This window comes from Calothrix sp. FACHB-168, from assembly GCF_963889195.1.
Classification (GTDB): Bacteria; Cyanobacteriota; Cyanobacteriia; order Cyanobacteriales; family Nostocaceae; genus Aulosira; species Aulosira anomala_A.
On sequence record NZ_CAWPNJ010000085.1, the window covers coordinates 57672 to 173014 of the forward strand.

General features: G+C 39.6%; 84 protein-coding genes (1 of these 84 only partly in view). 35 read left to right on the forward strand and 49 right to left on the reverse strand.

Features of this window, described 5'->3' with window-relative positions; translation table 11 throughout:
- The first annotated feature begins 91 nt into the window (after positions 1-91).
- The 6 genes from AACW45_RS35670 (at position 92) to AACW45_RS35695 (ending at position 6702) form a co-directional block, all read left to right on the forward strand.
- Complete coding sequence (locus AACW45_RS35670; RefSeq protein ID WP_190630434.1) at positions 92-556, forward strand: EVE domain-containing protein; 465 nt, start codon at positions 92-94, stop codon at positions 554-556.
- A gap of 553 nt (positions 557-1109) precedes the next feature.
- Entirely contained in the window at positions 1110-2732 is a 1623-nt protein-coding gene (gene abc-f / locus AACW45_RS35675; RefSeq protein ID WP_242045574.1) for a ribosomal protection-like ABC-F family protein, read from the forward strand.
- A gap of 101 nt (positions 2733-2833) precedes the next feature.
- Positions 2834-3160: a DUF6825 family protein gene (locus AACW45_RS35680; RefSeq protein ID WP_190630439.1), complete on the forward strand. Its 327-nt coding sequence runs from the start codon at positions 2834-2836 to the stop codon at positions 3158-3160.
- 171 nt (positions 3161-3331) lie between these two features.
- Positions 3332-5017 carry an ABC1 kinase family protein gene (locus AACW45_RS35685; RefSeq protein WP_190630675.1) on the forward strand — a complete coding sequence of 562 codons (1686 nt, stop codon included), beginning with the start codon at positions 3332-3334 and terminating at the stop codon, positions 5015-5017.
- 30 nt (positions 5018-5047) lie between these two features.
- Positions 5048-5776: a Stp1/IreP family PP2C-type Ser/Thr phosphatase gene (locus tag AACW45_RS35690; protein WP_190630441.1), complete on the forward strand. Its 729-nt coding sequence runs from the start codon at positions 5048-5050 to the stop codon at positions 5774-5776.
- Between the two features lie 728 nt (positions 5777-6504).
- Positions 6505-6702 carry an NblA/ycf18 family protein gene (locus AACW45_RS35695; protein ID WP_190630443.1) on the forward strand — a complete coding sequence of 66 codons (198 nt, stop codon included), beginning with the start codon at positions 6505-6507 and terminating at the stop codon, positions 6700-6702.
- Between the two features lie 542 nt (positions 6703-7244).
- Here the strand turns inward: AACW45_RS35695 and AACW45_RS35700 are convergent.
- The 7 genes from AACW45_RS35700 to AACW45_RS35730 all read right to left on the reverse strand — a co-directional run bounded on the left by AACW45_RS35700 (position 7245) and on the right by AACW45_RS35730 (position 16342).
- Positions 7245-8816, reverse strand: coding sequence for a serine/threonine-protein kinase (locus tag AACW45_RS35700; RefSeq protein WP_190630445.1), 1572 nt, complete (start codon positions 8814-8816; stop codon positions 7245-7247).
- Positions 8817-9174: 358 nt separating this feature from the next.
- Complete coding sequence (locus tag AACW45_RS35705; RefSeq protein ID WP_190630447.1) at positions 9175-10296, reverse strand: PIN domain-containing protein; 1122 nt, start codon at positions 10294-10296, stop codon at positions 9175-9177.
- Positions 10297-10346: 50 nt separating this feature from the next.
- Positions 10347-13232 carry a CHAT domain-containing protein gene (locus AACW45_RS35710; RefSeq protein WP_190630448.1) on the reverse strand — a complete coding sequence of 962 codons (2886 nt, stop codon included), beginning with the start codon at positions 13230-13232 and terminating at the stop codon, positions 10347-10349.
- A 36-nt stretch (positions 13233-13268) separates the two neighbouring features.
- Positions 13269-14492, reverse strand: coding sequence for a DUF1822 family protein (locus tag AACW45_RS35715; RefSeq protein WP_190630450.1), 1224 nt, complete (start codon positions 14490-14492; stop codon positions 13269-13271).
- 34 nt (positions 14493-14526) lie between these two features.
- Positions 14527-15261 (reverse strand): hypothetical protein, encoded by a 735-nt coding sequence (locus tag AACW45_RS35720; RefSeq protein WP_190630452.1) that lies wholly within the window; start codon positions 15259-15261, stop codon positions 14527-14529.
- A gap of 275 nt (positions 15262-15536) precedes the next feature.
- Positions 15537-15863: a hypothetical protein gene (locus AACW45_RS35725; RefSeq protein ID WP_190630711.1), complete on the reverse strand. Its 327-nt coding sequence runs from the start codon at positions 15861-15863 to the stop codon at positions 15537-15539.
- Positions 15857-16342 (reverse strand): molybdenum cofactor biosynthesis protein MoaE, encoded by a 486-nt coding sequence (locus AACW45_RS35730; RefSeq protein ID WP_190630454.1) that lies wholly within the window; start codon positions 16340-16342, stop codon positions 15857-15859. Before AACW45_RS35730 ends, AACW45_RS35725 begins: the two co-directional genes overlap by 7 nt.
- Positions 16343-16399: 57 nt before the next feature.
- Between AACW45_RS35730 and AACW45_RS35735 the strand changes: the two genes are divergently transcribed.
- The 3 genes from AACW45_RS35735 to AACW45_RS35745 all read left to right on the forward strand — a co-directional run bounded on the left by AACW45_RS35735 (position 16400) and on the right by AACW45_RS35745 (position 20223).
- Complete coding sequence (locus AACW45_RS35735; RefSeq protein ID WP_190630456.1) at positions 16400-16573, forward strand: hypothetical protein; 174 nt, start codon at positions 16400-16402, stop codon at positions 16571-16573.
- 404 nt (positions 16574-16977) lie between these two features.
- Positions 16978-19797: a hybrid sensor histidine kinase/response regulator gene (locus AACW45_RS35740; protein WP_190630457.1), complete on the forward strand. Its 2820-nt coding sequence runs from the start codon at positions 16978-16980 to the stop codon at positions 19795-19797.
- 45 nt (positions 19798-19842) lie between these two features.
- Positions 19843-20223 (forward strand): nuclear transport factor 2 family protein, encoded by a 381-nt coding sequence (locus AACW45_RS35745; protein WP_190630460.1) that lies wholly within the window; start codon positions 19843-19845, stop codon positions 20221-20223.
- Between the two features lie 459 nt (positions 20224-20682).
- Here the strand turns inward: AACW45_RS35745 and AACW45_RS35750 are convergent, their stop codons facing one another.
- A complete protein-coding gene (locus tag AACW45_RS35750; RefSeq protein WP_190630462.1) occupies positions 20683-21594 on the reverse strand; it encodes a fasciclin domain-containing protein in 912 nt (303 codons plus the stop codon).
- A gap of 566 nt (positions 21595-22160) precedes the next feature.
- On the opposite strand from AACW45_RS35750, the gene AACW45_RS35755 reads away from it, so the two are divergent.
- From AACW45_RS35755 to AACW45_RS35780, 6 genes are all read left to right on the forward strand, one after another.
- On the forward strand, positions 22161-22952 hold the full coding sequence (locus AACW45_RS35755) for a glutathione S-transferase (protein ID WP_190630464.1): 792 nt from the start codon (positions 22161-22163) through the stop codon (positions 22950-22952).
- 197 nt (positions 22953-23149) lie between these two features.
- On the forward strand, positions 23150-24883 hold the full coding sequence (locus tag AACW45_RS35760; RefSeq protein ID WP_096642650.1) for a helicase HerA domain-containing protein: 1734 nt from the start codon (positions 23150-23152) through the stop codon (positions 24881-24883).
- Positions 24884-25438: 555 nt separating this feature from the next.
- Complete coding sequence (locus AACW45_RS35765; protein ID WP_190630466.1) at positions 25439-26422, forward strand: RNA polymerase sigma factor, RpoD/SigA family; 984 nt, start codon at positions 25439-25441, stop codon at positions 26420-26422.
- A gap of 669 nt (positions 26423-27091) precedes the next feature.
- Positions 27092-28429, forward strand: a complete 1338-nt coding sequence (locus AACW45_RS35770; RefSeq protein ID WP_190630678.1) for an AAA-like domain-containing protein — start codon at positions 27092-27094, stop codon at positions 28427-28429.
- Positions 28430-28431: 2 nt separating this feature from the next.
- A complete protein-coding gene (locus AACW45_RS35775; RefSeq protein ID WP_190630468.1) occupies positions 28432-31338 on the forward strand; it encodes an ABC transporter substrate-binding protein in 2907 nt (968 codons plus the stop codon).
- 50 nt (positions 31339-31388) lie between these two features.
- Complete coding sequence (locus AACW45_RS35780) at positions 31389-33263, forward strand: AAA family ATPase (protein ID WP_190630471.1); 1875 nt, start codon at positions 31389-31391, stop codon at positions 33261-33263.
- On the opposite strand, the gene AACW45_RS35785 is transcribed toward AACW45_RS35780, so the two are convergent.
- The gene (locus tag AACW45_RS35785) at positions 33248-33874 is read right to left on the reverse strand and encodes a TetR/AcrR family transcriptional regulator (RefSeq protein ID WP_190630472.1); all 627 of its coding nucleotides are present in this window, start codon (positions 33872-33874) and stop codon (positions 33248-33250) included. The two genes, AACW45_RS35780 and AACW45_RS35785, sit on opposite strands and share 16 nt — an antisense overlap.
- A gap of 193 nt (positions 33875-34067) precedes the next feature.
- Between AACW45_RS35785 and AACW45_RS35790 the strand changes: the two genes are divergently transcribed.
- The 5 genes from AACW45_RS35790 to AACW45_RS35810 all read left to right on the forward strand — a co-directional run bounded on the left by AACW45_RS35790 (position 34068) and on the right by AACW45_RS35810 (position 41781).
- Positions 34068-35375: an ABC exporter membrane fusion protein gene (locus tag AACW45_RS35790; protein WP_190630474.1), complete on the forward strand. Its 1308-nt coding sequence runs from the start codon at positions 34068-34070 to the stop codon at positions 35373-35375.
- Positions 35372-36547 carry an ABC transporter permease DevC gene (gene devC, locus AACW45_RS35795; protein WP_190630476.1) on the forward strand — a complete coding sequence of 392 codons (1176 nt, stop codon included), beginning with the start codon at positions 35372-35374 and terminating at the stop codon, positions 36545-36547. Before AACW45_RS35790 ends, devC begins: the two co-directional genes overlap by 4 nt.
- 51 nt (positions 36548-36598) lie before the next feature.
- Entirely contained in the window at positions 36599-37300 is a 702-nt protein-coding gene (locus tag AACW45_RS35800; RefSeq protein WP_190630478.1) for a DevA family ABC transporter ATP-binding protein, read from the forward strand.
- 967 nt (positions 37301-38267) lie between these two features.
- Positions 38268-40247, forward strand: a complete 1980-nt coding sequence (locus AACW45_RS35805) for a multicopper oxidase family protein (RefSeq protein WP_190630479.1) — start codon at positions 38268-38270, stop codon at positions 40245-40247.
- Between the two features lie 406 nt (positions 40248-40653).
- Entirely contained in the window at positions 40654-41781 is a 1128-nt protein-coding gene (locus tag AACW45_RS35810) for a Gfo/Idh/MocA family protein (protein WP_190630481.1), read from the forward strand.
- A 67-nt stretch (positions 41782-41848) separates the two neighbouring features.
- Here AACW45_RS35810 and AACW45_RS35815 read toward each other — a convergent pair whose 3' ends face one another.
- From AACW45_RS35815 to AACW45_RS35830, 4 genes are all read right to left on the reverse strand, one after another.
- Complete coding sequence (locus AACW45_RS35815; protein ID WP_190630484.1) at positions 41849-42400, reverse strand: retropepsin-like aspartic protease family protein; 552 nt, start codon at positions 42398-42400, stop codon at positions 41849-41851.
- A gap of 109 nt (positions 42401-42509) precedes the next feature.
- The gene (locus tag AACW45_RS35820) at positions 42510-43295 is read right to left on the reverse strand and encodes a pentapeptide repeat-containing protein (protein WP_190630486.1); all 786 of its coding nucleotides are present in this window, start codon (positions 43293-43295) and stop codon (positions 42510-42512) included.
- 10 nt (positions 43296-43305) lie between these two features.
- Positions 43306-43947 (reverse strand): hypothetical protein, encoded by a 642-nt coding sequence (locus AACW45_RS35825; protein ID WP_190630487.1) that lies wholly within the window; start codon positions 43945-43947, stop codon positions 43306-43308.
- Between the two features lie 149 nt (positions 43948-44096).
- Positions 44097-44375, reverse strand: a complete 279-nt coding sequence (locus AACW45_RS35830) for a hypothetical protein (RefSeq protein ID WP_190630489.1) — start codon at positions 44373-44375, stop codon at positions 44097-44099.
- Positions 44376-44625: 250 nt separating this feature from the next.
- Between AACW45_RS35830 and AACW45_RS35835 the strand changes: the two genes are divergently transcribed.
- The gene (locus AACW45_RS35835; protein WP_190550346.1) at positions 44626-44802 is read left to right on the forward strand and encodes a hypothetical protein; all 177 of its coding nucleotides are present in this window, start codon (positions 44626-44628) and stop codon (positions 44800-44802) included.
- 205 nt (positions 44803-45007) lie between these two features.
- Here AACW45_RS35835 and AACW45_RS35840 read toward each other — a convergent pair whose 3' ends face one another.
- The 4 genes from AACW45_RS35840 to AACW45_RS35855 form a co-directional block, all read right to left on the reverse strand.
- Positions 45008-45703 carry a pentapeptide repeat-containing protein gene (locus tag AACW45_RS35840; protein ID WP_190630491.1) on the reverse strand — a complete coding sequence of 232 codons (696 nt, stop codon included), beginning with the start codon at positions 45701-45703 and terminating at the stop codon, positions 45008-45010.
- A gap of 258 nt (positions 45704-45961) precedes the next feature.
- The gene (locus tag AACW45_RS35845) at positions 45962-46153 is read right to left on the reverse strand and encodes a hypothetical protein (protein WP_096642630.1); all 192 of its coding nucleotides are present in this window, start codon (positions 46151-46153) and stop codon (positions 45962-45964) included.
- Between the two features lie 354 nt (positions 46154-46507).
- Positions 46508-46960, reverse strand: a complete 453-nt coding sequence (locus AACW45_RS35850) for a hypothetical protein (protein ID WP_190630493.1) — start codon at positions 46958-46960, stop codon at positions 46508-46510.
- 70 nt (positions 46961-47030) lie between these two features.
- Entirely contained in the window at positions 47031-47867 is an 837-nt protein-coding gene (locus AACW45_RS35855; protein WP_190630495.1) for an FAD-binding domain-containing protein, read from the reverse strand.
- An 886-nt stretch (positions 47868-48753) separates the two neighbouring features.
- Between AACW45_RS35855 and AACW45_RS35860 the strand changes: the two genes are divergently transcribed.
- The 3 genes from AACW45_RS35860 to AACW45_RS35870 all read left to right on the forward strand — a co-directional run bounded on the left by AACW45_RS35860 (position 48754) and on the right by AACW45_RS35870 (position 52183).
- Complete coding sequence (locus AACW45_RS35860; RefSeq protein WP_190630680.1) at positions 48754-49014, forward strand: MoaD/ThiS family protein; 261 nt, start codon at positions 48754-48756, stop codon at positions 49012-49014.
- 134 nt (positions 49015-49148) lie between these two features.
- On the forward strand, positions 49149-50543 hold the full coding sequence (locus AACW45_RS35865; RefSeq protein WP_190630682.1) for a TldD/PmbA family protein: 1395 nt from the start codon (positions 49149-49151) through the stop codon (positions 50541-50543).
- A 236-nt stretch (positions 50544-50779) separates the two neighbouring features.
- Positions 50780-52183 carry a hypothetical protein gene (locus tag AACW45_RS35870; protein WP_190630497.1) on the forward strand — a complete coding sequence of 468 codons (1404 nt, stop codon included), beginning with the start codon at positions 50780-50782 and terminating at the stop codon, positions 52181-52183.
- Between the two features lie 299 nt (positions 52184-52482).
- Here AACW45_RS35870 and AACW45_RS35875 read toward each other — a convergent pair whose 3' ends face one another.
- From AACW45_RS35875 to AACW45_RS35945, 15 genes are all read right to left on the reverse strand, one after another.
- Positions 52483-52824, reverse strand: a complete 342-nt coding sequence (locus AACW45_RS35875; RefSeq protein ID WP_339381939.1) for a hypothetical protein — start codon at positions 52822-52824, stop codon at positions 52483-52485.
- 862 nt (positions 52825-53686) lie between these two features.
- Entirely contained in the window at positions 53687-54277 is a 591-nt protein-coding gene (coaE, locus tag AACW45_RS35880) for a dephospho-CoA kinase (RefSeq protein WP_190630502.1), read from the reverse strand.
- A gap of 89 nt (positions 54278-54366) precedes the next feature.
- The gene (gene cobA, locus AACW45_RS35885) at positions 54367-55920 is read right to left on the reverse strand and encodes a uroporphyrinogen-III C-methyltransferase (protein WP_190630505.1); all 1554 of its coding nucleotides are present in this window, start codon (positions 55918-55920) and stop codon (positions 54367-54369) included.
- A gap of 212 nt (positions 55921-56132) precedes the next feature.
- Entirely contained in the window at positions 56133-58013 is a 1881-nt protein-coding gene (locus tag AACW45_RS35890) for an ABC transporter ATP-binding protein (RefSeq protein ID WP_190630508.1), read from the reverse strand.
- A gap of 222 nt (positions 58014-58235) precedes the next feature.
- Positions 58236-58955 (reverse strand): class I SAM-dependent methyltransferase, encoded by a 720-nt coding sequence (locus tag AACW45_RS35895; protein WP_190630509.1) that lies wholly within the window; start codon positions 58953-58955, stop codon positions 58236-58238.
- A gap of 325 nt (positions 58956-59280) precedes the next feature.
- On the reverse strand, positions 59281-59532 hold the full coding sequence (locus tag AACW45_RS35900; protein WP_190630510.1) for a UPF0175 family protein: 252 nt from the start codon (positions 59530-59532) through the stop codon (positions 59281-59283).
- A gap of 110 nt (positions 59533-59642) precedes the next feature.
- The gene (locus AACW45_RS35905; protein WP_190630511.1) at positions 59643-61925 is read right to left on the reverse strand and encodes a hybrid sensor histidine kinase/response regulator; all 2283 of its coding nucleotides are present in this window, start codon (positions 61923-61925) and stop codon (positions 59643-59645) included.
- Between the two features lie 5 nt (positions 61926-61930).
- On the reverse strand, positions 61931-62356 hold the full coding sequence (locus AACW45_RS35910; RefSeq protein ID WP_190630685.1) for a response regulator: 426 nt from the start codon (positions 62354-62356) through the stop codon (positions 61931-61933).
- 17 nt (positions 62357-62373) lie between these two features.
- Positions 62374-65322, reverse strand: coding sequence for a PAS domain-containing protein (locus AACW45_RS35915; RefSeq protein WP_190630688.1), 2949 nt, complete (start codon positions 65320-65322; stop codon positions 62374-62376).
- A 537-nt stretch (positions 65323-65859) separates the two neighbouring features.
- The gene (locus AACW45_RS35920) at positions 65860-67719 is read right to left on the reverse strand and encodes a WG repeat-containing protein (RefSeq protein WP_199331018.1); all 1860 of its coding nucleotides are present in this window, start codon (positions 67717-67719) and stop codon (positions 65860-65862) included.
- 3 nt (positions 67720-67722) lie between these two features.
- A complete protein-coding gene (locus AACW45_RS35925; RefSeq protein WP_199331019.1) occupies positions 67723-68511 on the reverse strand; it encodes an S-layer homology domain-containing protein in 789 nt (262 codons plus the stop codon).
- A 321-nt stretch (positions 68512-68832) separates the two neighbouring features.
- The gene (locus AACW45_RS35930) at positions 68833-71574 is read right to left on the reverse strand and encodes a CHAT domain-containing protein (protein WP_190630512.1); all 2742 of its coding nucleotides are present in this window, start codon (positions 71572-71574) and stop codon (positions 68833-68835) included.
- 40 nt (positions 71575-71614) lie between these two features.
- Positions 71615-73417, reverse strand: a complete 1803-nt coding sequence (locus AACW45_RS35935) for a ShlB/FhaC/HecB family hemolysin secretion/activation protein (protein WP_190630513.1) — start codon at positions 73415-73417, stop codon at positions 71615-71617.
- 560 nt (positions 73418-73977) lie between these two features.
- Entirely contained in the window at positions 73978-77550 is a 3573-nt protein-coding gene (locus AACW45_RS35940; RefSeq protein ID WP_190630515.1) for a two-partner secretion domain-containing protein, read from the reverse strand.
- 39 nt (positions 77551-77589) lie between these two features.
- Positions 77590-82467 carry a two-partner secretion domain-containing protein gene (locus AACW45_RS35945; RefSeq protein WP_190630517.1) on the reverse strand — a complete coding sequence of 1626 codons (4878 nt, stop codon included), beginning with the start codon at positions 82465-82467 and terminating at the stop codon, positions 77590-77592.
- A gap of 158 nt (positions 82468-82625) precedes the next feature.
- On the opposite strand from AACW45_RS35945, the gene AACW45_RS35950 reads away from it, so the two are divergent.
- A complete protein-coding gene (locus AACW45_RS35950) occupies positions 82626-83501 on the forward strand; it encodes a GNAT family N-acetyltransferase (protein ID WP_190630518.1) in 876 nt (291 codons plus the stop codon).
- A 175-nt stretch (positions 83502-83676) separates the two neighbouring features.
- Here the strand turns inward: AACW45_RS35950 and AACW45_RS35955 are convergent, their stop codons facing one another.
- The 5 genes from AACW45_RS35955 to AACW45_RS35975 all read right to left on the reverse strand — a co-directional run bounded on the left by AACW45_RS35955 (position 83677) and on the right by AACW45_RS35975 (position 91474).
- Positions 83677-84027, reverse strand: a complete 351-nt coding sequence (locus tag AACW45_RS35955) for a DUF1257 domain-containing protein (RefSeq protein WP_015136553.1) — start codon at positions 84025-84027, stop codon at positions 83677-83679.
- Positions 84028-84172: 145 nt separating this feature from the next.
- Positions 84173-85696: a stress-responsive protein Ycf46 gene (gene ycf46 / locus AACW45_RS35960; protein WP_190539867.1), complete on the reverse strand. Its 1524-nt coding sequence runs from the start codon at positions 85694-85696 to the stop codon at positions 84173-84175.
- A gap of 92 nt (positions 85697-85788) precedes the next feature.
- A complete protein-coding gene (locus AACW45_RS35965) occupies positions 85789-86142 on the reverse strand; it encodes a hypothetical protein (RefSeq protein ID WP_096642411.1) in 354 nt (117 codons plus the stop codon).
- Between the two features lie 320 nt (positions 86143-86462).
- Positions 86463-89405 (reverse strand): beta-phosphoglucomutase, encoded by a 2943-nt coding sequence (pgmB, locus tag AACW45_RS35970; RefSeq protein ID WP_190630520.1) that lies wholly within the window; start codon positions 89403-89405, stop codon positions 86463-86465.
- Positions 89406-90241: 836 nt separating this feature from the next.
- Positions 90242-91474, reverse strand: a complete 1233-nt coding sequence (locus AACW45_RS35975; RefSeq protein ID WP_190630522.1) for a DUF4336 domain-containing protein — start codon at positions 91472-91474, stop codon at positions 90242-90244.
- Positions 91475-91972: 498 nt separating this feature from the next.
- On the opposite strand from AACW45_RS35975, the gene AACW45_RS35980 reads away from it, so the two are divergent.
- Positions 91973-92245 carry a GlsB/YeaQ/YmgE family stress response membrane protein gene (locus AACW45_RS35980; protein WP_190539858.1) on the forward strand — a complete coding sequence of 91 codons (273 nt, stop codon included), beginning with the start codon at positions 91973-91975 and terminating at the stop codon, positions 92243-92245.
- A 344-nt stretch (positions 92246-92589) separates the two neighbouring features.
- Here the strand turns inward: AACW45_RS35980 and AACW45_RS35985 are convergent, their stop codons facing one another.
- Positions 92590-94587: a tetratricopeptide repeat protein gene (locus AACW45_RS35985; RefSeq protein ID WP_339381940.1), complete on the reverse strand. Its 1998-nt coding sequence runs from the start codon at positions 94585-94587 to the stop codon at positions 92590-92592.
- A 226-nt stretch (positions 94588-94813) separates the two neighbouring features.
- Positions 94814-95866: an aromatic ring-hydroxylating dioxygenase subunit alpha gene (locus tag AACW45_RS35990; RefSeq protein ID WP_190630525.1), complete on the reverse strand. Its 1053-nt coding sequence runs from the start codon at positions 95864-95866 to the stop codon at positions 94814-94816.
- 143 nt (positions 95867-96009) lie between these two features.
- Between AACW45_RS35990 and AACW45_RS35995 the strand changes: the two genes are divergently transcribed.
- Positions 96010-96486, forward strand: a complete 477-nt coding sequence (locus tag AACW45_RS35995) for a YbjN domain-containing protein (protein ID WP_096642404.1) — start codon at positions 96010-96012, stop codon at positions 96484-96486.
- Between the two features lie 9 nt (positions 96487-96495).
- Entirely contained in the window at positions 96496-97224 is a 729-nt protein-coding gene (locus tag AACW45_RS36000) for a lipoate--protein ligase family protein (protein ID WP_190630526.1), read from the forward strand.
- A 31-nt stretch (positions 97225-97255) separates the two neighbouring features.
- On the opposite strand, the gene AACW45_RS36005 is transcribed toward AACW45_RS36000, so the two are convergent.
- The 4 genes from AACW45_RS36005 to AACW45_RS36020 all read right to left on the reverse strand — a co-directional run bounded on the left by AACW45_RS36005 (position 97256) and on the right by AACW45_RS36020 (position 101616).
- Positions 97256-97885 (reverse strand): HD domain-containing protein, encoded by a 630-nt coding sequence (locus AACW45_RS36005; protein WP_190630528.1) that lies wholly within the window; start codon positions 97883-97885, stop codon positions 97256-97258.
- 279 nt (positions 97886-98164) lie between these two features.
- Positions 98165-98620: a PIN domain-containing protein gene (locus AACW45_RS36010; RefSeq protein ID WP_190539846.1), complete on the reverse strand. Its 456-nt coding sequence runs from the start codon at positions 98618-98620 to the stop codon at positions 98165-98167.
- 274 nt (positions 98621-98894) lie between these two features.
- Positions 98895-100160: a murein transglycosylase A gene (gene mltA / locus AACW45_RS36015; protein ID WP_190630530.1), complete on the reverse strand. Its 1266-nt coding sequence runs from the start codon at positions 100158-100160 to the stop codon at positions 98895-98897.
- A 136-nt stretch (positions 100161-100296) separates the two neighbouring features.
- Complete coding sequence (locus AACW45_RS36020) at positions 100297-101616, reverse strand: proton extrusion protein PcxA (protein ID WP_190630532.1); 1320 nt, start codon at positions 101614-101616, stop codon at positions 100297-100299.
- Positions 101617-101694: 78 nt separating this feature from the next.
- Between AACW45_RS36020 and AACW45_RS36025 the strand changes: the two genes are divergently transcribed.
- Positions 101695-103872 (forward strand): recombinase family protein, encoded by a 2178-nt coding sequence (locus tag AACW45_RS36025; protein WP_190630534.1) that lies wholly within the window; start codon positions 101695-101697, stop codon positions 103870-103872.
- Between the two features lie 1060 nt (positions 103873-104932).
- Positions 104933-105784, forward strand: coding sequence for a cyanoexosortase A (gene crtA / locus AACW45_RS36030; RefSeq protein WP_190630535.1), 852 nt, complete (start codon positions 104933-104935; stop codon positions 105782-105784).
- A 233-nt stretch (positions 105785-106017) separates the two neighbouring features.
- Here the strand turns inward: crtA and AACW45_RS36035 are convergent, their stop codons facing one another.
- Positions 106018-106776, reverse strand: coding sequence for a Uma2 family endonuclease (locus AACW45_RS36035; RefSeq protein WP_190630537.1), 759 nt, complete (start codon positions 106774-106776; stop codon positions 106018-106020).
- A gap of 512 nt (positions 106777-107288) precedes the next feature.
- Here AACW45_RS36035 and AACW45_RS36040 point away from each other — a divergent pair.
- Entirely contained in the window at positions 107289-107870 is a 582-nt protein-coding gene (locus AACW45_RS36040) for an HdeD family acid-resistance protein (protein WP_190630539.1), read from the forward strand.
- 68 nt (positions 107871-107938) lie between these two features.
- On the opposite strand, the gene AACW45_RS36045 is transcribed toward AACW45_RS36040, so the two are convergent.
- Complete coding sequence (locus tag AACW45_RS36045) at positions 107939-108982, reverse strand: glutathione S-transferase family protein (RefSeq protein ID WP_190630540.1); 1044 nt, start codon at positions 108980-108982, stop codon at positions 107939-107941.
- Positions 108983-109413: 431 nt separating this feature from the next.
- Between AACW45_RS36045 and AACW45_RS36050 the strand changes: the two genes are divergently transcribed.
- Complete coding sequence (locus AACW45_RS36050) at positions 109414-109929, forward strand: hypothetical protein (protein WP_190630542.1); 516 nt, start codon at positions 109414-109416, stop codon at positions 109927-109929.
- Between the two features lie 117 nt (positions 109930-110046).
- Here the strand turns inward: AACW45_RS36050 and AACW45_RS36055 are convergent, their stop codons facing one another.
- Both AACW45_RS36055 and AACW45_RS36060 read right to left on the reverse strand, forming a co-directional pair.
- Positions 110047-110634: an ankyrin repeat domain-containing protein gene (locus tag AACW45_RS36055; RefSeq protein ID WP_190630544.1), complete on the reverse strand. Its 588-nt coding sequence runs from the start codon at positions 110632-110634 to the stop codon at positions 110047-110049.
- Positions 110635-110989: 355 nt separating this feature from the next.
- Positions 110990-111691 (reverse strand): M23 family metallopeptidase, encoded by a 702-nt coding sequence (locus AACW45_RS36060; protein ID WP_190630545.1) that lies wholly within the window; start codon positions 111689-111691, stop codon positions 110990-110992.
- A gap of 538 nt (positions 111692-112229) precedes the next feature.
- On the opposite strand from AACW45_RS36060, the gene AACW45_RS36065 reads away from it, so the two are divergent.
- Positions 112230-112613 (forward strand): hypothetical protein, encoded by a 384-nt coding sequence (locus tag AACW45_RS36065; protein ID WP_190539825.1) that lies wholly within the window; start codon positions 112230-112232, stop codon positions 112611-112613.
- A 233-nt stretch (positions 112614-112846) separates the two neighbouring features.
- Here the strand turns inward: AACW45_RS36065 and AACW45_RS36070 are convergent, their stop codons facing one another.
- Both AACW45_RS36070 and AACW45_RS36075 read right to left on the reverse strand, forming a co-directional pair.
- Positions 112847-112999: a hypothetical protein gene (locus AACW45_RS36070; protein WP_190630547.1), complete on the reverse strand. Its 153-nt coding sequence runs from the start codon at positions 112997-112999 to the stop codon at positions 112847-112849.
- Between the two features lie 55 nt (positions 113000-113054).
- Positions 113055-113288 (reverse strand): Nif11-like leader peptide family natural product precursor, encoded by a 234-nt coding sequence (locus AACW45_RS36075; protein ID WP_096643160.1) that lies wholly within the window; start codon positions 113286-113288, stop codon positions 113055-113057.
- 408 nt (positions 113289-113696) lie between these two features.
- Here AACW45_RS36075 and AACW45_RS36080 point away from each other — a divergent pair, with 408 nt between their 5' ends.
- Both AACW45_RS36080 and blaOXA read left to right on the forward strand, forming a co-directional pair.
- Positions 113697-114464 carry a nucleoside phosphorylase gene (locus AACW45_RS36080; RefSeq protein ID WP_190630549.1) on the forward strand — a complete coding sequence of 256 codons (768 nt, stop codon included), beginning with the start codon at positions 113697-113699 and terminating at the stop codon, positions 114462-114464.
- 27 nt (positions 114465-114491) lie between these two features.
- A protein-coding gene (blaOXA, locus tag AACW45_RS36085; protein ID WP_199331020.1) for a class D beta-lactamase crosses the window boundary here: on the forward strand, positions 114492-115343 show its 5' portion. The gene runs 9 nt beyond the window's last position; 852 of the gene's 861 nt are visible here — the first part of the coding sequence; its start codon is at positions 114492-114494; the stop codon falls past the right edge of the window.

Genomic DNA, 115343 nt, shown 5'->3' on the forward strand with positions numbered 1-115343 from the left:
TTTATCAAAGAGTGCGTTAAGCAGATTAATGCACTCTCTTTAGCGTATATTACAATAATCCTCCATTTACCAAGTAAAGACCATAAAATCGATGAATTATTGGCTAATGAAGTCCGAACCAGAAGTTTATAGCATTAGTGACCTAAAAACACAAACAGAGACTATCTGGGATGGCGTTCGTAATTATCAAGCGCGTAACTTTCTCCGCCAAATGCAAATAGGAGACTTAGCATTTTTCTACCATTCAAATAGTAATCCGCCTGGTATTTTTGGGTTAATGCGTATTAGTAAAACAGATATTGCCGATCCGACACAGTTTGAACCTAACAGCAAATACTATGATCCAAAATCAACCCCTGAATCTCCACGCTGGCAAACAGTTAATGTAGAATTTGTAGAAAGTTTCACCCAGCCGATATCTCTAGCAACCCTAAAAGAAAAGTTTACGCCTGAAGAATTACTTTTAGTCAGAAACGGAAATCGCTTATCAGTAATGCCGGTTCCAGAAGAAGTAGCTCAAAAAATTTTAGCAATCAAATACCCGACTTCTGCATAAAATCGGGTATATGGTAGCGCAGCAAAATTCAGATTATCGTTGATTGTAGGGGCACTGGCACTGCCATGCCCCGAAGCGCGTACTATTGAGCTAAGTTGAGAATAAATAATCTTGAGTATTTTTCAGGAAATGTGTTATCGTCAGATGTAGATAAAGTTAAATCTAAAAACGCCTCAATTAATCTAGCTGACATGAAGTAGTAACAAAAAGTGTTGCCGAAACGCAACCGTGTCAAAAAATTCATCAAAAAATTAGCAAGTTAGCCCAATATCAGATTGTTGGGTGTTATGCTTTCTTCCTCTCTACAAATTTTTTTACCCCAAATTAGGCTGATCAATCCAGTAGGGTGTGTTATCACGCAGTGTAACGCACCGTATTCTCAAATCTAAGTATAAAAAGACTAATGATTTAACGAAACTTAACAAAATTTTGTTTATTTTATCTAGGGATAACTGATGATTTTCCCTGTTTTATGGTGTGTCATTAGCATCTGTATATCCCTACTATTTCAACGTGCATTTGATTAGACATCACATAACTAAATTTTGAATTTATGATGCATAAAAATTCAATTTTATTAGCTGAGAATATCGGTTATAACCTCGACTTAGATAGAACTCTATTTCAGGGAGTTCATCTCAATATCTGCATGGGAGAACAGATTGCTTTAGTTGGTAGCAATGGTGTAGGTAAATCCACTTTATTAAAGATACTTGCAGAACAAATTAGCCCTAGTCAAGGTTCTGTTTCGCGTCATGGTGTTGTTTACTATTTACCCCAAATTAGTACCATCAAACAAACTATTACCGCAGAGACAGTACTCGATTTTTTGAGTTCAACTTCAGATGAATGGTGGAATATTGAGGAAATTTTACAGACACAATTTCAGACTAACCTTGATTTATCTTTACCAATTGATAATTTAAGCGGTGGCGAACTCACAAAACTATTTCTCGCGATTGGTTTAGCGCAAGAACCAAATTTACTCTTACTTGATGAACCAACAAACCACATGGATTTGTTGGCGCTAGAAAGTTTAAGTATGTTTCTGCAAAATTTCGCTGGTGCTTATGTCATAGTTTCCCACAAGCCATTTTTCTTGGATAGAGTGACAAATGTTACCTGGGAACTTACGCCTGAGGGTGTCAAGGTGTACGGGGGTAATTATTCTGCATATCGTCACCAAAAACAGATAGAGTTAGAAGCAGCAGTGCGATCGCATGAAGTAGCCAGAAAAGAACTCAAGCGCACTCAAACTACAGCTATGCAAGAACAGCAACGCGCCGCTCAATCTCAGCGCAGTGGGCGTGCTAAGTTTCTTAATGGTAGTATTGACCGCATGTCAGCAGGCTTGATTAAAACTAAAGCCGAAGCTTCAGCAGGGAATGCGAAACAGAAACATGAGATAGCTGTAGCCAAAGCTACGCAAAAAGTAGCAGAAACTAAAGTAAAAACCACGAAAGCAACTAACATTCATTTAGCCGAAAAAGGTCAAAAACGGCGTAATTTAATTGATATTCAAAATTCTAATCTTTGGGTATCAGAAAGGCTACTACTACAAAATATACAACTGCATGTGACATCAGGCGATCGCATTGCCATTGTTGGCGCGAATGGTTCAGGTAAATCTACTCTCGCCAAAGCCATCTTAGGAAGGGAACCGCAAACAGCAATTTTAGATTCTGGTGAAATTTTACTCGCACCAGCCATGAAAGCCGTCTACCTCGACCAAACCTATGAAATCGTCAACCGCCAGCAGACGATTCTGGAAAATATGCAAGCTGCAAATCCTAGCCTCACCTATCAATTGCTGCGTCAACAGCTAGGACACTTTTTATTTAAATACGATGAAGTTCACAAAAGCGCATCCGTATTGAGTGGCGGTGAATTAGCCAGATTAGCGATCGCCATTATTAGTATCTGTGAAATCGATTTGTTAATTCTCGATGAACCCACCAATAACTTGGATATTCAAACCGTTGACCAAATGGTAACAGGTATCAACGATTACCAAGGTGCCCTTTGGGTAATTTCCCACGATATAGATTTCCTCAGCCGCATCAACATCACTCAAAGTTTCAAGTTGAGCAACCAAGCATTGCAAATGACAAATTATTTACCCAGTACCCCAGAGCCTTATTATCAAGAACTGCTGACTACGAATAGACGACTTTAATTTTTGCTAAAACCACCCAGCCAATTTATATCTCCACAGTAGAAGCCGCAAAGCATTGGAGCAAGTTATAATTCTCTTGCGGACAGACGTAACAAAAATTTATGAGTAACCCAATTTTGCAAGCCTTTTTTGTTGGTAGAGCTGTAGCTGAAGTAGTCAACGAACGCTTAGAAGTCGCTTTGACAGATGCTTTAAGCGAACTCGGCAAATTTGACGCCGAAGCTAGAGAACAGTTACGCCAGTTTACAGATGAAGTTATCGAAAGAGCAAATCGAGCCGCCGAGGCTGCTGGTACTGGTCAAACTACCACAGTACGCGGCCCCAGTGGATCTGAGCCTGTAGACTTGCAAGCAATGATTGATGAACTGCGGGCAGAAATCGCCTTATTACGTACCGAAATACAGAAGTATCGTAGTACTTCAGTCTAAGAGTTGAGTAAAATCCGCTAGGAAGCATATTAAGTCATTGGTCATTGGTCATTCGTCAAGATTTATGTACAAATGACACAAGACGAATGACATTCGATCGCAAATAGTTTAGGAATCAGAGTGTCTTTTCTTCCAAGTGATTCGGCTAAAAACCAACGGTACGCAAACAATATGGAAAAAGGTTATTCAGACAAGGCATACCGTTGGAATCGGGAAAATTATTCTAGTAGACGGCGCTTTGTAGATATTTGGTCTTTCGTTTTGACCTTAATGTTCAAGCTTTGGCGTTATAACAAAGCTTGGAGTTATCCTGGCGGTATAACTGAGGCTAAACAAGCTGCAAGGCGGAAAGCACAAGCTATCTGGATTCGCAATACCTTACTCGACTTAGGGCCTACCTTTATTAAAGTCGGGCAGTTATTTTCTACTCGTGCTGATATCTTTCCGGTTGAGTATGTAGAAGAACTGGCAAAGTTACAAGATAGAGTCCCAGCTTTTAGCTACGAACAAGTAGAAAAAACTATTGAGCAAGAATTAGGGAAGAAAATTCCCGAACTTTTCCAGAATTTTGACCCAATTCCTTTAGCTGCTGCGAGTTTGGGACAAGTCCATAAAGCTGTGCTGTATAGTGGCGAAGCTGTAGTTGTCAAAGTACAGCGTCCGGGACTAAAAAAATTATTTGAAATAGATTTACAAATTCTTAAGGGAATCGCCCGTTATTTCCAAAACCATCCCAAATGGGGGAAGGGAAGAGATTGGATGGGCATTTACGAAGAATGTTGTCGGATTCTTTGGGAAGAAATTGATTACTTAAATGAAGGACGTAACGCTGATACTTTTCGGCGGAACTTTCGCGGCCATGATTGGGTGAAAGTACCGAGAGTATATTGGCGTTACGCTTCATCGCGAGTACTGACATTAGAATACGTCCCTGGTATTAAAATTAGCCAATACGAAGCGTTAGAAGCTGCGGGTTTAGATCGCAAGCTCATCGCTCGTTATGGTGCCCAAGCTTACTTAATTCAACTGCTAAATAATGGCTTTTTCCACGCCGATCCCCACCCCGGAAATATTGCTGTCGGCCCTAATGGCGATTTGATATTTTACGATTTCGGGATGATGGGGCGGATTAAATCGAATGTGCGGGAAGGCTTGATGGAAACGCTGTTTGGTATCGCTCAAAAAGATGGCGATCGCGTAGTCCAATCCCTGATCGATTTAGGCGCGATCGCTCCCGTCGATGATATAGGGCCTGTGCGGCGTTCTGTTCAGTACATGCTGGACAATTTTATGGATAAGCCCTTTGAAAATCAATCAGTGGCCGCTATCAGTGACGACCTGTATGAAATAGCGTATAATCAACCATTTAGATTTCCCGCAACCTTCACTTTTGTGATGCGAGCTTTTTCCACTCTTGAGGGAGTCGGCAAAGGCTTAGATCCAGAATTTAATTTTATGGAAGTTGCCAAACCCTATGCAATGCAGCTAATGACCAATATGAATGGTGCTGAAAGCAATAGCTTCCTCAATGAATTAAGTCGCCAAGCAGTACAAGTAAGTACTACTGCTTTTGGGCTACCACGGAGATTAGAAGATACACTAGAAAAACTAGAGCGGGGCGATATGCGGATGCGCGTCCGTTCTCTAGAAACAGAACGTTTACTGAGACGGCAAAGCAATATACAAATTGGTATCAGCTATGCTTTACTAATCAGTGGATTTACGCTTTCAGCCACAATTTTATTAGTGAATAAATTTGTCTGGTTAGCTGTTTTCGCTGGTTTAATCGCCGCCGCGATCGCCTTTTTACTCATCCGCTTACTTTTACGTCTTGAACGTTCTGAGCGTATGTATTAATCTTCCGAGTATAAATTGCAGTATAAATTTATGGAACTTAACTTCGCGGGTCTTAGCGATCCCGGACTTATTCGATCTAATAACCAGGATGCTTACTATATTGACCCAGAGAAGCGATTTTGCATCGTTGCTGATGGTATGGGTGGACATGCTGGCGGAGAGGAAGCTAGCCGGATTGCAACTGAGGAAATTCAAGCCTATTTAACAGATCATTGGGAATCTTCCCAATCTTCTCAGGAATTACTAGTCCAAGCTTTATGGCAAGCTAATGAAGCGATTTTGCAAGATCAGCAAAATCATCCCGAACGTGCTGACATGGGTACAACGGTAGTTGTGCTAATTTTCCGCGAACCTGAGAGTCCCTGGTGCGCCCATGTGGGTGACTCCCGGCTTTATCGCCTACGGGGAGAGGAATTAGAACAAATCACCGAAGACCATACCTGGGTCGCCAGAGCCATTAAACTAGGTGATATTACCTTTGAAGAAGCGAGAAATCATCCCTTCCGCCATGTTCTATCTCGCTGTTTGGGACGAGAAGACTTACATCAAGTCGATGTTCAGTCTTTAGATGTGAAAATAGGCGATCGCTTACTTTTATGTAGTGACGGTTTAACCGAAGAACTCATCGAGCCAAAAATCGCTGACTGTCTTCAAGACTCCATGTTAGAAAAAGCCGCCGAATCTCTAGTTGAGGCTGCTAAAGCCCACGGTGGGCATGATAACATCACAGTCGCCCTCGTCGCTGTTGCTGAGAATTAACAGGGGCTAGGGGCTAGGGACTAGGGGCTAGGAGAGATTGTGAGTTTTTCTCGTGATTAACTAACTTGGAAATAGTGTTGACTGTTGACTGTTGACTGTTGACTGTTGACTATTGACTGTTGACTATTGACTGTTGACTGTTGACTTGAGGTCTCCCCCCGTTAAAAAATACCTTGAGCGATCGCAAAATATCTATACTCAGACTACTTTTTAGTAAATATACTCAGCAATTTGTTCAATCTGAGCATTTTTTCAATTGACAACTTGATAAAAATATTGCTAGCCTCCTATTTACCCGCAGGAGGCTAGTTTTCTCTATTTTGTTAGATTGACTTATTGCGGTTAATGAGGTATAGAGAATATAATAATTTACCCACTTATTTGAGCATCTCTTCTTAAGAAAATCTTAAAGGAGATGGCAAAGGGAAACCAGGCCTCAACCCTCCTGGTTTAGCCAAACAACCAAATTAACGAAATCTGTCTTGGCGGACAGACTTCAGTTGTATGTCAGTAGAGTTAGCGGTCAACTAACCCATCTGAAAAATAACCCATAAGTAAGTAGGGAAAATTAATCCATAAGGATGTAGTCAAATTCGTCAAACTATTGTTATCTTTCTTAATAACAGAGGAACAAAGGTTTAACGAATAGCAATCCCAATACTATCCTTTGACACCTCATTCACCCGCACCAAGATAACCTTTACACGTTGTTTTTTCTGGAGTTAACTATGAACGAACCAATTGAACTGTCCTTGGAGCAACAATTTAGCATCCGCTCCTTCGCTACTCAAGTACAGCACATGAGCCATGACCAAGCCAAAGACTTTTTAGTCAAGCTCTATGAGCAAATGGTCGTGCGCGAAGCAACTTATCAAGAACTACTTAAGCACCAATGGGGCTTAGATTCCGGCTCCACTTGGGCATAGATTTCTTCTATTGTCGCAGTGGGCGACCTCCTTCTCTTGCTCGGTTCCAAGGAGGAAAGGAGCTGGGGATGCTGGGGCGTCAACTTCGATAGGCACTTCCCTAAAATTGACAACAAATCAAACAACCAAATAATCTATTGCTTCATAGCCATGAGGCTAAGTTCGCATTGCGCATTTAAAACTGACCATTTACCCTAGCAAACAAATGACTGTTAACTATCTGGATAGTCATGTATATGCACAATCAATGAGGCTGCTGTACTCTGTACAGAGTAATCCTTGTAGAAGTTTCAACTGTCGCAGCTTCTATAAGTCTTACCGTTGCTAATTATATTTTTTATAAATACAACTTACAACTAGATATAGATTTTTATTAATAAAACTTAACTTTATTAGGGTAACTACTCTTAAGAATCCATAAGTAATGTAAACTTCGACTTAATCTAGACAGATCAGGGTAACGAGAAACCCTTCACTAAAGCCTTGAACCCCTTACCAATGACAAATTACAACCCTAACTAGTTATCTTTAATTGCGCCGACTTACCCAGAAAGGTCAAACTGAGAATTAGTATTCACACTTTCCAATTTGGCTAAAATCTTGGGTTTAATTTTTTCATACTCGCGCTTGAGCAAACCTTTACTCATTTGAGGTTCAGCCGCAGAAACGAGAATTTGGCTATTTTTTACCCATTCTTGTAATTTTTCGCATTGAGCAGGGGCAATAGTAGAAGTTAAAACATGAGAACAGCTAGTAGGTGCTTCTCGAGAAAATAGTAACAGACGATATTGACCGGTTTGTCCTAAGAGATTGGTGATTTCTTGACCGAAACTGGTTTTAAGATCTAAGTAGTAAGGTAACCATTTAGGGCCATGCTTACGGTTATAAATTACAGTAATCCACAACAGCATAGGGTGAGGAATAGGAATAAACATAAATTGGTTATAGCGTTTACAGACTAAGCGCTTTTCAATTTCCTCTTGTGGTAGCATGATCCACAGAGATGGTAAAGTTCCCGCATTGTTAGTGATAATTTGGGGAAAAACAATATCCGCAATCGGTTTAGTAGCAGGCCAAGTATAGCTAGTAGTGATTTTGGGGTGGGAATCAGATGATTTGGAGTCTAACTGTGGCTTTAGTGCTAACTCAGGTTTAACAGCGCGATCGCTATTTTGCTCGGGTTGGACTACATTCTTTTCTGATACAACTAAACGTGTGTGTAAATGTTGTTCTATATCAGCTATAGTAGTGAGGATTTCACCGATATTTTGGGGGCGATCGCCTGAGTCTTTCGCAAGACAATTCAGCACTAAATTTTCTAATTGCTTGGGTATTACCAAATTAGGCGCAGCTTCAGCAAGAGGAGTTGGCGCTTGATAGCGATGTAATTTATACCAGGCTCCAAAAGAAGAAGTCGCCGGAATTAATGGCATTGTCCCTGTTAGCATCTCATACATCATCACGCCCAAACTATAAATATCGGAGCGGTTGTCTAGTTCTTTACCCTCCATTTGTTCTGGCGAAGAATAAGCGAGAGTACCGAGATAATAGTTAGTTACATTACCATCTGATTGAAGTAACTTCGCAATCCCAAAATCGAGAACCTTGACTAATTCGCCAAAGCTGGGATCTTGAATTACCAGCATATTGCTCGGCTTGATATCGCGATGAATAATTGGGTAAACTGAGCCATCAACATCAACAGGGATACCATTATGGGCACACTGTAACCCTAAGCAAATTTGCCGTACCATACTCAAAAATCTAGGTACAGTCAAATTTTGTAAGCGAATAATTTGACTTAAACTTTGCCCTTGCAAATATTCCATTACGTAGAAGGGCGTATTCTTTTCATCCACACCATAGTCCATGACTCTGACAATGTGAATGCTTTTTTGTCCAAGTAAGGCGCAGGTTTTAGCTTCACGCTCAAAACGTTCTTGCAAGCGCATTTTTTCATTCTGGATCGACAACGCCAGAAATTTCACTGCTACAGGTACTCCTCCCAACAACACATCCTTAGCACGGTAAACTCGGCCCATTGCGCCCGTACCGATTAATTCTTGAAGCTGGTAGCGTTTGCTAAGTAAGCGACCAATGTTGGGATCTGACATAGAAATTTTGGTATAAGTTGAAACAGTATAACTTCCAATTCCCAATTGGTGTAGTTATGTTAATGATGCCCAGTTTCATGAAGAATATATCTAAATTACCAGTAAAAAATTCTTCTTTGTCTGTGGTTCAATATGATACCTAAAGTACTGTCTGATGGTACTTTAGGCGCTGAGATGATGTTTTTCCTATCTACACCTATATAGGTGTACTCTGTTTGTTACAGGACTTACGCAAAATACCTTTAAAACTCTTATTTCTTCGTGTTCTTCATGTCTTCTCTGCGAGACGCTACGCGAACGCGGTTCGATTCTTCCGTAGTTTGTGCGTAAGTCCTATGTTAGACAAACTATAGGTATATTATCTTTTTAACTTGTTCAGGGATTTTGTCATACTTTTATAATCGCTATAACTTGAGGGAATTTCTCCCAGCATTTTTACTGCTTCTGCTTTTTGTCCTGATGAAGCTAAGACTTCAATAGCATACTTATGCTTAAGTCTACTTAAACGCTGTTCTCCTTCTTTATCTAAGCGCAATCCTTGTTGATTTTTGAGACTTTGCAGTTCATTTAAAGCCTGTCTCAAAATCGATGGTTCTTTAGTACTTTGAAATTGAATAATCGATGATTCAGCTTGAGAAATCAGGTTAGCTGGGGTTGGTTCCACAGGTTTACTGTCAGTAACAGCTTGCGCAACGATGGTTCCTGAATTATTGCCGATAAAGTTGTTAATTGCTGGTAGTGCAATTATCGCAGCACAAGCAGCAGCGACAGCAATAATCAGAGGATTTAAACCCGGTTTTTTTGCTGGTTTGGATGTATTTTGAGGACTTTGATTTTTATGCCATGATTGGCTATTACCTTTGAGCTTTGGTTTATTTTTTTTGTTATGGGGTTGAAGATTGGGTTTAGGAAAATCATTTACTGATTTATGATTGTTATTAATAGCAGGCTGTAACCGTTTCATTCTTTGGTAAGCATCGTCAACAGCTTGAGGTACTTTACCTCGGTAATAATCGAGAAAAAACCAATCTGATAAGTCTTTAGCTGCTAGTGTGCAGAAATTTGGTAAGCCAGATTGTCCAGTTAAACCTTTCATCGTCCGATCGTAGGTAACCAGGATAATTACACTATTGGGATTTTCTCTAGCTAAACGATGAGCGCAAGCGAGAATTTGTCTATCTTTCTCGTTATCTAGGGGAATTTGACGATTATCTTCCTTCGGTTGAATTTTGTAGCGACTACCTTTACCAACAAATTCCAAAAATTCTTTGGCTGATTCAAAATCTGAATTTTTTCTGTCTTGAGATATGCGACTAATTTCGGCGTAGGTAGCTCCAGGTATATAGCATTCTCCCAGTTGTTCGTTATTTCTCCAGACTTGGAGTCTCTTGGATTTATCTGCACTCAACAAAGCTAGAGTATCAAATACTAATAAATGGGGATAGGCAAATTCTGGTTTTTTAATTGGATAGTCACTCATAGATATTCTCCTATTTAGCTCTTATTTAAAGATTGCAAAACCTAAAAAAATTATTTTTTGAAATAATTATTAATGCGAGTTTCAATGTTTTGGATACGTGGGGTTAATTGTCGCCACTGATATTTTTCCCGACGAATTAGACGTTCTAGGTTACATCCTTGTTGCAGTAATTCTTTTGCGCGATAAAAGTTATTACTTCCTGATTCTAAATCTGCGAGTTCCACGTATGCGCCGAGATTTGGCTTTTGTTTGAGAGATTCTTCAAAACAGTTACGAGCTTGGGCGCTATTCTTAAAGATGTAACGATAAAAACAACCGAACTCATACCAAAAATACCCATTTTTCTCTCTATCTAATTCAATAGCTTTTTGATAGTATTCTCGCACTTTGGCAGCAAAATTTGCACCTTTAATTTGATAACACTGAGCTATATATAAGTGCGCCAAACCATGTTTAGGATTATCTGCAATTACATCTTTTAAATATTGCAATGCTTCATCAGGTTTTGGTGCAGGTTGGATAATTAACAGACGAGCGTAATTTAATTGTGTATAGCGGAGGATGCGTTTAATTTCTAGACTGACACCTGGTTTACTTGTTTGAGATTTTGCTGCATTTAAAACTTGTAAATATGTCTTTTGCGCTTGTTTAAAGTCATTATGAAAATCTCGCAGGATATTGGCGGCGTTAATAAATTGTACCCAATCAGTGATGGGAATATTTAAGGGGTGATGAACAATAAAGGTAGCTAATAAGTCACAATGCTTGTCATTTAAATAATCTCTAAACCAGCCAAAGGTTTTAAATAATATTTGGTAAATGTCGCGATTTTGGGGATAATTATCGAGGGCTAGATTAATGAATTTTTGTAATAAGGGAATTAATTCATCTCTGATGGTTTTATCTTGAGGTAGGGCATTCTGCAGACTAGAGTAATTATTGTGCAACCAAGTGGTAGTTTGCGCGATCGCTTGTTGTTGTTGTTGTTGACTTCCACTTTGAGCTACCAAGGCTAAGTATAGGCGATGAAGAACTCTCTCCTGTGGATGCTTCAAGAGCCAAGATTTAGTTTCTTCAATGACGCTACGTTTCTGTTCCTCTGTACCGTAGCGTGAAATTAACCCTAAATGCTTGCTGCGGATTTTGCTATCTTCTGGATGTTTTTGTCGCAATGCTGCATAGATTTTCATCCAAACTGGCCATTCTGGAGCGTCTTCCTGGGGCTGAAGTGCGGAGATTTTATCTGGATAATCTTGGAGAATTTTTAAAACTAAATTATCTTCACCATTAGTAGCTAAACCTCTCAAGCAATGGGAGATCCAGCGTTGATGAATTTCTTGAGTTGGTGCTAAAGCGGGAATTGCTGTGGTTAAATATTTTTCTCCTGATTTGGGGGGATAAATTGCAATAGCTTTTTGCAGCGTTACATTATCAATTACTTGTAATCTTTGAAATCTTCCTTGCACGCTAGCAAGCACGAGATTTTTTAATTCGTTATTAATACCTATATCAACTACTTTTTGAACTGCTGCTGAGGAATATTCCGGTAAACATAGGGGGAGAATTTCTGGAGGTGTGGCGATTTCATATTGATAAAAGCTGCAAATGACTCCAAAAACTTGATAAACTGGATATTCTTTAGTTTTGGGTAAATTTTTAATATAATCAGTTATATTTTTAGCATTTAATGGTTGTGATGCTGTGGTTTTGGGTGTAGCGGTATTTATTGGCGGTTGTACAGGAGACTTTTTATTAATGTTATCCTGCTGGTTGGTTGTCGCTGGTTTAGGAGATGGTTTTGCTGGGGGAGATTGGGTGGTTTCTGGATGTGGTGAATTGCTGATTTTGGGACATAAATCACCCCAAGTAGGAGGTAATTTATTTGGTAGTTGATAGATAACTGGTAACCAACTAGCATTAGGCGTGTCAGATTCTAAAGCAGTTAATCTTTCTCTAGCTTCTCTGACTGCTAAATATAGCGGTTTACTGCGAGAAAAATCTTGGAGAAAATACTTTAAAAATGCTTGTGCAACTTTATCGGGAACAGGTTCCCGCATGACGATAATTTGCGGAATATGCAGTTCGGCTAGTTCTTGCGCTAATCCTAAACCGTCGCAGGAGTTAAAAATTGCTAGTTGCAAACCTCTTTCTAAGGCTCTAACTAAGCCATATTTTAATTCACTAATTTGTAATTTTGTTGTTTTATTGAGATTGATATAACCTGTTTTTACTTCTTTATCGCTGGAACTATGTCCGGCAAAAAATAGAATATCCCAGCCTGTTTCATCCCGCAGATAATCATCTAATTGGGGACGTTGTGGTTCTGCTAAAAAGACTATTTCGGGATTGTCGGGTAAATTTCTCAATTCTTTGATATCGGCTTCTAAATCAATGCCGGTTCTATCTCCTAAAATTGCTAAAATTCTAATTCTGCTTCTTTTATTTGCTGATGAAATATTTGGTTTATAATACTCAGATGAGGATAGAGCAATTTCGGCTTGGCGATATAAATCGAGAAAACTATCAAAAAATAAATGCCAAGGTAATTGACGTAATTTACTATCTTCGGTTTGAATCAGCAGGCGAATTTCATCGCTGCGGTTGAGTTCTCTATATATTGTTTCGCGAACTCTGCTAAACTGCGGATGGTCAAACCATTGCTTCATGCTATTTTTTAACTCTGTAGCCGAGATGCTACATTGTTGGGGATCTTTGCTAGTTCTCCCAGCTTGGGGGGTACCAAATCGACGTTGTATATCTAAATCTCGGTAGGCATTTTGCCAGTTATCATGGTGGGTGTCAACTTCTAGGGATTTAGGCAAAGTACCCAAAACTTGAGCAAAGGGATACTCACCATTATTGGCTATTTCTAAGTTAACCGCAAAATCTTGTTGAGTTCCTTCGGTTCTAAGTTTGAGAACTACTACCTTTACCACTCTTTCTTTCCTACCAACTTTACTTTTTTACTTTAGTTAAACTCCAATATCTTTGATGATGCTGGTATCGCCTAATATAATTTGAGCGATGAAACTATCTCCAGGTTCACCATCGGGAATTATCACTTCTATTAGTTCTCGATTACTTCCAGCTTGGTCTTGGTAAATAATATCTCCTGATGGAGACAGTAAAATTAGCTGTAAAGTTTCTGGTAAATAATAATTATTATTATCTATTGGTTGTAACTGCAATCTGACACTAATTTTTGCGTCTGTTTCTAATCTGATGGCAATATTTAATTGGATTATTTGTTTATCTAAGGTAAATTGTTCGAGATAGCGTTCTTGCCAAATACCAGTGCTGGAACGAAAAGCTAATCTTGGTTCTGTTGTATTAGCTAATAAGTTATCAAAACTATCGCCGAGTGAGTTTAAAATTTGATGTAATCGCCGGAGATTGATCCGTTTTGTGGCTTCGCTATTGATTAATTCTAAATACTGTTCGCGGACATATTGATCTTGGGGATGCGATCGCAACCAAGTTGTGGTGTCACCTACAGCTTGCTGTTGTTGTTGTTGGGTTCCTACTGTAGCTACTAAATATAGGTATTGCTGGCGCACATATCTATCTTCTGTGTGAGTTTGTAACCAAGCAGAAGTTTGAGTTATGGCTGCTTGCTGCTGTTGAGTGGTTCCCGCAATTTCTACCAGTACTAAGTATTGTTCCCGTACATATATATCTTCAGGATGGGATGCTAACCACTGTAGGGTTTCTACGATTGCTGCTTGCTGTTGTTGAGTTGTCCCTACTCTACTGACTAAGATGAGGTATTTTTCCCAAACTGCTGGTGCGTCAACATGGGATTGTAGCCATGTGGCTGTTTGCTGAATTGCTGTTTGTTGCTGTTCTAAAGTACCTCGATCTGCTACTAGGGTGAGGTACTGTACGCGAATTCCGGCGCTGTCTGGCTGGGTTTGCAGTAAATTCGCGATTCTGGCGATCGCTGTTTGTTGCTGTTGTGGTGTGAGAATAATACCTTCGCTGGTTATGGGTGAGGATTGATTTTCTGATTCTTCTGGTACATCAGCTTCAGTCAGTCCATTTTCAAACCATTCATCATCTGCATTTTGAGAATCAAGATTGACATAATCTGCACCCAGAGATAATTTATTTCTCTGCAATCTCTGAGCCACTAGCAATGCATTCATTGCTTTGGCAACGATACTATTTTGATGTGAATTTTCTTCAACTGGACTCATATATAATTAATTATATCAAAATATTTATGCTTTTTTATTTAAGAAATACGTCTTTATAGTCTTTTGTGGCAATGTCATCAGCACCTGATACTATATGTTTTGTCAGCCAGGTTATATATTGTGGATTTTGCGGATTATAGCCAGCAAATAACCCTCGTTTTATTGCATAATAATTGTAAGTCTCTTTCCATTCTCTGATTTTATTATCTGTATGTTCCTTGGCGCTTTGGGTTAATTGTACACACAAGGGATTATCTTGGTTAGCAGTCGCAATTAAATCTGTATCTATGGCTTTATCGGCAATCAATTTACTAATAATTCTAGCAATTTGATAATCTTTATTTTGCCTTTGTTTACTTCTAATACTTCTACTAATTTCGTTAATTATCTTGGCATCATCAGGTGGTGGTTCATTCGTGATTAAACTTTCCTTCCACCTGGGAAAATCTTTATCGTGTTTGTTGAACCAAGTGGGGAATATCTCTAAATGCCAATATCTATGAATTTGTAAGATAGCATCTTTTATCTGCTGTTTTTCTTCTGGGTTAGCTAGACGATAACATAGCCAAAATTCTGCATCTGCAAGAATCTCTTTTAAGCCAAGTAGCAGATACTTGCGGCTCATCATTGTCCCACTTTGCATCTTTTCTAAAGGACTGGCAATAGCTTTTAATCTATCTGCTAGTTTGATTTCTACTTGAGAGGCTATGGCGATTAATTCCTGAAGTTTTTGTTTTAATTTATCAGCTTCTGAATGAGTTTGTGTCATAATTATCTATGATTATTGGCAAGGGCTATAATTTATAACTCCAACCTACTGAGTCACAGGAATTTAGCATACAAATGCATAGATAAAATTAATCTAGCGGTTAGGGTCTAATCGCTAATTACAGCCTAATTTGGCAGTAGATTTACTGATTTTTACTATTCTCTCATAAATGATTACGGATTTCTATATATACGAAAGGTTAAAATTTATTTACTGAATCTCAGGTATATTTATTTACAAGTATTCAGCGCTATTGCAAAATCACAGGCGCAGACTTAGAAGGCGATCGCAGTTTTGAGTTTTTCTGTTTCTGTTCTGGGGTAGTCAGTACGAGCAAATTTAAGTACCTCAAAACGACTTTGAAGTACCTCAAAACGACTTTGAAGTACCTCAAAACGATATTTAAGTACCTCAAAACGATATTTAAGTACCTCAACACGACTTTGAAGTACCTCAACACGACATTTAAGTACCTCAACACGACTTTGAAGTACCTCAACACGATATTTAAGTACCTCAACACGACATTTAAGTACCTCAACACGACTTTGAAGTACCTCAACACGATTTCTAGGTATCTGTTGCTTATACCAAATTAACAACTTTCTCCTGACTGTTCGCAAGCACCAATACTCACCCAACTACTAGAACCATCTTGCCAATGTTCTTTCTTCCAAATTGGGGCATTATGTTTTAAGGTATCAATAGCATAGCGACAAGCTTCAAAAGCTTCGCTACGATGGGGACAACCTACAGCAACTAACACGCTAATTTCCCCTACTTGTAAACGTCCAATGCGATGGTGGATGACTACTCGATTCACATCATTCCACAAAGAACGAATCTCAGCAGCGATTTGTGCAAATACCCGTAACGCCATCGGTTCATAGGCTTGATATTCTAAAGCAACTACAGGTTTACCATCAGTTTGATTGCGAACCATCCCACTCATCATTACTATCGCACCATTAGCTGGATCTTCGGCTTTAGTATAGATTTCTGCAATAGACAATGGTGCAAAAGTAATAGCAAAGCTATCTTCAGTTCTTTGGGGAATTCGCAAGTTTAGTGTATTTGTCATAAAAAAGTTCATATACATCTATATACTTTGTTCATCCTATCGCTTGAGCGATAACCAATGACTCATGACTTCTGCAAGTTAGCCATTCACGAGAAAATTTCACCATCAAACATGAAAATCTCTCTGAAGAGTCAACACTTCGACAAGCTCAGTGCGGCGCAGTCAACAGTCAACAGTCAACAGTCAACAGTCATTCCCTTGACATCGCCTGCTGGATGTTTTTGGCGCTAATCCATACTTTTGCCACCATTGTTTAAATTTGTCTTAATCTATGAGATTACTAATATAAAAGCAATAGGATGATTAAAGTAAATTTATGTCAAATTGACAGTTAACAGTCATCTTTCTCTAGATACATTACTATAATTAATGGTAATTATAGTTTGTGACAAAATTGATTAGACAATCTCAGATTCAACGGCTGTATTGCGAGTCAATGTCAGCTAGATTAATGTTTTGCACAAAAAATTTACTAATTAATCCTAAAAATTAACAAATGTATAGATTTTACTAACAAGCAGAATCCTAGTAAGCATTAGTCAAATACCGTCAAATTGACGTTTTCTCTGCTGGATGAATTGAGCAAATCGTGAATCGCACGAAGTTATGTAATTCAATAGTAGTAGGAAAGTTGAATGAACTTTGCATTGTGTAACCCTGAAAGACAAAGGCTTGAGGCTCTCCGTACATATCAAATTCTCGATACTGTCCCAGAAAAAGCATTTGACGATCTAGCATTTTTAGCAGCAGAGATTTGTCAGACACCCATCGCTTTAGTTAATCTGATTGATAGTCATCGACAGTGGTTTAAGGCGAAAGTAGGGTTAAATATCGAACAAATGCCCAGAGAATTAGGTTTTTGTCCTATATGTATCCAGCAATCCCAACCTCTGATTATTCCTGATACTTTAGCAGATGAACAGTATGCTAATTCTTTAGTGGTTATCGCTGAACCTAATGTGAGATTTTACGCTGGTGTACCTTTAATTGCACCGGGAGGAGAAGCAATTGGGACTATCTGTGTAGTCGATCGCGTACCCCGTCAAATTAGCGATCGCCAAATTGCATCATTACAAGCTTTAAGCAGTTTGGCAATTAGAGAACTAGAGATGCGTCGGAGCTTGTTGGAATTAGCCAGTATTAAAGCAGAATTTAAACAAGCACAGCAAGCACAATATCAAAGTGAAAGCACTCTGCGCAGTTTTTTTGATAGCGCGCCGATGATGATGGGAATTGTGGAATTGTTAGATAATGATATCCGCCATATTTCTGACAACCTAGCCGCAGCGAAATTTTTAGGACTCACCCCCAATGCTATGCAAAATCGCCGCGAGCGAGAAATGGGTGTACCAGATGAGCAGATAGTCAAGTGGCTGGATTATTATCAGCAAGCAGCAGTTAGTCAATCACCTGTGAAGTTTGAATATGCTGTAGATACTCCCCAAGGTAAAACATGGTTATCTGCAACAGTGAGCGCGATCGCTCAAAGTAACACCAAGCCGCTACAATTTGCCTATGTAATTGAAGATATCAGCAATCGCAAACAAGCCGAAGACGAATTACGCTGGACAGAAGCACTGTTACGTTCTATGACTAGTGTTTCCCCTTTAGCATTTTATGTGGTAAACAACCGCACCGATGATATCTTGTATTTTAACGATCGCTTTTGTGAAATTTGGGGTATTGAACATCTTCAATCGCCGATGGCAGAGCGAAAATTGAAGAATCAGGATATTATCCCCGATTGTCTGCAATTAATTCAAGATATTCCGGCTTTTGCTGCTTCCTGCACTCCCTTACAAAGCGAAGAATACCGTTGCGTTATCGAAGATGAGATTGCATTTAACGATGGACGGACAATTCGGCGGTTTTCTAGTCAAGTTCGCGATCGCCTAGATCAATATTTTGGGCGGTTATATATCTTTGAAGATATTACCACGCGCAAACAAGTAGAACAACAAATACGCGAACAAGCTGCATTGTTAGATATCTCTACAGATGCAATTGTGCTGCGAGATTTATCTAATAAAATTCTGCTGTGGAATAAAAGCGCCGAACAGCTTTATGAATGGACAGCAGCAGAAGCGATCGATAAAACTGCCCATGAAATTTTTAGCAATGAACCTTTAGCACAATATTTAGAAATTTGTCAGACTGTAATTCAACAAGGTTCTTGGGAAGGAGAATTAGAAAAAATTAGTAAATTCGGCAGAGAAATCATCGTTGCTAGTCGCTGGATGTTAGTCCGAGACGAGCATTTAGAACCTAAATCAATCTTGATTGTAGATACAGATATTACCAAAAAAAAACAACTAGAAAAGAAATTTTTACGTGCCCAAAGAATGGAAAGTATCGGCACTCTCGCCAGTGGAATCGCCCATGATTTAAATAATGTATTATCGCCAATATTAATGTCAGTACAACTGCTGAAAATGAAAGCCTCTGGACAGCAAATTGAGCAAATGTTATCGATAGTAGAAACCAACGTCAAACGAGGCGCAAATTTAGTTAAACAAGTCCTATCTTTTGTTCGGGGAATTGAAGGCGATCGCCGCGTACTGCAAATCAAGCAAATTATCGATGAACTGCAACAAATTATTCAAGAAACATTCCCCAAAACCATTAGCTTAACTACAGAATTAGCCGCAGATTTATTCCCAGTTTATGGTGATAGTACCCAATTACATCAAGTATTGATTAATTTATGTTTAAATGCCCGCGATGCCATGCCAGATGGCGGGACAATTACAATAGCCGCGAATAATATTTACATTGATGAAATCTATAGTCAGGTACATTTTGAAGCCCAAGTAGGTCATTACTTAGTTTTAACAATTACGGATACCGGATTTGGTATACCTAGCGAACTATTAGATAAAATCTTTGAACCATTTTTTACCACTAAAGAATTTGGTTACGGTACAGGATTAGGTTTATCTACAGCGATCGGTATTATTAAAGGACATGGTGGATTTATTAACGTATCCAGTTCACTAGGAAAAGGGACAACATTTAAAGTCTACTTACCTGCGGTAAATACAGTAGCAATTCCCATACCAGAAGATAGCGAAATGCCTAATGGTAATGGAGAATGGCTGTTAGTAGTGGATGATGAATCAGCAATTCGTGAAGTAACAAAAGCATCTTTAGAAAGCTATAATTACAAAATTATCTCTGCTAGCGATGGCATTGATGCGATCGCACTTTATGCCCGCAATCAAGATAAAATTAAAGTGGCAATTATCGATATGATGATGCCAAAAATGGATGGCGCAACCACCATTGCAACTTTGCATGGCATAAATCCAGAATTACCTATGATAGCTGTCAGTGGATTAGCAACAAGCGAACAAGTACCGATAGATAAAACACTCCAGCATACAGCATTTTTGTCTAAACCATATACAGTGCAGGAACTATTAAAAACTCTGCACCTACTGTTGACACAAAAATAATCAGGAAGTTCTGCAACAGCAGCTAACTAATCATTTACCCTCCCCATGACATCTGAAATTTTAGCCGTTAATACAGCATTTTACCGGGCTTTTGAAAAAAAAGACATTGAAGCCATGAGCGCAGTCTGGTCACAAGGAATTGGTAGTACTTGCGTTCATCCCGGACGCAGTATACTAAGAGGTTGGAAACAAGTTCGCATCTCTTGGGAACAGATATTTAGAAGTACTGCGTACATCGAAATTAACCTAGATATCATGGCTACAGAAGTAGCTGATAATATCGCTTATGTGGTGTTAGTAGAAAATATTCTGCACGTAGTGAATGGTAGAAGGTTAGAAGCGCAATCAATAGCAACAAATGTATTTCAACTGCTTGGGGGAAAATGGTATTTATTGCATCATCATGGTAGTCCGATTATGCGTTAACTATTGCGTTGAAAGTCATTTGTCATTTGTCATTTGTCATTTGTCTTACCAATTAAAAAAAGAATACGACAAATGGTAGGGGCATGGCAATGCCATGCCCTCTAGAATATATTGATGAAGGCAAACATTATTGAAATTGGTATCATTTGTCAAAAGACATATTTTATTGAATTTTGTAATATAAAATAAAAGGGAGCATCCCAATTTTGACGCAATACCCTAGAAGGGTATTGCTATACCAACAAAGCCTGCCTTTGCAGGCTATCAAACTTTTAGCCTGCGTTCGTCGAAGACGTTCCCGAAGGGTAGGCAGGCTTCGTATTTCTAGCCCCACCCTTATAGGGTGAGGGCGTTTTTGCACATTTGGGATGCTCCCAAATAAACCCCGTTCAATTTTAATTTGAACGGGGTTTAGTTAAACTAAATTGCTGACATTATAAATTTAATTCAGCTATGCAATTACAAATCAGGAGGTAAAATTACTTGATCGATCGCGTGAATAACGCCATTAGAACCAGTGATATCAGCCTCAGTAACTTTGGCATCATTTACAGTTACGCCAGCCTTAGGATCAACTTTAACGTTGATAGCACCACCTTCAATGCTTTTAACTTCACCAGATTTTAAATCAGTTGATAGAACCTTACCAGGTACTACATGGTAAGTTAATATCTTGACTAAAACTTCTTTATTTTCTGGCTTCAACAAATCTCTGACTGCATCTGGTGGCAATTTAGCAAACGCAGCATCAGTAGGTGCGAAAATTGTATAATTCTCTTTTCCAGCTAAAGTGTCTGTTAATCCAGCTGCTTGTAAGGCTTTAGTGAGAGTGGAAAAAGAAGCATTTGACTGTGCTAATGTTACCAAGTTCTTATCTTGGTTATTATTGCTGGAACCACTACCAGGTGTAGTTTGGTTAGGTGTAGGTGTTACAGGTGTTGCTGGTGTTACTGGTGTTACTGGTGTTGCTGGTGTTGCGGGTACTTCTGTTGCTGGTGTGCTTGGTTTAGGTTCAGGTGTGCTGTTTGAGGTAGGTGTAACTTCAGCACCCGCAGTGCGGCTACCACGGTTGTAAGGAGGCTCATTAAAAATACTAGGACGAGGATTGACACCTCTCTTGTTAGGTTTCTGTGCTACCAAATTTCTGTTTGAAGTCGCACCTTTTGCTGTATCCTCTGTAGACTGAACAGGGGTATAGTTAGCGTTAGCATCTATACGTTGAGTGCGGTTGTAGGGTGCTTCGCTAAAAATAGTAGGGTTAGGATTTGTTGCCTCTTCTGCTTGAGATGGTAAGTTAATTAAGAAGCTGCTTCCTGCAATTCCAACTATACCTGCCAGACTGGTCAGCAATTGGCTGTAATTTGCCTTCATAAATTTTTTTGTTTTAACTTTGCACAGGTTACATAAAGACTTATAACATTTTGCTATGCCAAAAATCTCACCTGAGAAGCAAGATGTTTTCACCAAAATCCTTGATAATTCTCGAAGATGATGCCGCTTAGGGATGATAGTTTTAGTCAAAAATTATGGTATCAACAATTGCAAGGTATGTTGAAAACTTCAGCAATATCTATATAAGTTAACTTAATTATTTAACTTTCTTAAAAATTATTAGCAAGCGCTTAAGTAATTATTTATACTTTTGCTTGCGTGTATTTGAAGTCAGAAAAATGCAAATTATCAGTGCAAATTCAGCCTGAAGATGTTAGGTTAAGTTATGTATAACTCCCAAAATAATTTAATTATTTGATCGTTGCATCCACAGGCAAATCATTTTCTGATATGCTAGCTCATTTACCAAAAAAGCGTAAATTTGAACGCTCTCAGATACTAAGTTAGCTCGCCATCACGCCATTAATTGAATTAGGAAAACGATAACTGAAACTGAAGTTACAATTAGTAACATTGCTCAATTAACTAGTTATAGGGTCAGCAAAATGTTGGAATTATACCAATGGGAACTTTCGCAATATTCAGAAAAAGTGCGGTTAATTTTAGATTATAAGGGGCTAAATTACCGCAAAATAGAGGTGACACCGGGAATTGGCCAGGTAGAATTATTTCGCCTGACTGGTCAAAGACAAGTACCAGTGTTGAAAGATGGTGGTAGATATATTGTTGATTCTACAGAAATAGCTAAGTATTTAGACTTAGAATATCCCGATCGCCCATTGATACCGGCAGATCCAAAAAAAAGAGGTGCATGTTTATTAATAGAAGAATGGGCGGATGAGTCAATCGGGATTAAAGGACGTAAAGCACTATTTGCAGCGATTAGTCAAGACCAAAATTTTCGCAAGTCCTTATTACCCACCTCCACACCAGATATCCTCAAAACTTTAATTGAAGGTGTACCCCGCGATTTCTTAACAGTGTTGGGTGTGGGTGTAGGTTATAGTCCAGATGTGATCAAATCTGCGATCGCAGATTTAAAGCAAGATTTAGAAGCACTCACCCTACTATTAGCTGATAGTCCCTATTTATTAGGAGATGAACCGAGTTTAGCTGATTTAGCAGTGGCTGGTTTATCGATTATCTTAAAATTTCCCGAAGGCCCTTATTTAGATTTACCCGCCAGCTTACAAGGTAAAGGCGTCCCTGGATTAGCAGATAATCCCGATTATGCCCCATTCTTTGAATGGCGCGATCGCATTTATAGCCAATTCCGTAAACCCTTAATCGGGACTTCACCATCAGCAAGCAGACCAACTTCGATTCAAATTGATTAATTAGTCAATGGTCAATAGTCAATGGTCAATAGTCAATGGTCAACAGTCAATAGTCAACAGATAATTGACTCTGGACTATTGACTCTGGACTTTGGACTATTGACCCTTGCCATTTTATGCTAAAATTTCGTCGCAAGCTTGAACTCTACAACTAAAATGCAGCATAAGTTCAGCCCAATATTGATATATCTAATCAAATGAATTCTGGACAACCTTTAGGTTCAGTTACCCAAGGCTCTCTCACTGGAGGGTTAGAAGTTAGATTACACCCGGATATTTCTGTGGAAGATATGCGGGTGGGGAAATTTTTAGTTGTGCAAGGGATGCGATCGCGCTTTTTCTGTATGCTAACAGATGTGGCGCTGGGAACTGCAAATGCACGCATCATTGCCGATCCACCCCATTGGGAAGATACTTTTTTACGGGAAGTTTTAGCAGGTAGCGGTACTTACGGGACAATTAATCTCGCGCCGATGTTAATGTTTACCCCTGAAGAAGTAGCAGAATCTTTTTCTCCCACTAATGGTAAATCTGCTAATCCCTTTGCATCCTCGATGACTGGTTTGGCTTCATTTCAGCCACAAACCAGCACTTCAATGGAATTACTGCCAGTCAAAACTATCCCCAGTCACTTTAGCCAAGTTTACGAAGCCAGCGAGGAAGATTTTCGCCGCGTTTTTGGTTGGGAAGATGATACCCAGAGGAAAAATTTCTCCATCGGGAAACCTCTGGATATGGATGTACCTGTATGTATCGATTTGGATCGATTTGTTGAAAGAAGTAACGGAGTTTTTGGCAAATCGGGTACTGGTAAATCCTTCCTGACGCGCTTAGTTTTAGCCGGGATTGTCCGGAAAAACGCGGCGGTAAATTTAATATTTGATATGCATTCGGAGTATGGTTGGCAAGCTGTCTGTGAAGGTAAGCAATATAGTACAGTTAAAGGATTAAAACAGTTATTTCCCGGTAAAGTAGAAGTTTATACCCTAGATCCAGAATCCACCAAGCGCCGGGGTGTCAGGGATGCGCAAGAACTGTATCTCAGTTACGAGCAAATAGAAGTTGAAGATGTAAAATTATGTTCTCGTGATTTGGGACTGTCGGATGCAGCTTTAGATAATGCCAATATTCTCTATGCAGAGTATGGCAAAGCTTGGATTCTTCAGTTGTTGAACATGACAAATGAAGAAATTAAGCTGTTTTGTGAAGAAAAGCGGGGACACCAAGGCTCAATTATGTCCTTGCAGCGCAAACTTCTGCGCTTAGATAATTTAAAGTATATGCGTGCTGCTTGCCCGCAAAATTATATTAATCAAATTTTGCGATCGCTCGAAGCAGGTAAGCATGTAGTTGTGGAATTTGGCTCCCAGTCGGATATGCTCTCATATATGCTGGTGACAAACATGATCACCAGACGTATTCACGGCCATTATGTCAACAAAGCCGAACGTTTCTTGCACAGTGGCAATGTAAGCGATCGCCCGACCCAACTTGTGATTACCATTGAAGAAGCCCACCGCTTCCTCGATCCTGCGATCGTTCAAAGTACAATCTTTGGGACAATCGCTAGAGAGATGCGGAAATATTTCGTAACACTTCTAGTAGTTGATCAACGCCCGTCAGGGATAGATAATGAAGTTATGTCCCAAATTGGGACTCGTATCACTGCTTTGCTCAATGATGAAAAAGACATTGACGCAATTTTTACGGGAGTCTCCGGTGCTGGTAGTTTGCGATCGGTATTAGCCAAATTAGATTCTAAGCAACAAGCATTGATTTTGGGTCACGCCGTCCCCATGCCAGTAGTAGTCCGTACCCGTCCCTATGATGCAACATTTTATGCAGAAATTGGCGATCCAGCTTGGGAAGAAAAACCAGACGCAGAATTATTCGCGGCGGCTGAACTAGCCAAAGCCGATTTGGGGTTTTAGTCAATAGAGACGCGATGAATCGCGTCTGTACAATTGTCCCCCTTGTCCCCCTTGTCTCCCTTGTCCCCCTTCCCTAGCCCCTGTCGTAACTCCCACAAACAATCAGTTCGGTTATCTCCCCCCTCCTCGGCAACAGAAGCGGAGGTTTTCGCGTCACTATAGATAATAGTTAGCACTCTAAAGGAAGTTGATTTTTTTTGCCAAACAAACCACTTTATCCTATAATTGAAAGATTTATCTGGCCTACTTTACTATCTAAAATATTTGTCGTATACTAATAAAAGTAGAACTCATACTGACTTCATATTTTTCCAGTTACCGCCAGTGACTGATAGCAAGAAGAATTCTTGACAACCAGCCAGTGTATTTCTAAGAGATTAAAAAATTTACTCAGGGTAGGGGAACCTATCTAGAGGAAGCACCGTCGTTTCAACGAATGTATAAATTGATTGTTAACGATCGCTGCCTACCTTCCGTGATAGATGTAGTATCTTGCCAAATCTGACTTAATTATTAAAGATTCATTGTGTTTACGGAGTAGAGGACAACGCACCAATGCCTACTGTTAACACCCAAACCGAAAACCTCAACACCAAATTCACGGCTGATATGGTGCGAACCTATCTGCGAGAAATTGGTCGTGTGCCGCTTTTAACCCGTGAGCAAGAGATTGTTTTCGGGAAGCAGGTGCAACAAATGATGACGCTAGTGGACGCTAAAGAGGCTTTGGCGAAGGAGTTGCACCACGAACCGAGTTTATCTGAATGGGCGGATCGCGTTCGCTTATCGGAAACCGAGGTGAAACAGACTGTAGCTCAAGGTAAGCGGGCGAAGCAAAAGATGATTGAAGCGAACCTGCGTTTAGTAGTCGCTATTGCGAAAAAATATCAAAAGCGCAATATGGAGTTTCTGGATTTAATCCAAGAAGGAACTCTCGGCTTAGAGCGGGGTGTAGAAAAATTTGACCCAATGAGGGGATATAAGTTTTCTACCTATGCTTACTGGTGGATTCGCCAAGCAATTACCAGAGCGATCGCGCAACAAGGACGGACAATCCGCTTACCGATCCATATTACCGAGAAGCTGAACAAAATCAAAAAAGTACAAAGGGAACTAGCGCAAAAATTAGGGCGATCGCCAAATCCGGCAGAAATCGCTCAAGAACTAGAACTAGAACCCATGCAAATTCGCGAGTACTTAAACATGGCTCGTCAGCCAGTATCTTTGGATGTGCGCGTCGGTGACAACCAAGATACCGAGCTGCAAGAAATGCTAGAAGATGACGGCCCTTCTCCAGAGTATTACACCACTCAGGAATTCTTGCGCCAAGACTTGAACACTCTGTTGGCGGAACTTACACCCCAACAAAGAGAAGTTCTAGCGCTGCGCTTTGGATTGGAAGATGGTAACGAAATGTCTTTGGCGAAAGTAGGTGAAAGATTAAATCTCAGCCGCGAACGAGTTCGCCAGTTAGAGCATCAAGCATTAGCTCATCTACGTCGTCGTCGAGCCAATGTTAAAGAGTATGTTGCCAGCTAGCAGTCAACAGCTTTTAAATAACAGAACAATTAGCCTCCTGATTTCAGGGGGCAATTTTTTTATTAGTTAGTTGTCATTTGTCATTTGTCGTGTCTGTATCCCCTCATCTTTCTTCGCTGTTGGGGTGATTGCAAATATGCGATCGCATCTTGGGAAAGATGAAATCATGGGAGATTGTTTATTGTCGGTATTGAATTTAACACCACCGAACTAAAGCCTAAATCTTGTTAATTTCATCATCCTATATTCTTTGGGCAAAAATTTTTACTTTGACTTGGCAGCAATGCGATCGCCCAAGCTTTAACCTTGATCTCATTAAGTGCGCCCAGCAAAGCCGTGATCATACTTAATTTTATTTTTAGTTATTATGAAGAATCAAAATTCAATAATTTGAGCTACAGTGTATATACTTAAGATAATTAGCAAAAAATAGGTTTTAATTCTCGCTAAATTATGATTATCCTCAGAAAGTAGTGTATTCATGTTAAGCAGTAGCTTTTTTAGCAATTAGGTAAGTACTAGATTGATCAAAGAGCAATCGGCGCGAAATACAAAAGTCCACTTGCTCAACGACCCGCAATCGATAAACAAATATTAAGAACGCCTGACACTTCTGTGTGAAAGATACTCAAACATTAACAAAACCGCTACAAGCTTATGATAGTCCCAATGCCAAACAATCCCTTCACTGTTGGTCAGCCAGTTTCACCAGAAAAATTCGTTGGGCGAACAACTGAAATTTCAGCTGCACTCGATCAAATCTATAACCACGGTAGCTTGGCGATTTGGGGTGGGCCAGGAATGGGGAAATCTTCCTTCCTAGAAAAACTGGCTGCACCTCAATACTGGGAAGAATTTCCAGGACAATCTTCCAAAGCTGTTATAGTTCTTTTGAGTTGCCAGACTATTCAGCCTTTTAATGCGCTTAACTTCTGGCGAGAAGTCTTAACCATACTCAAAGATGAGTTGCACAATGAACCTAATTTACAGGCTGATATTGAGAAATTATTGGCAGCAGGACAAACAACTAAAGATAGTTTACGTCAGGTATTACAAAAGCTAGGTCAGCAAAAAAAATTTTTGGTGCTGCTATTAGATGACTATGACGCTGCACTCTACCCAAATGAGCAATATACCGAAGCTGATATGGAAACTTTCTTGAGTGAGTGTCGCAGTTTAGCTTATCACGCTCGAGAAAGAAAGCATCTGGCGATAATTGTTACCTCACTCAAGCGTCTCAACGAAATTGGGCCTAAGCTCAATCCCAACGCTTCCCCGTGGTACAACCATTATCTGTTCCAATCGCTCAAGCCCTTTACTAACCATGATTTTGACCAATTACTACAACACGCAAACTTATCAATAGAGCCGCAATTAAAGGAAGCAATTAGAGAAATTACTGGTGGACATCCAACTCTTTTACAAATAGCCTGTTCTCTTCTCTACAGAGAGGTAAAAAAGGGAGAGGGAACAATACTAGATGTAACAGCATTTGCCCAAAACTTTGAAAGCGATACCAAACAGATTTTTCAAAATATTTGGGACAGGTGTTCGGAAGTAGAGCAGACTTTGTTGATGCTAATGGCTTTATCTGGGTTAAAAGGTCGTCTGCATAAAAAGATTAAATTTGACATGAGTGACATTGACCTCATCTTTACTCAAAAGGTGCGAGAGTTAACCAACTTAGAAGAACAAGGTGTAATTACCCGCACAAAAAATACTAATGGGCAAGCAGAAATCAGAGAATACTCGTTCACATCATCAATTATGGAGCGGTGGGTAATTCAGGAGATTTGGAATACTAATGAAACTGCACTGCAACAACGAAAAAAAGTGTTTCTCAATCTGATGAGTCATCAGCAACTAGAGAAATTTACCACAGATAGTCAATGGTTATGGCAGCATAAAGATGAGATACCCACTATCCTTGAATGGTTTGGTAAAATCTCAGCCGCTTTACCAAAAGGAGCCATAAAAGGCTTGATTAACTGGAATCTAGGAGCATAGTCATGGCTAATGCCGGAGAGTGGAAAAATAATCCCTATATTATAGGTAATGCCATAGATGAAGAGGAGAAATTTTTTGGCAGGAGAAGTCTGTTTGACATTATTGAAGATAACCTAAACCAAGATGTAAAAATTATCGTTTTACACGGTCAAAGACGTATAGGCAAGTCATCTGTACTCCGACTAATGCATAAATTTTTGCGTGCAAATGACTGGCGATTTGTGATATGCGATCTTCAGGACAAAAGTACAAAAACCTTGGGTACAATTCTCAACAGCCTTGCCAAAGAAATTATCGAACACCTGGAACTTAATGACCTACGTGAGCCGAATATTGAGAAGTTAGATAAAGATCCAACAATCTTCGGCAGACGTTTTTTACCACGGGTTTATCGAAGATTAGAAAATAAAAAACTGGTTTTGTTACTAGATGAGTTTGATGTTGTTATTGAGCAAGCAAATTCAGATCGGGAGCGTTTACCACTTTTAAACGAGCTTCTCAAGAAACAAGAAAGATTATTTATTATTCCAGTAGTGGGACGACATCCATCTACTTTACAGCAATTAAAGAGCTTGTTTAAGAATGCGCCTTATCAAAAAATTGGGTTGCTGGATAATGATAGTGCTAGAAGGCTAATTACCAAACCAGCTATAGGTTCACTAGAGTACGAAGAAGATGCGATTGACAGAATTATTAGCTTAAGCGCAGGACATCCTTATTTTATCCAAGTTATTTGTTTTACTATTTTTACACAAGCAAAGAATAAAAATAATCGGAAAATTACTAGTCAAGATGTAGAGGAGATCATAGATGAAGCAATTGACAAGGCAGAAGCAGGATTGGCATGGTTTTGGCAGGGTCTACCAATGGTAGAGCAAGTAGTTTTCTTATCTGTAGCGGAGTCTAAGGAAATAGCCAAGAAACATCAAAAAACGCTGCCGGATAAGCCATTAGAATTGTTAAGACATTATGGTATATCTCAAACAGATGAAATAGATCAAGCAGTCGAGCAGCTATTTGAAAAAGGTTTATTAGATGAGACAAAAAGACAAGTAAAAATAGAATTTGTTCGCCTTTGGTTATTGAAAAAACACACATTAAATGAAGAATCTGATAACATAAAAAAACTGCAAATTAATTCTAAATTCACACAAGCAAGCAACCTGGATCAACAAGGCTCTCAAGACGAAGCAGTCAAACTTTATGGGCAGATTCTGGAATTAGATTCTAATCACGTCAGCACTCTATTAGCTTTGACTGATATATATTTGAATAGGGAAAATTTAGATAAAGCAGTAGAATTTGCCAAACGAGCCTATAACGTTGATCCAACCAGCAGTCAAGAAAAGTTATTGGATGCTCTAGAAAGATACGGGGATAGATTAAAGCAGCAAAGAAAATTCGAGAAAGCAAAGCAACAATATCAAAAAATTTTAGAAATAAAACCAGATCAAATATTAATAAGGGGGAAACTGCAATCATTGGAAGATGAAATAGCAAGTACATCTTCTCTTCTAGCGGAAAGCAGGAAAAAAATAGCTTTAGCAGGAGCAGGAGTAAGTTTTCTCTTTCTTTGTGTTATTTTTGGCTCTTGTTATAAGTCGTCAATTGATAATATTCCTAAAATCCCTACTCAAACACCTACTGCAATTCCTCCAAATTCTCCAGACATTAAAAATTATATAAGTCGTGGTGAACGTGCTTTATTTTTTAGCGATCGCAACAACGCTCGTGATGAGGGTATTAAAGCATTTAACGCACGCAATTACTCCAAAGCTGCCGAATGGTTTAAAATCGCTGTGACAGAAAATCGCAACGATCCAGAAGTCCTGATTTACTATAACAATGCTCTAGCCCGTCAACAAGGTTACCCCAACACCTTAGCAGCAGTTGTGCCAGTAGAGAATGCAAAAGACAAAGCTCAAGAAATATTGCGAGGTGTGGCACAAGCACAAAATGAGTTCAATGCTAATGGTGGATTAAATGGTCGATTACTGGAAATTGTCATTGCCAATGATGCTAACGGTAAAATGTCGGAACAAGTGGCTAGTTCCCTAGCTCAAGACTCTTCCATATTAGGAGTGATTGGACATTATACGAGTGACTCTACTGAGAAGGCACTACCTATATATCAAAAACCTAACCCAGCCTTACCCGTAATCTCTCCTACCAGCTCGAGTACAAAATTGAAGTCCGATGTTTTTTTTAGGGCTACTGCTTCTGACAGAGAAGTTGGAAAACAACTAGCTGAATATGCCTGGAACAATGGCTTAAAAAAAGTTGTAATTTTCTGGAATCCTAACAGCATCTTTAGCCTTAGTCTCAAAGAGCAATTTATCACAAATTTTGAACAACTAGGGGGTATAATAGTTGGTAATCCTATTGATTTGGCGGCTGGCAGCCTGGATGCAGAAAAAGAAGTTAGAGACAGTATATCTCAACAGGCACAGGCAGCCGTATTAATTCCAGACTCAAATCATGTTGCTGTGGCAGAACAAATTGTTAGAGCCAATGCTAATTTAAAACCTAGCCCCCAAAGGTTAAAGTTGTTAAGTTCAGATGTTCTATATGTTGATAAATTTAGTAAGGTAACCGCTTTTGAGGGCTTGATTTTAAGTGTACCTTGGTTTAGGGAGGCACCACAATCAAAAAGATTTGCACAAGCAGGAAAACGACAATGGGGAGGAGATATTAGCAGTAACACCGCAGCTAGCTATGATGTAACTCAAGCTTTTATTAAAGCTTTATCCACAAATCCCTCACGCTCCACAATTCTGCAAAAACTCCCGCAGGTAAATCTTTCATCTGGTGAAACCTCCGGTGATAAACTTGAATTTCAAGACCATGAGCGCCAGAGTCAACCCATCCTTATTCAAGTTCAACAAGGTCAATTTAAGTTTTTAAAATGACACTTATTTCAGTATAAAGCAACTACTAGCTTAGTAGATTGGGATTAAATATGACACATTCAACTTCTCGGAGAAATCCTTACGTTATTGGTCGTCCAATCGATGAATCTCAACTGTTGTTCGGTAGAGAAAGCTTGTTTAACTTTATTGAAGAAAACCTGAAGCAGGATGTAAAAGTTATTTTGTTGCATGGTCAAAGACGTATTGGTAAGTCTTCAGTACTCCGCAATATCCCTAATTTTAGCCCACCAGAAGATTTTATCTTTGTTTTTTTCGATTTGGAATACCACAGCCGAAAACCTCTGAGTAGTATTTTAGATGCGATCGCCACAGAAATTATTGAACAACTAGAATTTGATTTAGATAAGATATCCATACCTGATATCACAGATTTAGAAACAGATCCATATATATTCTCAAATCAATTCTTACCCCAAGTTTATCAGGAATTAAAAGATAAAAAGTTAGTATTGTTGCTGGATGAATTTGATGCTTTAAACAACGATACTCCTGATGCAGCAGTTGAACATTTTTTTCCTTATTTACGCTCTATCATAGAGCTACCAGATAATCAATTATTTATTATTCTTTGTGTCGGTCGGCAATCAGCAGATATGCCGAATTTATTAAATATATTTAATCATGCACCATACCAAGAAATTGGGTTATTAGATGTTGAAGATGCTAGTCGGTTAATTACTCAACCTGCTCAGGATTTCCTAAATTATGAACAAAATGCTATTGATGAAATTTATAATTTGACAGCAGGTCATCCATATTTTATTCAAGTAATTTGCTTTAATATTTTTGTCCAAGCAAGGGCTGAAGAAAAATGGCAAGTTACTCGTGAAGATGTCGAGGCAATTGTAGATAAAGCGATTGAAAGTGCAGAAGCTGGTTTAGCATGGTTCTGGGATGGTATATCTATTATAGAGCAAGTAGTTTTTTCAGCCGTAGCAGAAGCACAAGAGTTAGCAATTTTACAAAACCAAGCAATTCCAGAAGAGCCATTTACACTGCTAAACAACTATGGAATTGTCCAGACAAAAGAACTAGTTCAAGCAGCTAAATTATTAGTTGAAAAGGGTTTTTTAGATGAGAAAGGACATCGGGTAAAAATTGAAATCGTCCGCTTATGGCTGCTGCAAAGACACCGCCTTGATACAGAAATTAAAACTTTAGGAAAAAAACAAGTAAATCTCATCTCTGAAAAAGCAAACACAGTACATGAAGATTCAATAGATAATTATGAACGAATATTGGGAGAAGACTCCAATCAATTTAGTACTATATTAAATCTTGCTAAGGAATATTTAGAGGCAGAAAATTTCGAGTCAGCGCTAGAACTTTATATAAGAGCTTATCAATTTGATCCAATACGCAATCAAGATAAACTTTTACATGTCCTGGAAAGATACGGGGATAATTTAAGAAAACAAAAAGAATTTGCCTCTGCAAAGCAACAGTATGAAAGCATTTTAGAAATAGACCCTAATGAAATATCGGTACAGCAGAAATTGCAATTATTGACTGATGAAATAGCAAAAGAGGCTACAGATAATTATCCAAAGCCTAATTGGCGACGCAGAACAGGCATAGTGCTAGGAATTGTTGTCTCTGTTAGTGTTGCTTTTGGCATTTATCAGTTGTTACATCGTTGTCCAAACAATCAACAGTTAGGATTCGGTCTAGGTTGTGAGGCGAAGCAAAATAAGATAAATTATCCACATAGAATAACAAATATAACTCGTGGCGATCGCAGGGTTTTTCCTAAGATCCTCAACATTGATTTGACAAAACTGGAACTAAATATAGACCCAAAAATTAAAATCAGTGTATTGAGCCAGACACGCCAGCTAGGGGAAACCCAGGAAACCCCAACAATACAAATGTATCTTCGTATGATGAATTACGAATTAGTCTGAGCATTATTAATAATTAAGTTTGTCATGGTGTTAATTAAGCGATCGCTCTCCATTGGTAAAATATCTTTACCATGCAAGACATCTTGAACAATATGATAATGAACTATTGTTCCTAAAAGAATTCTTGCAAGTGCTTCTGGGTCATCGATGTTCAATTCTGGATGACTAGCAATATATTGAGTGAGGGTTTCTGTCACTGGTTTAATCATGGCACGGACACAAATCTGGGCTAACTCCGGAAAACGACCAGACTCGCCAATAATTACACGCATCAATGCTGAATGTTCTTGGTCTATAGCCATTAACTCTAATGCTTTGGTTGCTAATTGAGGCAGAACAATTGTTGGATCTCCCTCTGGAGGTTGTGTACCAAATATAGAATTAAATTTCTTACCTGCCAGTTTTTCTACTAATACCTTAAACAGTCCTTCTTTATCTTGAAAGTGGCTGTAAACTGTGGCTTTCGATACACCCGCAGCTACTGCCACTTTATCCATACTTGTGCCAGCATAGCCATTTTTCAGGAACTCCTGCATCGCCCCTTGCAGAATTTGTTCCACTTTATCAAGGGAATTCTCTTTTTCTACTTCGTCAACTTTGATCCGTGCCATGTGTCTATCAATTTTGCTTATAACCATCTTACTGGGGATTGGGGGATGAGGGGGAAAAGGGAGACAAGGAGGAAAATTGTACAGACGCGATTAATCGCGTCTCTGCCCCTTGACTAAACTACTCGGTTTAGTTTAGCATAATTTTGAACTGGACGGTTTAGTTTAATGATGCCGCCCAAAAGAGGGGAATACTATGGCGCAAAACTGGAATTTATTAGGTTTTCGGGCTTCCCAAGGTATTTTTAAGTCACCTACCATTCTGGCAATAATTACAGCTTTAATTACAGCCGGGGCTAGTGTTTATACGGTTACTAAGTTCCAGGCTGATTCAGGGAAGAAGCCAGAACTAGCAACGCCTATGCAACCAGTTGTTAAAACTGTTACTGCATTGGGACGCTTAGAACCTAATGGTGAGGTGATTAAACTATCTGCACCGACGGCGAATGAAGGAAATCGGGTAGAACAATTGTTGGTGAAAGAAGGCGATCGCGTGAAAGTTGGACAGATAATTGCAATTATGGATAGTCGCGATCGCTTACAGGCGAGTTTGGGTGAAGCGCAAAGACAAGTACAAGTGGCTAAATCTCGACTGGCGCAGGTAAAAGCTGGTGCAAAGCAAGGCGAAATTGCAGCCCGTCAAGCAGCTATTAATCGTTTGCAAGTGGAACTGGAAGGAACTATTAGAACCCAGCAAGCGACAATTAACCGTCTAGAAGCAGAATTGCAAGGACAACAACAAAGCTTACAAGCAACCGTCGCCCGTGTCGCCGCCGAAAAACGCAACGCCCAAGCTGACGTACAACGCTACGAGAGTTTATACAAAGAAGGTGCAATTTCCAGCCAAGAAGTAGATCGTCGCAGATTAAGCGCCGAAACCAGCACTCAGCAATTTGTTGAAAGCCAAGCCACCAAAACTAGAACTGTCGCCACCCTCGAACAGCAAATTAACGAAGCCAAAGCCAACCGCGACAAAACCATCGCCACATTACAACAACAAATTAGCGAAGCCAAAGCTACCCTTAATCAAACCGCAGAAGTTCGCCCCACAGATATCGCCACCGCCCAAGCGGAAGTAGACAGCGCCCAAGCTACCGTCGATAAAATTCAAGCCCAACTTAACCAAGCATATATTCGCGCTACTAAATCTGGACAAATTCTAAAGATTCATACCCGCGCGGGTGAAACTGTGGGGAATGATGGAATTGTTGAATTAGGTCAAACTGAGCAGATGTATGCAGTGGCAGAAGTGTATCAAAGTGATATTCATAAAGTAAAGCCAGGACAGCTTGTCAAAGTTACCAGCGATTCTCTCCCCAACGAATTGCAGGGAACTGTCGATTGGATAGGGATGCAAGTACAACGGCAAAATGTAATTAACGCCGATCCCTCTAGTAATATTGACGCCAGAGTAGTGGAAGTTCATGTCAAGCTAGATTCTGCATCCAGCGCCAAAGCTGCCCAATTTACCAATTTACAAGTCAAGGCGGTGATTGCACAATGATTGGCTTTATATCTCAACTCCAGCGACGTACACCTTTAGGATGGTTGCAATTAAGTCATCAAAGAAGCCGTTTATTAGTTGCACTATCGGGTATTGCTTTTGCAGATGTCCTCATGTTTATGCAGCTAGGGTTTCAGACGGCGTTGTATGACAGTAACACCAGAATACACCGCAGTCTGGAAGCTGATATTGTGCTGGTGAGTCCCCAAGCGCGTAACTTGGCGAATATGTCCAGTTTTACTAGACGGCGACTGTATCAAGCAATGGATTTACCAGGGATTAAGTCAGCCGAGGGAGTATATATTAACTTTGCAGATTGGAAGAATCCCCAAACCAAGAAAAAGACAGCAGTACTGGTGATGGGCTTTAACCCTGATAAACAGGTATTTGACTTGCCGGAAGTGAACCGCCAAAAAGATATGGTAAAACTACCAGATACCATGCTATTCGATCGCGCGGCGCGGGGAGATTATCAACAAGCGATCGCGCAAATTAATGCAGGAAAACCTGTAACCACAGAACTCGATCGCCGCACCATCAGTATTAACGGCTTATTTTCTATCGGTGCATCCTTCATTGCCGATGGTACATTAATTACCAGCGACCAGAACTTTTTGCGGCTATTTCCCCGGCGCGATGCTAGTAGCCTCAACCTTGGTTTAATTCAATTACAACCAGGTTACGACCCCAAACAGACAGCGAATACTTTAAAATCTCACTTAGGTGAAGATGTTAAAGTTTTAACCAAAGAAGAATTTATTGAATTTGAAAAATATTATTGGCAAACTAACACTGCGATCGGCTTTATTTTTAGCCTGGGTGTAGGCATGGGCTTTATGGTGGGCGTGATTATTGTGTATCAAGTTCTCTCCACAGATGTCAACGCCCACATGAAAGAATACGCCACCTTCAAAGCGATGGGATATAACAATCTCTATTTATTAGGGATTGTCTTTGAAGAAGCTGTAATCATGGCTATATTAGGCTTTCTTCCTGGCTTTGGCGTATCCATAGGACTTTATGCACTCACCAGAAACGCCACCAATTTACCCCTATACATGACCCTAGCCAGAGCCATCCAAGTCCAAATCTTGACGCTAATCATGTGTATGATATCCGGCGCGATCGCTACTCGCAAAGTTCAATCAGCCGATCCCGCAGATATGTTTTAACAGTCAACAGTCAACAGTCAACAGTCAACAGTCAACAGTCAACAGTCAACCATGAATCCAGTAATCTCTGTGCAAAATCTCGACCATTACTTTGGTCAAGGTCAATTGAAAAAGCAAGTTCTCTTTGATATCACCTTAGAAATTAACGCTGGTGAAATTATCATTATGACTGGGCCTTCGGGTTCTGGTAAAACTACATTGCTAACTTTGGTAGGTGGTTTGCGTTCGGCGCAATCTGGAAGTTTGCAAGTATTAGGTCGAGAACTCTGCGGTGCGAATGCGGCGCAACTTACCGAAGCTAGACGCAGTCATGGCTATATTTTCCAAGCACATAACTTGCATGGTAGTTTGACCGCACTGCAAAATGTGCGCATGGGTTTAGAATTACACAAGGATATTTCACCCCAAGAAATGAAAACTCGTTCTGCGGAAATGCTAGAACAAGTTGGATTAGGACAGCGCCTCAATTACTATCCTGATGATTTATCAGGGGGACAAAAACAACGAGTTGCGATCGCGCGTGCTTTAGTTAGTCGTCCGAGAATTGTCTTAGCAGATGAACCAACAGCAGCGCTTGATAGTAAATCCGGTCGAGATGTAGTTAACCTGATGCAAAAACTCGCTAAAGAGCAAGGTTGTACTATTTTGATGGTGACTCACGACAACCGCATTTTAGATATTGCCGATCGCATTGTCCACATGGAAGATGGTAAATTAGCTCAGGATCGGGCTATAGTTTCTGCTCTATCGTAAATCGCTTTTTTTGGCTGACAAAATTATGATGGTGATTTGTCAGAAAACTTTGATTTTTCTCCCTCAGTTGTGGGATAGTTTTGGGCGATCGCATTCCTTCAAAATCAGGGAATATAGCATTCCTATTTGATATTTGAACAAAAATGACAATGAAGATAGATAATTATTAATTATTAGACTTCTTGCATAAATATTGTCGCTGTGTTGATTAGGAGTTGGAAAAGCTCACGCAGAGCCGCAGAGACGCAGAGAAGAATGAGAAAATTAGGACTTTTGCAAGAGGTCTATTGAGGCTTGCTATATCCCAACAATATTAAGGCAATATAAAAATTGATAATCTATTGTGTAGTCAGGGAGAAAATCCTGACTACACACATTTAATTATTTTTGCGGTTATACTTATTTCAAATTGTAAAATACTTGCCATATCTAGCTGTTTAATAATTAACAAAACTTGATATATTTAAAATAGCGATCGCGCTCATTCTCCCCAAACAGAAAATATTTTGCAAATTATTAATTCTTTTTCTCCTCACAAGTTCCTCACATTTATTACCTAGATTTAATTACATAAAAGCTTTGACTCTCGAAATCAGAACCTTCATTGACTACAAAGGCGATGAAGGTGAGATTTTTCTTTAATTTCGGTGCTGCTTGTATATTGAGAGAGAGCTAAGTTTATCCGAACATTTAATCGATCACAAATTACAGCAGTTTTCACCTATTTGAACCACATCTGTCGTAGTAGGGGCACGGCATCGAAAATCTTTTGGTACATACAATAATTTTACTGGTGCCGTGCCCCTACAGCTTGGTCTATTTACCTGAAAATAGCTGTAACTCAACGACATCGGCGATGCGATCGCTATATAGCTATAAAACAACGATGCTTAAAATCGATGTTTTAGCTGGTTGTGCTGTGGTTTTTTCTATAGGTTTGATCTGAACTACACAGGGGTTATCTACTATGGTGTCGCTACTGAATCCACTCACCATTGATAAATATACAAATCCATTACCAAATTTACTCCAGCCAGGGCTTTTTATTGATGCTAGGCGTAAGGGTAAATATACAATCACCATGAGTCAAGGTACTCATGACTTTGGTTTAGGCGAGGGAATACCCCTAGCGCAAACATGGGGTTACCATAGTCCTTCAGCTCCAACTTGGGATGCAGCTGGTCTAAATTACCTCGGCCCTGCTATTGTTGCGCAAAAAGGTAAGCCCATCACTATTAATTGGCAAAGCAAGCTGCCTAAAAAACATTTACTACCAGTAGATACAACCCTACACTGGGCTTATACAGGCACTAATTATAGTATCAGCAAAGATGGTGTACCTGTAGTTGCTCATTTACATGGTGGAAAAAGTAAATCTAAATATGATGGACTCCCCGATGCTTGGTTTACCTCTACCGGTCAAGGCGGAAAGTTAGCTATTAATAAAGGTGCAACACAAGCCTATAAATATGACAACGATCAACAAGCAGCAACCATTTGGTATCATGACCACGCTTTAGGAATCACTCGCCTCAATGTCTATGCTGGGTTAGCAGGTTTTTATATCTTGCGAGATAACTATGATACGGGAATACCAGATAATCCTAAAACCTCTCGCATTGAAAACTCACTTCCAGGTAATTACGTCAATTTTGATTACCAAGGCGATCGCCAAAAAGACCCAGATGTTTACTATGAATATCCGATAGTTATTCAAGACAAAATATTTACAGCCGATGGTCAGTTATTTTATCCAGCCTCCAACGCAGATTTAGCAGCAGCAGGGTTAGAAGCGATGCTTCCGCCATCCGCACCCAATCCCAGTGTGATTCCAGAGTTCGGTTCTGGTAATGTCATCCTCGTTAATGGTAAAGCCTGGCCTTTATTAGATGTTGAACCGCGCAAATACAGATTCCGGCTGTTGAATGGTTCTGACTCCCGTTTCTACAGCCTCAAGCTAGAACAAGGGTTAGACTTTTATCAAATTGGTACAGACTTAGGTTTACTCAATCAGCCAGTGAAACTTAGTCATCTGGAACTAGCGCCAGGTCAACGAGCTGATGTAGTTGTAGACTTTAAAGGATATCAGGGAAAGACTCTGATTCTGAATAATTTTGCTGGTGGTATTACTAGCGAACCAATTCCCAATAACCCAGATACTACAGGTCAAATCATGGCTTTTAAAGTTGGGAATCAGGTAACTGTTGCTGATACTCCTTTACCAACAACCTTGCGGGGAGGTAAGGGTCAACCTAATGCTTTGCCTACTTATACTGGCCTAGTAACCGATCAAAAAATTATTCAGAAATTTAACAATGGCATTGATTGGCTCGATCAGACTTTTGTTGCAAGCAGTAAAAATCCCAAAAAACCAGATTTCACCAAAATTGTCAAAGATCCCTTAACTGGATTACCAATTGCTAAACAGTTAGCTTTATTTGAGAATCCTGGCGATACTTTTGGGCGGATTACACCCATGCAAGGAACTATTCGAGATGGTGCTTTAATGTGGCATGATCCTATTACTGAGTACGTTCAACTGGGTGATACGGAGATTTGGGAAATTTATAATACTACACGCGATTCCCATCCCATCCATTTACATGAAGCAGGTTTTCAGCTTCTCAGCCGACAGGATTTTACTGCAACTCAAATCGATCCATTAACAGGAGCGTATTCACCAACAGCACCATTAAGCAATATTCAATATCAGGGAGCCGCAACGCCAGCAGCGCCCCAAGAAGCGGGTATACTAGACACCGTTGTCATCGACCCAGGAGAAGTGATTCGTGTTGCAGCTACCTTCGATCTTCCCGGAGAATACGTCTGGCATTGTCACATCCTCTCCCATGAAGATAATGAAATGATGCGACCTTATGAAATTTTAGCTCCAGGTGCAAATCCGCTAGCAGCAATGGATCATTTGCAAACTGCTGTACTCATCTAAATATTGCTAACACATTACAGCAGTTTTCACCTATTTGAACCACATCTATCGTAGGGAACACCGACAATCTTTTTGTACATACAATAATTTTACTGATGCCGTGCCCCTACAGCGTGGTCTATTTACAGGAAGATGCTGTAACACCCTTAGACTCCGGGAACTGCAAAAATTGAATTATGCCAAATTGTAGAGGTGGGGCGATCGCTAATTCGGGGATCTAATTTTTGCAACGCTCCAAGATTTCCTGTAATCTTGATGAGAAAGCTAGGGGCTAGGGACTAGGAAAGATTTTCATAGTTGGTTATGAGATTTTCTCGCCATCGGCTGACTTGAAATATTTATATCTCCCTTTCCTTGTCCTCCTTCCTTTACCCCTGATGCATAGTGTGATAAATCTGTCAACCATATGGTTTCTACATTGCAAACAAATCAACAAAAGATAGGCGTGGCGGTTGTTGGTACAGGATTTGGGCAGAAAGTCCACATCCCCGGATTGCAAGCACATCCGCAAACGGAGGTGGTGGCGGTTTATCATCGAGATATCAATAAAGCTAGAGCGATCGCCCAATCCAATAATATCCCCCATGCCTGCGATACAATTGCAGATATCGTCAAGTTACCCGTAGTTCAAGCAGTTACCATCGCTACCCCACCGTTTTTGCACTATGAAATGGCAAAAACAGTACTGCAAGCCGGGAAACATTTATTACTGGAAAAACCGACGGCTTTAAACGCAACTGAAGCGAAGGAACTTTATCAGTTAGCGCAAAAGCAAGGTGTAATTGCAACTGTAGACTTTGAATTTCGCTTTGTCCCAGGATGGCAAAAGTTTGCTCAACTATTATCAGCAGATTATGTAGGAAACAAGCGGTTAATTAGAATTGATTGGTTGGGTTCTTCCCGTGCAGATGCTTCTCGCCCTTGGAATTGGTATTCTTCGCAAGATAAGGGAGGTGGTGCATTAGGTTCCTTAGGTTCCCACGCCTTTGATTATATATATTGGTTATTTGGCCCGGTACGCCGACTCAGCGCCCATTTAACCACCGCCATTCCCACACGCATCGATCCCGCGACAGGCGAAAGCAAGCCAGTAAATACAGATGATACCTGCGTGCTGACGTTAGAATTAGCCGATGGTACACCTTGCCAGCTTACCATTAGTGCAGTAGTTCATGCACCGAGAACTCATTGGGTAGAAGTATATGGCGATCGCGGTACTTTAGTTTTAGGTAGTGAAAATCAAAAAGATTACATCCACGGTTTTCGGGTTTGGGGTTCCGAACCAGGTAAAGCCTTAAGTGAAATCGAAATTCCCTCTGATTTAATGTTTCCCCAAAACCACGCCGATGGGCGAATTTCCGCATTTATCCGCGTAGTAGATCGATGGGTTCAAGGAATTTACAGCCAGCAACAAATAATTCCATCACTACGAGAAGGAGTTTACTCACAATTATTAATGGATTTATGCCATGAATCCCATCAAGCAGCAAGCTGGGTAAATGTACCCAACTTAGAAAGCTTCCTTGACCATTAACTCTTGTACAGACGCGATTCATCGCGTCTCCGTCTCCGATTCATCGCGTCTCTGACCAATGACCAAATCATCGATGACGAAATTCTACTTCTTTTTCCAGAATCTTGATATCATAGTTCTCAAAAAAATCGTGACCTAATAATCCGATCGCGGCTTTAGGTGCGATCGCAACTTCAATATTACTAGCTACAGCCGAACCTACAGTAATATTTTGGACTTGGCTAGTAACAAATTGTACTTCAGTTCCATCGGCTATTTGGGCGTTAATTTTCCCTGTAGGCTGTAGTTTCAGGGCATTCGCCATTTTTTGAGTTATTAGGGTACTGCTAGCACCTGTATCTAAAATCATCTCAAAAGTTTGTTGTTGATTGAAGGTGACATCAACAACCGGAGTTTTCCCCATACGGCGCTTGATAGGAATGCGAAAAACTCTACTATCTACAGGTGTTGCACCGCAAAGGCTACCTAAACTGACAGTTTTCCCAGAGGAAGTTACCATAAAACAGCTTCCCGGATCGTCAGCCGTAGCACGATGGAGAAATGCTAAAAATATTAACGTTGGCATTATTGCCACTACACCTAAGTTAAGAGTCATCCAACGCTTTTTAGCATTCTTCATAGGATAATTTGCTCCGCAATTCCTAATACCCTTTGTTATTAGATTACCCAGAGACGCGATGAATCGCGTCTGTACAATTGTCTTTCTTGTCCTCCCCAAAGCGCAACCGTCAAACCTCATCTGACGGCATTATCGCCTCTTGCAGATTAGCACCGTCAAGTTTTGCTCCCCGGAGTTTAGCACCTCTAAGATTTGCGCCGGCGAGGTTTGCGCCTTTAAGGTTAGTCCAAGATAAGTTTGCACCCCGCAAATCGGCTTCGCTGAGGTTGGCGCGGAATAGATATGCACCGCTAAGGTGAGCTTTGGTGAGATTGGCTTTATAAAGGTTAGCTTTGTAAAGGTAAGCTTCTATTAATTCTGCTTCGTGCAAATAAGCTTCGCTTAAATCAGCTGCAATTAAGTTAGACTGCATCAGATTAGCAAAACAGAGATTAGCGCGAATGAGTTTAGCGCCATCTAAATCAGCCTCTCTTAAGTCAGCATTGCTTAAATCTGCACCTATGAGATTAGCATTTGCGATCGCAGCATCGCTCAAATTTGCCCAACTCAAATCACAGCCTATGAGGTTAGCATGGCTAAGATCCGCTTGTTTTAAGTTAGTTCCGCTTAAATTAGCAACGCTGAAATTAGCTGCACTCAAATTTGCTTCAATTAGCTTGGCGCTGTAGAGATTAGCACTACTTAAGTCAGCACCGCTCAGGTTTGCGCGTACCAGCAAAGCATAACTTAAATCGGTTCTTGTTAAATTTGCCCCTTGTAGGTTAGCACCTCTAAGGTTATCTCCACAGAGATTTGCACCACTGATATCTGGTTCAATCTGGGGATGTTGATTTCTCCACTCAAGCCATTGAACCGCACCAGCTTTGAGTAAAGCTAGATGCTCTCGATTCGCCATTGTCTCTCCTTTACTCCTGACGACCACTTTGGGGATTTGTCCGACCTGTAACATTTTCAATCGCGGTTAATGCGCCAGCTGCACCGGCAAGAATATCTCGTTCTTGTCCGCCTAAATACAGCCTTCCAAAGCTACCTACAGCTTGTACCTCCAGAATATTAATCGAAGCTGCTTTTTCGGCTTCGTTTGCAGCTAGTGCCGCATAAGCCGCAGGTTCAACTTCTAAAACATACAGAGTTTGTCCTGCTAATAATAACTGTCCCCGGCGGGTGCGATTGATTAACTGCGTCTGGTAAGCATCGATATTGCGGATAATTTGGCTAGAAACTACCCGTGGTTTGATACAATCTTCTCTTTTCACCCCTAAAGCTGCCAAAATCGCTTGACCAGCCGAGCGCGTTTCCCCTTGGGAGCTAGAATGAACTTCTAATAAACCATAAAGTCGTTCAACTACCTGTACACCAGGACGCACAGAGGCGGCTTTTAAAGCAATATCTGTAATTTTATTAATTTCAATGCCAGGAGAAATTTCAATCCATAGCGATGTATCCCCTGGTAATGGTAAGAAACCTTGAGCTACGGTTCCCATATATGCTGCATGTTGAGGTTGCAGATTGTCGAGAAATACGAAACTGCGTAGTTCTATTCCCAAGGTATTAATCTCCAGTCATGGGGCTAAACGTTATCGGTTGCAATATATGAGTGTAACCGATAGTTTGTCCTCATTAGTCATTTGTCAGAGACGCGATGAATCGCGTCTGTACAATGTGAGATCATTTGATTGTATAAAAAGCAACTTTTTTAATTTTTATTGCCATAGGCGGTAAACGCAGCACTGAAAAAGAATGAAACACCAATAATTAAATACCACAGAGTCAGCAGCTTACTTTTACTCCAGCCTGGTTTGATCGTGTCACCACTGCCGGCACCATGATACCAGTTATCGGGGAAAAAGAAATCAATATATGCATTTGACCAAACGCAAGCATAAATATTGTTGGCGACTAAATGCTCCCACAGCACCGCAGAGAAAATCATGCAGCAGCAAAAGATAAATAAGAATTTAAGTACAAGAGACATTGGTATTGATGGTGATTTAGGTAGTTTTTTAACTTGTCGCCTTTAACATCAATGGCAATATGTGGTTTTTCGGGATAATACTGGGTTAGATGAGGAATGCAGGCGATCGCTTTTTTTTAGTATAAATGTTCTATAAATCACCAATACCACTGAAGCTTTTTTTATAACTTTTTTGGTAGTCCCCAAGCAAGATGTAGTTTCTGGTGATTACAGCAAACTTAGAGATAAGTAAGCGTAAATTATCATAGCCATGACTACTGAAAAAACCAAAAACCCCCGCAATATTACTTCGAGTAATTCTCAGGAAACCGAAAGCAAGAAAGAATTAAATCAGAAAACTTCGGTTGAATTTTCAGTTAGCGTTGTATTAGGAGTTTTAATAATTATACTTGCGGCTGCGACTGCTTATTTTGGTGTGGTTCGCTAGTTATATAAGCTAAAAGTAGTGTTGTCGCGTAGCGCAACGCACCGACATAGCATCAAAAATGAACTGTACATTTCAAAAGGAATATGACAGATTGTAGGGGTATGGCATTGCTATGCCCTCTAAAATATATTGATGTGTCGCCAATATTATTTGAATTGGTATAAGCAAAAATTTCTACTATATTATTAACAACAAAAAAGCACATTCATTGTTTTGCTAAAGCCAAATCACTTTCAATCACCTTAGCACCTTTTAAATTAGCGCCAGCCAAATTACAAGCATAAAAATTTGCTCCTCTTAAATCTGCTAAATATAGATTAGCTCCTGTTAAATCTGCACCAGTGAGGTTAGCTTCAGTTAAATTGGCATAGCTTAAGTTAGCTCCCTGTAGTGAAGCTTCCTGTAAATTAGCTCCCGTAAAATTTGCCCTCATCAGGGATGCTTTATTGAGGTTAGATTTATTTAAATTAGCTTGGCTGAGGTTTGCTGCTGTTAAATCAGCTTGACTTAAATCGGCTTGAGTGAGGTCTGCAAAATTGAGTTTGGCATAGCTTAAATTAATTCCCACCAGTTTCACTAATATTAATACTGCACAACGCAAATTAGCATTCACAAAATATCTTTCGCCAATCGCGTAACGGCGTAAAATTTCATCCGTTGTGACTCTATTTAAAACAACTTGTGATGCGCCTTGATAACACCATTTCGCTTCTAATAGTTTAGCAGCAGTATTAACAGCTATCTCATCGCATTGCGCTATCATCACACCATTACAGCCATCCCACTCACCATTAAGCATTAAGGCTATCTCATTAGCTGTAGAAATAGAGTCAAATAGCAAAACAGATTCTTGATGCGGTTTGAACCAATTATGCCAAACTGTAGCGATAGTATTTGTCATATAGGACTAGTATTTGATTTTTGAAAAAAACTCAGTATACTTTGATTCCTTCTTTCCTGTTCCCTGTTCCCTGTTCCCTATTCCCTCCCCACGCCAATAATTTCAGGAATCAAAGCGGATTCCTATAGTGATAATTTTTGGTAAATTAAGTGACCAAGCACTGCACAAAAACCTACAAAATTGATGCAGCCTTGTACAGCGCCCAGTCACTAATTAGTTACATTTAACTCAACTACAAACCACGGCTAGAAATAAATTCTACGCAGCTGTATCAGAACGTTCAATTTGCTGGCGAATGGTATCAATAGAAGCATTAACGGCAGCTAGTCTAGATTCTAAATCATCTCTGATCCAAGTCAGGAATTTTAATTTCCGCTCTAAGTTAGCTTTGTGAGAAATGGGTTCGCTTCCACAACAGGAATTACCCCAGAAAGGAAACATAGGAAACATAGTTAACCTCTGTATTTAGCTGTTTTAACAGTGCAATTGATTGCCTAACTATATTCTGACGAAATTGCAATGAGCTTGGGGTGAGTAATAACCGACCATTTTTGTACGTATCTGGTAGGCGATCGCAATTCCAAAGTCACCTCGAAAATATGCTATAATTGCTCATCACACCATCTCTGGAACCAGAAAAAGCTAAGGTTGATACTTGCTAAGAAATATTGTTAGGCATCAAGTAAAAATAAGTAGTGCGAGCAGCGTTCGACTGAGCGCTCACGCCGAAGTCTTGCTCGCGCGGGCAAGATGCCCGCACTACAAAAATTAAATTGTTCAACTTATTTTTTTTTACACGACTCCTCAGTCAAAAACATACTTTTCTGCTACCTTCCAATAGCGAGAGAAGCGCTTGAGGTCAATATATCCGTCGTAATCAAAAAACGGTTCTACTTCAAACACTTCTAATTTTAAAGAACGCTCAATTTCATCGCAGATATTATGAAAACGCGGGCTAGGGCTATCAGTTGTTACTACTAAATCAGCCTGGTTTTCTTGCGCAAAAGCTAAAATTTCTTGTGCTACATTACCGCGACGAATTTCTACAGGTAACTCTAGCAAGCATTCATAAATAAACGTTATTCGCTTGAGACTCAGTTGCCATTCTTGGATCAAAGTATCATCCCAAACCCAAATTGCAGGTGCATTTGGGTATTCTTGTAAAGCCGGGTTTTCCGGACTCAAACAGTCGCCGTGTATCCAAATTATTGGGTTAGAGACGCGATTAATCGCGTCTGTACAATTTTCATTTATCATTTGTTTTTCTCACTATGCCCAATGCCCACTCGCCCTGAGCGAAGCCGAAGGGATGCCCCATGCCCAATTTTTATTTCTTCTTACCTTTCTGCCAGCTTTGACTGTTGGGTTTTTTGGTAAAGTCTCCTCTGGGAAATAGGCGTTTTTCTAATTGTTCGTAGCTACCTTCAAAATCACAATTACCGTAGAGAGGACATTGTTGACAATATACGCTTTTTGTGTATATTTCTAAATTTTCGCGGTTGAAAAAATAAGGTTTATGGCTGAAAGTACTGGCTACCCATTGCCATGACATATTATTACTGGCAGGATCGCCATCTAATAAATGTTGTAAAAACCATTTTGCACCAGCTTGCCAGCGAATCCGCCGCCAATGGACAATATAAGCGGCTAACCACATGCGGCTATGGTTATGTAAATAGCCAGTTTCGCGTAATTCTTGACTAAATTTATCGATGCAAAATAAGCCTGTATTCCCATCTTTAATATCTTGGGGTAACTCTGGGGCGTATCCCCCTACGGTGTAGCCTGTTTTGTATTCTTCTTGGTCTTGCCAAATGTTATTTCCTAGCTTGAGATATAATCTTTGCCAGTAATCTCGCCAACCTAATTCATTAATTAGTTTTGTCGCCTCATCGCGGTTTTGAACTTTATGTAAGACATAATCGCGAATTTCTCGCAGGCTCAAAACTCCATAACGGATATATGGTGAAAGTTTAGTGACATCACCTGTTAAAAAATTGCGTGTTTTTGCATATAAGGCTGGTTTAACCTTTTTTAAGGCTGTTTGGGCGGCTTTTCTGCCCCCAACTATCTCGCTGATACTATCGTCGCGTTCTGCGGCTTGGGGGAATTGTTCTTTGAGATAAGCGATTAATTCGTCCCGACTGGCAAATTCACGCTGCATAAGTTATGTGTTTACAAAATTTAACAGTTGACGCTACATATTAAGATAGCGTTGAAAGTCAGCCAGTGGAGTTTGAGAAAAAATATAGTTAGGAGTCGTGTAAAAAGAAGTTGAACAATTTAATATTTGTAGTGTCGGCATTTTGCCCGCGCGAGCAAGACTTCGGCGTGAGCGCTCAGTCGAACGCTGCTCGCACTACTTATTTTTACTTGATGCCTTAGCGTCAAACAGCCTAACCTACAATTACGTATCAAAATGCGGATTGGGATTAACTCTCACTAATGCCCTATGCCTCAAGCGCTTGTTATTACCCACATATATAGAAGCCTGATTGCGTCACCAGGATGAGTAGATTGAGCAAGGGAAGGGGGACAAGGAGTCTCTGACTGTCATCAAATATCAATGTTACAGAGTGTAGTTACACAATTATTGATATTGTTTCCCTATTAATACTGATGTGAATTGTGAATATAAATATCTAATTTTTAGCTAATATTTTAGCTAAAATAATTAGTTTTGTAAAAACTTCTTGTCAGTTCTCGGTTTTTTGTGAATCGCTCTCTAGGTTGAAAATGGGCATGGGGCATAAAAAAACAGATATTCATGTTTAGTTGTGAGATTGTCTGTTGACTGACTAACTTGAAAATAAGCGAGGGCAACAGATACCTAACTACGCCTATAATTTCTCCCCATCAAATCGGATTGCTAGAGAAAAAATTGCACTGAATGATAGATAAAGTAGTATTATATTTCCAAGAAAATTTTAGCTTTTATCATAAAGTCTAAAGCGTAAACATGATTGCCTGTGTAGGTGAAAGCCTCTCAGGAATAATGCAATTTGAAAATCGGAAATCCCCAGATTAGTGAATGGGGAACAGTAAATAATATGTCTAATTCTGCAATTACTATAACCGTCAAGCTATTTGCCGCCTATCAAGAAGCCTGTGGAAAATCAGAACTGGTGTTAGCATTCCCTGATGAAACACCGGTGAGTGCAGTCTGCGATCGCTTAATTGCGGAACATCCAGAATTGAGCAAATGGCGAGATGTTACCCGCTATGGAATTAATCTGATATTTGTTAAACCAGACACTATTTTACAAAATGGTGATGAAGTAGTGTTAATTCCACCGGTGAGTGGAGGTTAATCAACAGTTAAATCATTCCGGTGAATCGCCAGGAACCAGGGAAATTCCTTAGACTAGTAATTGAGTAGCAGATATTGCTCGAATATTTGCAGAAAAATTGCAGTTGGTCATGGTTCATGGTTACTACCTACGAAATGCCGAACAAACTTGCTGATGTCCAAAATTTGCTTGCTGATTTAATTTTCCGTTACTCATCTCGTGTAGATTACTTGATGATTCGCTTAGAACAAGCAGAAGGTACAGATATCTTGTTGCGGGGAGACAAGGTAGAAACCTTGAGCGAAGGGATTTCAATGGGCGGACATATTCGCGCTTGTTATAAAGGTGGCTGGGGACTCAGCTGTTTTAATCGACTGTCAACAATTCAAGAACGGATCGAAGAAGCGATCGCTGCTGCGCGTATGGTAGGCGATGAAGAAACCATACTCGCACCGATAGATCCAGTTCAAACGATATGTCAGCTTCCCCTCACGGGGACAGATCCGCGCAAAATTTCTTTAAGTCAGAAAAAACAATTATGCGATCGCTATTCTGATGTCCTCAAAAGCGTCGATCCGCGAATTACCACAACTTCAGTCCGCTATGCTGACAGCGCCCAAAAAATTATCCTCGCCACTTCCGAAGGAACATTAATTGAGCAATCTTGGGTGGATATGGAAATGCGCTTTGCGGCGACAGCGAGAAACGGCGAAACCGTACAAACCGGGAGAGAAACCACCGGTTCCCGCAAAGGTTATGAAGATTTAACCAATTTAGACACACAAGTTAAGAGTGCAGCCCAAAGAGCGATCGCAGCCTTAACTTTACCACCAGTCAAAGGTAATACTTATACCGTCGTCATCGACCCTATACTTACCGGGTTATTCGTCCACGAAGCCTTTGGACATCTTTCTGAAGCAGACATGGCTTACGAAAACCCAGATTTATTAGAGGTTATGACCATCGGCAGAAGATTTGGCCCCGAAGAATTGCAAATCTTTGATGGTGCTGCACCAGCAGGACATCGTGGTAGTTATTTTTACGATGACGAAGGTACACCAGCCACCACTACCCAACTAATTAAAGATGGTGTATTAGTTGGACGCTTGCATTCCCGTGAAACCGCCGGCAAATTAGATGAAACACCCACAGGTAATGCGCGGTGTTTAAATTATCATTTTATGCCCATAGTCCGCATGACAAATACCTGGATTGAACGCGGTAAAACACCAGTTGCAGACTTATTTACTAACATTAAAGAAGGGGTATATGCGCGTAATTGGTTAGGTGGAATGACTAATGGTGAAATGTTTACCTTTAGTGCTGGCGAAGCCTGGATGATTAGAAACGGTAAAATAGCCGAACCCGTGCGAGATGTCACCCTTTCCGGTAACGTTTTTCAAACATTAGCTGATATTGAAGCCATTGGTGATGACTTTTACTGGGATGAATCTGGCGGTTGTGGTAAAGGCGGACAAAATGGTTTACCGGTAGGTTGTGGTGGCCCCAGTTTACGAATTCGTGACGTAGTAGTTGGTGGCGAAAGTTAAAAAATTTGTAATTCGTAATTATTAATCATTAATTACGAATTACGAATTACGAATTACGAATTACGAATCTGTAAGCTATGCTATTAAGAATAGGGCAAACAAATCCCATGTTTGACTTGTTCGTGCTTTGCGTAAATCCTGTTGTATTTGTATCAGTAATTAACTAACAGAGGGAAAACTGCTCATCAAAATTTTCCCCACTGTTAACAGGATTTAGTGTGAGAGGTAGTTGAACAATGAATAAAACTTCCGAGACGCAAAGCAGCGCCATTCATTCTCTATTGAGCAGATTTAATTTTAGACTTACTAAAAAGACAATCGGTTTTACTTCCTTAATTGTATTTTTCGCTTTACTGGCTTTAGGTGGTTTCTGGTTTACTGGTAGGTATAAATTTACTAATAAAATGCCAGTTAAAATCACAGAATTTTCTAACGCTGATTATCCGGCTAATCCGGCTTTACTCAGCAAAAATTACCAAAGATATGCTAATCGTAAATTAACTATTATCAAAAAAGATGCTACCCGCTTTGATTTTGTACTAGAACCAACAAATAGCAAAACAGCAAAGATAGTTATCAAAAATGTTGACTTGCAATTACTAGTACCTAAAGTACCAGAATGGGTGAAAAAAGATAAAGATTTAGAATTAATAGCTTTAATTGAGCGAGAATGGAACCGACAGCAGGTAAGTTTTCCCGCTAATTCCGAAAATATAGAAATTACTGGCGGCGATGGTTTTGAAACAGAAAATATCACCGAAATTGCCTTAAGTAATAATTGCTTGAATGCTGGGTATTGGGAAGTAGCACTATTTACGAAAGAGGATAACAATAAATCTTTGTACTATCAAGGTTGGTTTACTTTTCCTTTAGGATATTACAAAAACATCTTTGAAAGTAACAATAAAATTTCCTATTGGGATTACTGGTGGCAATTAGAACATTGGCAAGAACCAAGCCATGCTGTAATTAAAAATAATCTCCTGCGAACCGTGATTGATGAAAAACCAGCTAATATCACTTTTCCTTTAGATGAAAGAATCATTTCTGCTGGAGAACAGACGAGAAAAATTAGAACTACACTTACCAAAAACCTGACAACTTGGCGAGATTTTTACAACAATCAACGCGAGATCCAATTTGCAACCTTTCGTGCGCCAGGATTTTATCAACCCACCCAACCTTGGAATACTCAATATTGGCGAATTGGTAAATTTGAGAAAGGTATTTTACGGAATGTGAAGCCTGTGAATAATCCAGTCAATTTACAGGAACTTGAGTTGTTATTTACTGATACCAAAACAGGAGAAAAAAATAAATTATTAATTAGCGGCTTTAACGCGCAAGAGTTACCGAAATTACCAATTTCTGATTATGCTAAAGGCTTATCTATGCCATTGGGTATAGGATTACCGCCATTTATGCAAAGCTACACAGACTTAAACAAAAAACATCCCGATGAGAATCCATATTTTAGCCTGTTGCTAGATTCTCAAAATCGCTGGATTAATCATCACCAATTAGGGGTTGATGGGACAATTATGCATCTAGATAAAGATAACCCAAATCTGCTGCATCTTTACTTACTTTCCTATGAAAGAAATAGCTTAATTGCCCATTTTTTAGTGAATCTTCAATAAACAGCATTTTATCGGGTAGGCAATGCTCACCCGATAAAATTATATATTAATTACCAAACCCTTCGGGCAGGGAACAGGGAACAGGGAATAGGGAATAGGGAAAAACCTGCCCGAATATTGGGTTTAAAGGCACCATTATTTATTTATGAAAACAGATAAAAATATTTGAAAAGAGATGGCGTAAGCCACGAATTTTCAATGCGTCATTATCCAAATCCCCGTTCGGCTGACGCTCACGGAACGCCTAATTTCAATTATGGGGATTCCCCTGTTGCCTGTTGCCCGTTCCCTGTTCCCTTTTAATCAAATCTAACTTTTTTGAGTAACGCCATCCACATATCGGATGGATCTGTATAGTAATCTATTGACTCAACTTTATAGCGATAATTTTGAGAATTTGATTGTAAAATAATGTAATCTTCGGGTTTAATATCTTTGCCTGTTGCGGTCATGTAAGCTTTCATACCTTCGTCAATAATTTCTAAGATGTAATCTTTTCCCGCAACTAATTGGCTATAGTCATGTACTTTATGATTGAATTTTAAATCTTTGCCAAAAGAACGTATGGGTAAGAACACACTGAATAAAATAAAGGTGAAATTAATACCTGTTTTAATTAAAGACATAAGTGAGTTCTCCAATTATTTTTTAACACTAGTTGTTAATAGCATTAACAATCGAAAATTAGACGTTAAAAGCTTTGTTTTTGATAATATCTAATTTAATCAGATATTTCCTCCGATAGTAAAAAATTATTTTTTACAACGAAAATATGATTTTGATGATTAGTCAAAGGCAGAAATTTTTTACTTGGTTTATGCCTACCAAGTAAGTATATTTATGTCTCGTAAAACCTGATGATATTTGGTAATAACTGCTTTAATTAGCAAAAATCACATCTGCAAAAATTAAATTAGATACCGATAAAATCAAGAGATGATTTTATGTATCAGTAAACAAGTAACTGCGGATATATTAGGTAAAACTTCACCAAATATAGCCCGGTTATTTTTATTGCGTATTTGAAAAAGTCAGTACCCGAAAAAATCAATCTTGGGTTAATGAAGCTATATTTTAACCATTGCTTTGCTGGCCTCTGACCCCTATATCATGTCTAATACTAGGGTTAATTTGGTTATATTTAGCTTGATACCCTCAATATAGATGCTCAATTATCCAACAGTTTACAACCTAGTTAATATCTTCGTCTACTGTGAAAATACCAAGATTTATATCAATCTAATCAAAAAATCAGTATATTGCTGGTAAATGTGGTAGAGTAACAGATTTACAATTAATTTTGTATTTTAAGTGACAGTAATTTGACTGTCACATGAAAGTAAAAATGGGAGCATCCCACTTTTTTAATCAATACCCTAGAAGGGTATTGCTACACAAACAAAGCCTGCGGAGGCAGGCTTCGTCTTTATAGCCCCAGGCTTCCAGCCTGCGGGCGTTTTCAAAACTGGAATGCACCCGTAAAAATTAAATTGAATTATTAAATCAGCTACCTTTTATTAAAGCAGTATCTACCTGTTGTAGTAATATTTCTAGTGTAGAGGAATTATCTAACACCACATCTGCGAGAGCGGCTTTTTCTGCAAGAGACATTTGGCTATTAATTCGCGCCTGTGCTTGTTTTTGAGTTAAGTGATTGCGCTGCATTAATCTTTGCAACTGCTGAGATGGAGAACAAGATACTACCCAGATTTCCGTCATTAAATGAGTTAGCTTGGCTTCAAACAGTAGGGGGATGACTAAGACTAATGTGGGTGCAGAAGATTGGGCAATTCCTTGACGAAAGCGATCGCCTACGTAAGGATGAATTATACCCTCTACCCAATTACGTTCCTCTGGACGGGCAAAAATAATTTCCCCCAATTTAGGACGGTTGAGGCTGCCATCTGGGAGTAAAATATCTGTACCATAACGTTGAGCGATCGCATTTAAGATTGGCGAACCTACCGTTACTGCATCTCTAGCATAAATATCTGCATCAAAAATCGGCAGATTATAAGCATTAGCCAAATAATCAGCGACAGTAGTTTTACCTGTGGCGATACCTCCAGTTAAGCCGATGATGCGTTTATTCATGGGGCATGGGGCATTGGTTAAGAGTCAATAGTCAACAGTCAATAGTCAACAGTTAAGAGTCAACAGTCAACAGTCAACAGTCAACATTGTTATTTTGCCCAGATAATTAATGCTTGGGTTAAGCCATCTAGGGTATATTCTTCGGCTTCTACATCAACTCTTCCTAGTAAATCATGGCAGGTTTTTGAGGTTTGGGGGCCGATGGAGGCGATACAAACTCCGGCTAAGACATCTGCAATACTGGGGAATCTGCTATTAATTAATTGGCAGAAAAATTGCACTGTTTTAGAACTGGCAAAGGTAATTATATCTACTTCGTGATTTTTTAGGGCTAATTCTGCAGTTGCGGGAATATTATTAGGACAGCAAGATTGATAAGCGGGAACTTCGATGACTTGCGCTTGCTTTGCTGTTAATTCCTTGACTAAAACTTCTCTGCCGCCACTTTCAACTCTGGGAAATAAAACTTTTTTACCTAATAATTGTTCGGGAAAGTGTTCTACTAAGGAATCAGCAACAAAATTAGGGGGAATAAAATCGGGTTGCAAACCGCGTTTTTTTAAACTTTGGGCTGTTTTCTCGCCAACTACGGCTATTTTCACATTTGCTAGGTGACGGCTATCTTTACCAATTGCGGTTAATCTGTCAAAAAAGTAGTCTACGCCGTTGGTAGAAGTGAGAATTAACCAATCAAAGTCAGTTAAATTTGCGATCGCATTATCTAAGGCTTGCCAACTTGAAGGGGGGCCAATTTCTAAAGTCGGCATTTCAACCACTTTAGCACCTGCGGCTGTCAGGCGATCGCAAAATTGGCTAGATTGTCCCGCCGCACGGGTGACTAAGATTGTTTTACCATTGAGAGGAAGTTGGGAATTAGCTGTCATGGTTGGAAGGATTAACTGCTCTGAGGTTATTTTCTCAGGTTGGAGGTAATTCCGTAGCTTAACTACCTCACCAATGACAATTACCACGGGTGACAGCGATAAACCAGAAGTGATTTCTAAAATATTCCCCAGTTCCCCTGTCCAAATTTGTTGATTAACTGTTCCTGCCCACCGGATAATCGCTATAGGTGTGAGACGCGATCGCCCTTGACGAATTAGGCGATGTATAATTTCTGCAAGATGTTGTCCGCCCATCAAAATTACTAATGTTTCTAGCCTAGATAAGGCTTCCCAGTCTAAAGCTTCTGGTTCGTGAGCGGTTAAAACTGCAAAACAACGGCTGAAAACTGGATCTGTGAGGGGAATTCCTGCGAGTAACGGTGCGGCTAAAGCGGAGGAAATACCCGGTACTACTTCAAATGCACAGCCAGCCGCTTTTAAAGCCTGAATTTCCGCCGTACAGCGCCCAAAAATAAACGGATCGCCTGATTTCAGTCTCACAACTTGTTTACCCTGCTGACAGTAGTTGACTAATAACTGATTAATCTCTGCTTGGGGTGTACTGGGTTTACCGCCACGTTTCCCCACATCTAACTTGAGACAATCAGCAGCGACGCGCTGCAATAATTGCTCATCTACTAGGGCATCGTATACCAATACCTGCGCTTTTTGTAAGAGATAATCGGCTTTTACTGTTAGATATGCTACATCTCCCGGCCCCGCACCCAGGAGGTAAACTTTACCCGTTGTGTTAGTCATTAGTTAGAGACGCGATGAATCGCGTCTGTACAATTGTCATTGATCATTTGTGATGCTAATACCAATTCTCTGTAAACTTGCACTTAATAATTGCTTCTTTTCTCTTGGCGTTCTTGGCGGTTAATTAAATATTAAATGCATCATCATAGCGAATTGGTATTATTATATCCCTGACTTTTTCAAGAAGTCGGAGATCTAGCAACTCAGGAAAATTAAGCGCCTAACATTTGTAATTGATGTAATGTAGCGTACATACCCCCTTGATGAACTAATTCTTCATGGCTTCCTTGCTCAATAAGTTCGCCACGTTTCAACACAAAAATGCGATCGACGTTGCGAATTGTTGATAAACGGTGAGCGATAATAATCGCGGTACGTCTTACCAAAAGTTTATTTAATGCTTGCTGAATTAAAGCTTCTGTACCCACATCTAAACTAGCGGTGGCTTCATCTAATACTAAAATTTGCGGATTGCGAATGGCAGCACGAGCAAAGGCTAAAAGCTGCTTTTGTCCGCTCGAAAGATTTGTTCCTCTTTCTCTTAGTTGTGTATCATATCCTTGGGGTAATAGTTCAATAAATTGATCGATATTTGTTTGTTGGGCTGCGGTTTGAATTTCATCAAAACTGTAGTTATCGCCCAGGGTAATATTACTTTTAACATCACCAGCAAAGAGAAATCCTTCTTGTAAAATTACAGCTAAATAACGGCGTAATTCTGCTTGTGGTAAGTCGCGAATATCGACACCATCAACAAGAATTCTTCCTTGGGTGGGTTCGTAAAGACGACATAAAAGACGAATAATCGAACTTTTACCTGCGCCTGTAGGGCCGACTAAGGCAATTTTTTCGCCGGGACGAATGGTAAAATTTAAGTTTTTAATGACGTAATCATCATCTTTATAAGCAAACCAAACATTTTCAAAGCGGATTTCGCCTAATTCTGGTGTAGGGTTAGGATTGGGGGATTCTAGATTCGCTACTACTTCATCTATGAAACCGAATTTGGCATCATAAATAGAGATGCGAGAATTATAGCGATCGCGAATTTCTATCGGTTCGTCTAAAATATTGGTAACTCGCTCAATCGCCGTAAAACCTGCTTGAATTACGGTGAATTTTTCGGCAAAGTTACGCAATGGGTCAAATAATTGTTGGGCATATAACACAAATGAAGATAAAATCCCGAAGGTAATTGTCTTACCCAGCAGTAACGAACCACCTAAAACTAAAACGCCGGCGATCGCTACTAAGCTAATCCATTCTAAAATAGCGGAAACTGCGGAATCATAAAAAATTGTTCTATCGATTTGATCCTTGTAACGTTCGTTAGTTTTACGAAACAATTGTCCATTAAATTTTTCGCGGCGGAATAGTTGAACTATATTAATCCCAAGAATATTTTCCTGTAGCTGAGAATTCAGCATCGAAAGTTCTTCTCTAGCTTTGTAGTTAGCTTGGCGATACTGCTTTTGTAAATAAACAATTACCAAGCTAATGGGTAATAAAATTACCAACAATAAACTTGCTAATTCCCATTGCAGAGAAAACATTAAACCAATAATCACCAGCATGGAAAATAAATCGGAGACAATCCCGACTGCGCCGGTAGAAAACACATCTCCCAAAGCTTCTACATCACTGGTGAGTCTGGTAATTAATTTACCAATAGGCGTGCGATCAAAGAAACGTACAGATAAAGATGTTACGTGATGGAATAAATCGTCACGAATTACTGCTGTGATGTTTTGTCCTAGTTTCTGTACGAGATACCCTTGATAACCAGTTAATATCAATCTGATAATAATCGCTACCAGTAATAAACCTTCTAAAATGTTTAACCCTTGCATTAATGGACGATTTTTAAGAAATTCGTAAACGCTAGGTTCTTGACGAATTAAAGAAATTGCTTGTCCAATGATGAGTGGCTGTACCGCATTAGCTATAGCGATGGGTACGAGTAAAAGCATTGACAGCGCTAGTAATTTTCCATGACGGCGGGCGTATGGTACTAAGCGTAAAAATAACCGCCAGTCATTGTCACGCCGACGGTATTGTGTGTCAGATTTTTTGAGGGATGGGTAGGTGCTCATAGTAGAAGCATTATATGAAATACCTACGCTTTTTGCTACTATCCTAGAGGGGAAGAGTCAATGGTCAATGGTCAATGGTCAATGGTCAATGGTCAATAGTCAATAGTCAATGGTCAATAGTCAATAGTCATTTGTTAGAGACGCGATTAATCGCGTCTGTTGTTATCGATCAAAATTTGCTGTGTTTAATTTTGAATTTTGAATTTTGAATTTTGAATTGAATCAAAATTGCAGCTTATATAAATTAAACAATTCTCCTGATTGACGCGAGAGAATTTTAGCGTTAGTGGCTTTAATTGTTGTTTCCCACTCAGCTAGGGGTTCTAAAAAGACTTCTGCACCTAAATAAGTTTCCAGCACCGCCCAATCTTCTGCTAGTGGCTGTTCGGGGTTGAGGATGTCAAAGACGAAGATTCCGCCGGGTTTGAGAACTCGCTTGGCTTCTTGCAATACAGCTTTCCAGTATTCTAGGGGAAAATAACAGCTAAATCCTGTAGCGATCGCTAAATCAAATTGATCTGCGGCATACTTTAACTGATGCGCTGCGCCTAACTCCACTCCCTTAAATAGCTTAGAATTTAACTGCGAACCGCGAGAATTCAAGGTATCTCTGGCAAAAATACTAATTTCCTGCCCGTAAAAGTATGCTTGCCAATCGCGCCAAGGATAAATTAAAAAGCTGACACCACAGCCAATATCTAAACATTGCTGATTTTTTTGCGGTTTGGCGATTTCCCAGAAGCCAGAAGCAATCCTTCCTGGTAAAGTACCAGTAATCCAATCTCGATATATTGGCATTTCTTGGACTTCGGCTGGTAAGTCAAAGGGTTGATTTTGATATTCCTTGTTAAATCTCAATGCAACTTGGGCGATTCTTTCTTGCCATCTATCTGGGTTATGGTTAGGGAGGTTGAAAGGTGTCGGGGAAGGCTTTTTAGACATTAGGACTGTACTAATTTTCTCTCATTTTAGTCAAGTTTTAGATAATTGTAGGTTGGGTAGAGCGTCAGCGAAACCCAACAAAACCGCTTTGGTGTTGGGTTTCGTTCCTCAACCCAACCTACATCCACTACTCTTGGCGTTCTTGGCGTCTTGGCGGTTCAATAAATTAAGCTTTTTGGCAATTTTTGCGTAAGTTCTGTTCTAGTCTAAACAAAGTCCTAAAGCAAACCTAAATTGCAATTAGTTCTTTTCTCCAGCATCTCTTAACACTGCATCAATGAGGCTAGGTCTGATATAAATTCCATTAGTGCATAACTGCTCAATGTTAATCATCGCGCAATTCGTCGGTGATTTGGTCATCATCTAAGTTGATAACCGGGATTTGCAAACGCCCTAGTTCGTACATGAATTGAAGTTTGTTCATACTGCAAAAAGCGGCTGCTTTACCAAGGGATAGTCGCCTTAGCTCAAATAGTTTGACTGCGAGTAAAAATGTTAGTTCTGCTTCTAATGCTTGGGGTGATTTACCGGAGGTAATCAGTAATTCATCGGGATAGTGAAGGGATAGAATATGCATAATTCGCCTCTGGTTTCTTGATTTCTCATTCTTTTTTGATTATGGCTTACACCGCGATCGCTAAAATAACTACAGCAGCCAAAATTAACCAGTGAGTTCTACAATAGCAATCAAGCCATGACTTGCTGTAACATCAGCAATAATTCGTTGATGGTGTAGGGTTTGGGTAGAAATGTGGTGACGCCAGTACTGGCTAAGGCGGCAATTTTTTGCTTAGAAATCAAGCCACTGGTAGCAATAATTTTGACGTTGGGGTTGATTTTCTTGAGGGTGCGGATGGCTGTGACGCCATCGAGGGAAGGTAGCATTAAGTCTATGAGGACTACGCTAACGCAATCTATATGTTTAGCATAAACTGCGATCGCTTCAATGCCATCACTGGCTAAAATGGTTTTGTAGTTATGGGTTTCTAGGGATGTTTGCGTAATTTCTTGAATTGCTGGTTCATCATCTACAATCAAAATTGTCTCCCCTTGGGCGTTTACCACTTGCGGCTCATCTATTTGATGGGTTTCTATCCCTTCAATGGCTGGTAAATAAATTTGAAACCGCGTTCCTGCATTTTTTTCGCTATATACAGTCACAAAACCACCGTGGCTTTTGACAATTCCTAAGGCTGTGGAAAGTCCTAAACCTGTACCTTGTCCGACTTCTTTGGTGGTAAAAAATGGCTCAAAAATTCTATCGAGATTTTCATCAGGAATACCTATGCCTGTATCGCTGACTGTAATCACAATATAAGGGCCTACTTTGGCTTCTAAGTTCATCTGGGCATAGTTTTCGTCAATAAACAAATTTTTGCCAGAGATGGTTAAATTACCACCATTTGGCATAGCATCGCGGGCGTTAACACAGAGATTCATTAACACTTGATGGATTTGCGTACTATCGCCGGAAACTATCCATAAATCGTTGGGAACATCAACGGAGACTTGAATGATTCTTGGTAATGTTTCTTTTAAGACTTTAGAAATTTCTACAATTAGATGTCTGATTTGCAGATTAATTCTTTTACCTTCTACACCCCTAGCAAAGGATAATACCTGCTTGACTAAATCAGCGCCGCGTTTGGCGTTAATTTCCAGAATTTCTAATAAATGGTGAGTGCGTTCGTCAGCATCGGGAAATTTCAGGGGTAGTAGTTGCGCTCCGGCTAAAATTGGTGTGAGGATATTATTTAAATCGTGGGCAATTCCACTCGCTAAAGTACCAATACTTTCTAATCTTTGAGCGCGGAATAATTGGGCTTCTAAGCGTTTTTTATCTGTAATATCTGTGTCTACGGTGAGGATGGATTTGGGTTTACCTTGTTCGTCAATAACTAAACTCCAACGACTAGAAACTAAAACATCTTTCCCGGTTTTGGTGACTTTAGTTAACTCGCCTTCCCACTTACCTTGACGGATCACAGTTAACAGTGCGGCTTCAATTTCTGATGCTTGTTCGTCAATATACAACACTTCGCTAGCGTTTTTACCTAGAATTTGGGCTGCTGACCAACCGTAAAGCTTTTCTGCGCCTTTGTTCCAGAATAAAATTTTATTTTGTAAATCGCGGACAAGAATAGCGTCGGTAGCAATATCTAATAATGCGGCTTGTTCGCGAATGGTTTCATTATCTAATTTGCGCTGTTCTAGGGCGGCTTGTTGTTCGCTAATATCAATACAAGCACCGGTGATCCCTATTACTTGTTGGGATTCGTTGCGCAATGGTTCTATGGTGCAGTCGTAATATTGAGTTCCTTGGGTTGTTGTCAGAGATACTTCTTTTCTTGTCCCGACATTTGTGACTAATACGCCGAGTTTTAATGCTGTTAAATATTGGGCGGTTTCTAAGGGAATTAATTCTGAATCTCTTTTACCTAACATTTCTTCGGAGGTTAAACCAAAGCCGGGGTTATAAACCCAGGTATAACGTAATTCTTGGTCTTGGTTAAAGACAAAAATTGGGGAATTTTTTAAGGCGACGCGGAAACGTTCTTCACTATGTCTTAAAGCATCTTCAATGCGTTGGCGTTCGATAGCATAACGCATGGAACGAACTAATAAATCACCTGTAACTTGTCCTTTAATTAAATAATCTTGTGCGCCTTCTTGCATGGCTCTTAAGGCTAAATTTTCATCAGCCATTCCCGTTAAGACAATAATCGGTATTGATTTGACTTGATGATGAGCGCGAATAAAGGTTTCTAATCCTTGACTATCTGGGAGAGATAAATCTAAGAGCATGACATCAAAATGTTCTTGCAGTAAATAATTTAATGCTTCATCAAGTTGCTCAACTGGTTTTAATTCGACTAAAGTTGGGGTAACATCCTGTAAAAATTCTTGTAATAATAGGATATCACCGGGGTTATCTTCCACTAAGAGAACTTTGATAATTTCTCCTGTCATTATTATTACTCCGGTGGGAGTTTGACGATCGCAAACCAAAAGTTTTCTATAGTCCGGATAATTCTCACAAATTGATCGAAGTCAACAGGTTTGGTAATATAACAGTTGGCTGCTAAATTATAGGCTTTAACAATATCTTCTTCGGCTTGAGAGGTTGTTAGCACAACTACAGGAATTCTTTTGAGATGTTGGTCGCTTTTAATTTCTGCTAAAACTTGCCGACCATCTTTTTTAGGTAGGTTTAAATCTAGTAGCACAATATCGGGATGTGGTACTGTAGCATATTTATCTTGTTTGCGTAAGAACGCCATTGCTTCTACCCCATCTTCTACAACACTGAGATTCACGGAAATTTTGCTATCTTCTAAGGCGATGCGTGTGAGTTGCGCATCGCCTGGATTGTCTTCGACTAACAAAACCTCGATAGTCATAAGTAGAGAGCGATCGTTCACGGTTGCTTTCCTGTTTCCTCTGGAATGGTAAAGTAGAAAATCGAGCCTGTCCCCGGTTTCGACTCCATCCAAATGCGCCCACCGTGGCGTTCTACGATTTTCTTACAAATTGCCAGACCAATTCCAGTACCCGGATACTTACTTCGACTATGTAACCGTTGAAAGATGACAAAAATCTTTTCAGCATACTGAGATTCTAAACCAATTCCGTTATCGCGGAATGAGAATAACCATTCTGCTGCTAAAGAATTGTGGTGAGAATTTTCGGGATTTGATTCTATGGTGTTTCTGGTAGCTGTGATGTAAATTTGCGGGGGTTCCTCTTGGCGGAATTTAATGGCATTGGCTAGCAAGTTTTGAAATACTTGAATTAATTGGCTGTTATCGGCAACTACTTGGGGGAGAGGTTCGGCGGTAATTGTGGCTTGACTTTCTTGAATGGCGATTTGCAAATTAGCGATCGCTTTTGCTAACACCGTATTACAATCAACTAATTTAAATGGTTGGGCCCTGGTACTGACGCGGGAATAATTTAATAAATCGTTGATTAAGGTTTGCATCCTCTGGGCACCATCTACAGCATAGTTGATAAACTCATCGGCACGAGCATCTAATTGATTTTTGTACCGCCGTTCTAGGAGTTGTAAATAACTCGTCACCATGCGTAATGGTTCTTGTAAGTCATGGGATGCAATATAAGCAAACTGTTCTAATTCGCTATTAGAACGCCCTAGTTCTTGAGCTTGGCGGGTTTCTTGTTCTAAAAGTTGGGCTTGAGCTAAAGCAATTCCGATTTGGTTGGCTAGTTGTTGGAGTAAATCTAGTTCAGAACTTTGCCATTCTCGCGGACTATGACATTGATGGGCGATTAACAAACCCCAGACGCCATCTCTAATTAATATGGGTACAACTAGGTTAGCTTGGACACTATATAGCTGCAAAAATTCCCGGTGACAGTCGCTAATATTTGCTTTAGCTACATCTGTAATTGTGCTGACTCTGCCTTGACGATATTTTTCTAAGTAATTTTCCTTAAAGCAATGGTCGTCAATAGTTTGTCCCAAGGTGACAGTCAAGCCAGGTAACACCGCTTCTTGTACTACTGTACCCGAACCATCTGAGGATAGGCGAAAGATTAAGACTCGGTCAGCATGAAGGAGTTTTTGAATTTCCGTGACTGTCGTTTGCAGGATATGATTTAATTGTAAGGATTCGCGAATTTTGAGGGTAATTTCTGAGAATAATTGCGATCGCCGATTTTGGCGTTTAATTTCTTCTTCGGCTCGTTTGCGATCGTCAACATCGGTATGGGAACCTACCATCCGCACGACATTACCCGCATGATCCCAGAGTGCTTGTCCCCGATCTAAAATCCATTTATAACTGCCATCTTTACATTGGACGCGATGCTCGGTAACGTAATAAGGTGTTTTTTTAGCAAAATGCTCCTGAATCGCTTTTAATACCCAATCTAAATCGTCAGGATGGACTCGTTTAGACCATTCCTCTATATTATTGGCGATTTCATGGTCTTGATAACCGAGCATTTCTTTCCAGCGAGGAGAAAAGAATACCTCATTTGTTTGCACATTCCAATCCCAAATGCCATCATTATTACCATGTAAGGCTAATTGCCAACGTTGCTCGCTTTCTTGTAACGCCTGTTCTGCTCGCTTACGGGCGGTGAGGTCAAGGGTAACACCAATCATCCGCGTAGGAATACCAGTATTATCGTATATACCAACACCTCTAGCTAATATCCAATGAACGCTACCATCCGGCCAAATATTGCGGTATTCTGCCTCATAATCGCCATGCTTGACAAGCGCTTGTTGCACAGCATTTTGCATGTAAGCGCGATCTTCAGGATGAATGCTTTCTAATAATAGCTCGTAGGTAAATTCATAGGACTCTGGTAAACCAAAGTTAGCTTTGCACTGCTTTGATGTAGATAACTGGCCTGTAGCTAAGTTTAATTCCCAAGAGCCAAGTTTAGCAGCTTCTAAGGCGACTTTTAAACGGCGATCGCTTTCTTTGAGAGCAGCTTCTATCTTTTTCCTGGTGGTAATATCTCTGGTAAAACATCGCGTATGGATAAACTTGCCATTTTCCCAGAACACGTTAGAGTGAATTAATACATAACGAATCGAGCCATCCTTGCAACGCAATCGGGCTTCATAGTTCTGTAGAGTTTCATTTCTGCCCAATCTTGCCATAATATCTTCAATTACATGGCGATCCACATGAAACTCAGTGATAGAATGCCCAATATACTCAAAGCGACTGTAGCCTAAGAGGTCAAGTTCTGCCTGATTTGCCCAAATAATTGTGCCATCAGCCTTTACCCAGTGCATCCCGACTGTCGCATTCTCTACAAAATCTGTGAGTTTTTGCTGACTGCGGCGCAAAGCAACTTCTACCTGCTGTTGTTCCGCAGTCTTACGAGATAATTCAGCTACATGACGCCTTAGTTCTAATTGGTCGATTACCTGACGCCCCAGGGCTTGAAGTGCTTCTATTTGTTGCTGATTCAGTTCTCGCGGCACATTATCAATCACGCAGAGAGTACCGAGAATATCACCTTTAGGAGTAACTAACGGCACACCCGCATAAAACCGCACAAAGGGATAGTCAACCACCACCGGATTTTTTGCCAACTCTGCATCAGCAGCAGCATCCGATATCACTACGATTTCTTTTCTTTCTAAACACAGGTAAGATAAACCCACATTTCGGGGCATTTCCGGTACATCTATACCTAGTTTGGCTTTAAACCACTGACGGGTTTCGGCAATAAAATTAACTAAAGCTATGGGAGTACCACAAATAAATGCAGCTAACTTAGCAATATCATCGTAGGCTGTTTCCGCTTCTGTATCGAGAATTTGATACTGATGTAAGGCTTCCAGTCTTGCTACTTCGCTGTTAGAAAACACAGGCCTGATAAATTTTTGATGAATCTATCTTTAAGTATATCTTTGGGCATGGGGCATCCCTTCGACTTCGCTCAGGGCAAGGGGGCATCCCTTCGACTTCGCTCAGGGCAAGGGGGCAGGGGGAGGAGAGAAAAATTTGATTAAATTACTTGGATAATTGTTTGTTTGATTGGAATCAACACAACATTGATTGCGATAAATACAACATTGATTGCAATCAACACAACATTGACTGCAATAAATACAACGTTGATTGCGATAAATACAACGTTGATTGCGATAAATACAACATTGACTGCGATAAATACAACATTGATTGCAATCAATACAACATTGATTGCAATCTTTACGATAACCTCAGCAGTCGTGTAGAAATAAGTTGAACAATTTAATATTTGTAGTGCGGGCAGCGTTCGACTGAGCGCTCAGTCGAACGCTGCTCGCACTACTTATTTTTACTTAATGCCTAAGCTGCGAAAATGTTGGGTTTCGCAAAGCCTCAACCCAACCTACAATTTTCTCGCAGTGGCTCAAATAGTCTTACCCTTAACATTTGCGAATATATCCCCATTTATCACCAACATTAACTAATGCCATACCATCAACAAAAGGTTTAGCATTATCAAAATTTGGGGGAATGGTAAATTCAGCATACTGATTAATATACCCCCATTTACCTCCTAATTTCGCAGGGGCTAAACCTTCTGAAAAAATATCAGCATCATCAAACTGGGGTTGGATCAGGTAATTGCCATTTTTATCTATATAACCTAATTTATCTCGGAATTTGACTAATGCTAAACCTGCTGAGAAATTGCTAGCATCATCAAAATTGAATTGAATGATTCCATTTCCTTGTTTATCAATATATCCCCATTTGTCAGCAATTTTGACAGCAGCTAATCCTTCAGAAAAGGATTTAGCATCTTCAAAGTTGGCAGGAATTACTAGGGGCACATTATTACCAATATATCCTTGTCCAATATATCCCCATTTATCGCCTTTTTTAACTGCGGCTAAACTTTCAGAGAATGATTTGGCATCATTGAATTGTTGCTTAATTTTCAGGTTACCAGTTACATCGATATAGCCATATAGATTTTTGAATTTTACTAGTGCTAGTCCTTCTCTACATGGTTCAGCTACATCATAGTCAAAGCGAGTGAGCAATTTACCTGTTTTATCAATATAAGCATATTTATATCCCATTTTGACGGCGGCGATACCTTGATAAAATGGTTCTACCCAATCAAATTGCGCTTTCAGGATAATTTCTTGGGAGATATTTCTGGTAATATAATGACTATTTACTCGCCTATGTGTAAAGCTATTATTTTTGATTTCCTTGGGGTCAAATTTACCAGGTGGTTTTGCGTAAACTTCAAATTTTAGCACCTTGGCTAAGGCGTTATTATCTTCTCGTAAACCTTCGTAGAAAAATAATAATTCTCCTTGCAGCCCCACAGAACGATTATACTTAATTGCCTGGACTAAATATTCTGGTGAAATGCGATAGGTACTTTGTTTTAACAAAATACCGGGAACGAGTTGGGGTAGTTGCTGTTTGCTAAAATTATTGGCTATAAATCTATCAATATCTCGCTTATAAGTGTCAAATTCTTTCCAATATACCTGGGGATGAATTAAATCAACTAATCCTAAGTCAACCCAAGCTTGAGAATCTTGGAGATAGTTTTCATAACCCCAAGGATAAACGCTGGGAGATAGGGAAATAATTAATTCAGGTTTGATATTAATAATTTCCCGGTAGACGCGGGTTAAAAAATTAGAAAGAATATCAGCCCGCCATTGTAACCAAGTTGGATCTTTTATATTTGCTGGTGGTGATTGATTAAATTCTTGATTGTAACGGGCAATGGTTTTATCATCATAACCGGCTTCGCTGGGTAATGCGGGAAAGCGATCGTCTCCTTGAATTCCTGCTATTTCATAATTTTTAACAACTTCTATAAATAAACTTAATAAAAATTCTTGGACTTGACTATCAAATGCATTTAGCCAGGTAAAGCCATTTTTAACCACTGTTTTTTTATTAGCATCAATCGCCGCCCATTCTGGTTTTTTGGTGAGGATAGCATCGTTTTGTTTTTGATAGGAACTAGCAAAACCATATTCAAACCAAGGAATAACGGCAATATTAACTCGTTTAGCTTCAGCGATTAATTCTGCTAAGGGATCTCTACCTTTAAATTTCTGATTAATTTCTATGCCAAAATTTTCTCCCATGACTTTACTGGGATAAATGGTTTCGCCATTATTCCAAACAACAGGAAAGACAACGTTAAATCCTGTATCAGCGAGAAAATTCATCGCCTCAGCAATATTCTGTTGAGAATTTAAGACTTGGCTAGCTGTGGTTGTAATCCAAATACCGCGAATTTCCATGAATTAGGTGATGCTTGATTTAATAATATTGTCTTTAACTAATAGCAATCCTTCTGCAAAAGGATGGGCTTCATCAAATTCTGGAGGAATGACAAATTGTCCGGTTTTATCGATATAACCCCACTGATTATTAATTTGCACTCTTGCCAATTCTGCTGTAAAAGCATCGGCTGTATCAAATTTTGGTGGGATCGCGAATAATTCTATACCAGGAATGTAATTGTACGGTACAGTCTGAATGCCCAAAATTCGACAAACTAAGGCGGCGATTTCGCCTCTGGTAATGTTTTGATTGGGCTGTAAGCGTTTGATGTCGGGGTAGTTAACAACGATCGCTTTTTCCGTTGCAGCTGCGATCGCATTTATCGCATAACTGGGAATTTGCGCAAAATCATCGTAATTTTTCTTTAAAATACTTGTTGGATCGGCTGTAGCTTGGTATTTTAACCCAGAAGCTACTGCTGCGAAGGCTTGCACCCGTAACACTTGTTCACTGGGCTTAAATAAACTGTTGGGATAGCCAGAGAGGAAGTTTGTCTGATATGCTTGAGCGATCGCTTTAGCTGCCCAATGACTAGCCGGTACATCAGTAAAAGTAATCGGGGGACGAGATACTGGCTGTTTGGGTAACCCTGTAACAATAATTGCCGCAAACTCCGCACGAGTCACTGGTGCATTAGGGCGAAAAGTTCCATCAGGATAACCTCTTAAGATATTTCTCTGAGATGCAGCTAAAATAGATGCTTTTGCCCAATGATTTTGGATATCAGAAAATAGGGGACTGTTTACCATAAAATGTGTTTTTTACATTTATACTTGTGCAAGTATCTCACATTAATTCGTAATACCCTACGGGAAGCCGCTCCGCGTCTACGTAATTCGTAATTCGTAATTTACCTATTTAACGATCAATACGCTTGGTGTTAGTACCGAAAAACGGAAACTGTGTAGGTTGGGTTGAGGAACGAAACCCAACATTTTCGGGAGTTTGTTGGGTTTCAATTCGTGCAAATTAATTTACAATTATCCTTAACTGTTGACTGTCAACAGTTAACAGTCAACAACCCTATATGTTATACTTCACCAATCATTTAAGATGACTATATAACCTCTTTATTGCCAGTTACCGACTAATACAAAAGGTGCCCAGTAATAGGGATGTTTAAAGACGGGATTTAATTTTCCTGATAGCAGAATAAGTTGTGCATTCCGCAATGCTTCAGCTTTTTTTTGGTTTTGCGCTATCTGTTTATAAAACTCAATCATTAGCGCCGAAGTAGCTTCATCGTTAACAGTCCACAGGGTTGCTAATGTGCTGCGCGCCCCCGATTGTACAGCAATTCCAGCTATTCCTAAAGCGGCGCGACTATCGCCGGTGGCTGTTTCGCAAGCACTGAGAACTAGTAAATCTATAGCCGCTTGTTGCTTGGATTCACGAGTTTTTAGTACCGAACTAAAATCATTGACATTTAATCTTTGATTCCAAGTCAAAATAAAAGTTTCTTCAGCTTTAGAACTAAATTTACCATGTGTTGCTAGGTGTAATATTCCTCCCGGAAATGATTTAACTGCATCTTCTATTTTTTGCTGAGTGAAATTTTCATTAATAAAGTTTCCTCTAGTTGTTAATATATCTTTGATTTGCTCAAGTTCATTTTTCACACCAGGGATAGCAGGGAATGTATCACGGGCTTCACTGAGTCCCCCAATTAATGCTTGTAAGCGGTTTTGACTCACAGCTTTTGGGGGTAATAATTCTAAACCTGGGGTGATAGCAATGTTATAAGATTTTTGAATCAAATATTGCTTTTTCTGTTGGTCGTAAAGTGCAGAAATTGGGATACTTTGTAAGTTACCATCTAAAACGAAGACAATATTTTTAACACCACTATTTGCTAAATCTGCTTCAATCGGACGAATTAACCATTCATAGATTTGCTTTGAGGTTTTGAGGAATTCTCGCGGACTTTTCAAGAATATTTCTTGCTGGAGTTTTTTAACTTGTGTTTGAAATTCTTGTTTGGCGAGAATAACTGTATGTAATTTCAGAGATTTATTTTTTTGCTGGTGTGGTAATGAGAGAATAATCGATAAGCGATCGCTCAACAGTACCGGGTAAATTACCGCAGTTTGTTTCTGGGTATCGATTTCATCAATTTCCACGGGTTTAGTATCTAAACAAGCTGAACGGAAAAAGTTATCGAGTTCTGCTAACTGTAAAGATTCGATAACTTTTCTAGCTTTATCTAAATTCTCCGCGCTCGGTTCGCCTGTTTTTGGTAAGAGTAAGCTTACATATTCGCGATACACTGGTTCTACTTCATCGCGAAATGAAAATTGCGCATCGCGATTGACGGTGACTAAATCACGACGGATAGATTTTAAACTCTTGACTGCGCGATCGTAAGCTGCGATCGCACCTTGTTGATTTTCTTCAGGATTACCTGTAGCACTGAGGATTCGTCCTAATTGCCATTGCCAACGGTAAGCAATATCTCTAGCTTGAATTCCTTCTGCTAATTTTAGCGCTTGCTGCGTCAAAGTTCGCGCTTCCGTCCATTGCTGAGTGTATTCGTATAAACTACCTAATGTACCTAAAGCGTAAGCTTGCGATCGCACATCTGCTAAAGTTTCCGCTTGCTGAAAACCTGTAGCCACAATCTTAGCAGCATTACACAAAGAATCAGCAGATGTACAATTATTTTGGGGATTTTGGGCAATTATATCTTTAGCGAATAATCCTGTTTTGGCTAACCTTAGCAGCATTTGGGCAAAATTAATCCGCGCATAAATATTACTGCGACTTGCGGGTAAATTCTCTATCTTTGCTGATAAATTAGCAATTTGCGAGATGATTTCCTGGGGTAACCCTTGCGTCAACAAAAACTTATCTTCACCAGATTGAATTAACAATCGTAATTGATTTAAATTTGCTTGTAATTGTGTAGTTTGCTTCTGAGAAATACTTGCAGAACGTTCATAAAACCGAATAGCCGCTTCAATATCTTGCTGTGCTTGCGCCGTATTTCCTAAACTTAATAAAATTTCTGCTAGCTTTTCTTGTTCGGGGTTTGGTTTTCCTGTATTGGTATTGTTTAAACTTGCTGATAATGTAGGATTACAAACTGTTTCTAATTTCAATAATTTCGCTTGAATTTGGCAACTTTCTGTTAATATACTCCGAGATTTATCAGCATGTCCTACCACACGTAAAGTATTGCCCAGACTCAGCAAACCAGTGACTTTTAAAAGAGAGTCTGCTTGTTTATCTAAAATTAGTTTAATTTCTTCTAAGGTATTATTAGCGCGACGGTAAAGTCCTAATGTTTGTAATGCTTGCGCCTGGTTAATTTTACTGCCAAGCTTGCCGATTTCATCGCCAATTTTACTATAAGTATTGCTTGCTTCTTGCCAACTAGTTAAAGCTTTTTCTGTTTCCCCCTTTGCTAATTGTAATTGACCTTGAGTATTTAGCGTTTGAGCAAGAATAGATAAATAATCTTTACTATCAGATTTATTATTTAATAACTGTAAACTTTCGTCAGTCGCCTGTTGCGCATCAGCTAACTGTCCTAACTGTTGATAAGTTAAAGAAAGGTAATTTAATGCTAATGCTTGGTTAAGTTTATCTCCCGATGATTGAAATGCCACATCAGCCTGTTGAAACATCTTCAAAGCTGGTGCATATTGTTCTTGTTGGTATGATATTACAGCTTTATCTAATAAGTCTTTACCATTGCTAACTCGTTCCTCTGAAACTTGATTGTTAATCACTGCAACTAGAGGTGAAATTTGTTGAGTCAGATTAGGCGATGAATTGATAAATAAACTACTTAAAAGTAAAATGAGAGACATAAATATTGTTGACTGTTGACTGTTGACTGTTGACCATTGACTAAAAAGCCTGTGTATAAATCACAGAAAAATATAGTCCATTTTCCTGCCAAGTATTTTTATTAGAAATATCAATACCTAGAGGGATACCCCAATCAAAACGGGCAGTTAAATTATTTTGTTGCCATAAAAGTCCGATTCCTGTAGAAGCGAGAGTATCGGGATTAAGATTAGTTCTCCCCGGTTGAGAAATATTCCAAGCTGTACCAAAATCTAGAAATGGCGTAATTTGTAATAAGCCATTAACTTGAGGAACTCGTAATACTGGATAACGGAATTCTGCCGTTGCTAAAAAGCCATTATCTGCTAATATTTGGTCTTGACGATAACCTCTAACTGTTGCTTGTCCTCCTAAACCAATTTGTTCAGAAGCTAAGAGAGGCTTATCAGCTATTTGCAAATCTGTACGCAATAAAAATAAAGTTTCTGGTGCTAATAACCTTACCCATTGCGCCTGTCCTCGCCAGGTAAAAAATTGACCATCTGGCGCATCTTGATTGATTGTCGCACCTAATGCGTCTATCCCGAAACTAAATTGCGATCGCGCTGCTAATACTTGTTGACTACTACGCTGAGTCCATTCTTGAAATAATCGCAAAATAGTTACTTTTGTGGTTCCATCTGCACTCGCACCAGGAGAAGGAAACGGAAGTCTTTCGCCTATTTGTGCTTGCAAAAAACCAACATCACTATCTCGATGACTCGCACTTACCCCAACTGCAAATTCTGTTGTCGGCGTTTCCACTAATGGTTGGCGAAAACTAATCCCATATTCTTGAGAAGTTCCTTCAATATCTAAAACATTGAAAGGTTTTTCAATTACATTACTCGCTGCATAACTATAGTTAAATTGCACAGTTCCATTCCGAGGATTGACGGGTAATCTATAGCTGACATCTACACTATTACTACCATCAGTATTGGTATAACCCACGCTTAAGCCATCACCCAAACCCAACAGATTAGCTTGATTTAGTTGAATTTGTCGTTCTAAACTCCCAATACCCGGTGTACGTTTATTATCTAAACTAACTTGCACTGTAAATGTTTTTGCTTCCGTAACTTGCACAGATAAAATACTTGCACCCGGATTTACCCCATTACCCAATTCCGCCGAGATATTTTTGATTAATGGATCTAATTGTAAAAGTTGCAAAGCTTGCATTAACTTTTTTAAATTTAAAGGCTTACCTGTAGCTAAAGCAAGGCGACTTCTCACATAATCAGGATTTAGCCTATTTGTACCGCGAATTTCAATAGTTTCTAAACTCCCTTCCAAAACTTGAATTTTAACTACACCACCCTCAACTTTAAAAGTTTGGTTAGCTGGAATATATGCACCTGAATTTACATAACAAGGTAAATCTGTATTTTTATTTTCTGCTTCACAACCTTGAGTATAAAGTTCAGTAATTTTATCGGCTGCTTCTAATAGTTGAGGAAAAGTGATAGGTTTATTGATAAATTCCTGGAGAATTTTATCTAATTGTTCTTGACTAAAAACAGTACTACCCACCACCTCAAATTTAGTTACCTGAATTTTTCCCGCTAAATCTGGCGGAACATTTTCCTCAATCGGCGGATTAGTAACAGGTGAAGTGGGAAATAACTCCTCTAAATTCGGTAGTTTGGGTAATATAGGAGTGGGTGTAGTCGGTTGTTCAATTTGACGATTGATATCTTGTATCGGTGGGTTGGTAGGCGTTTGTGCTAACGATTTAGGAATAAAAAAATTAAAGAGTAAGAATATAAATATCAGCCAATTTCTGTGATTTTTAATGTGTTTTTTCTTTGATGCATACATATATATAGTGCTTCTCAATTGAGAAGATTCAGGTTTTTCAGATATTATGCGTATTTCAACTAAATACAATTCAGTTAGGCATTACTTTGCCTTTTCTTCCTTCTAATTCTTCTCTCTGTATCCTTGGCGTCTTGGCGTCTTGGCGGTTCCTTAAAAAAACTGATTTCGTTCACAGCGTTGTAATCCTTACTGATACCATTTCACAAAAAATATGATGTGAATGTAGGTTGGGTTGAGGAACGTAGACGCGGAGCGGCTTCCCGTTCGCGTAGCGTCTCCGCAGGAGAAGGGTAACCCAACAACCCAAAGCCTTGTATATGTTGGGTTTCACTTCGTTCAACCCAACCTACGCATCTGTCTCATTTTTTTCTGGAATTGGTATGAACCTAATTGCTGTATTAGTAAGCGACTATACACAAGTTGTATGCGATGAAAGTTAAAACGGCTACAAGTAGCACTTGGTCAATTCATAAATGTTTACAAAAACCGCAGAGAACACAGAGTACACAGAGAGGAGTCTGAGGAACTTTTGCGTAAATCTTGACAGACTATTGTGTTTTCTACTTAACCGCACAAGTAGAGGAATCGATTCCTACAGTAGAAGATTGCGGTGTATGAGAAATGAGGGTAACTTCGCCTTTATTATTAAATAACCAACCAGTCGCAGGCATAGTTAACACAGTCTTTTCCTGACTAGCTGTGGGTTTTACCGCCTCAGTAGACACTGTTTGCTGTGGAGAATTAGCACGCAACCGAACATCCTCCCACACCGTATCACTACTGAGAAATTCATCAGGCTTAGACGGTAATCCACCACGCCCAGCATCAGTAAATGTACTCGCTAGCTTTTGATTCCCCACCCCACAACTTTGGGCGATTTGCTGTGATGGGTCTGTTGCGTTCGTGGGGAGTGAGATAATACTTTTACTAGGGTCAATCTCTGGAGAATTAATACTGACTACACCGTTTAATTGAGGGTCAGTTTGGGAAATCGCCGTAATATCATTAGTTTGCAGCAATTGGGGGTCAAGTTTTTCGGGGTTGGTTGTACCTAATTTCTGTTCTAGTTCCAATCTGGTTAAGGTTGCTAAACCAATTACGCCTTTAGCGTTAATTTCAATAGCACCACCACTACCAGAAAAGGCATTAGCTGAGATATCATTATTTTCAGCAGCTGGCGAGACAATAAAGCCATTATTCGGATTGAGATTAATTGCGATCGCACCACCATCACCACCCGCGCCTTGTTTTCCTGCGGTGGTAGAGATTGTACTATGACGCCGCAATAACAGTAAATCTTGCACATTCAGTGTAATACTACCACCTTGACCGCTATCGGTGTCAGCACTAATACCTGCAAGGTTATCCAATGTTAGACGATTGGCGCTAATGCTAATACTACCTGCAACACCTGTACCCTGACTATCTACAGAGATTTTCGCTTCGTCTTTGAGGGTGACTTGGATCGGGTCGATGTTAATTGTACCGCCATCGCCTGTAGAATTGGCTTCTGTGTTGGCGAATAGACCGCTATATTGATTTATGGGGCCAAGTATGCGCCTGACTTCGCCATCGCTTGTGGGTACAACGAAATCGTAGGTATATTTAAGTTTATTCAGTCTCTCTTGGAGTGCATTGATTTGTGGAACATAATTAATAATCTGTTCCAATCTATCCAAATTATTAATTAAGTTATTAATCGGTACCAATAAGCTAGCAATTTCTGGATCGCTGATAATTAATTGAAAATCAAAACTATTCTTAAATTTATCTAGTCTCGTCTTCAGTTCATTTAGGAATAAAATCGATTTAGGATTAGCTAAGAAATCACTTAATTTATTAACTAAGTTATTAATTGGGTTGAGTATACGTTGACTATCTTTGTCATTCTCAACCAACAAAACATCATAGACAGCTTTTAGAAAATCTAATTGTTGTTTAAGCTCATTCAATTTTTGTTCGTATTCATAATTTTGCCCAGAAATTGTAATATTCTCAGTCGCATTAATTTTGATACTACCTGCTTGTCCACTTCTATAGGCATTGGTGATAATTTGCCCGCCGCCTGTAAGCTCCAAATTATGCACATTAATATTGATATTTCCGCCCCTAGCTCTACTTTTAGAAGGAGCGCTCAAAACACCTCCATTATTAATAGATAAAGTCCCCGTTGTTATGGTAATATTACCACCAGAACCAGCATCATTTTTTTCGCTTTCTGTATTCACAGAAAAGCCGCTAGATGTTCTAATCAACGGTGCAGAGCCAGATATATTTATAGCAGCAGTAGCTTGACTTGCATCATTGAGAGGATTAATAGTAATATTGCCACCATTACCACTGGCAAAAGTTTCTGCATTAATTCTTGCTCCCCCTTGGAGAGAAAGCAACTGTGTATTGATATTAATATTACCTGCATTGCCACTGCCAAAAGTTTGGGCATCAATTCTGGATGTATTACTTAAAGTCAATGATGGCGCAATTATATTGATGTTGCCGGCGTTTCCAGTACCAAAAGTTGTAGCTTGAATCAGCGATTCGTTATTAAATATCAAATCCTGGCTTGTAATATTTACATTCCCGGCATTTCCTCGCAAATACGTTCTGGCATTTAAAATAGAATTATCGCTAAAAGATGCTGTTTTATCTACTGTAATCGAAATACTCCCACTATCTCCAGATCCTAAAGTACTAGCATTTAAAAGAGAGATATTGGTTAAAAATAAATCGCTAGCAGCGATATTAATATCACCACCACCAGCACCTTCTTGATTAGTTAAATTTTCGAGATTTACGTTAAGTTGATTACTACCAGTATTAATACTACTTGCCGATAAAGAAACTGCACCACCAGTTGTTTGCAAATTTATGCTACCTGCTTTTCCCGTACTCAGAGTATTTGCAAACAGCGAACTTTGATTTGCTAAAGATATTGTATTAGCCTCTAGATTAATCTTTCCGCCATAACTAGAACTAGCAGTTACAGTTTCTAAGTTACTGTTATCGATTAATAATTCTCCCAGGGATTTCATTGTAATATCACCGACATTATAACCAGCCTCAAAGTTACTATTATTAATTTGTGAGTTATTAATGTTGATTTTTTCAGGAGATAATTCTGGATATTCGGAAACTCCAAGCGAAATTTTCCCCAGATTTCCAGTGATAAAAACTTTACTAGCGTTATCAATTTGAAGCAATTTTCTGGCATTAATCGCTATTTCTCCTGCATAGCCAGAGCCGATATTTTGTATGTTAAAATTAGATCCTGTTAAATAAACAGAACCGTTAGTAGAATTAATATTTATCTTACTAAAGTGATTATTACTAGAATTACTAGCAAGTTTAATATTACCTATATATATATCACCCGGAGCGGTAATAGTAACATTTCCAGCCAATCCGTTATCAGCCACAGAGGTTATATTTAAAAATTTGCTGTCAATACCACCTTGCTGACTGATGAGAGTGATATTACCGCTATTTCCAGTTAATGAATTAGCAATTAATTGACCTTGTAAATCGAGATTACCAGCAATTAGACTCAACTCTTGCCCAACATTTAAATTCCCGCGATTGCTAATACTTGCAGATTGATTTTCCGCAAACTGCAACCCCGGACGCAAATTGACTGTGAGTAGTGGCGCTGCTTCAGGATTATTGGCGCTAAATTTTAAGCCATTATTAAAGACAAAACTATTAGCTGTTGTCGCCAAAAATGAACCAGGAATATCTAACCGCGCGTTAGCACCAAATATTATGCCATTGGGATTGAGAAAATATAAATTTGCTCTCCCATCTACGCCCAAAGTTCCGAAAATTTTGGAGGTATCGCTTCCAGTAACGCGAGTAAAGATATTTTCAATTCCTGCGGGATTAGCAAAATATACTCGTTGTCCTTCACCAATATTAAATTGTAAGAAACTCTGAAACAAATTAACGCCTCTAGTCGCACCACCTTCAATCAAAGTTGTCGGTAATCCTTGAACGTTAGTATTTGTTGTCAGATTTGTACTTTCTGCACCTAATGTATTATCTGGGACAATTTGCGCCTGTGCAGAGTTCATCAACGCACATATCAAACTCGTAATAGCGAATAATTGCCATAACTGGTGGCTAGTAAATGCAACCATATAAGTATTACCTTGAAAAATTTATGCTGAAAACAAACTTTATTTAGCCGCACAGCTAGAGGAATTGATTCCCATAGCAGAAGATTGAGGTGTTTGAGAAATGAGGGTAACTTCGCCTTTATTATTGAATACCCAACCAGTCGCAGGCATAGTTAATACTGGCTTTTCTTGATGGGTTGTGGGGTTTGTTGTTTGGGTAGACACTCTTTGCTGTAGAGAATTAGCACGCAGACGAACATCTTCCCACACCGTATCGCTACTGAGAAATTCATCAGGCTTAGGCGGTAATCCACCACGCCCAGTATCAGTAAATGTACTCGCTAGTTTTTGATTCCCCACACCACAACTTTGAGCAATTTGCTGTGATGGGTCTGTTGCGTTCGTCGGCAGTGAGATAATACTTTTACTGGGGTCAATCTCTGGAGAATTTATACTGACTACACCGTTTAATTGGGGATCTGTTTGGGAAATCGCCGTAATATCATTAGTTTGCAGCAATTGGGGGTTAAGTTTTTCGGGGTTGGTTGTACCTAATTTCTGTTCTAATTCCACCCTGGTGAGGGTTGCTAAACCAATTACCCCTTTAGCGTTGATAGCGATCGCACCACCACTACCAGAAAAGGCATTAGCTGAGATATCATTATTTTCAGCAGCTGGCGAGACAATAAAGCCATTACTTGTATTTAGATTAATTGCGATCGCACCACCATCACCACCCGCACCTTGTTTTCCTGCGGTGGTAGAGATTGTACTGTTACGCCGCAATAACAGTAAATCTTGCACATTCAGTGTAATACTACCACCTTGACCGCTATCGGTATCGGCACTAATACCTGCAAGGTTATCCAATGTCAGACGATTAGCGGTGATGCTAATACTACCTGCGACACCTGTACCCTGACTATCTACAGAGATTTTCGCTTCGTCTTTGAGGGTGACTTGAATCGGATCAATGTTAATTGTACCGCCATCGCCTGTAGAATTGGCTTCTGTATTGGCGAATAGACCGCTATATTGATTTATGGGGCCAAATATACCAACAATTTCGCGATCGCTTGTCGTGGATGTAAAACCGTAGGTATCTTTAATTACATCAAAATTCTCTGTTAGTGCTTCCAGTCGTTGATTGTAGCTTAAATCCTGACCTGCGATCGCCACATTATTACTAGCATTAATTTTAATACTACCAGCTTCTCCACTACTATAAGCATTTGTGAGAATTTGTCCGCCAGCTGTAATTTCCAGATTATTGACATTAATCTCGATATTCCCACCGCTACCGCTACTTTTAGAAGGTGCGCTTAAAACTGCACCATTTTTAATAGATAAATTACCAGTATTAATAGTAATATTGCCACCAGCGCCAGCATCTGCTAATTTACTTTCTGTATTGACAAACAAGCCAGTAGAAAATCCATTGAGAAATGATGCACCAGATAAAGTCACAGCTGCAGTAGATTGTTGCTGTAAATTCAGGGGATTAATAGTAATATTTCCCCCATTACCACTACTAGAAGTATTACCATTAATTCTCGATCCCTCTGTTAAAGACAGTGATTGAGTTTTGATATTTACATTACCAGCCTTACCACTACCAAAGGTTTGGGCATCAAATCTTGATGACTGATTTAAGGAGATTAATTCAGCAGTCATATCAATATTACCAGCCTTACCACTGCCAAAAGTTTCTGCTTGAATTAAAGATTCATTACTAAAATAAATTTCCTGAGCTTTAATATTAATATCACCAGCATTACCTTGAAGAGATGTACTAGCATTAATAATAGAACTATCAGCAAAAGATACAGTTTTATCTACTGTAATATAGAGATTACCACTGTTCTCTGCTCCAAAAGTATTAGCATTTAAAATAGAGTTTTTAGTTACAAATAAAGCCGCAGTGTTAATAGTAATATCACCGCCGCCACCTTGTCCTTCTTTATATGGTTCATTTTGTGTAACTTTCGCAATTAAATCGTCACTACCAGTATTCATACTACTTTCCGAAAGCGAGACTGTTCCACCCGTTGTCTTGACAGTTACACTTCCAGCTTTACCAGTTCCTAGCGTATTAGCTAAAAGAGAACTCCTATTACTCAAAGATAGTGAATTACCTGTTACGCTAATACTTCCTCCCGCACCAGAACCATAAGTTGTAGTTTCTAAATTACTGCTAGTTAAAGATATCTCTCCTAAAGATTGCACTGTTATATTACCCGCATTTTTAGTCAGAATATTTTCGGTATTATTACCTGCTACCAAGTTGCTACTAGTTAAAAAACTGCTGTTAATCGTTACTTTTTTTGGGCTTAAAGATTGATCATTAGGGGAATATCCAATCAAAATATTACCTGAATTTCCATTACTGACAATTCCCAGGGTTGCATTGCCAGTTTTACCAGAATTCCGATTGAAAATAATCTCATTTAAGGCATTAATCAATATACCCCCAGCATAACCACCAGCAGTATTTGTTGTATTCAATCTAGATTCTTCTAATATTACCGAACCTTGGTTAGCAGCAATTTGAATATAACCAGGTAAAAGGTAAGTATCAGAACTACTATTATCTAAACTATTACTTTCGCTATTAACTTGACTGTTTTGCAGAGAAATATCCTGTTTACTGGCATTAATTTCTATACTTCCCCCATCTCCTAGTCCGTTATTATCTGTTTTCAGGATAGTTCCTAGCAATGATATTGCACCAGAATCTAGTCTGAGATTTCCCGCATTACCTGTTCCGCCTATAACATCACTAGCAATTTGACTATTAGTCAAAGAAATTGAACCTAAAGATTCCAGATAAATATTACCCGCATTAGTTTTACTGGCATCAATAGAAGCATTACTATATATCTTACTATTAGCAATAGCTATGTCGTTTACCGATGTAATTCTAATATTGCCAGCACTACCTTGTTTGCTAGGATTATCAGTAATTAAGCGGGAATCAAAAATATTCAAAATTTGCGGAGATAAATTAGCATAGCTGGATTTACCCAGAGAAATTTGACCGTTATTACCAAGACTAGAAATATTACTATCATTCTCAATTTTTAATTCCTGAAAAGCAGTAATATTTATATCTCCTGCATAGCTGATACCAATATTTGTAGTATCTAAATGCGAGTTATTTAGATATACAGAACCATTGCTAGATTTGATATTGATGCTGCTAAATAACTTACCAGAATCGCTACTATCTACATTATTAAAATTACTCGATGCTTCTATATCACCTAGATAAATATCTCCTGGAGCTTCTATAATCACATCTCCTGCTAATCCATTAGGTGTTTTGGAGATTATATCGGCAAATCTGGTATCAATACCAGCACTTTTACTAACAAGAGTAATATTTCCGCCATTTCCATTACCTAAACCGCTTAAATCGGACAGTAAACTGCCAACAACATTAATATTTTTATTAGCAATCAGTTGAAGATTATTGTTGCTATCCAATCCAAAAGAAATATCAATGACGCCGTTACTGTTAATGTCACCTCGCGAATCAACGATGACATCGCCAAATGTTTGAATCAAATCGGTTGTAATGTTACCAGATAATTCATTAGGTGCGTACTGATTTGTTAACAGTATTTTGCCTTTGATTGGTTCGCCAGTTAATGAATAATTGAGATTGATAATACTGCCAATATTAATATTGGCACTTGAACTTGGTGCATTAGGATTAACTATGCCAATTACGCCAGTTATCGGATTTGGTGTCAGGCGGGGAGTTGCAAATGCAGTAGTTCCCGCGCGAATATCTAATGTTGGTTCTTTTGCACCATTAATAGCTACAGAATTTGTCCCATTAGCAAGACTGATTGATAAAGGTACATTTTCTACAATTGAATTTCCCGGATTACTTTTATCTGCACCGATGATTTTAATACTATCAATATTCACTGCACCGCCCGCCAAAATATGCAAAGAAGCGCCTTGGTAACTATGAAAATTAACGTCGCCGCTAGCACGTATAATTGGGTCATTAGGGCTAAACAGATTACCCAAATTTCCATCTAATTTTTCAATCTGAAAATTCCCGCCAGCCCAATAGCGAGCATCTCCAGCTATAGTATTAGGACTGCGTAAAACCATATCTGCACTAGCAAATAAACCACTTTCAGGGTGGTTTAAAGCAAATATATCTATACTTTGATTACTTTGGAGAGTTAACTTTTCGCCTGCGGAAACAATTACAGGATTGCTAGCTGTGTCTCTGATTTTAACTGTATCTTGAGCAATTAGGGTTAAATCTCTACTAGCTTGTAACTTACCTTGTAAATCTAGATTAGCAGCAATTAGGCTCAAATCTTGCCCGACGCTTAAATTTCCGCGCGCGCTAATCATCCCCGATGAATTAGCCGCAAATTGCAAACCAGGACGTAAATTAACTGTCAGTAGCGGCGCTGCTTCAGGATGATTGGCGCTAAATTTCAACCCATTATCAAAAACAAAACTATTAGCTGTCGTCGCCAAAAATGAACCAGTCACATCTAAACGCGCGTTAGCACCAAATATTATGCCATTGGGATTGAGAAAATATAAATTTGCTCTCCCATCTACGCCCAAAGTCCCGAAAATTCTAGAGATATCGCTTCCCGTGACGCGAGTAAAGATATTTTCAATTCCTGTGGGATTAGCAAAATATACTCGTTGTCCTTCACCAACATTAAATTGTAAGAAACTCTGAAATAAGTTAACACCTCTAGTAGCACCACCTTCAATTAAGGTTGTCGGTAATCCCTGAATGTTGGTATTTGGTGTCAGTTTTATACTTTCTGCACCTAATGTATTATCTGGGACGATTTGCGCCTGTACAGAATTAATTGATGTAGTACCCAAGCTAACCGCTAAGAGAATCAGCAGCTTTAATTTCCCTAAATTTTGGCGAAGAAATGAAATCATGGGATTATTGCCCGTGTAGAAATCGCGGGTTCAGTTTATACACAAAAACAGATTTTAAATAAGTATATTTTTGGAGAAAAATATCCAATATTTTACTCATCTCTTCATAGAAGTGGCGAGGTTTATGATTTTATTATTCCCGTAGTAAAATTAGCACTATGAACTGCGATCGCTTTCAACAATCCTTTGCAGTAGACCCTTCTCTTAGCGGTAAGCTGTTTGACTTGTTAGAAATCACATTTCCCGGACTCAGTAGTTTAGCTGAATGTGGACGAAAGCTAGGTGCATCTTGGGAAGCTGCTTCCACTCCTTTTATTTATTTTCATGAAGATATAGCAATTAGCCATGTGGGAGTAGTCGAAATTCCTCTCTACATCATGGGAGAAAAAGTAACTGTTGGCGGAATTCATGCAGTCGCTACCCGTCCAGAGTTTCGCAGAAAAGGTTATTACCGCGCTGTCATGAATGAAGTGTTGGAATATTGCGACAAGCTTTATGAAACTCTTGTATTGTCCACATCGCAGCCAGAATTTTATCTACCTTTTGGCTTTCGTGTCATCGCAGAACATATCTTCAAAGTTCAATGCAGTTCTACAGGTAGCACAGATGGCTGGAGAGAACTAGATTTGACAGCTAACGAAAATTTAGAATTACTGCACAGACTGTTAGAAACACGAGTACCAGTCTCTAATGTAGTCGGGGTAGTTCAGGAAAAAGCCGTGTTCTTTGTGAATGAAGGCAGCCGTCCTTTATATTATGCAGCAGATTTAGATGCGATCGCCTGTATAGAAATAGAAGATACTCGATTGCATCTATTTGATATAGTCAGCACACAGATACATCCGTTGTCAGAAATCCTAGTGAGAATACCTCAATTCATTGAAGAGGTAGTAATTTACTTTAGTCCCGAACTTCTCAATACGGAAAATGTGCAAGCATTTCCCGGTGTGATTGAAGAAACTGTTTTAATGGTGCGCGGTAAATTTGCCGCAGAGAAAGAAAAATTTATGCTACCGCGTTCGGCGCGTTGTTGAAAAAATGCCCCACCGCTTTCAACAAAAATCCCCTGTACTGAAGCCAGTCAGGGGATTTTAGGTAGAAAGTTGACGGTTTGACAACAGACTATGAATTAACTAAGCGCAAAAAAAGCGGGCTAACCGCTAGTTACTTGGTTAGCCCGTGCAGCTTTGGGAACGCGCAGAGAAATTACTATTGCAATACCAATTTCACATTGGCGTTTTGTAAACCGCGCTGTTTTACTTCAGCTAAGGTTTTGTTAACTGCATATTTTTGGTTGATGGAGTTGATCAACTCAGTTTGATTATGCTTTTTAGCTACGCCCCAAAGGTCAGCAATGAGGTCAAAGGAACCATCACTGTTGCGAGACCAACCCAGGTCATATTCGCCTTCTAACACAGCAACGATGTCAGAACGTACGCGCTGACCATTATAACCACGGACATCAGCTTCAGTCTTCACGCTGATGCCCAGGTCACGCAAGGATGCTTTGAGGATTTCTGCATCGGTGATTTTGGTGCGCAGAGTGCTAAAGTGAGACATTTGGGTTTCCTCCAAAGAGAAGATTGAGAAAGAACGACAACGGTTTGTTTTTGGGGAAGCCGCGCTTAAATTTAAAGCGGCTTGTTTCGAGCGCTGCTAGCATTTACTGCTAGCCTTTCCCCCTGGGATTAGCAGGGGAAAGCTTTTAAAACTCCATTCGCTGATATTCAGCAACGGAGGATGCTGCGGGTCTGGCGCGCTGTCTGGCCCAGTCTCTTAAAGCTGTGACCTGTTCTTGCATCGTTCTAGACAGCGGTAAAGTTGCCTTCAGTGCAGCAATAATATCTAGTTGGGTGAACTCGCGTTCTTGGGCGAAAGCTTCGTACATCGCCGCCACTATCGCTTGTTCAATTTCTGCCCCAGAAAAGCCATCGGACATTTTCGCTAGTTGTCCTAAATCAAATCGTGAAATGTCTTCACGACGCTTCGTCAGGTGAATGTTAAATATATCCTGACGTTCTTCGGGTGTGGGCAGATCCACAAAGAAGATTTCATCAAAACGACCTTTCCTTAAGAATTCTCCCGGCAAACGCTCTACTCTGTTAGCTGTTGCCATGACGAACACAGGAGATTTCTTTTCTTGCATCCAGGTGAGGAAAGAGCCGAAAATCCGGCTGGAGGTACCGCCATCTGAATCACCAGAACCAGCACTACCAGCAAAAGATTTATCTAATTCATCGATGAATAATATTGTCGGGGAAATCGATTCTGCTGTTTTCAAGGCATTACGCAGATTGGCTTCACTTCGACCCACCATTGAGCCGTCGTAAACTCTACCCATATCTAAGCGTAAAATTGGTAACCCCCAAAGACGAGAAGTAGTTTTCGCTATGAGGGATTTACCACAACCTGGAACTCCTAGAATTAACATCCCTTTTGGTTGGGGTAGCCCATACTCTCTCGCTTTTTCTGTAAAAGCGTTAGAGCGTTGCTTGAGCCACTTTTTCAATTCTTCTAAACCACCTACAGCATCAATAGTTTCATCTTCTTCGATGTATTCTAAGATACCATTGCGCCTGATTAGCTGCTTTTTCTCAGATAAAACTATATCTACTTCATCTTCCGTCAACCGCCCTGTAGTTACCTGTGCCTTGCGATAGACTTTTTCGGCTTCATCTTTGGTTAAACCCAAGGCGGCTCTGAGAAGTTTTTCTCTGGCTTCGGTTGTCAACCTCCGCCCGCGATTTTGATCTAAATGGTGAGTTAAGACTTTATTTAACTCAGCCATATCTGGTAGTTGAAAGTCAAGAACTACAACTTCTTTTTCCAGTTCGATAGGTACTTGTTGAACCGGCGACATTAATATAATGTTTTTTGGCGAACCATGCGACGAAAGTTTAAAATTAGCGATCGCATCACGTAACGATCTAGTTGTCGCAGGTGCATCTATAAATGGATGTAAATCTTTAAGTATAAATAAACCAGGTTCTTTATGACGGATAATCCACTCAATTGCTGCTTCTGGTGAAACAGTGTTATGTTGGGTGACATTCCGAGGTTGACCATACTCCACGATGCCGTGAGTTACTGTCCAAACAAATACTCGGCGTTGGGGCTTTAGTAACTGGGCGATGGTGGAAATTGCCTGCTCAGCCCGCTCTTCCTCGGAGGTCACAAGGTAGATTAAAGGGTATTGAGCTTGAATTAGAATATTGAGCTCTTCTTTCATACATCGACCTACTTGAGACCTTAGTACAGTACAGACATCGTTTTGCTGGTGATGAAAATAGAATTATGAATTTAATTCTTCATAATTCATAACTAACAAGGAACTAGTTCTTCCTCACCCAGAAGATGGGTTTTTTCTTTATCCATTTCATCAATGGAAATATCATCTTGACCAATTACCCCAGGTTGATTATTTAAGGTAATTAGTTCTCCTTCTCTTAATACCAACGAACTTGCACATTCGGGGCAGGAATATACTCTATGAGTTCTGCCATATACAGAAGCTTCTATTTCTTCTACTAATTCTGAATTAGAAAGGTAGAAAAATAGGGCGCGTTCTGCCAGATCTGACATGGGTTCAGAATCAACTGCTGAACGAATTTTCAGCCTCCTGTGCAATTCAGGCGATAGATACAAAGTAACTTTTTGCTTAGTTTGCGTTTGCATATTTCTTTAACGGCCTTACCCGGGTATGTATATTACGTTATCGGCTCTCTTCTGGCTTGTCAAGACGGTAAAACGTTTTGATGGCAATATTGTTACATTTGTTAATAATTGGGCATGGGGCATGGGGCATGGGGCATTGGGCATTGGGCATTGGGCATTGGTCATTGGTCATTGGTCTTCCTTGTCCCCCTTGTCCTCCTTGTCTTCCTTGTCCTCCTTGTCCCCCTTCCCTTGTCCCCCTTTGGGCATTTCCAAAAATAAAAAAAATCCCACCCTGATATACAGGATGGGAAAATTGGAGAAAAGCGAATCTTTAAATCTTAGCTTCTACTTAAGACAGCTAGTTCTTGGCTGTTGGCTATGCGCTGGTGTAGGTTTGACCAAGTTACTCTGTCTAAACTGGGTAATACGACATTAGCTTTACCTAATCGCTCAATTGGCCCTAGTCCTACAGACCACATACCTGCGGCTTTGGCGGCTTCTACTCCGGCGATCGCATCTTCGATGACAATACATTGTGATGGAGAAATGCCAATTTGTTGCGCGGCAAATAAGAATAAGTCTGGTGCGGGTTTGGGTTGGGTGACGCTGTAACCATCGGCTATGGCGTCAAATTTATCTTTAACGCCTAAGCGGTGAATTACTGTCTGAGCATTTTTACTAGATGAACCTAAAGCAATCTTAATTCCCGCATCTCGCAGTTCTTGGAGGAGATTGGCGACTCCTGGGAGTAAATCATCTGCGGTAATTTCCTCAATTAATTCCAAGAAATAGCCGTTTTTGCGCTCCATCATGTCTTGAATTTGCGCTTCTGTGGCGGTGCGATCGCCTAAAATTTGCATTAGGGTTTCTCGTCTGGGTAATCCTCTAATCGCGTCGTTGGCTTCTCGATCAAAAGGAATGCCTTCTTCGTCGGCTACTCGCTTCCACCCTAAATAGTGCAACTCAGATGTATCGGTTAACACTCCATCTAAGTCAAAGATGACACCTTTAATTTGGGGGTGTGCGGGTTGCAGATTCACATCTGCTGGCGGATTGTCAATTTCCATGTCTGTATTTTGTCGCAAATCGAAGTCATACCACTCGTTGCGCCATTGCAGCCGGAATTTCAACCGTTTCCAAGTTGGAGGCAAATTAGGACAGGCGACAGGGCCTAATTTTGTCATGCGAATGCCGCCAAACCCAAATACCACTGCTTGCCATACACCTCCAGCACTGGCGGCGTGAATTCCTTCAGCTGCATTACGCCTTACATCTTCTAAGTCTACCAAGGCTGAACGGAGAAAATGTGTATAAGCGTGGGTGGGTTGGTTTAAATCGCAGGCTAATATAGCATGGATAGCGGGGCCGAGAGATGAACCATAGCTATGGTCGGTGCGTTTGCTGTAATAATCCCAGTTAATCGCTAAGGTTTTGTAGTTGTAACGCTCTCGCAGTAAATACAGCAGCATTAATACATCTGGCTGTTTGAGAATCTGCTTTTGATTTGTAGCTTCAATTCCCAATAAACCTTGTAAAGATTGAGTGCGGGGTTCATAATCTGCTAGATTAACATCTTCTAGCTGGAAAAAGCCTTCAAACTGCTCAATTAAACCAGTGACTTCGTCTTGATTTACATATAACAGTTCTTGAATTTCTGTCCATTGATGCAGACGCTCTATAGTTAACTGGAGTTGTTCGGCTAATTGACTAGATTTTTCGGGATAGGCTTGCTTGAGCCAGTCCCAAAGCTCCAAAGCTGATTGTAAGTGCCACTGCACCATGACATTGGTGAAGGCATTATTATTGACGCGATCGTGGTTTTCATCGGGGCCAATTACGTCTAAAATATCGTAGCTTTGCCGTTCTACATTCCAAATTGCGCGACTTTGCCAGAAAACTGCGGTATCTAAAATAATTTCTGCACCATAATCCCGCATCCAATCGTCATCGCCTGTAGTTTGCCAATAATGCCAAGCAGCATAAGCAACATCAGTGTTGATATGGACTTCAATATCACCGCACCAAATTCTCACGAGTTCGCCGTTACCGCTAGCATGGGGAACCCAACGGGGTGTAACTTCATCACCAGTATCGGCGCTTTCCCAAGCAAACATGGCTCCTTGATAGCCGGTTTCTTGAGCTTTGCGTCTAGCTCCTGGTAAGGTGTGGTAGCGATAGGTGAGCAAGTTCCGCGCCAAAGCTGGTTGAGTTAAGGTGAGGAAGGGAAGTATAAAAATTTCTGTATCCCAAAATATATGTCCGCGATAAGCAAAACCGGAGAGGGTTTTGGGCGGAATACTTACATGGTCATCTTGACGCGGTGCTACAGCTAATAATTGAAATAAGTTGTAACGGACGCTTAACTGGGCTTGGCGATCGCCTTCTATAATAATGTCACTGTCTTGCCATACCTGTTCCCAAGCAGCAATGTGAGCGGCTAGCAAGGTTGAATAACGCGGTTCGTCGGCTAATCTTTGCAGCGCTGCGGCGATGGGAGTTTCAATTTCCCGTGAGGTAAATAGGGTAATAATTTTTTCCACACTCACACTTTTTCCAGGTACGACTTGGAAAGTTGTGGTGAGGGTGGGAGCAGTATCAGCATTTGCTAAATTAATCGGTGGTGCATTTTCACCTTCCACTACTAATTTAGCTGCCATCCCTAACTGAATTTCCGAATGGATAGTTTGGTTGTATAGCCAAATAATCCGATCTACACCACCTTGATTTAAGGTTTTCCAATGGGGTACGCCTTGGGTTTGGGGTGTGGGATCAAAACTGGTTTCAAAGGAAACTTCGCCTTCAAAGTCTAAGGATGTTACCTGAGCGCGAATGGCTAATACATGTCGATCTGCTAAACTAGCGAAACGCTCAAAATGAAAATCTAATGTATGTCCTTGGGGAGAACGCCAACGTACATCACGGCTGAGTATGCCTAAACGTAAGTCGAGCCGCCGTTCGTAGTAGATAATTTCGCCACTGTCCATAGTAAAGCGATCGCCTGCCACTTTGATCGTTAATGGCAACCAGCTTGGACAATTCACTAGTTCAGTATAGGCGATCGCTACTTTGTCATATAAACCATGTATGAGTGTAGCGGCGGAATCTTGAGGATATCCTTCTTCAAAACTACCCCGCGTTCCTAAGTAACCATTACTCAGAGTAAAAACGGTTTCTTTGTGGTGTAGCTGGGCGGGATTGAATTCTGTTTCAATAACGTTCCAGTCTGTAGCTTCATTCAGTGCTTGATTGTTGTGAGAATTGCGAACGGATAAATTGACCATGAGTATACATACCTAATTTTCGCGGCTAGTTTGAGTTAGAATGAAATCCCATTTATAGGACTTCAAGGCACAAAGCGCTATTTTGAATATTCTGCGACTTCAATGCAGTCTCAATAGGAAAACTTTGACCTACTTGCTAATATTAATGTTCCGATTTTCATCAGTCTATAGATAGATTTTATTAATAACTCACATGCAAGGCTATTAATATTAGAAAATTTACGAATATATATATATGGTTTAACTGTGTTACATCAGGATAATTATCTGTAAATTGCACTCCTTATATACTCACTACATATCAATGAACTCATAATCCAGAAGCTGCTTCACTCTTATAAAATTAAATAATTATTAATTTTTTTAAATACTGGCTGACGGGGAAATTGGGAAATCTTCTTACAGCCTGAGCTATTGGTGGAAAATGCTAGCTATTATAGGCATTTTCCATCAGTTCGGCTACTGCAAAAATGAGTCATTTATTTAATTTATCGAAAATCAAATTTATGCCAAGTTATCCAAATATATGGAAAATTATAATTGTGCTTGTCTTTATGAATGATAAGTAAACATGTCAGATAAACATGACTATATAATCAATAGTTGATTATTTAATAAATCCTCGAATTCAGCTAATTTCTTGTCAGGAATATTCTAGAGACGTTTGGCGAACATACTCAAGCAGCAATATAGCTTCCTGATGGAATTTAGAGGATAGAGTGAGGATGCTGACAAAATTTCCCAGAAAATTACTCACTCCGACACAAAAATAATTTATCGCTCATAATTTTTGCGGAGAAGTCAGATAAATATCAGCAAAACCCGGGGAGTTGTCTCTATACCTTATCTTGGGGTGGAGGAACAATTTTCAACTTGTTGAGATTAATGTCAATTTCCTGAAGTACTTTAAAATCTTCTTGAGGTAAGGGGTAACTATTACTGTTAAATAAGCCTGCACTGACAGATGGTTGCTGTTCTAAGAAAGAAAATGCTTGACGGAACTGATATGGCTCTGCTTTGATGGGTGAATCAAAGTGACAGGGAATAATCCAGTGAAAATCCCAACTAGCGACTTTATTCGCCCAATTAATCGTTTCTTTGGGTGCGCGGTTGAGAATGAGCGTCTGTAATATAGGCGCTACAAATAACCTACCATCACCGCTTAAGGCAGCAAATGAGCGTTGCCAATCTGGTTGCCATTTAAAGGGATATAAGCCAAAATAAGCTTTTTGAGAACGTTCTGGGGCTTTTATGGCATCGCGCAATGTTTGAGCAAAGCTAATGACATCTAGTGCGCTTGGTTGAAAGTATAAAGCAAATAACGATATCCGTTGCCAACCTTTACGACGGTTAGCTTGATTATCGACAACAATATCCCCTGCGCTTTCCTTAGCATGGAAGAGTAAAGGATAGGGATCTAATTGGACGATCGCAGGTGGTTCTTCGGGTACAGATAGTATGGTATCTGTAAGTAACAGAGTATGCGATCGCTTATGGAAGAAAGCCACCTCCGCAAATTTTCCTGGGCCTAAATGAATCGGGCCGAGAATAGCATAATCAAACTCATCAGCAAAGGGTGTTTTTTGGCTATCTGCTGGGAGTATTTGCGTTCTTTTTGCAGGTAACCCCAGCCAACTCAGAGGTAAATTTAAAGGAAAACTCCACTGACTGGGAGCAACAAATACCTGTGCTTGCGGAAAGCATCTGGCAAAGGGGCCAACAAAAACCTTATGTTCTAAACCAGAGATAGTTGGCAGAATAATATACTTAACTTCTCCGTGTTCTGCAACCAACTCATTTACTAGTCGGATACATTCGGCGGTAGGTGCAACAGGAGCATATACCAGAAGTCCCCCGGCTTCTAGCTTTACCACAGTCATGCGAATGGGGACAACTACATAAAAAATGCCCTGTATTTGGTCAAAAGTCCAGATTGTATCTTTAACTACTTCTTTGCGAATTGTCCGACGATTACCAAATGGGTAGATTGGTAAAGTAAACCAATAGAACCAAGAAAAGTCCTGAGAGTTAATTTGTTCGCTGTTACTTACCCGTTCCTCTTGAGTCACTTTATCAATCCCCCCATTCCCAATGCACTATTTGCTCTCCAAAAGTTGGAGTTTAGCAAATTATTGAGCCATTAATTTAATTTTTTTACAATTTCAGTAATTATAGTATTGATGCTGAAGCCATAGCTCGTCAGAGTTTCTGTCAAGATATATTTATTTAAAATTCCCTAGTCAAGCAGGTTAACAATACTTTAGAAATACGAGAGCTTAATTCTTAAAGTAGAGGAGAGGCGTAACCATAAATACATATACTACTATTACCAAGCAATAATTTTATAAGCCCCTAGTCTTAGACCTACTAGGAGCTTTTTCTTAAAATTTTTCCCTAGTGAATTTAAGGCTTATGTCGAAAGATATAGCCGAGATATAGACAAGATACAGAAAAGATTTTCTGATTCTTTAGATATATCGATAAATAAGGCTAATGGCAGATTAGTTACTAGTAAGAAAATTGTTAATGTTTGATTGTTGGTAAACAAACTTTATTCAATCAAAACAATGAACATTATTGCTTGGCTACTTTTAGGACTGATTGCTGGTGCGATCGCAAAAGCTATTTATCCCGGTCATCAAGGTGGTGGAGTCCTTGGAACTATCATACTGGGAATTATTGGTGCATTTATTGGCGGTAGTTTGGCTGTATTCTTTACTACGGGAAGGTTGGCATTAGCCGCTTCAAGTCTCAGCATTCCTGGTATCATAGTTGCGGTTCTTGGCGCAATTATCGCCGTTTTCTTGTGGAATTTGTTGAACCGCAGCAGCGCTGCATAGAAACCATAGAACCTTAGATTGTGAATTAATTATTAGTAACCCCCAGGGAGTCTAGTTAGCTAGATATTTAGATATTATTTATCCCTGGAATTATATGAAAAATGTAGCACCTACCTAAATAGAGGTAGGTGCTATTAATAATTTAATAGTCATTGGTCATTTGTCATTTGTCATTTGTTATTAGACTTCGTGCAAAAGTCTTTATTCTTTCCGTCTTCTTTGCGCCTACCCTGCGGGAACGAATCCGTCGAATGCGACTTTGCGTGAGCTTTTCACACTCATACTCAACAAAGCCAAAATATTTATGCAAGAAGTCTATGAGTCACTGGTAATACTTACTTAAGTTACTGTGATAATTTGTTGATGTGATCTAGAGAGTATTGATAATATTTGGTATTTCCTTGTGCTTGATAGAGGCTAGCTGCTAATTTGTAATCTTTAATCGCATTTTGTTTGTCGCCTGACTTTTTATAAAGATTAGCTCGATTGTAGTAAGCATTAGCATATTTAGAATCAAGCTCAATCGCTTTGTTATAGTCCTGGAAAGCGCCTGAATTATCTCCTAAGTCCTCACGGACTATACCGCGATTGTTATACGCATCTACATATTTAGGGTTAAGTTCCAGGGCTTTATCGTAGTCTAGGAGAGCGCTTTTTTTATCGCCTAAGTCATTACGCACATTAGCCCTAGTATAGTAAGCAAAAGTATATTCAGGATTAAGCTCAATTGCTTGATTATAATCTAAAATTGCGCCTTTTTTATCACCTAAATCATCGCGTACATTACCCCTGGCATAGTAAGCAGCAGAATATTTGGGGTTGAGTTCAATGGCTTTATCATAATCTTTAAGCGCACTTTTTTTATCGCCTAAGTTATTGTGAACTAGACCCCTTCCGTAATATGCAAAACCATATTTAGGGTCAAGCTCGATTGATTGATTATAATCTTGTAAAGCATTTTCCTTTTCGCCTAAGTCATTGCGAACTCTGGCTCGATTGTAGTATGCAAGTGCATATTTAGGATTAAGGTCAAGGGATTTATTGTAGTCTTCTATAGCCCCTAGTTTATCACCTAAATCATCGCGGACGTTACCGCGATTATTATATGCAGCAATATATTTAGGGTCAAGCTCAATTGCTTTGTTATATTGTTCTAAGGCTCCTTCATTATTGCCTTCTTTACGTAGTTCGTTACCACGCTCATAGTATTGAGTTGCTGTAGTGAGTGAGCCAGCAGCAGGAGAAGCAGAATTTGAAGTTTCTAATGCGGGAGTATTTGTTAATTGTGTCTGGCTGGAAAGTTGCAATAACTTATAACCGAGAAAACCCAAAAAGAGAGTTATCAAAATCCCGATTCCTGTTAGCAACTTGTAATTGTTTTTTGGTGATGGAAGTGGGGGTTCTGTATTGATTGGTGTGGTTACGGTGATGGTGGGATTTACTTGATTTACTTGTAAATCTGCTAAAACTGCATCTGCTGTTGGATAGCGTTGGCGAATATCTTGTTGCAGCATTTTATCTAAAATATGCCCTAGTTGATGACTGACAGTTTTTCCTTGCGCAGCCATTACATCTCGCCATGTCCAGCGTTGCTGTTGAGGATTGTACAGTAAATTGGGAAAAGTACCAGTGAGCAGATGAATACAAGTTGCACCTAAAGCATAAATATCACTCGCTGAATAAGATTCGCCATAGGTCATTTGTTCTGGTGGCGCATATCCGACAGTTCCAACCGTGGTACCGATAGACATGACTGTACCGCTAAGTTCTTTAGAGATACCAAAGTCAATCAATATCAGTTCGCGATCGCGCCGACGCATGATATTCTCTGGTTTAATATCTCGGTGAATAACATCATGCTCGTGGATAAACTTTAAAGTCGGTAGCAATTCTGTCAATAGTTGCCAAATTTGCTCTTCAGTATAAGTTCCCTGTTGTTGTAACTCTTGAAGTAAATTCTGTCCGTCGATAAATTCCTGGACAAAATACAAACGTTTGTCTTGTTCGATGTTTGCTAACAGTCGCGGAATTTTACTAGACTTATCCCCCAGTGTATCTAAGGTTGCTGCTTCCCGGTTAAACAATTCCACCGCTTTTTGGTATGCTGTGGGGTTATTAACAATCTGTACTGCTGGAAAGAACTGCTTAATTACACAGCGCTTTTTCGATGGGGTACGTTCATCCACCGCTAAGAAATTTCGCCCCATTCCGCCAGCACCAAGTAACTTAGTCGCTCGATAGCGATTATCCAATAGGAGACTAGTACCGCAAATTAGGCAAAATTTTGTATCCTCTGGGTTAAAAGTCGGGTTTTGGCAATCGGGATTGAGGCAATAGCTCATACTGGTGTTTGGGGGCATACTAGTAACTATTTTGCCTCTAATTAAACAGTACCAGCCAGGTTTTTATCGGAAAATAATTATTAATCTTAAAGTGGGCATGGGGCATCCCTTCGGCTTCGCTCAGGGCGGGTGGGTATTGGGCATTGGGCTATTGAGTTCTCCCCTGCTTCCTCTGCTTCCTCTGCTCCCTCTGCTTCCTCTGCTGACAAAGCGATGGAATATTTTTTTAGTTGGAAGTCTCAAACTGGCTGCGCATCAATTTTTGCACGCTGACTAAAGCTCGGTTTAACTCATAGTTGCGTCTATCTGGATTTTGTAAATAGACTTGTTGTTCTTCTTCAATCATTTTGACATCTTGAACTACTAAACCATCAAGTAGTTTTTGGGCTGCACCAAATAAGCTATCTTTAACAAAACGGCGAAACCAAATTGGTAATTTGTGTAACCGCCAAAACGCATTTAATGATGTGAAGTGTATTAAATAAGCTTTGGTTTGGGTTTCGTTGATGGGACAAAGTAAGCAGTAAATTTTAAAATCTTGCCCCAATTTTGACGCCCAGTGGGGATAAATATAACTCACATCTAAGGGTTCGGGATGTAAGCGGCGTAAAGCGGGAAAAAATAATTGGGAGATAGACCAAATTTTATCGATTTTATAATAACTCTGGGCGGTGTAATGGGCATCTACGCGATGATTATCTTCATCGATGTCTTGTAAAGCTGCTTCTGCCCAGGCTTGTAAATCCTGATGTAAATGTCCGTGATACATATCCATCAGGTTTTCAATTAAATAAGAATAATGAGCCTGACAATTAATAATTGAAACTGTGGCAATATAATTAAGATGATCCCACTCTGGTAAACCCAGGGGTTCTACTGTTGGTGTGTTATCTCCCAGAAATAACCAGATAAAACCGTCTTGTTCTTTGACTGGGTAGGAACGAATTTTACAACTGGGTAGTTTTTGATTCTCTGCGAGGTAGGGAACTGCTGCACATTCACCGGATGAGTCAAAGCGCCATCCATGATAGGCACATTCTAATTTACTACCAACAACCTGCCCATGACTGAGTTTAACTTGGCGATGGGGGCAACGGTCTTCTAAAGCGTGGATTGTGCCCTGATTATCTCGATAAAGTGCGATCGCCTGTTGCCAAAGTACCACACCTAGAGGTTTATTTGTGACTTCGCTACTTTGAGCAACTACATACCAGTGATTGGGATTAATACCTAACTGACGAATATCGCGATTTTGCACAGTGTGGGAAATGGAGGACATAGACTCGCTTTTTCTAGGTGTCTCTAGTCAAAATTGATATGGCTGAAAACCAGACTATCACTTTCGGAAGCTCTAAATAGCTGCTTTTGGCGCTATAAAGTAGGTGGAAATAACACAGTAACCATTTTCAGGAAAAAATCTGTATGACAAGCTACCAAGAAACCTTAACCAGCAACGAAGTTAATGATTTGATTGTGGAAACGGCGACGATTAACCACGTAGAAGTAATTGAAAATGTCATCGATAGCTTGGAACAAGATGACAGCGCAATGGTTAGCCGCAACCCAGATGGTAATTATCTGTGGAAGTTTAAATACGGCAGTGTGGAAGTATTTGTCCAACTCAGTGGTACTAGTGATGAAGATACCATAACTGTCTGGTCGGCGGTGCTGAAGTTACCTGTGAAAGATGAACCGCAATTATTACGGTATTTATTAGAATTAAACTGTACAAGCACTCTCGAAGCACGTTTTGGGATTATTGAAAGCCAAGTAGTGGTAATTTCTACTCGTACCTTAGCAGAAATTTCGCCTGGGGAAGTCTCGCGGTTAATTACCATTGTCGCCACGATCGCGGATGATAACGACGAAGCTTTACAATCTAAATTTGCTGCCCTTTAAAGAATTCTGATGTATAGCAAGCAGGTTTGGCGACTAATTCCTTTGCTCAAAGCTGCTGGTAACGTGCAAATGGCTATTGATTCTTGGTTGTTAGCACAGCACCAGTCAGGAAAACACCCTCCAACTCTGCGATTTTACACTTGGTCGCCAGCTGCTATTTCTTTGGGCTATCATCAACGCGAATATCCCCAATTTTGGGATAATATCATTTGCCAAGGTGAAAAACTAGATATAATCCGTCGCCCTACTGGTGGGAGAGCAGTTTTACACCAAGGTGATTTAACTTATGCTGTCGTCACATCGGGATTAAATGGCGATCGCCTGCAAGCATACCAAAAAATTTGTCAGTTTTTGATTCATGGTTGGCGATCGCTCGGCGTAGAATTGCAATATGGTACGGCTGGACGCGGTTATATTCACAACCCTAACTGTTTTGGTACGGCTACAGGCGCAGATTTAATTTTACCTAACGGTGCAAAACTCATTGGTAGCGCTCAACTGCGGCGTGGTGGAGCAATTTTACAACATGGTTCTATTCGCTTACACCAAGATGCGGAACTGTTTAGCCAAATATTTGATGCAGAATCTTGGACACAAGTGCAATTACCTCCCAGTTTAACTGAGGAGGTAATTATGACAGCTTTAATGGCTGCTGCTAGTCATTGTTTTGATATCGAGTTAATTGTCGAACCCCTATCTCAATTAGAGTGGGAGGAGATTTTAGGGGCTAGGGGCTAGGGACTAGGGGCTAGGGATGAGGGGAGGAAAATCAATTATACCAATGCCCTATGCCCATTTTAAAATCAGGCGTTTCTTGAAGATAGCCGGCTGCTACACAATCATCAATTAATTGCAGCACAAACGGCCAAAGTTCTGGTGCGCCTGTTTCTACGGGTGATACTCGTTTCATAACTTGATCCCGTCTAATACCATGAATGCGCCATGTACCACCTTGGGTTTGCTGGTTGTGCAGTAAAGGTTGTATCCGATCTAAAGCTGCGGCAAACTTAGCAGTGGGTGTTTCTCCGGCTTCAAACTCATCCCAGAGTAAACGCAATTCGTTACCTATATCTGTTGGTAAAATTCCAAATAGCCGCGCTGCTGCTTGTAATTCTTTTTCTGACTTATTGTAATTAGCTTGCACATCATAGCAGAAGGTATCACCTGCATCAATTTCTACCAAATCATGAATTAATAGCATTTTCATGGCGTGGAAGATATCAACTTCTGCGGGAGCGTATTCTGCTAATGTCATAGCCATGATTGCTAAATGCCAAGAGTGTTCTGCACTGTTTTCTCGACGCGAACCGTCGGTGAGGAGTGTTTGGCGCAATACTTGTTTGAGGCGATCGATTTCAATAATGAATTCGATTTGTTGCGTGAGTCGGTTAGTTTCCACCTATTTTTTATCAATGCTACCTTAATCAGGTTATACCAATTCAAAATTCAAAATTCAAAAATAAAAAAACCTGCATCAGCAGGCTAATTATATACACTTACATCAACAATAGACTTCTTACCTAAATATTGTCGCCGTGTTGACTATAGGACTCATATTTGATTTTTGAAATACACGTAGTTAGGGCTATGCCGCACAAAACCCAGATATGGTGGGCAATGCCCACCCTACAAATACTAACTGACAAATGACAAATGACAAATGACAAATGACTACTGACTACTGAATCAACTTTTCCGTAGATGTATATTTAAGTTCTAAATTGGCTCTCACCCATAAATCTGCTGTTGACCAAATATAAAACTTATTGGGCGCATCAGCAAAGTTTTCGCGTTTATGGGTGACTATTGCATGTAGGTGACGATGACTAACACAGGCTAATTCAACAGCAGATTCAAAATCTTTGAGAGTTGATGACCTGGCCTGTTGTAAAATTCGGTTATCAATCGGGCAAATTTCGATTTTTTGTTGCAAACAATTCACGACTAATTTAGCCACTTTTGGATTTTGTAAACAACTAATATAGTTATAGATTTTCTGCCAGCCCACATCTGTAATATATACGTGAATTAAAGGATGAATTATATCTAATAATTTACCAACATCTTCAACACAATCATGGCGATTCATTAAAGCTTCTAAAATTAAATCTGCATCCACCAAAATTTTTAGCACTTTATAACCCCTAATATAGAATAATCAAATAATGAATACCATAAGCAAAATGAACGCATTTAGTTAAATACATCTCTTTTTTGGCGAGGGATTTTGCAAATGCGTTTAAATTGGTATGACGCGAAATTATTTATTTGGTTCCAAAGTTTAGGGAATAAATAAATTAGCAACAAATACTTATTGTGATGATTATGTGATTTATTTTTAAATACTTAGTATGCAAATTTTGGTGGTTAATACATACAATATCATCAGCTAAAATGCAAGTAAAAATTTATTTTGGCGGTTTTAGTAGTAAATAAAATAATTGTCCATTACCGACTGTGACACCAGCGCGATCGCCTGCTAATTTACCTGTACCTAAAAAATAATCTACCCTTCCCGCACCTTTAATTGCACCGCCTGTATCTTGATCGAGTACGTAACGACTGACGACTCGATGCTCTAATTTACCTTTCTCATCAGCAAAGGGAAAATCAGCCCTAATTAATGCTAAAGCACCAGGAGGCATTAAAGATTTATCTGTAGCAATTGAACGTTCGGCGGTGATTGGTTGTCCGATTGAACCCTGTGCTGGTGCGCCTTTTGTTTCTTGAAAAAAGACAAAGCTGGGATCGCGAGGAATATATACGTTTAATTCTTGGGGATACTTTTGAAAATAATCGAGAATAATGGGCATAGTCATCCCTTCTAATGGTAATTTCCCATCATTCGCCAGTTCTCGTCCTATGCTTTTGTAGTTATAGGCGATATTACCTGCGTAACCGATGCTGGTTTTTGTACCATCAGTTAATTGCAGTTTTGCTGAACCTTGAATTTGTACCATGTATGGTTCGAGGCGATCGCGAAACCAAAATAATTCTAATCCCCGTAATTTCCCCTTGGAACCTTGTAAACCATCTGCACCTTCGAGTTCTAAGCGTGTCGGGTGGGGTAAACTCCAGGAAGCTAAATCGGGAGGTGCTTTGTAAACCGGATAGCGGTATTCTGCTGTGGGTACGCGACTTGCAGTGTACAGTGGTTCGTAATAGGCGGTGTATAATACAGAACCTTTACTATCTCTACCAATTGACTGATAATAGACAAATTCTTTGGCGATCGCTTGATGTAGTTCGGTTGGGGATTTTGCTGTGAGTAACAATTGACGAAAGCGCAGCAAACTTTTGTAAACGCGATCGCGTGTAATTCCTGGTATTTGATACTTTTTATAAGCCGCATCTGCTCTAGTCGTTTGCAGATAGCGTAAACTGCGATCGATAGAAGTTAACAGCGCCTTTTTATCCCCAATTTTACCGTTTTCGCCTTGATATATCGCCTCATCAATACAAGAGCGATCCTCTACACAACAAGTAACAGGCGATCGCGCTATTAATACAGGCGTTTTTTGAGTAGTATTCTTAGTAAATAATCCTGGTAAATGCCACTTTTTAAGTTGACATTCTGGCGCACTTAATGGTCGATACCCTAATGAGGGAATTCTGACTAATAAGATTAAAAGTATAACAGGTAAACTAGTTAGATAAATAAATTTAAATTTCATTTAAAGTAAGTCGGCGTAACAAAAATACATTGCTCAGAGACGCGATGAATCGCGTCTCTACAATTGTCTTCCTTCCATGCCCAATGCCCACCCGCCCTGAGCGAAGCCGAAGGGATGCCCAATGCCCCATGCCCCTCTACTCATTCATGTTATGATATGTTGCCACTGCTGAAGGTGAAATTCGGTTCAGGTAGCGGAAAATCCAGTATTTGAAAATCGTATCTAAAATCACCGGAAATGTAGCAATAAATAAGAAGATAAAATCACGATTTGCTGGTAATCCCCAATGGCGTGATAAACCTTCTAAAATTACTTCCCAACCATGCGGGGAGTGAAACCCGACAAATATATCGGTAAACAAAATGATAATAAATGCCTTGGCGCTATCACTCAAACCATAAACTACATTATCGAAAAATTCTTTGATAATGGCGATAGAAGGTTTACTGACTAACAACAGCCAAATAAAAGCACCTACAGAAAAAATATCGGAAAATACATTTTTAATCGCATTAGCGCTTTCTTCTTTGAATTCCTCAGCCAGTTCGCTGGCTTTCTCATGCATCTGAGTTTCTACTTCTTCAGATGATAAAGGTGGTGCGTTGCTAATGAGACTTTGAAATTTAATTTTTTCTTCAAATCTTTCTAACTCTACTAATGCTTCTTCTTCCATTTCCGGGTTCAGAAAAATTTGCACTGTTTCCGAACTTCTAAATTTTTCCACTAGCGGCCCCACTACCAAAGCTTTTGCTAATTGGTGAGTTAAAAGTGGTACAATTACTAATAATAAAAGAAACCTAATAGATATAATTGTGCGGCGTTGAGCTTGGCGAAAGTTTTGAACTACATCTTGTTCGGAATTAGGGTCTAATTCAACTTGTAATCGAGTGATGGTACTTAAAATTGACCTGGGTAATATACCTGTTGTATTTGCTTTTCCCTGGGGTTTTTTAGCACCGTTATTCGCTAGTTTTGGCGTTACTGGTTGATTAATTGTTAAATCAGTTTTACTCTGGGGAGGTTTATCGACAACAAATAGAGAATTTGGCTCATTTTCATTAAAGGTATATTTGGAGATAATTTGATCAATGAATTTTAGTTTTTCTAAAATTAATGACAGTTCTGGATATTCTACACCTGCTTCTTGAGCAGCGTTTTGATTAGCTTCGTTTAAAAACCAACGGCTACTTTTAAACTCTGTCAGTCGCATTCTGGCAATTTTTAATTGCTGCTTTAGATCGGTTTGAAAATAATCCATGACATTATGACTGTACATGGTTGATAATGGCTCTATTTTATTACCATTAAAATGTTGATCTTCTAAGTTTTTAATTTTTAAGGCTGCGTTGTAAGCTTCATCTAGGGAACGTTCTGGGGTGCGTAAGTACCATCGGTAAAGCCCTAATAAAAACGAGTAAATTTTTTGACCAAAAACAGAGTTTTTCATCGTTGGCAATCATCCAGCATGATTTGGTGATTCTTAACCTTAAATTAACGCACGAAGTATACTAACAAATCTACAAGGAGAGGGTTTGTGGCTTTAGATTCGCTTTGGATTGTTGGTGGTAGCCGTAGTGGTAAAACTGCTCGTTTAGTTGGGCAGTTATGCAGCTGGTTACAAAATCATCATCAGGCTATTGACTCATTTTATACTAACCACAAAAATAAAAGAAAAGGCAACTCTGTACAGAAAAGCTGGGAACTTCGACAAACTGAACCGGGAGTTTTGCTGTTAGCTGCTAACGATGATAACCGCAGAGAATTGGGAGATAGAATTGTTACCGCGACATCGGGTAAATTTCCGGTAAGGGCGAAGACACCTTTAGGATTCTTTCAGGATGAAGTGATTTTATTTTGGCCGTTGCTGATACAGTCGTTACAGCTAAACGCCCAATTTCCGGTGAGATTGCGCCCAGAAACCGAACAGGAACTAGCAACTAAATTGTGGCGATCGCATTTAGACGCAGAAATTTTAAAATTGGTGGGGATGAGTGAGTACCGACTGGTGCGGCGGATTCTCGACTTCTTGCAATTAGCAGCATATAGCGGTGAAAAATGCGATCGCATATCCGCAATTTTAGCAAGGGGATTGGCAGATAACCCAATTAATTTAGAGCCGGAATTTCTCGCCTCTCTGCTGCTAGACTGGCGCGATTGGTGCTTACACAGAGGATTGCTCACCTATGGGATTATTACCGAACTCTACAATCACCATCTCTTACCCAATCCACAATATCAACAGCATTTAGCCAAGCGCTACCAAGCAGTATTAGCCGATGATGTTGATGATTATCCCGCGATCGCCCGCAATTTATTTGAGTTCTTACTAAATCAAGGTGCTGTCGGCGCGTTTAGTTATAATCCTGAAGGTGCAGTACGCTTGGGATTAGGCGCAGATCCCGAATATTTAGCAGAATTAGCCGATCGTTGTCAGGAAGAATCTTTAATCAGCCCGCCGCGAGAATCCTTAGCCATTAACTTAGCTAGCTCAATGGTAGAATTAGCCACCCAACCAATGGCAATCTTGAGCTTACCAGAAACAGTACAGTCAATTCAAACGACCTCCCGCGCCCATTTATTGCGCCAAACTGCGGAGATCATCATCAATGCAATTAAATCCGGGGAAGTAGAACCGGAAGAAGTAGCTGTCATTGCACCTGGTTTAGATGCGATCGCTCGTTATACTTTAATTGAAATCCTCAACAAACAAAATATCCCTGTAGAAGCCCTCAACGATCAACGCCCTTTAATTAGTTCCCCAGCAATTAGGGCATTACTCACCATGCTGGCTTTAGTTTATCCCGGTTTAGGACGCTTAGTAGACCGAGATGCGGTAGCCGAGATGCTGGTGGTATTAAGCCGCAGACAAAAACCAATAGATTCCGGCGAACTCAGCACAGACATCGATCCGGTACGCGCTGGCTTAATCGCCGATTACTGCTTTGAACCCCACCCAGAACGCCCGAATTTGCTACCCGTCAACACCTTTGAACGCTGGGATCGCATTGGCTATGCAGCGACTACCGCCTACAACGAAATCTTACAATGGATTGAAAAACAGCGATCGCAACAAGAACAGCGATTAATTCCTAGCCCAATTTCCCTACTATACTTAGCAATTCAAGACTTTCTCTGTAAAGACAATAACCCCCCCTACGATCAACTAGCAGCCTTGCGGGAATTATTAGAAACAGCCCAACATTACTGGGAAATTAACACCAGACTGCACCAAAGCCAAAGTAAATTACCCGCACTCAGCCCCATTGAATCCACCATTGCCGAATTTATCCAACTACTGCGCCGGGGTACAATTACCGCCAACCCCTATCCTTTACGCCCCATAGGCTCCGCCAGAAAAGCTGTCACATTAGCTACCATCTTCCAATACCGTTCTAGCCGGAGATTTCATCGTTGGCATTTTTGGTTAGATGCGAGTTCCCCACTCTGGGCGAAAGGTGGTGCAGCCACATTATATGGTGCGCCCTTATTTTTACAATCAAGATTAGGAACGCCTTGGACAGCAGAAGATGAGAAATTAGCCGAAGAACAAAGATTACAAAGAATTTTAACCGATTTACTATCCCGCGTATCCGAGAAAGTTTACCTATGTCATAGCGATTTAGCAGTCAATGGGCAAGAACAAATCGGCCCCTTGTTACCCTTAGTTCATGCTTGTATCACCGTTAATTCTCAGGCGGCGGTTACAGTTTAATTGTAGGGCATTGGCACTGCCATACCCTGAAATCAGAATCACACCAATTAATTGTAGGGGCATCGGCATTGCCGTGCCCTGAAGCGCAATCTATATATATTAGTGTTTTTATTTAGGAACTTCCAAGAAATAAATTATCCAATCTTGTGGGGTGGGCAGCGTTCGACTGAGCGCTCACGCCGAAGTCTTGCCCGCCTTTGACTATGGGCGGGCGAGACGCCCACCCCACAATAAATAGTTGTATATTTTTTTATTTGGAAGTCCCTTAAATGGGATGAGAACCTAAACAAATCTGTGGAAAACTTAGGTGTCATACCAATTTAAATAATATTTTCGCAACATCAATATATTCTAGAGGGCATGGCATTGCCATGCCCCTACTATCTGTCCAATTCTTTGTTCCAAACCTTTTTAACTGCGGAAAACACTAAAACGAGTAAGCGATATAGCTTTTTACCTGCGGAAAACACCAAAACGAGTGCGTGATTTACCGAAACGAGTAAGCGATAAGGCTTTTTGAGTAGGTGAAATAGTATTTTACTTGCGGAAAACACAATAATGAGTAGGCGAAAAGGCTTAACGAGAAGGTGAAATGGCTTTTTGCTTACTTAAAACAGGAAAATGAGTACTTGATTGAGATAAACGAGAAAGCGATCGCTATTTCTCTTTACTAAAAATATAAAAATGAGTCCTCAATATATGTAAATGATAAAGTTGGCGCATTTGAGCAAAAAAACTTAACCTCAAGCCTTTACCCCATGCCCACTCGCCCTGAGCGAAGCCGAAGGGATGCCCCATACCTAATGCCAAATCCTTTCACCAAAAATTCATATATTTCTACCTCTTCTTTATAAAGAATTTATTTAATATCCGTTCTTATACTTAAATCTTGATTACATTAAGACATATAAATCACATTTAAAATAACCAAAACTCAATAATAGTCATAGATTTACAGTTAGTTATTCCGGGAGCATCAACCATTTACCACGCCCATAAGCTAGAAACTTAGGGCGAATATTTTTGTATTTCTAGCTATATTCGCAAACTCACTCTAACAATGAATATTACTCATCTCAAACCATCTCAAATCCTGAAAACAGAACCATTCTGGCTTGCAAGCATTGCTGCTGGGCTAGCCGCCATTTGTCTTACGTTAGTTTGGAAAGCTCATGATGTCGGACATTTAGGCATGAGTCTGTTATTTTTATTTGCGATCGGCTCGATATTATGGGATAAACGCCATACATTCAATTTTGAAAGTGATGTTTTCTCCAGTGTTGTCGGTTGGCTGATAATTAGTTGGGTACTATGGCAAAGTACAACTCATAATTTAGGATATATTATTCGTCTTTTACCCTTAGCTTCGGCTATTGGTGTAGGTTTATTAGCCTCTGGCTTTAAGGGTGTAAAGCAATATTGGGAAGCATTTATTATTTTATTTTTCCTGGAAATACCTAGCGTTTTAGCTGAGTTATTTTTAGATATTTCCCCTTATAGTGCTAAATTTGCTAGTCTAATTTTATGGTATTTAGGTTATGATCTTACCTTGAATGGGGTATATATTCATTTGACAACTGGTAGCGTCAAAGTAGTTCCTAGTTGTTCCGGTATAGATACGATAAATTATCTCTTAGGGATATCAATCATTGCCTTGGTGATGTTCCCCATAGCTAAAAATAAGCGGTTATTTGTCTCGCTATTTGCGATGTTTTTAGGCTTTTTTCTCAATGCCATTAGAATTGCCATATTAGCCGTAATGGTAGGTACAAATGAAGCGGCTTTTCATAGTTGGCATGGTGGTAATGCTTCCTATTCTTTTGGTGTATTTGGTATCTTAATTTTTGGTGCATTCTATATGTTTATTTTGCGCCAAGAAGAGCGACAAATACAGAAAATGGAAAAATCTTGAAGTTGTGCAACCTCAAAGATAATTGATATTACAGCCATTTTCAGGTAAATAGACAACACTGTAGGGGCACGGCACCAGTAAGATTATTGTATATACGAGAAGATTGTAGTGCGAGCGTCTCGCTCGCTGATGTTCAAAAGCGAGCATCTTGCTCGCACTACAGAATTTGGGTAATTTATTTTTTGTAAGTCCCCAAATTAGGTGAAAACTGCTGTAAAAGCGCAATAGCTTACCTAATCCAACATTTCTGGCTCGATACCTAAAGCGTTGAGTTGTTCTGGGGAAAGATTACGTAACTTTTCCACCAGTCTCTCCCGTTTTTGCCGTTCAATTATGGCGCGTTCCTCACCTGTTAACAATAAATTTCCTTCTGCATCCCACCAACGCAACCAAGGTAATTCAGCATTTTGATACAATCCCTGCCATATTCCCAACTCTACCCCTAAAGGTGAAATTGGGTAATGTCCGCGATCGTTGGCTGTCATGAGTTGATAAGCATTATCCACGAGGTGATAAACTTCAACTTGGGCTTTTGCTACTTCGTAAATTCCATAATAAGGAACGCGAATTGCTTGTTCGTAAACCCAAAACTTACCAACATTTCCCCCTTCCCCTTGAGATGGCGGTGTTTTGTCTCGTTCTTCTGTACCATCACCTGAGACAAATTCCAGCACAATCAACGGTGCAATATATTCTTTCCACAGTACATAGGAACGTCGCATTTTACCGTCGAGAGTTGGCGGTACATTGGGAACATAAAACCAATCTGGTGCTTCTGCACCTTTTTCTGGAGGATCTGTTAATCGCCAATAAATACCAGAATCTTGCCCAATACAATATTGTCCGTCAGGATGAAGTTTTTCTAAAATCGGTTTAATTGAATCTGTCAGTAATATACTTTGGGGATGCTCCTGAAGATTTTTCACAAACGAACCATCGGAATCTGGTAGCTGGTTATGATCGGGTATAGTTAATGCCGATAGGGAAGTCATAGGCTTTAACCAAGGATTTATCTCAATTTTATTGTGGTTTGCGTGTTAATTGTTAGACTCTTAGGGGCGGGGTAACCCATTGGTGTCAACTTAAGCTAAAAATAGCCTCACTCTTAGCTTTCTCACACGCCTTGGAATGAATTCCAAGGGACAAAGTCCAAGTAGGGGCGGGTTAAGCGAGATAGTCGTGAATTATTGGAGCATATTTGTGAACCCGCCCCTACTAAAGTAGACATCAAGATTTTGAGGATATTTAGTCATCTTGAGATGACTTTGGCTATTAGCAAGGAAGTTCAGTTCCTTGCGGTAACCGGATTTAGCGTTAAGTTGACACCAATGGGGGTAACGCCGCCCCTACAATTTGGGATAATTTATTTTGTACTTCTTCAGGATTACTACTTATCAACTGTTGCTCAACCGATTAGTCTACCTTAGGGTGATGTCTTCATAGACAAAAATTCCTTAGCCTAAATTGAGAGTTCAATAAATAGGTATTTAAGGATAAAATTGCTATGACAGGCAATGTTTCTAATGTTTCTAATGAAATTAACAAGAGTGATAATAAATCTCTGTTAACTGGTGTTCTCTTGATTGTCTTGGGAATTATTGCGATCGCACTTCCGGCTATCTCGACAATTTTCGCAGAAGCCTGGGTAGCGGTGATTCTCGCCTCTGCTGGTTTTGCGAAACTATTCTATGCATATAACACCCGTAACGAAGGCGGTTTAGTTTGGAAAGTTTTATTAGGCGTACTTTACATTGCAACTGGTGTAATGCTGTTGATTTACCCATCTACAGGTATTTTGACACTAACTTTATTGCTGGGTAGCTTCTTATTAACTGAAGGTGTGTTTGAGTTAATTCTCGCATTTAGATTGCGTCCCCAACAAAATTGGACATGGGTATTAGGTGATGGTATTATCACATTAATTTTGGGTTCTATGATTTGGTTTCAATGGCCTTTTAACGCACCTTGGTTAATTGGAACTTTACTCGGTGTCAGCATTCTCTTCACTGGCGTCTCACGGCTAATGCTGTCATGGAATGGTGGCTCTGGCTTGAATAACCCGGATCAAGCTGCTGGTACTGCTTAAGGCATCAAGTAAAAATAAGCGGGCAAGATGCCCGCACTACAAATATTAAGGCGATCGCATTTTCTTGTTCAACCGATGCGATCGCGATCGTGTGGTGTTAACAAATATGACATATCTGGCCCGGAAGGAATAATTCCGCCAGGATTTAACGGAAATAAATTACCATAATAATCTTGCTTCACGCTTTCTAAATTACAGGTGTCAGCCACACCAGGAAGTTGATATATATCTCTTAAGTAAGCTCCTAAGTTGGGATAATCTTGGATTCGCCGACGGTTACATTTAAAAATGCCATAATAAGCGACATCAAAACGGAATAATGTTGTAAATAGCCGCACATCTGCAAGGGTGAGATTATTTCCACACAAATATCTATTTATTTCGAGTGCAGCTTCAATTTCATCTAATGTCGTGAATAATTCATCTATAGCTAGATTGTAAGCTTGTTGGGTTTGGGCAAAGCCGCAACGATAAACACCGTTATTTACACTGTGATAAATCTTCTCATTCCAGCTATCAATTTTTTCTTTTAATGCTTCTGGATACAAATTCAGTGTTGGATTACCAGCGAACTCATTAAATTCTGAGTTCAGCATAACGATAATTTCTGAACTTTCGTTATTAACAATAGTATTTGTTTGTTTATCCCATAAAACGGGAACTGTAGCCCTACCGTTATAACCCGGTTGCGCTAGTTGATATAATTGCGCCAGACTAGCACAATCTAATTCTGGTTCATCAAATATCCAACCACCTGCGATCGCAGAAGGAACAACCACAGTTACAGATATTGCATCTTCTAATCCCTTCAAAGCTCGTAAAATTAAGGTACGATGCGCCCAAGGACAACTTAACCCTACATAGAGATGATAGCGCCCTGTAACTGCTGGATAAAGACTAGTTTTCTCTGAGCTAATAGAATTTCTAAATTGACTGCTAGGACGAATATACTCTCCCGACTTGTTGCGCGGAGCAATTTTCGACATCATAGTTTGCCACATAGTTGTCCACACAAACCTACCAAGCTGAATAATTAGCTTTGGCGGTAGTGATTTACCTTTCTTTTTTGTCGAGATAGTAGACTCAACCTGAAAATTTTTAACCTCAGTCATAGTTAATTTTTATGAATAAATTCAAAGCTTGGATTAACATTTAATTTATGCATTTTCTAAAGATTTATTTCTTAAGTTTTGTATAGCAATAAATGACGATCGCGCTACTCTCTACTATAGGAGGTATTCAGCTATATCTATAGTAGTGCTAACAATTTTTATTGCTGAATAATTTTATCACCTAAGCAGGAAGAAACTTATAGAGATTTTTTATTAATATCAAATTCTAGATTTAGTAAACAAGCTAATGCCTAATTTTCTGTAAGTTAGCCATTCATTAGCTCACAGAATATAACCGCAGTAGCTGTTGGAATCAGGTGCAGGTAGTGTATCTATTCGCTAAGGGAGATGATTAATATCTTCCTTAGTGATTATTTAGTTGCTCAACAACAACAATTAACAAAAATAATCATTTTTAAAAGCTTAATATCATGACTATATTTAATCGCAGTGAATCTAATCAAACTACTAGTAGTAATGATAGAGTAGTAAGTCCTCCTCGGACATTAAGACTACAAGATGCAATATTGTTAATTAGTTTAGTAATGATAGCTGCTTTTGTAAAATGGGACTACACCGATGGACAGGGTAGCAATCGATTTCCTAATCTGACTAGCACATCAGAAGTAACTACAAATACTGGCGAATTTATTGGAGAAACCATCACAATCAGAAGCAAGCCAGTTAAGACAATAAACTCTAATTCCTTTATCATCAACGATCGCCCAGGAACTAGCCAAGAATCTCTATTAGTTGTAAATGCCTCAAATGTAGTTTTCCAATTACCACTTAATAGTAATAAAAGAATAGAAATTAAAGGTGAAGTTCGGAGATTAGTAATTCCAGAAATCGAACGAGATTTTAATTTAGATTTACCAGACGCAGACTATACAAGCTATCTGAAAAAACCCGTGATTATTGCTAAATCTATTAGTCTAGTCAACTAATTCTAGTTGCCAAAATTAATGAGCAGTAAGATGAAGACAGACAAAGAAACAAGGGAACGCAGAGAATAACTAAAATAACCAATGACCAATGACCAATGACAAATGACAAATGACTATTTATGCTTTTGCCCCAGCCTTCTTGAGAACAGCAACTATCTTCTGCCAATTACCTTGAGTGGCGATATTTAGCGGAGTTGCACCCAGCTTGTTTTTAACATTTATATGTGCGCCCTTGGCAAGTAGAATTTTCACAACTTTGACATAATCATCTTCATAATGTTGAGCTACTGGCGAACAAGCAAACATGAGTGCAGTGCTATCTTTTTTAGTTTTTGCATTCACTAAAGCACCTTTCTCCAGTAAAAATTTTGTCATTTCTATTCCCGCACGATAAGTATATCTAGCTGCAACCATTAACGGAGTTATGCCATTTGGATCGGCAATATTCACATTTGCTCCTCTTTGCAGCATTAGTTCTACACTCTGCATTGAACCATTACTTACCGCCAGCGCAAAATATCTATCGGGATCGCCGCCGTTATCTAAGTACTGTTTCAACACATCAACTTGATCTACGGTAACAGCCTCTATTAGTGTTTCTTCTGGGTTATTTGTTTGTGCTTGTGTTGCTGGAATTGAGGGTGTTCCCAGCACCATAAATAGGAGTAACAATCCTAACTGCCAATGCGATCGTTTTATGACCATATCTCAAGTATATAAAGCATCTTGAGGCAACCTTCAGTCCAAGAAGTATGTTTTCCGGAAGGTATAAACTTTTATCAAGTAGGAAATTAAGTATTGGGCATTGGGCATTGGGGAGGCAGTGCGTTGCGGGGGTTCCCCCCGTTGTAGCAACTGCCGTCATTGGCAATAGTTTGAGATTTTGGGTTAGATTTCAATTAAAAATTCAGTATCCAAAATTTAATACCAATTGGAAAAAAGAATGCGACAGATTGTAGGGGCACTGGCACTGCCATGCCCTCTAGAATATTTTGATGTGTCGCCAAGATTATTTGAAGATTATTTGAATTGGTATGAAATCCAAAATCTAAAATTTCAGTTAATAACCAGAATCGCGAGTATATTGTGATTCTTCAATGATGACTTGTGATTGTTGAGCATCAACTGTCGATCCAGTTTTTCTAGCGATTTGTTGCTGAGAAAACATTTCCCGCAAAACTATTGCAGGATCTACATAGTTGCTGTCATACTTGAGTCCCCAATGTAGGTGAGGCCCGGTGGTGCGTCCGGTCATGCCGACTCTGCCAATTCTGATACCAGTAGGTATTTGTTGACCTTCAGCGATTTGAATTCCGGCTGCGCGATCGACTAAATAGCGCCGCCCAGAGACGCTTTCAACATGTCCTTCCATGTGACAGTAGGTATGCTCCCAGGCTCCGGATTTGATGACGATATGAGTACCACAGGCATTGCGATCGCCTACTTTAATGACTTTACCAGCCCACCAATTGCGAATGTAACTACCTTGGGGTGCAGCGATATCTAAGCCGCCATGAAATTCCCAGTTATCACCACCAGTAGCTGAACGGCGATAACCAAAAGCAGAAGTGTAAGCACGAAAATTCTCTACAGGAAAAGAAGCGGCTAGCCAAGCATTACTTTTATTAACTTTGGTTGACTTAACTTCTCTAGCTCTGGCGCTTTCTGGTTTCGGTAATAGAGTAATGAAGCTGGCAATACTCAATCCTAATATTAATAAAGTAGCTCCCGATACTAATACTTTTTGTCGCTGCTGATTCATTTTTTCTGCCTCAATCCAATAAAATTATTAATAAATTGCTGTGAAAATTCAATTTAATTGGGTTCTAAAAGCTGCGATGAAAGCTATTTAATTCTTGATATCTCAATATGGTTGACATGACAATATATGGCTAGTACATATTTCTATGTCAAGTTATCTAGCCTACAATATCATGCTTTTTTAACTATCAAGTCTGTATGATTAGAGATTCAAATCAAAAATTGCCAAATTAGAGCTAATCAGTATTTTTATTGCATTTCAGTACACAAGTATAGTCTTTAATTAGTATAGTGTTTAGCTAGTAATTACGGATTAAGTAATTTTTAATATATAATGTTTCTACTGGTTTTTACGGATAGCACAATGATGCTAATTCATACATTATGAGTCAAAAAAGCAGTGGTGACTGAAATAATATACGCTCAAGATAGTTGCTAATCCGGCAAAAGGCTGTTAAGTTAATGTACTTAAAAGACTAATTTGACGTTCATCAAAGCTTTACAGCTAAAATTGTGCCTTTACAAGACTCCGACAAACTATGCTGACAGATATTTGGCCCTTCCAGTTTGAATTGGATACAATTGCGATCGCGGGAGCGAGTTTGTGGTCTTTGGCGTTATATTTAGCTTTTTCCTCGGTGAGTGAATGGGTAATTGAGCAACTTAACCGTTGGTTTAACTTTGCCGAGCGATCGCTCTACACTAGCAAAACAGAATTTGAAAAAACGCGCAAAGCTAGAGAATCCCAAAACGCTTTCTACGCTTCTTTGTTTAGCATTGTGCCTTTTTTGATAGTCGGTGCTTTAGTCCACTGGGGTCTAGAAATTAGTTTAGGCCCGAGTTGGGGTATCAGTACTGGTATACTTGCTTGCATCGGTTCCGGTATTTACGAACTCGGTAGAAGAGATGGGAGTTCGGAATAAGAGATGGGCATGGGGCATTGGGCATTGGGCATTTTTTCAATGAGAAAAAGTCTCTCTCATAGCCAAAAATAACGCCCGCAGGCTAGAAGCCTGGGGCTATTGTGACAAAGCCCACCTGCGTGGGCTTTTTTTTATTGGATGAGTTTAGACAAAAAGTAATCAATCTTGTAACTAATTAGTACAGCACGGCGTAAATAAAGCTACTATTTCAAATAGTCACAAGCCTTGATATATTAACCTTTTGACTTTTGACTTTTGACTTTTGACTTTTGACTTCCACATAGCGGTACTAGTGCTGCATGGCGTAAATAACCATACCATTTTATAAATTCATTTTGATAATCTAGAGTAGTGCGAGCATCTTGCTCGCGTTTGTCAGCGAGCAAGATGCTCGCACTACAATGGTATGCTCATTTCCGCCGACCTGTACTAGATGCAGAATTATCTAGGATGAATGTGTTGTCTGGGGCCCCATCCGGGATTGATAATAGCTGCTAAATCTTCTTCAGATAATTTGGCAATTTCTGCTTCTAATTCTGCAACTGTGAAATTATAGCCACGTTCTTTAGCAATTTGGATAAAGGCTTCGGGATTGGATGTGGCTTTTAGTCTTTGCTTTAATGCTTGATCTTGTTTTACAGCTTTAAAAAGTTGAGCAGCATTTTGTTGCGGCATGACAGTCTATCTCCTGTTTGAAACATTAGATTTGAATTGAGTAATTCGACTCCTGTCGTTTTGCCTAGCCTATGAGCCTAGTAGAAGATATTTTCGCTGAGGTTATAAAGTTCCATCTTAGAACTAATAAACAAAAGAATTTGATTTTGACAAAAAAATATAACTTTCGATAACTGTTTGTAGCATTAATAGGTTAGTAATGAGATTCAGTCATAAAATGATTTATATTTATGATTTTCTTTTTAGTCCTAATTTGAGGGCTGAAATCCTGACTATAAAATATTAGGGACTTCCAAATAAAAAAATATTCCAATCATTAACTTATCAAACCCGCAACTCGTAAGGGCGGGGTTACCCCGCCCCTACAATTTGACATAATTTATTTTCTAGCGAATATTTTGACAATCTATGACTGGTAAACACTTCTATCATCTTGGTTTTGGACAAGAAGATTTGGGTAATTCTCCACCAACAATTGCTTTATTATCTGGCGATCCGGAACGGGCGCGTTTGATTGCGCAAACTCATTTCCGCGATGTGCGCTTATTGTCAGAGAATCGGGGACTAAATAGTTATATGGGCTATTTAGCTAACGATCGCCCTATTTTATCTGCTACTAGTGGGATGGGTGCGCCTTCTTTAAGTATTGTTGTCAATGAGTTGATACAGTTAGGTATCCGGAAAATTATTCGTATTGGTACTTGCGGGTCAATTCAAAGCCATGTGTCGGTGGGTAGTATTGTCATTAGTAGTGCGGCGTTATGTCGCCAAGGTGCAGCTAATGATATTGCGCCTGTGGAATATCCAGCCGCAGCCGATCCGTTTCTCACAGTGGCGTTGGTGAAAGCTGCGCAAGAGTTAGGTGTTGAGCATCATTTAGGAATTACGGCTTCGGTGGATACCTTTTACGAAGGACAGGAACGCACAGATTCAGCTAATCCTTATTTAATGCGATCGCTCCAGGGAATTACCGCCGAATATCGCCAATTGAATATCTTGAACTATGAAATGGAATGTGGCACTCTGTTTAAAATGGCGGGAGTATATCAATTTGCGGCTGCGGCTGTATGTGCTGTAGTTGCCCAGCGTACTGTTTCGGAAAATATCATCTATCCGCAGAAGGATATTGCTATAGAAAATGCGATCGCTACTGCTGTACGTGCAGTTAGTGGCTAACACAATTATTTTACAAGGAGAAAAATATTGTTTTCTATATGGCGCGTGCCATTTTTCATTTTCACAGCTATTGGCAGTCTTGTTTTAGCGATCGCAATTAGTTCGCCAGTAATTTCTGGTGTTGCTAATTCTTCTACCATTGCTAACGATAATAAAATAGTTGCAGCAACACCAAATTTAGGCAGACATTTTCAACAATTAGGGGTGGAAGGTTCAATTGTAATTTACGACTCAAAAAATAATCGCACCTACGAACATAATCCACAACGCAATGCTACAGCAATGGTTCCCGCTTCAACATTCAAAATTTTTAATTCGCTGGTGGCGTTAGAAACGGGAGTGATTGCTAATGATGTGGCTGTTCTCACTTGGGATGGAATTCACCGAGATATAGAAACTTGGAATCAGGATACAAATTTGCGTCAAGCTTTCAAAAATTCCACTGTTTGGTTTTATCAAGTTTTAGCGCGTAAAGCGGGATATGAACGGATGCAGGAATTCATTAATAAAGCGGCGTATGGTAACCGTCAAATTGGTACAGCCGCAGATATCGATCGCTTTTGGCTACAAGGGCCATTAAAAATTACACCCAAAGAGCAAATTAATTTTTTGCAACGCTTATATCAAGATAATTTACCATTTTCTCAGCAGACAATGGAACTTGTAAAAGATATTATGATACGCGAACAAACTCCAAAATACACGTTACGAGGAAAGACGGGTTGGTTAACCAGTAGTAAACCAGAAATTGGCTGGTTTGTTGGTTATTTAGAACAGAATAATAATGTCTATTTTTTTGCTACTAATCTTAACTTGAAAAAACCAGAAGCAGCACCATTAAGGATTGAGATTACACGCCGCAGTTTACAGGATTTGGGT

Bases quoted from the DNA above. Each gene is read 5' to 3' on its own strand.
- AACW45_RS35670 (WP_190630434.1), top strand. From the start codon at position 92: ATGAATTATTGGCTAATGAAGTCCGAACCAGAAGTTTATAGCATTAGT.
- abc-f (WP_242045574.1), top strand. From the start codon at position 1,110: ATGATGCATAAAAATTCAATTTTATTAGCTGAGAATATCGGTTATAAC.
- AACW45_RS35680 (WP_190630439.1), top strand. From the start codon at position 2,834: ATGAGTAACCCAATTTTGCAAGCCTTTTTTGTTGGTAGAGCTGTAGCT.
- AACW45_RS35685 (WP_190630675.1), top strand. From the start codon at position 3,332: ATGGAAAAAGGTTATTCAGACAAGGCATACCGTTGGAATCGGGAAAAT.
- AACW45_RS35690 (WP_190630441.1), top strand. From the start codon at position 5,048: ATGGAACTTAACTTCGCGGGTCTTAGCGATCCCGGACTTATTCGATCT.
- AACW45_RS35695 (WP_190630443.1), top strand. From the start codon at position 6,505: ATGAACGAACCAATTGAACTGTCCTTGGAGCAACAATTTAGCATCCGC.
- AACW45_RS35700 (WP_190630445.1), bottom strand. From the start codon at position 8,816: ATGTCAGATCCCAACATTGGTCGCTTACTTAGCAAACGCTACCAGCTT.
- AACW45_RS35705 (WP_190630447.1), bottom strand. From the start codon at position 10,296: ATGAGTGACTATCCAATTAAAAAACCAGAATTTGCCTATCCCCATTTA.
- AACW45_RS35715 (WP_190630450.1), bottom strand. From the start codon at position 14,492: ATGAGTCCAGTTGAAGAAAATTCACATCAAAATAGTATCGTTGCCAAA.
- AACW45_RS35720 (WP_190630452.1), bottom strand. From the start codon at position 15,261: ATGACACAAACTCATTCAGAAGCTGATAAATTAAAACAAAAACTTCAG.
- AACW45_RS35730 (WP_190630454.1), bottom strand. From the start codon at position 16,342: ATGACAAATACACTAAACTTGCGAATTCCCCAAAGAACTGAAGATAGC.
- AACW45_RS35735 (WP_190630456.1), top strand. From the start codon at position 16,400: ATGACTCATGACTTCTGCAAGTTAGCCATTCACGAGAAAATTTCACCA.
- AACW45_RS35740 (WP_190630457.1), top strand. From the start codon at position 16,978: ATGAACTTTGCATTGTGTAACCCTGAAAGACAAAGGCTTGAGGCTCTC.
- AACW45_RS35745 (WP_190630460.1), top strand. From the start codon at position 19,843: ATGACATCTGAAATTTTAGCCGTTAATACAGCATTTTACCGGGCTTTT.
- AACW45_RS35750 (WP_190630462.1), bottom strand. From the start codon at position 21,594: ATGAAGGCAAATTACAGCCAATTGCTGACCAGTCTGGCAGGTATAGTT.
- AACW45_RS35755 (WP_190630464.1), top strand. From the start codon at position 22,161: ATGTTGGAATTATACCAATGGGAACTTTCGCAATATTCAGAAAAAGTG.
- AACW45_RS35760 (WP_096642650.1), top strand. From the start codon at position 23,150: ATGAATTCTGGACAACCTTTAGGTTCAGTTACCCAAGGCTCTCTCACT.
- AACW45_RS35765 (WP_190630466.1), top strand. From the start codon at position 25,439: ATGCCTACTGTTAACACCCAAACCGAAAACCTCAACACCAAATTCACG.
- AACW45_RS35770 (WP_190630678.1), top strand. From the start codon at position 27,092: ATGCCAAACAATCCCTTCACTGTTGGTCAGCCAGTTTCACCAGAAAAA.
- AACW45_RS35775 (WP_190630468.1), top strand. From the start codon at position 28,432: ATGGCTAATGCCGGAGAGTGGAAAAATAATCCCTATATTATAGGTAAT.
- AACW45_RS35780 (WP_190630471.1), top strand. From the start codon at position 31,389: ATGACACATTCAACTTCTCGGAGAAATCCTTACGTTATTGGTCGTCCA.
- AACW45_RS35785 (WP_190630472.1), bottom strand. From the start codon at position 33,874: ATGGCACGGATCAAAGTTGACGAAGTAGAAAAAGAGAATTCCCTTGAT.
- AACW45_RS35790 (WP_190630474.1), top strand. From the start codon at position 34,068: ATGGCGCAAAACTGGAATTTATTAGGTTTTCGGGCTTCCCAAGGTATT.
- devC (WP_190630476.1), top strand. From the start codon at position 35,372: ATGATTGGCTTTATATCTCAACTCCAGCGACGTACACCTTTAGGATGG.
- AACW45_RS35800 (WP_190630478.1), top strand. From the start codon at position 36,599: ATGAATCCAGTAATCTCTGTGCAAAATCTCGACCATTACTTTGGTCAA.
- AACW45_RS35805 (WP_190630479.1), top strand. From the start codon at position 38,268: ATGGTGTCGCTACTGAATCCACTCACCATTGATAAATATACAAATCCA.
- AACW45_RS35810 (WP_190630481.1), top strand. From the start codon at position 40,654: ATGGTTTCTACATTGCAAACAAATCAACAAAAGATAGGCGTGGCGGTT.
- AACW45_RS35815 (WP_190630484.1), bottom strand. From the start codon at position 42,400: ATGAAGAATGCTAAAAAGCGTTGGATGACTCTTAACTTAGGTGTAGTG.
- AACW45_RS35820 (WP_190630486.1), bottom strand. From the start codon at position 43,295: ATGGCGAATCGAGAGCATCTAGCTTTACTCAAAGCTGGTGCGGTTCAA.
- AACW45_RS35830 (WP_190630489.1), bottom strand. From the start codon at position 44,375: ATGTCTCTTGTACTTAAATTCTTATTTATCTTTTGCTGCTGCATGATT.
- AACW45_RS35835 (WP_190550346.1), top strand. From the start codon at position 44,626: ATGACTACTGAAAAAACCAAAAACCCCCGCAATATTACTTCGAGTAAT.
- AACW45_RS35840 (WP_190630491.1), bottom strand. From the start codon at position 45,703: ATGACAAATACTATCGCTACAGTTTGGCATAATTGGTTCAAACCGCAT.
- AACW45_RS35845 (WP_096642630.1), bottom strand. From the start codon at position 46,153: ATGTTTCCTATGTTTCCTTTCTGGGGTAATTCCTGTTGTGGAAGCGAA.
- AACW45_RS35850 (WP_190630493.1), bottom strand. From the start codon at position 46,960: ATGATAAATGAAAATTGTACAGACGCGATTAATCGCGTCTCTAACCCA.
- AACW45_RS35855 (WP_190630495.1), bottom strand. From the start codon at position 47,867: ATGCAGCGTGAATTTGCCAGTCGGGACGAATTAATCGCTTATCTCAAA.
- AACW45_RS35860 (WP_190630680.1), top strand. From the start codon at position 48,754: ATGTCTAATTCTGCAATTACTATAACCGTCAAGCTATTTGCCGCCTAT.
- AACW45_RS35865 (WP_190630682.1), top strand. From the start codon at position 49,149: ATGCCGAACAAACTTGCTGATGTCCAAAATTTGCTTGCTGATTTAATT.
- AACW45_RS35870 (WP_190630497.1), top strand. From the start codon at position 50,780: ATGAATAAAACTTCCGAGACGCAAAGCAGCGCCATTCATTCTCTATTG.
- coaE (WP_190630502.1), bottom strand. From the start codon at position 54,277: ATGAATAAACGCATCATCGGCTTAACTGGAGGTATCGCCACAGGTAAA.
- cobA (WP_190630505.1), bottom strand. From the start codon at position 55,920: ATGACTAACACAACGGGTAAAGTTTACCTCCTGGGTGCGGGGCCGGGA.
- AACW45_RS35890 (WP_190630508.1), bottom strand. From the start codon at position 58,013: ATGAGCACCTACCCATCCCTCAAAAAATCTGACACACAATACCGTCGG.
- AACW45_RS35895 (WP_190630509.1), bottom strand. From the start codon at position 58,955: ATGTCTAAAAAGCCTTCCCCGACACCTTTCAACCTCCCTAACCATAAC.
- AACW45_RS35900 (WP_190630510.1), bottom strand. From the start codon at position 59,532: ATGCATATTCTATCCCTTCACTATCCCGATGAATTACTGATTACCTCC.
- AACW45_RS35905 (WP_190630511.1), bottom strand. From the start codon at position 61,925: ATGACAGGAGAAATTATCAAAGTTCTCTTAGTGGAAGATAACCCCGGT.
- AACW45_RS35910 (WP_190630685.1), bottom strand. From the start codon at position 62,356: ATGACTATCGAGGTTTTGTTAGTCGAAGACAATCCAGGCGATGCGCAA.
- AACW45_RS35920 (WP_199331018.1), bottom strand. From the start codon at position 67,719: ATGGAAATTCGCGGTATTTGGATTACAACCACAGCTAGCCAAGTCTTA.
- AACW45_RS35925 (WP_199331019.1), bottom strand. From the start codon at position 68,511: ATGGTAAACAGTCCCCTATTTTCTGATATCCAAAATCATTGGGCAAAA.
- AACW45_RS35930 (WP_190630512.1), bottom strand. From the start codon at position 71,574: ATGTCTCTCATTTTACTTTTAAGTAGTTTATTTATCAATTCATCGCCT.
- AACW45_RS35935 (WP_190630513.1), bottom strand. From the start codon at position 73,417: ATGTATGCATCAAAGAAAAAACACATTAAAAATCACAGAAATTGGCTG.
- AACW45_RS35940 (WP_190630515.1), bottom strand. From the start codon at position 77,550: ATGGTTGCATTTACTAGCCACCAGTTATGGCAATTATTCGCTATTACG.
- AACW45_RS35945 (WP_190630517.1), bottom strand. From the start codon at position 82,467: ATGATTTCATTTCTTCGCCAAAATTTAGGGAAATTAAAGCTGCTGATT.
- AACW45_RS35950 (WP_190630518.1), top strand. From the start codon at position 82,626: ATGAACTGCGATCGCTTTCAACAATCCTTTGCAGTAGACCCTTCTCTT.
- AACW45_RS35955 (WP_015136553.1), bottom strand. From the start codon at position 84,027: ATGTCTCACTTTAGCACTCTGCGCACCAAAATCACCGATGCAGAAATC.
- ycf46 (WP_190539867.1), bottom strand. From the start codon at position 85,696: ATGAAAGAAGAGCTCAATATTCTAATTCAAGCTCAATACCCTTTAATC.
- AACW45_RS35965 (WP_096642411.1), bottom strand. From the start codon at position 86,142: ATGCAAACGCAAACTAAGCAAAAAGTTACTTTGTATCTATCGCCTGAA.
- pgmB (WP_190630520.1), bottom strand. From the start codon at position 89,405: ATGGTCAATTTATCCGTTCGCAATTCTCACAACAATCAAGCACTGAAT.
- AACW45_RS35980 (WP_190539858.1), top strand. From the start codon at position 91,973: ATGAACATTATTGCTTGGCTACTTTTAGGACTGATTGCTGGTGCGATC.
- AACW45_RS35985 (WP_339381940.1), bottom strand. From the start codon at position 94,587: ATGAGCTATTGCCTCAATCCCGATTGCCAAAACCCGACTTTTAACCCA.
- AACW45_RS35990 (WP_190630525.1), bottom strand. From the start codon at position 95,866: ATGTCCTCCATTTCCCACACTGTGCAAAATCGCGATATTCGTCAGTTA.
- AACW45_RS35995 (WP_096642404.1), top strand. From the start codon at position 96,010: ATGACAAGCTACCAAGAAACCTTAACCAGCAACGAAGTTAATGATTTG.
- AACW45_RS36000 (WP_190630526.1), top strand. From the start codon at position 96,496: ATGTATAGCAAGCAGGTTTGGCGACTAATTCCTTTGCTCAAAGCTGCT.
- mltA (WP_190630530.1), bottom strand. From the start codon at position 100,160: ATGAAATTTAAATTTATTTATCTAACTAGTTTACCTGTTATACTTTTA.
- crtA (WP_190630535.1), top strand. From the start codon at position 104,933: ATGAATATTACTCATCTCAAACCATCTCAAATCCTGAAAACAGAACCA.
- AACW45_RS36035 (WP_190630537.1), bottom strand. From the start codon at position 106,776: ATGACTTCCCTATCGGCATTAACTATACCCGATCATAACCAGCTACCA.
- AACW45_RS36040 (WP_190630539.1), top strand. From the start codon at position 107,289: ATGACAGGCAATGTTTCTAATGTTTCTAATGAAATTAACAAGAGTGAT.
- AACW45_RS36045 (WP_190630540.1), bottom strand. From the start codon at position 108,982: ATGACTGAGGTTAAAAATTTTCAGGTTGAGTCTACTATCTCGACAAAA.
- AACW45_RS36050 (WP_190630542.1), top strand. From the start codon at position 109,414: ATGACTATATTTAATCGCAGTGAATCTAATCAAACTACTAGTAGTAAT.
- AACW45_RS36055 (WP_190630544.1), bottom strand. From the start codon at position 110,634: ATGGTCATAAAACGATCGCATTGGCAGTTAGGATTGTTACTCCTATTT.
- AACW45_RS36060 (WP_190630545.1), bottom strand. From the start codon at position 111,691: ATGAATCAGCAGCGACAAAAAGTATTAGTATCGGGAGCTACTTTATTA.
- AACW45_RS36065 (WP_190539825.1), top strand. From the start codon at position 112,230: ATGCTGACAGATATTTGGCCCTTCCAGTTTGAATTGGATACAATTGCG.
- AACW45_RS36075 (WP_096643160.1), bottom strand. From the start codon at position 113,288: ATGCCGCAACAAAATGCTGCTCAACTTTTTAAAGCTGTAAAACAAGAT.
- AACW45_RS36080 (WP_190630549.1), top strand. From the start codon at position 113,697: ATGACTGGTAAACACTTCTATCATCTTGGTTTTGGACAAGAAGATTTG.